Origin of the sequence: Paenibacillus intestini (assembly GCF_030803945.1) — a bacterium.
GTDB classification, from domain to species: domain Bacteria; phylum Bacillota; class Bacilli; order Paenibacillales; family Paenibacillaceae; genus Paenibacillus; species Paenibacillus polysaccharolyticus.
In genome coordinates, this window is the sequence record NZ_JAURUN010000001.1 from 403488 (window position 1) to 518830 (window position 115343).

Annotated in this window: 102 protein-coding genes (1 of these 102 only partly in view); 81 read left to right on the forward strand and 21 right to left on the reverse strand. The window is 45.6% G+C overall.

What is annotated here, in order from left to right:
• The 18 genes from J2T16_RS01790 to J2T16_RS01875 all read left to right on the forward strand — a co-directional run.
• On the forward strand, nucleotides 1-738 hold the 3' portion of the coding sequence (locus J2T16_RS01790; RefSeq protein WP_499017642.1) for a phosphotransferase. The gene continues 42 nt to the left of window position 1, outside the view; the window shows 738 of its 780 coding nt (coding positions 43-780); its start codon lies off the left edge, out of view; it ends in the stop codon at nucleotides 736-738.
• Between the two features lie 32 nt (nucleotides 739-770).
• Nucleotides 771-1550: an HAD family hydrolase gene (locus tag J2T16_RS01795; protein WP_499017644.1), complete on the forward strand. Its 780-nt coding sequence runs from the start codon at nucleotides 771-773 to the stop codon at nucleotides 1548-1550.
• Between the two features lie 31 nt (nucleotides 1551-1581).
• Nucleotides 1582-2058 (forward strand): GNAT family N-acetyltransferase, encoded by a 477-nt coding sequence (locus J2T16_RS01800; protein WP_499017646.1) that lies wholly within the window; start codon nucleotides 1582-1584, stop codon nucleotides 2056-2058.
• Nucleotides 2059-2152: 94 nt separating this feature from the next.
• On the forward strand, nucleotides 2153-2719 hold the full coding sequence (locus J2T16_RS01805) for a GNAT family N-acetyltransferase (RefSeq protein ID WP_499017648.1): 567 nt from the start codon (nucleotides 2153-2155) through the stop codon (nucleotides 2717-2719).
• A 33-nt stretch (nucleotides 2720-2752) separates the two neighbouring features.
• Nucleotides 2753-3238, forward strand: a complete 486-nt coding sequence (locus J2T16_RS01810) for an AAA family ATPase (protein WP_499017650.1) — start codon at nucleotides 2753-2755, stop codon at nucleotides 3236-3238.
• A 67-nt stretch (nucleotides 3239-3305) separates the two neighbouring features.
• Nucleotides 3306-3860 (forward strand): GNAT family N-acetyltransferase, encoded by a 555-nt coding sequence (locus J2T16_RS01815; protein ID WP_499017652.1) that lies wholly within the window; start codon nucleotides 3306-3308, stop codon nucleotides 3858-3860.
• Complete coding sequence (locus tag J2T16_RS01820) at nucleotides 3857-4468, forward strand: C39 family peptidase (RefSeq protein ID WP_464677294.1); 612 nt, start codon at nucleotides 3857-3859, stop codon at nucleotides 4466-4468. Before J2T16_RS01815 ends, J2T16_RS01820 begins: the two co-directional genes overlap by 4 nt.
• Nucleotides 4469-4650: 182 nt before the next feature.
• On the forward strand, nucleotides 4651-5049 hold the full coding sequence (locus tag J2T16_RS01825; protein ID WP_499017654.1) for a DUF2500 domain-containing protein: 399 nt from the start codon (nucleotides 4651-4653) through the stop codon (nucleotides 5047-5049).
• Nucleotides 5050-5241: 192 nt separating this feature from the next.
• Entirely contained in the window at nucleotides 5242-5991 is a 750-nt protein-coding gene (locus tag J2T16_RS01830) for an SDR family NAD(P)-dependent oxidoreductase (RefSeq protein ID WP_499017656.1), read from the forward strand.
• Between the two features lie 146 nt (nucleotides 5992-6137).
• Entirely contained in the window at nucleotides 6138-7898 is a 1761-nt protein-coding gene (locus J2T16_RS01835; protein WP_499017658.1) for a hypothetical protein, read from the forward strand.
• Nucleotides 7899-8076: 178 nt separating this feature from the next.
• Nucleotides 8077-8499, forward strand: coding sequence for a cell wall hydrolase (locus J2T16_RS01840; RefSeq protein WP_154890391.1), 423 nt, complete (start codon nucleotides 8077-8079; stop codon nucleotides 8497-8499).
• A 174-nt stretch (nucleotides 8500-8673) separates the two neighbouring features.
• Nucleotides 8674-9075 (forward strand): spore coat protein GerQ, encoded by a 402-nt coding sequence (gene gerQ, locus J2T16_RS01845; RefSeq protein WP_240037154.1) that lies wholly within the window; start codon nucleotides 8674-8676, stop codon nucleotides 9073-9075.
• Between the two features lie 206 nt (nucleotides 9076-9281).
• The gene (locus tag J2T16_RS01850) at nucleotides 9282-10853 is read left to right on the forward strand and encodes a sigma-70 family RNA polymerase sigma factor (RefSeq protein WP_221789450.1); all 1572 of its coding nucleotides are present in this window, start codon (nucleotides 9282-9284) and stop codon (nucleotides 10851-10853) included.
• 307 nt (nucleotides 10854-11160) lie between these two features.
• Nucleotides 11161-12453 carry a hemolysin family protein gene (locus tag J2T16_RS01855; RefSeq protein WP_221789452.1) on the forward strand — a complete coding sequence of 431 codons (1293 nt, stop codon included), beginning with the start codon at nucleotides 11161-11163 and terminating at the stop codon, nucleotides 12451-12453.
• 456 nt (nucleotides 12454-12909) lie between these two features.
• Nucleotides 12910-13599, forward strand: coding sequence for a CPBP family intramembrane glutamic endopeptidase (locus J2T16_RS01860; RefSeq protein ID WP_221789454.1), 690 nt, complete (start codon nucleotides 12910-12912; stop codon nucleotides 13597-13599).
• Between the two features lie 81 nt (nucleotides 13600-13680).
• Nucleotides 13681-13887 carry a hypothetical protein gene (locus tag J2T16_RS01865; protein WP_154957315.1) on the forward strand — a complete coding sequence of 69 codons (207 nt, stop codon included), beginning with the start codon at nucleotides 13681-13683 and terminating at the stop codon, nucleotides 13885-13887.
• A gap of 498 nt (nucleotides 13888-14385) precedes the next feature.
• The gene (locus tag J2T16_RS01870) at nucleotides 14386-15849 is read left to right on the forward strand and encodes an Msr family ABC-F type ribosomal protection protein (RefSeq protein WP_499017662.1); all 1464 of its coding nucleotides are present in this window, start codon (nucleotides 14386-14388) and stop codon (nucleotides 15847-15849) included.
• A 237-nt stretch (nucleotides 15850-16086) separates the two neighbouring features.
• Complete coding sequence (locus J2T16_RS01875) at nucleotides 16087-16614, forward strand: hypothetical protein (protein WP_499017664.1); 528 nt, start codon at nucleotides 16087-16089, stop codon at nucleotides 16612-16614.
• 1 nt (nucleotide 16615) lies between these two features.
• On the opposite strand, the gene J2T16_RS01880 is transcribed toward J2T16_RS01875, so the two are convergent.
• The 4 genes from J2T16_RS01880 to J2T16_RS01895 all read right to left on the reverse strand — a co-directional run bounded on the left by J2T16_RS01880 (nucleotide 16616) and on the right by J2T16_RS01895 (nucleotide 20894).
• Nucleotides 16616-17557: a hypothetical protein gene (locus tag J2T16_RS01880; protein ID WP_221789457.1), complete on the reverse strand. Its 942-nt coding sequence runs from the start codon at nucleotides 17555-17557 to the stop codon at nucleotides 16616-16618.
• The gene (locus tag J2T16_RS01885; RefSeq protein WP_499017667.1) at nucleotides 17535-18125 is read right to left on the reverse strand and encodes an RNA polymerase sigma factor; all 591 of its coding nucleotides are present in this window, start codon (nucleotides 18123-18125) and stop codon (nucleotides 17535-17537) included. Before J2T16_RS01885 ends, J2T16_RS01880 begins: the two co-directional genes overlap by 23 nt.
• A gap of 216 nt (nucleotides 18126-18341) precedes the next feature.
• Nucleotides 18342-19574, reverse strand: coding sequence for an aminopeptidase (locus J2T16_RS01890; RefSeq protein WP_221789462.1), 1233 nt, complete (start codon nucleotides 19572-19574; stop codon nucleotides 18342-18344).
• Nucleotides 19575-19661: 87 nt separating this feature from the next.
• Nucleotides 19662-20894, reverse strand: a complete 1233-nt coding sequence (locus J2T16_RS01895) for an aminopeptidase (protein WP_221789463.1) — start codon at nucleotides 20892-20894, stop codon at nucleotides 19662-19664.
• A 265-nt stretch (nucleotides 20895-21159) separates the two neighbouring features.
• On the opposite strand from J2T16_RS01895, the gene J2T16_RS01900 reads away from it, so the two are divergent.
• The 21 genes from J2T16_RS01900 (at nucleotide 21160) to J2T16_RS02000 (ending at nucleotide 47974) form a co-directional block, all read left to right on the forward strand.
• Nucleotides 21160-21426, forward strand: coding sequence for a hypothetical protein (locus J2T16_RS01900; RefSeq protein ID WP_253494269.1), 267 nt, complete (start codon nucleotides 21160-21162; stop codon nucleotides 21424-21426).
• A gap of 184 nt (nucleotides 21427-21610) precedes the next feature.
• Nucleotides 21611-22420 (forward strand): MBL fold metallo-hydrolase, encoded by an 810-nt coding sequence (locus J2T16_RS01905; protein ID WP_499017670.1) that lies wholly within the window; start codon nucleotides 21611-21613, stop codon nucleotides 22418-22420.
• A gap of 205 nt (nucleotides 22421-22625) precedes the next feature.
• Nucleotides 22626-23636, forward strand: a complete 1011-nt coding sequence (locus J2T16_RS01910; RefSeq protein ID WP_499017671.1) for an aldose 1-epimerase — start codon at nucleotides 22626-22628, stop codon at nucleotides 23634-23636.
• A 157-nt stretch (nucleotides 23637-23793) separates the two neighbouring features.
• Nucleotides 23794-25182 carry a class II fumarate hydratase gene (gene fumC, locus J2T16_RS01915; protein WP_090924818.1) on the forward strand — a complete coding sequence of 463 codons (1389 nt, stop codon included), beginning with the start codon at nucleotides 23794-23796 and terminating at the stop codon, nucleotides 25180-25182.
• 197 nt (nucleotides 25183-25379) lie between these two features.
• Nucleotides 25380-28148 (forward strand): CHASE3 domain-containing protein, encoded by a 2769-nt coding sequence (locus J2T16_RS01920; RefSeq protein WP_260510969.1) that lies wholly within the window; start codon nucleotides 25380-25382, stop codon nucleotides 28146-28148.
• Between the two features lie 274 nt (nucleotides 28149-28422).
• A complete protein-coding gene (locus J2T16_RS01925) occupies nucleotides 28423-30039 on the forward strand; it encodes a PucR family transcriptional regulator (RefSeq protein ID WP_221789466.1) in 1617 nt (538 codons plus the stop codon).
• A gap of 311 nt (nucleotides 30040-30350) precedes the next feature.
• Nucleotides 30351-30860 carry a 2-oxo-4-hydroxy-4-carboxy-5-ureidoimidazoline decarboxylase gene (gene uraD / locus J2T16_RS01930; RefSeq protein WP_221789467.1) on the forward strand — a complete coding sequence of 170 codons (510 nt, stop codon included), beginning with the start codon at nucleotides 30351-30353 and terminating at the stop codon, nucleotides 30858-30860.
• A 42-nt stretch (nucleotides 30861-30902) separates the two neighbouring features.
• The gene (gene uraH / locus J2T16_RS01935) at nucleotides 30903-31280 is read left to right on the forward strand and encodes a hydroxyisourate hydrolase (RefSeq protein WP_221789468.1); all 378 of its coding nucleotides are present in this window, start codon (nucleotides 30903-30905) and stop codon (nucleotides 31278-31280) included.
• Nucleotides 31281-31312: 32 nt separating this feature from the next.
• Nucleotides 31313-32638, forward strand: a complete 1326-nt coding sequence (locus tag J2T16_RS01940) for a 5'-deoxyadenosine deaminase (protein ID WP_221789469.1) — start codon at nucleotides 31313-31315, stop codon at nucleotides 32636-32638.
• Nucleotides 32639-32679: 41 nt separating this feature from the next.
• On the forward strand, nucleotides 32680-33810 hold the full coding sequence (locus J2T16_RS01945) for an XdhC family protein (protein WP_499017672.1): 1131 nt from the start codon (nucleotides 32680-32682) through the stop codon (nucleotides 33808-33810).
• On the forward strand, nucleotides 33752-34402 hold the full coding sequence (locus J2T16_RS01950; RefSeq protein WP_154890376.1) for a nucleotidyltransferase family protein: 651 nt from the start codon (nucleotides 33752-33754) through the stop codon (nucleotides 34400-34402). The genes J2T16_RS01945 and J2T16_RS01950 overlap by 59 nt, the downstream gene beginning before the upstream one ends.
• Nucleotides 34403-34479: 77 nt before the next feature.
• Nucleotides 34480-35430: an FAD binding domain-containing protein gene (locus tag J2T16_RS01955; RefSeq protein ID WP_499017673.1), complete on the forward strand. Its 951-nt coding sequence runs from the start codon at nucleotides 34480-34482 to the stop codon at nucleotides 35428-35430.
• A gap of 65 nt (nucleotides 35431-35495) precedes the next feature.
• On the forward strand, nucleotides 35496-37811 hold the full coding sequence (gene pucD, locus J2T16_RS01960) for a xanthine dehydrogenase subunit D (protein WP_221789475.1): 2316 nt from the start codon (nucleotides 35496-35498) through the stop codon (nucleotides 37809-37811).
• The gene (locus tag J2T16_RS01965; RefSeq protein WP_221789477.1) at nucleotides 37808-38380 is read left to right on the forward strand and encodes a (2Fe-2S)-binding protein; all 573 of its coding nucleotides are present in this window, start codon (nucleotides 37808-37810) and stop codon (nucleotides 38378-38380) included. Before pucD ends, J2T16_RS01965 begins: the two co-directional genes overlap by 4 nt.
• Nucleotides 38381-38514: 134 nt before the next feature.
• Nucleotides 38515-38907, forward strand: a complete 393-nt coding sequence (locus J2T16_RS01970; RefSeq protein WP_336120104.1) for a hypothetical protein — start codon at nucleotides 38515-38517, stop codon at nucleotides 38905-38907.
• 285 nt (nucleotides 38908-39192) lie between these two features.
• On the forward strand, nucleotides 39193-41517 hold the full coding sequence (locus J2T16_RS01975) for a glycosyl hydrolase (protein WP_499017674.1): 2325 nt from the start codon (nucleotides 39193-39195) through the stop codon (nucleotides 41515-41517).
• A gap of 756 nt (nucleotides 41518-42273) precedes the next feature.
• The gene (gene glpX, locus J2T16_RS01980) at nucleotides 42274-43359 is read left to right on the forward strand and encodes a class II fructose-bisphosphatase (RefSeq protein ID WP_499017675.1); all 1086 of its coding nucleotides are present in this window, start codon (nucleotides 42274-42276) and stop codon (nucleotides 43357-43359) included.
• A gap of 250 nt (nucleotides 43360-43609) precedes the next feature.
• Entirely contained in the window at nucleotides 43610-44677 is a 1068-nt protein-coding gene (locus J2T16_RS01985) for a LacI family DNA-binding transcriptional regulator (RefSeq protein ID WP_154890370.1), read from the forward strand.
• Nucleotides 44678-44766: 89 nt separating this feature from the next.
• On the forward strand, nucleotides 44767-45939 hold the full coding sequence (locus J2T16_RS01990) for a Gfo/Idh/MocA family protein (protein WP_499017676.1): 1173 nt from the start codon (nucleotides 44767-44769) through the stop codon (nucleotides 45937-45939).
• Between the two features lie 86 nt (nucleotides 45940-46025).
• On the forward strand, nucleotides 46026-46754 hold the full coding sequence (locus tag J2T16_RS01995) for a ThuA domain-containing protein (protein WP_090924833.1): 729 nt from the start codon (nucleotides 46026-46028) through the stop codon (nucleotides 46752-46754).
• Between the two features lie 113 nt (nucleotides 46755-46867).
• Nucleotides 46868-47974, forward strand: coding sequence for a Gfo/Idh/MocA family protein (locus tag J2T16_RS02000; protein WP_499017677.1), 1107 nt, complete (start codon nucleotides 46868-46870; stop codon nucleotides 47972-47974).
• A gap of 157 nt (nucleotides 47975-48131) precedes the next feature.
• Here the strand turns inward: J2T16_RS02000 and J2T16_RS02005 are convergent, their stop codons facing one another.
• Together J2T16_RS02005 and J2T16_RS02010 are read right to left on the reverse strand one after the other, a co-directional pair.
• Nucleotides 48132-48950, reverse strand: a complete 819-nt coding sequence (locus J2T16_RS02005) for an SPL family radical SAM protein (protein WP_336120100.1) — start codon at nucleotides 48948-48950, stop codon at nucleotides 48132-48134.
• Nucleotides 48947-49531 (reverse strand): bifunctional transcriptional activator/DNA repair enzyme AdaA, encoded by a 585-nt coding sequence (locus tag J2T16_RS02010; RefSeq protein WP_499017891.1) that lies wholly within the window; start codon nucleotides 49529-49531, stop codon nucleotides 48947-48949. The genes J2T16_RS02005 and J2T16_RS02010 overlap by 4 nt, the downstream gene beginning before the upstream one ends.
• A 508-nt stretch (nucleotides 49532-50039) precedes the next feature.
• Here J2T16_RS02010 and J2T16_RS02015 point away from each other — a divergent pair.
• From J2T16_RS02015 to J2T16_RS02025, 3 genes are read left to right on the forward strand one after another with little or no spacing between them, the layout of a single operon-like run.
• Entirely contained in the window at nucleotides 50040-51020 is a 981-nt protein-coding gene (locus J2T16_RS02015) for a Gfo/Idh/MocA family protein (RefSeq protein WP_499017678.1), read from the forward strand.
• A 33-nt stretch (nucleotides 51021-51053) separates the two neighbouring features.
• Complete coding sequence (locus tag J2T16_RS02020) at nucleotides 51054-51860, forward strand: SAM-dependent methyltransferase (protein ID WP_499017679.1); 807 nt, start codon at nucleotides 51054-51056, stop codon at nucleotides 51858-51860.
• A gap of 26 nt (nucleotides 51861-51886) precedes the next feature.
• Nucleotides 51887-52780, forward strand: coding sequence for an NAD-dependent epimerase/dehydratase family protein (locus J2T16_RS02025; protein WP_499017680.1), 894 nt, complete (start codon nucleotides 51887-51889; stop codon nucleotides 52778-52780).
• A gap of 245 nt (nucleotides 52781-53025) precedes the next feature.
• On the opposite strand, the gene J2T16_RS02030 is transcribed toward J2T16_RS02025, so the two are convergent.
• Nucleotides 53026-54039: a LacI family DNA-binding transcriptional regulator gene (locus J2T16_RS02030; protein ID WP_499017681.1), complete on the reverse strand. Its 1014-nt coding sequence runs from the start codon at nucleotides 54037-54039 to the stop codon at nucleotides 53026-53028.
• A 466-nt stretch (nucleotides 54040-54505) separates the two neighbouring features.
• On the opposite strand from J2T16_RS02030, the gene J2T16_RS02035 reads away from it, so the two are divergent.
• The 4 genes from J2T16_RS02035 to J2T16_RS02050 all read left to right on the forward strand — a co-directional run bounded on the left by J2T16_RS02035 (nucleotide 54506) and on the right by J2T16_RS02050 (nucleotide 59062).
• A complete protein-coding gene (locus tag J2T16_RS02035) occupies nucleotides 54506-56296 on the forward strand; it encodes an L-fucose isomerase (RefSeq protein ID WP_499017682.1) in 1791 nt (596 codons plus the stop codon).
• Between the two features lie 25 nt (nucleotides 56297-56321).
• Entirely contained in the window at nucleotides 56322-57842 is a 1521-nt protein-coding gene (locus J2T16_RS02040; RefSeq protein WP_499017683.1) for a rhamnulokinase, read from the forward strand.
• A 15-nt stretch (nucleotides 57843-57857) separates the two neighbouring features.
• Complete coding sequence (locus tag J2T16_RS02045) at nucleotides 57858-58520, forward strand: class II aldolase/adducin family protein (protein WP_090924843.1); 663 nt, start codon at nucleotides 57858-57860, stop codon at nucleotides 58518-58520.
• 185 nt (nucleotides 58521-58705) lie between these two features.
• A complete protein-coding gene (locus tag J2T16_RS02050; RefSeq protein ID WP_221789504.1) occupies nucleotides 58706-59062 on the forward strand; it encodes a hypothetical protein in 357 nt (118 codons plus the stop codon).
• A 160-nt stretch (nucleotides 59063-59222) separates the two neighbouring features.
• Here J2T16_RS02050 and J2T16_RS02055 read toward each other — a convergent pair whose 3' ends face one another.
• Nucleotides 59223-59849, reverse strand: coding sequence for an FMN-dependent NADH-azoreductase (locus J2T16_RS02055; RefSeq protein WP_499017684.1), 627 nt, complete (start codon nucleotides 59847-59849; stop codon nucleotides 59223-59225).
• A 348-nt stretch (nucleotides 59850-60197) separates the two neighbouring features.
• On the opposite strand from J2T16_RS02055, the gene deoR reads away from it, so the two are divergent.
• The 6 genes from deoR (at nucleotide 60198) to J2T16_RS02085 (ending at nucleotide 67256) form a co-directional block, all read left to right on the forward strand.
• Nucleotides 60198-61136, forward strand: a complete 939-nt coding sequence (deoR, locus tag J2T16_RS02060; protein WP_090924853.1) for a DNA-binding transcriptional repressor DeoR — start codon at nucleotides 60198-60200, stop codon at nucleotides 61134-61136.
• A 313-nt stretch (nucleotides 61137-61449) separates the two neighbouring features.
• Entirely contained in the window at nucleotides 61450-62097 is a 648-nt protein-coding gene (deoC, locus tag J2T16_RS02065; protein ID WP_154958012.1) for a deoxyribose-phosphate aldolase, read from the forward strand.
• Between the two features lie 209 nt (nucleotides 62098-62306).
• Complete coding sequence (locus tag J2T16_RS02070; protein ID WP_090924846.1) at nucleotides 62307-63497, forward strand: NupC/NupG family nucleoside CNT transporter; 1191 nt, start codon at nucleotides 62307-62309, stop codon at nucleotides 63495-63497.
• A gap of 36 nt (nucleotides 63498-63533) precedes the next feature.
• Nucleotides 63534-64712 carry a phosphopentomutase gene (gene deoB / locus J2T16_RS02075; protein ID WP_499017685.1) on the forward strand — a complete coding sequence of 393 codons (1179 nt, stop codon included), beginning with the start codon at nucleotides 63534-63536 and terminating at the stop codon, nucleotides 64710-64712.
• Between the two features lie 107 nt (nucleotides 64713-64819).
• Entirely contained in the window at nucleotides 64820-65527 is a 708-nt protein-coding gene (gene deoD / locus J2T16_RS02080; RefSeq protein ID WP_499017686.1) for a purine-nucleoside phosphorylase, read from the forward strand.
• Between the two features lie 427 nt (nucleotides 65528-65954).
• Complete coding sequence (locus J2T16_RS02085; RefSeq protein WP_090924848.1) at nucleotides 65955-67256, forward strand: pyrimidine-nucleoside phosphorylase; 1302 nt, start codon at nucleotides 65955-65957, stop codon at nucleotides 67254-67256.
• 681 nt (nucleotides 67257-67937) lie between these two features.
• Here the strand turns inward: J2T16_RS02085 and J2T16_RS02090 are convergent.
• Complete coding sequence (locus J2T16_RS02090; protein WP_154891821.1) at nucleotides 67938-68936, reverse strand: TIGR03943 family putative permease subunit; 999 nt, start codon at nucleotides 68934-68936, stop codon at nucleotides 67938-67940.
• A 146-nt stretch (nucleotides 68937-69082) separates the two neighbouring features.
• Nucleotides 69083-70156, reverse strand: coding sequence for a permease (locus J2T16_RS02095; RefSeq protein ID WP_336120092.1), 1074 nt, complete (start codon nucleotides 70154-70156; stop codon nucleotides 69083-69085).
• A 308-nt stretch (nucleotides 70157-70464) separates the two neighbouring features.
• On the opposite strand from J2T16_RS02095, the gene J2T16_RS02100 reads away from it, so the two are divergent.
• From J2T16_RS02100 to J2T16_RS02130, 7 genes are all read left to right on the forward strand, one after another.
• Nucleotides 70465-71676, forward strand: coding sequence for a GTP-binding protein (locus J2T16_RS02100; protein WP_499017687.1), 1212 nt, complete (start codon nucleotides 70465-70467; stop codon nucleotides 71674-71676).
• Nucleotides 71677-71758: 82 nt separating this feature from the next.
• Nucleotides 71759-71908, forward strand: coding sequence for a 50S ribosomal protein L33 (gene rpmG / locus J2T16_RS02105; RefSeq protein ID WP_036613813.1), 150 nt, complete (start codon nucleotides 71759-71761; stop codon nucleotides 71906-71908).
• A 55-nt stretch (nucleotides 71909-71963) separates the two neighbouring features.
• Entirely contained in the window at nucleotides 71964-72671 is a 708-nt protein-coding gene (locus J2T16_RS02110; RefSeq protein ID WP_221789508.1) for a metal ABC transporter ATP-binding protein, read from the forward strand.
• Entirely contained in the window at nucleotides 72617-73492 is an 876-nt protein-coding gene (locus tag J2T16_RS02115) for a metal ABC transporter permease (protein ID WP_221789509.1), read from the forward strand. The genes J2T16_RS02110 and J2T16_RS02115 overlap by 55 nt, the downstream gene beginning before the upstream one ends.
• Nucleotides 73493-73515: 23 nt before the next feature.
• Nucleotides 73516-74595 carry a metal ABC transporter substrate-binding protein gene (locus tag J2T16_RS02120; protein ID WP_221789510.1) on the forward strand — a complete coding sequence of 360 codons (1080 nt, stop codon included), beginning with the start codon at nucleotides 73516-73518 and terminating at the stop codon, nucleotides 74593-74595.
• A gap of 163 nt (nucleotides 74596-74758) precedes the next feature.
• A complete protein-coding gene (locus J2T16_RS02125; protein WP_154891883.1) occupies nucleotides 74759-75250 on the forward strand; it encodes a hypothetical protein in 492 nt (163 codons plus the stop codon).
• A 41-nt stretch (nucleotides 75251-75291) separates the two neighbouring features.
• Nucleotides 75292-75999, forward strand: a complete 708-nt coding sequence (locus J2T16_RS02130) for a M50 family metallopeptidase (RefSeq protein WP_499017688.1) — start codon at nucleotides 75292-75294, stop codon at nucleotides 75997-75999.
• A 150-nt stretch (nucleotides 76000-76149) separates the two neighbouring features.
• On the opposite strand, the gene J2T16_RS02135 is transcribed toward J2T16_RS02130, so the two are convergent.
• From J2T16_RS02135 to J2T16_RS02155, 5 genes are all read right to left on the reverse strand, one after another.
• Nucleotides 76150-76521, reverse strand: coding sequence for a DUF4363 family protein (locus J2T16_RS02135; protein ID WP_221789511.1), 372 nt, complete (start codon nucleotides 76519-76521; stop codon nucleotides 76150-76152).
• Between the two features lie 69 nt (nucleotides 76522-76590).
• On the reverse strand, nucleotides 76591-77316 hold the full coding sequence (locus tag J2T16_RS02140; protein WP_499017689.1) for a DUF421 domain-containing protein: 726 nt from the start codon (nucleotides 77314-77316) through the stop codon (nucleotides 76591-76593).
• 174 nt (nucleotides 77317-77490) lie between these two features.
• Complete coding sequence (locus J2T16_RS02145) at nucleotides 77491-78366, reverse strand: SDR family oxidoreductase (protein ID WP_499017690.1); 876 nt, start codon at nucleotides 78364-78366, stop codon at nucleotides 77491-77493.
• Nucleotides 78363-79430 (reverse strand): mannonate dehydratase, encoded by a 1068-nt coding sequence (gene uxuA / locus J2T16_RS02150; RefSeq protein WP_221789514.1) that lies wholly within the window; start codon nucleotides 79428-79430, stop codon nucleotides 78363-78365. The genes J2T16_RS02145 and uxuA overlap by 4 nt, the downstream gene beginning before the upstream one ends.
• 69 nt (nucleotides 79431-79499) lie before the next feature.
• Nucleotides 79500-80186, reverse strand: coding sequence for a GntR family transcriptional regulator (locus tag J2T16_RS02155; protein ID WP_423246144.1), 687 nt, complete (start codon nucleotides 80184-80186; stop codon nucleotides 79500-79502).
• 271 nt (nucleotides 80187-80457) lie between these two features.
• On the opposite strand from J2T16_RS02155, the gene J2T16_RS02160 reads away from it, so the two are divergent.
• Together J2T16_RS02160 and J2T16_RS02165 are read left to right on the forward strand one after the other, a co-directional pair.
• Nucleotides 80458-80760, forward strand: coding sequence for an ArsR/SmtB family transcription factor (locus tag J2T16_RS02160; protein ID WP_090916431.1), 303 nt, complete (start codon nucleotides 80458-80460; stop codon nucleotides 80758-80760).
• 141 nt (nucleotides 80761-80901) lie between these two features.
• The gene (locus tag J2T16_RS02165; protein WP_221789516.1) at nucleotides 80902-82302 is read left to right on the forward strand and encodes an aldehyde dehydrogenase; all 1401 of its coding nucleotides are present in this window, start codon (nucleotides 80902-80904) and stop codon (nucleotides 82300-82302) included.
• Nucleotides 82303-82347: 45 nt separating this feature from the next.
• Here the strand turns inward: J2T16_RS02165 and J2T16_RS02170 are convergent, their stop codons facing one another.
• Complete coding sequence (locus J2T16_RS02170; RefSeq protein WP_336120091.1) at nucleotides 82348-83259, reverse strand: helix-turn-helix domain-containing protein; 912 nt, start codon at nucleotides 83257-83259, stop codon at nucleotides 82348-82350.
• Nucleotides 83260-83481: 222 nt separating this feature from the next.
• Here J2T16_RS02170 and J2T16_RS02175 point away from each other — a divergent pair, with 222 nt between their 5' ends.
• The 9 genes from J2T16_RS02175 (at nucleotide 83482) to J2T16_RS02215 (ending at nucleotide 94132) form a co-directional block, all read left to right on the forward strand.
• Nucleotides 83482-85662: a glycoside hydrolase family 52 protein gene (locus J2T16_RS02175; RefSeq protein ID WP_336120090.1), complete on the forward strand. Its 2181-nt coding sequence runs from the start codon at nucleotides 83482-83484 to the stop codon at nucleotides 85660-85662.
• Nucleotides 85659-87812 (forward strand): alpha-glucuronidase family glycosyl hydrolase, encoded by a 2154-nt coding sequence (locus J2T16_RS02180; protein WP_336120089.1) that lies wholly within the window; start codon nucleotides 85659-85661, stop codon nucleotides 87810-87812. The genes J2T16_RS02175 and J2T16_RS02180 overlap by 4 nt, the downstream gene beginning before the upstream one ends.
• Nucleotides 87813-87897: 85 nt before the next feature.
• Nucleotides 87898-88971: an NAD(P)-dependent alcohol dehydrogenase gene (locus tag J2T16_RS02185; protein WP_261769638.1), complete on the forward strand. Its 1074-nt coding sequence runs from the start codon at nucleotides 87898-87900 to the stop codon at nucleotides 88969-88971.
• 204 nt (nucleotides 88972-89175) lie between these two features.
• On the forward strand, nucleotides 89176-89442 hold the full coding sequence (locus J2T16_RS02190) for an HPr family phosphocarrier protein (protein ID WP_244159217.1): 267 nt from the start codon (nucleotides 89176-89178) through the stop codon (nucleotides 89440-89442).
• Between the two features lie 144 nt (nucleotides 89443-89586).
• Entirely contained in the window at nucleotides 89587-89838 is a 252-nt protein-coding gene (locus J2T16_RS02195; RefSeq protein WP_090916418.1) for a type B 50S ribosomal protein L31, read from the forward strand.
• 185 nt (nucleotides 89839-90023) lie between these two features.
• Nucleotides 90024-90329 carry a Dabb family protein gene (locus tag J2T16_RS02200; protein WP_154959271.1) on the forward strand — a complete coding sequence of 102 codons (306 nt, stop codon included), beginning with the start codon at nucleotides 90024-90026 and terminating at the stop codon, nucleotides 90327-90329.
• A gap of 156 nt (nucleotides 90330-90485) precedes the next feature.
• Nucleotides 90486-91247 (forward strand): SDR family NAD(P)-dependent oxidoreductase, encoded by a 762-nt coding sequence (locus tag J2T16_RS02205; protein WP_221789527.1) that lies wholly within the window; start codon nucleotides 90486-90488, stop codon nucleotides 91245-91247.
• A 231-nt stretch (nucleotides 91248-91478) separates the two neighbouring features.
• Nucleotides 91479-93206, forward strand: a complete 1728-nt coding sequence (gene poxB, locus J2T16_RS02210) for a ubiquinone-dependent pyruvate dehydrogenase (protein WP_499017691.1) — start codon at nucleotides 91479-91481, stop codon at nucleotides 93204-93206.
• A 170-nt stretch (nucleotides 93207-93376) separates the two neighbouring features.
• Nucleotides 93377-94132: an SDR family NAD(P)-dependent oxidoreductase gene (locus J2T16_RS02215; protein ID WP_090916407.1), complete on the forward strand. Its 756-nt coding sequence runs from the start codon at nucleotides 93377-93379 to the stop codon at nucleotides 94130-94132.
• Between the two features lie 152 nt (nucleotides 94133-94284).
• Here the strand turns inward: J2T16_RS02215 and J2T16_RS02220 are convergent, their stop codons facing one another.
• Together J2T16_RS02220 and J2T16_RS02225 are read right to left on the reverse strand one after the other, a co-directional pair.
• Nucleotides 94285-94632 (reverse strand): ribosomal protein L7/L12, encoded by a 348-nt coding sequence (locus tag J2T16_RS02220; RefSeq protein ID WP_499017692.1) that lies wholly within the window; start codon nucleotides 94630-94632, stop codon nucleotides 94285-94287.
• Nucleotides 94633-94658: 26 nt separating this feature from the next.
• Complete coding sequence (locus tag J2T16_RS02225) at nucleotides 94659-95876, reverse strand: cytochrome P450 family protein (RefSeq protein ID WP_499017693.1); 1218 nt, start codon at nucleotides 95874-95876, stop codon at nucleotides 94659-94661.
• Between the two features lie 188 nt (nucleotides 95877-96064).
• On the opposite strand from J2T16_RS02225, the gene J2T16_RS02230 reads away from it, so the two are divergent.
• From J2T16_RS02230 to J2T16_RS02280, 11 genes are all read left to right on the forward strand, one after another.
• Nucleotides 96065-97042, forward strand: a complete 978-nt coding sequence (locus tag J2T16_RS02230; protein WP_499017694.1) for an aldo/keto reductase — start codon at nucleotides 96065-96067, stop codon at nucleotides 97040-97042.
• A gap of 493 nt (nucleotides 97043-97535) precedes the next feature.
• On the forward strand, nucleotides 97536-98636 hold the full coding sequence (locus J2T16_RS02235) for an ATP-binding protein (RefSeq protein WP_499017893.1): 1101 nt from the start codon (nucleotides 97536-97538) through the stop codon (nucleotides 98634-98636).
• Complete coding sequence (locus J2T16_RS02240; protein WP_499017695.1) at nucleotides 98624-101065, forward strand: DUF5682 family protein; 2442 nt, start codon at nucleotides 98624-98626, stop codon at nucleotides 101063-101065. The genes J2T16_RS02235 and J2T16_RS02240 overlap by 13 nt, the downstream gene beginning before the upstream one ends.
• Before the next feature lie 26 nt (nucleotides 101066-101091).
• Nucleotides 101092-102252 (forward strand): VWA domain-containing protein, encoded by a 1161-nt coding sequence (locus J2T16_RS02245; protein WP_167375640.1) that lies wholly within the window; start codon nucleotides 101092-101094, stop codon nucleotides 102250-102252.
• Nucleotides 102253-102277: 25 nt separating this feature from the next.
• Nucleotides 102278-105838 carry a DUF4132 domain-containing protein gene (locus J2T16_RS02250; protein WP_499017696.1) on the forward strand — a complete coding sequence of 1187 codons (3561 nt, stop codon included), beginning with the start codon at nucleotides 102278-102280 and terminating at the stop codon, nucleotides 105836-105838.
• A 10-nt stretch (nucleotides 105839-105848) separates the two neighbouring features.
• Nucleotides 105849-107747: a hypothetical protein gene (locus J2T16_RS02255; protein ID WP_499017697.1), complete on the forward strand. Its 1899-nt coding sequence runs from the start codon at nucleotides 105849-105851 to the stop codon at nucleotides 107745-107747.
• The gene (locus J2T16_RS02260; RefSeq protein WP_154959260.1) at nucleotides 107734-108012 is read left to right on the forward strand and encodes a hypothetical protein; all 279 of its coding nucleotides are present in this window, start codon (nucleotides 107734-107736) and stop codon (nucleotides 108010-108012) included. Before J2T16_RS02255 ends, J2T16_RS02260 begins: the two co-directional genes overlap by 14 nt.
• A gap of 280 nt (nucleotides 108013-108292) precedes the next feature.
• Complete coding sequence (locus tag J2T16_RS02265) at nucleotides 108293-108835, forward strand: sigma-70 family RNA polymerase sigma factor (RefSeq protein ID WP_154891848.1); 543 nt, start codon at nucleotides 108293-108295, stop codon at nucleotides 108833-108835.
• Nucleotides 108836-108851: 16 nt separating this feature from the next.
• Nucleotides 108852-110240, forward strand: coding sequence for a hypothetical protein (locus J2T16_RS02270; RefSeq protein WP_154959259.1), 1389 nt, complete (start codon nucleotides 108852-108854; stop codon nucleotides 110238-110240).
• A 97-nt stretch (nucleotides 110241-110337) separates the two neighbouring features.
• Nucleotides 110338-112848 carry a WG repeat-containing protein gene (locus tag J2T16_RS02275; protein WP_221789551.1) on the forward strand — a complete coding sequence of 837 codons (2511 nt, stop codon included), beginning with the start codon at nucleotides 110338-110340 and terminating at the stop codon, nucleotides 112846-112848.
• Nucleotides 112849-113113: 265 nt separating this feature from the next.
• Entirely contained in the window at nucleotides 113114-113518 is a 405-nt protein-coding gene (locus J2T16_RS02280; protein WP_221789552.1) for an RDD family protein, read from the forward strand.
• Nucleotides 113519-113560: 42 nt separating this feature from the next.
• Here the strand turns inward: J2T16_RS02280 and J2T16_RS02285 are convergent, their stop codons facing one another.
• From J2T16_RS02285 to J2T16_RS02295, 3 genes are all read right to left on the reverse strand, one after another.
• Entirely contained in the window at nucleotides 113561-113992 is a 432-nt protein-coding gene (locus J2T16_RS02285; RefSeq protein WP_499017698.1) for an Asp23/Gls24 family envelope stress response protein, read from the reverse strand.
• A gap of 71 nt (nucleotides 113993-114063) precedes the next feature.
• Nucleotides 114064-114939, reverse strand: coding sequence for a DegV family protein (locus J2T16_RS02290; protein WP_445645165.1), 876 nt, complete (start codon nucleotides 114937-114939; stop codon nucleotides 114064-114066).
• A 25-nt stretch (nucleotides 114940-114964) separates the two neighbouring features.
• Nucleotides 114965-115171, reverse strand: coding sequence for a hypothetical protein (locus J2T16_RS02295; RefSeq protein ID WP_336120076.1), 207 nt, complete (start codon nucleotides 115169-115171; stop codon nucleotides 114965-114967).
• Between the last annotated feature and the right edge of the window lie 172 nt (nucleotides 115172-115343).

Here is a 115343-nt window from a genome sequence, read left to right on the forward strand (position 1 = left end):
GGAACCGTACAGCGAATTACGTTTCCACGGCAAGGTCACACGTCTACCGTTGCCGTTCTGGAGACAGCAGATCAGAGATATGTTATCAAGAAAACAGAGCATGAACTCTACAACGAATGGTTATCTGACGAATATATCGCAATGCAGCTTCTTCATGGAAAGGGATTACCTATTCCGAAAACGCATTCATTTTATGCAGAGCATCAATCAAGATGGCTGTTGATGGATTATATAGAAGGAATATCGTTGAGACAATTTCTTGCCAGCCATCCAGCTAAAGAGGATAAGGAAAAGGCAATTACCAGCTTCGGACTTTCCTTGAGAAAGCTGCATGAATGCGCTTGTCCAATGGAATGGCAACATGCAGAGTCTACTTGGCTCGATGCGATGTTATCCAAGGCGGAGTACAATCTAGCTCATTACTCAATAGACGGGAACGAACATTTGCTCACACATCTGAAAAAGAACCGTCCAAGCACAGTGCAACCTACCTTAATTCACGGTGATTTTACCATCGATAATGTGCTCGTCTGTGATCGTGAGGTCGTAGGAATGATCGACTGGGCGGGGGCGGCTCATGGTGATCCCCGGTATGACGTGGCTTTGGCCATTCGGCCAAAAACGAATGCCTTCGAGGATGAGCGGGATAAAGATATTTTTTACGATGCGTATGGCAAGCGGAGATTGACGGAGGAAGAGTATCGGTATTTCGAAGATGGAATATATAACTTTTTCTAAAAAGTGCACAAAAGTGAGACAGGGGCTGTGCCATGGAATTCCCGGTAATTATTGTAGATTTGGATGGAACCCTATTGAAGGCAAACAAAGAAGTCTCCGAGCGAAACGTAAAGGCGATTCAAGATTGTGCCCATCGTGGAATGAAATTCATATTTGCAACGGCGCGTCCGCCGAGGGCAGTGAAAGCTTTTTTGCCGGAAAAATTGCTGGAGCTTGGTTCATTTGTGTATTATAACGGCGCGTATACAAATTGCAGACATACTGGAAAACAAAATCACATTGGAATCACACCTGCGTTAACTGCTGAGGTTCTAGACTATTGTCTGGCATGTAATCCGAATCTGGACATTAGTTTAGAAGTGAGAGATGTATGGATGAGTTTGAAGCCTTATGATGCAGAGACAATCATGAAAGTAAAAGGGCAACCTATGGTCAGATCTTTGATGGAGCTTAAACAGCAAGAAGCATCCAAGATCCTTTTCACAGGCAATCTGGACCGGGTGGCTTTTCAAGAATGCTTTGAAGGAAAATTAAACATATTGATCACGGATCAAGGTGAATTAACACAAGTCTCGGCGTTGAATGCATCCAAGGAACATGCTGTCTCTGTGATCTGTGACGCCATGGGTGTTGCAATGCAAGATGTGATGGTGTTTGGGGATGATGTAAACGATATCGGTCTGTTTGATCAATGTGGTTGGCCTGTGGCGATGGGGAATGCCACTCAGGATTTAAAATGCAAAGCGAAAGAGATAACAGAAACGAATGAAAATGACGGGGTGGCTGTTATTTTGGAGAGACTTTGTCAGTAATGTCGTGAACGGATTGTGGAGGTACAGATTCATGAAATATAGCGTAAGAACAGCTGTCGCCAGGGACATCGCAGGACTCTGTTCTGTTCGAAACAACGAGACCTTATTCATGTCCTACATGAAACAGCAAGAAAATAAAGAAGTCATTGTGGTCCTTGCTGAAACCGAGGATGAGGATAGCGTCATCATGGGATTTGGAGTTCTTAAATTACAAGGAAAGCTGGTTCCTAAATTAAGTGATCTGTACGTTAAGGAAATATATCGCGGTCAGGGTGCTGGGTCAGCATTGATTCGGTATAGAGAAGAACGTGCGAAAGAATTGGGTTATAGCGAAATATTTGTGAGCGTTGATCCTGTCGAAAATCCCAGAATGATCAAGCTGATCTCGAAGCACGGTTATCATGCCATCTCTGAACCTTACTCCAAACAGGCTGTTTACTACAATGAAGATGGTTCAAGTTACGAGAAAACGTACATACGGATGGATTTGAAAAAGCAGCTTTTGTAGGGTAAGTTACTGTGAACAGAGACGCTCAGTCCTTGATTTGGAGCAGGCTGCCAGTATATAGCAACTATAGATTAAACGTCTAGGAGGATTCAACATGTTTAAGCACGCCTTAGGTGGTATGGATACAGCGTACCTTTCGCTGTTTACATCCAATGACGCAGCAGCGTTATTTCAGTTGATTGATCGTAACCGGGAACATCTCGGAGCCTGGCTCAGGATTCCTGATATGACTTTGACTGAAGAGGATTCAGCGGGTTTTATCGAACGCACTCGTCTGCGTTACGCGCAGGAGGAAGGATACTGGTTAGGGATCTGGTTTCGAGGCGAACTGGCGGGTTCGATTGGATATTGTGATATTGACCTTGAAAACAGGAAGGCTGAGATTGGTTATTGGCTTGGTCAGGAATATGAGGGGAATGGACTCATCACGAAAGCAGTCAACGTACTGATTGAGCACGCTTTTGAGAAGCTTGGATTAAATAAAGTGGAGATTGGTGCGGCAACGGACAATCGGAGAAGTCGTGCTATACCCGAGAAGCTGGGTTTTCAACGTGAAGGTGAGCTACGAGATTATGAGTTTTTGAATGGGAGATTTCTACATCGAGTGATGTACGGCCTAAGGACTGAGGAATGGCATTCTATCGATTCACAGCGAGATTAGAGCTTATAAGACGACAACAGGAGGAATATTCTAATGAGTAAACTACCTTTATTTGTAATCACAGGCGCGAGCGGTACGGGCAAAACAACGGTGTCATCACATGTGCGCAAGCTTTTGCCTGAATTTGACGTCTTTGATATGGATATCATCAACAATGTCGATTGGCAGATTGCCAAAGAGAATTGGCTGCGCGTTGCTTATAGCATCTCGTTAAGCGGAAGAGGTACCGTTCTATGCGGCACGATGGTACCCGAAAATATTGCATCCTCCCAATATATTGAACGATTTGATCGTATTCATTACGTCAATCTGCATTGTGATGATGCGACGCGTGAGATGCGATTACAAGCACGTGGCTGGGACGAGAATGCGATTGAAGATCATCGTAATTTTGCGAACTGGTTGTTGCAGAACGCGGATAAAGCCTTTGACCCGGCGATGCCAACGGTGGATACAACCGATTTGTCTTCTGAGGAAGCGGCAAAACAGATTGAAGAGTGGGTCAGAGCGAACTGGTAGAAAAGTTGGATGTCTCGATGACAAAAATGTTTAGAACGTAACATATATGGATGATCGGAGGGTTCGCATGCTCCCTTTTCAAGTCAATGATTCTATTCAGTTAAAGCTTATACAATCACAAGATCGAGATGAACTATACTCCTTAATTGATGAGAACCGAGTGATTCTAAGAAAGTGGCTGTTGTGGGTTGATAAACGACAATCTCCTGAGGATTTGGATACTGTCATTGAAATGTGGACACGTAACTACGAAGAAAGAAATGGTTTCGATGCAGGAGTATGGTTTAACGAAGAGTTGGTGGGTATGATAGGTTTGCATTATATCGATTGGAAAAATAAAGTGACGAGCATTGGGTATTTCCTATCGGAATCGGCTCAAGGGAAAGGCATCATCACAACATCTATTCAAAAATTGAGTACATATCTGTTTAATGATCTGAGATTAAATCGAATTATTATTCAATGTGCAGAGAACAACATCAAAAGCAGAGCCATACCTGAGAAGAGGGGATTTATAAACGAAGGCACATCCAGACAGGCTCAGTGGTTATATGATCATTATGAGAACATTGTGACGTACAGTTTATTGTCCAGTGATTGGCAGGAGGAAGGTTCGAAATGATATTCAACATGATCTTATGGCTGGCAATCATCTGGTTAATTTATCGCTATTATAGTCTTCCAAAGAAAGATCATATGTACAGCGTCAAAATACCCTCTACATACTTCATTTCGTCCCCCAATAGGACGGAGGTACAGAAGAACGTCGAATGTGCTGCATTTTCCAGTGCATATGTGTTAAGACATTTTGGTATCGAATCCGAAGGAGATGAGCTTTATCGGAGGTATCCGCGCAAATTACTGGATGGCACCTTTTATCCAAAAGCGATAATTGTGTTTTTCAAAAAACTCGGCTACTCTGCAACGTATTTGCGTGGTAATGTCACTACGTTAAGAAAGCAGATCAGCCGCGGCGTGCCTGTCATTCTGTTCATCAGGGTTCATTCGGACCGGCGATTTTTGCACTTTGTGCCTGTTGTCGGGTATGATGAAACTCATTTTTATCTGGCAGAGTCTCTGGATTTCAAGCGAAATTGTGATGAAGTGCATTACAATCGAAAGATAAGCGTAAATGAACTGGAATCGTTATGGAACACATGGCTTCCTTTCACCCGCAACTCCTATATCGTGATTGAGCCCAAACCTGATTCTTTAGATAAATCTGCATAATAAATTGTGCTATAGAACGGTTTAAGCATGGCCGAGTATGTTCATAATATAATCGGTGCTCCACCTAAGATATACGATGTAAATATTTCATCAGATTAACAAGTTCTGTGTTCGTCCGCATATACATTACAGAACACGGGTCAAGACTCCGGCTGTCCCAAGTATGAACGGAGGGGAGAGACATGGGCATTGAATCATCCTGGATGTTTGATTTGTTTGGAACCGTCTTTCCGGTGGCATTTGTCCTGATTCTGGGTATCGTGCTGTTATCAATGGGCAAAGAAGTATGGAGATGGGGGCGCAATAATGCAGAGCCTCTGCTGACTGTACACTCTCGCATCACTAGCAGACGGGTAAAGATGAGCCAGACGCCTTCCGAATCCGGCACCACAAATGCCGCACGAACGTTGTATTACGTCACTTTTGAAGTAGAGAGCGGTGACCGCTTGGAATTCAAAGTGAATGGTGAAGAGTATGGTATGTGTGCCGAAGGGGATGAAGGACGGCTCTCCTTCAAGGGAACCCGGTATATTGGATTTGAACGCACGAATCGTCTGTACACTGAACGTGTACGAGGTTAAAAGAAGTTGAAAATGGAGTAGCTTGCGCCCGAATGGCGTAAGCTTTTTTTGACGTATTAGGGGACAAGCGTTTCTTAAAGGGGCGAACGTGTTTGTATATAAGTATAGAGTTAGTGGAAATCGATAAGAAAAGAACGAGGTAATAAGTATATCAAATTAAAAAGAGAGTCTTATCAGAGGAGGAATATGGTCATGTCATTTACAGATCAAGTTGTTGTTGTCACGGGAGCGGCTCAGGGAATTGGACGAAGTGTGGCGGAAGCTTATGCGGTTGCCGGGGCTAGAGTCGTGCTTGCCGATGTTCAGGAAGCCGAGGGAGCGGCGGCAGCGGCCTCGATCCGCAATGAGGGCGGCGAAGCGATCTTTGTGCAGTGTGATGTGCGGAAAGAGCAAGATATTCAGCAGCTATTCGATACCACAGTGAAAGAGTTCAAGCAGGTTGATGTACTGGTGAATAATGCTGGAGTGTCCAGGTGGGAATCGCCCTATGAGCTAACGGTGGACGAATGGGACGATGTGCTCAATACGAATGTTAGAAGCTGTTTTCTGGCAAGTCGGGAGGCGGCCCGGCATATGAAAAAAAATGAACATGGCGGGGCCATCGTAAATATGGCTTCGACCCGTGCACTAATGTCTGAGCCGAATAGCGAGGCATATGCCGCATCAAAAGGTGCAATTACAGCGCTGACACATGCGATGGCAGTCTCACTTGGTAAGGACCAAATTCGGGTCAATTGTATCAGTCCCGGCTGGATTGAGACTGGAGATGTGTCCAAACTCAAAGCGGAAGACCACGAGCAGCATCCATCCGGTCGGGTGGGGGTGCCATCGGATATTTCAAGGGCCTGTCTGTATTTGTCCGACCCTGCTAATACCTTTGTCACAGGGACTAATCTCGTAGTTGATGGAGGCATGACCCGAAAAATGATATATGAGGACTAGAACCGGGATATCGCCCCGAAGCCGGTCTTTCGATGTTCCTCGAAGCTGGAATAAGCCCAAGTTAAGCACTTGGGCTTATTTGTTTTTGATAACTCGGTTGCTATAATGAATGTGATTTTACAACAGAACAGGAATGGAGGGAGTGTATGTTCGGGAAAACGTCCCGGAAAGTATTTTGGCTGTTATTACTGATCGGAGGAATGATAATGATCGGGATCAAGTCACCTGCTACAGCTGAAGATGTGGATATACGGGCTGCCTGGGTATGGCAGGCACAGTCTGTTAAGAGTGCAGGAGATGAGCTGCTGGAAAATGCGGCTAAACATAAGATTAATCGGCTGTATGTAAACGTAGACACGACCATATCCAAAGAGGTGTATCGAGCATTTATTGCCAAAGCGGATCGTGAAGGTATTGCCATTGAGGCACTGGGTGGCGACCCTTCCTGGGGTGTTCAAGGCCGCGAGGGTCCGATGCTTCGATTAACTTCATGGGTGCAGGATTACAATCAGGCGGTGGAAGCAAGTGAACGTTTTGATGCAATCCATCTGGATGTTAAACCATACGTGTTGCCTGCATGGAAGGAAGACGCCAAACCATTGGTGCAATCCTGGATCAGTAATATGAAAATGGTTTTAAATCAGGCCAAACAGGATGGCGGAATAGCCGTGCATGTAGATCTGCCTTTCTGGCTCGATTCATACACGGTCAAGGGTGATCGTACAGCAGATGATGCAGATAACGAAGCATTGTCACACTGGTTTATTCAAAATGTAGACAATGTGACCCTGCTTGCTTACCGGGATAATGCACAAGGAAGTAACGGAATTATTCGTTTAATTGAACAGGAGATGCAGTGGGCAGACGCGAGCGGGACAAGTGTTACCGTGGGAGTAAACACCAAGCCGATGCCAGGTGAAGAGTTTACCAGTTTTGCGGGCAAAGGCTCAGCGCAGCTGGAGAATGCGCTCCAAGAGGTCGCAACTGCATTTCGGGAACATACGTCCTATGCCGGTTCAGCTGTCCATGATTTGACGTATTGGGGGGAACTGGAGCCAGGAGAACAGACACCGCCAGAGAAACCAGTGACCCCTCCTGCGAGTGCACCTGAAATTCGCGGCACTTATATCTGGGAGGCTTCACAAGTGACGGATGATGGCGGCGACCACATTCTGGCTTTTGCCAAGCAGCAAAAGATTAACTGGTTATACGTACGGCTTGATCTGGATCAGCGCTACTCCAGTTATCGCAGTTTTGTAAAAAGAGCGAAAGCTCAGGGGATCGAAGTTCATGCGATGGGCGGACATCCGATCTGGGGCAAAAAGGAGAATCGTCCTCGGATCAAACGACTGATCGATTATGTAAAAAACTACAATGCCGAAGTGGAACCGGATGAGCGGTTCGAGGGCATCCATCTGGATATCGAGCCTTATACGTTGCCCGAATGGGAGGCTAAGCGGAATACGTTGCTGACCGAGTGGGCATCGAATATTGCCTATTTCCAAGAAGAAACGAAGAAAGACAGCAACCTTGAAACCAGTGTGGATCTTGCGGTGTGGCTGGATACCTACCCGCTACCAGGAAAGGATATCTCTGTTACCGAGTTCATGATTGATACGCTTGATCATGTATCCTTGATGGCATTCCGTAACACTGCAGAAGGCTCTAACGGGATCGCTGCAGTCGTAAGTCAGGAAATGGAGATTGCAGATCGTCTGGGTAAACGACTGCTCATTTCCGTCGAAATGAAAGAAAATTTTGAAGGTACACATATTTCATTTCACGAAAAAGGAGCCGAGGAGATGGAGAGTCAGCTCATCAAACTGCCAGACCTGCTCTCTAAATACAAGGCTTACAAAGGCAATCTGGTCCATGCTTATGATTACTGGATTGAAGCCAAACCTTAACGGGTTTCATGAGCATAGTAAAATTTATTTGTGTTAGTTAGAAAAGGCTTTGGGACTTCACCTCGCGTGAGGTTCCGGGCTTTTTTTGTGGAAAAAATCTGGAATAGTGTCACCGAATAGGCTCCTGCACAATACGATGTACGGTGATGAACAGTTGCTGCATGGGAGGGATCAGTAAATGGCTGTAATTAAGGCCAACACGGAAGACGTCAGACTGCTGGCCAGATTGATGAGGGCAGAGGCCGAAGGAGATGGGCAGCAAGGAATGCTACTGGTAGGCAATGTTGGCGTGAATCGTGTGCTGGCGGACTGCCTGGATTTTGGCAACATTCGTGATATGAACCGCATGGTCTTTCAGAATCCGGGAGGCTTTGAGTCGACGCAGAAGGGATACTTCTATCAGCGGGCGAGACAATCCGAGATTCGGTTGGCACAACGGGTCATTAACGGAGAGCGTTTCTGGCCGGCGAGCAACTCGTTATGGTTTTTCAGACCAGTTGGAGATTGTCCGGCGACGTGGTATAACCAGCCCAACACGGGACGTTTCAAGGCGCATTGTTTCTTTAGTCCAACCGGGGAAGACTGTCCGGACGTCTATTAATCCATTACCAATTTTCATATTCAGGGAGGAATTATTGTGATTAACACACCTTATCAACCAACTCAAACTATGGGGCAACAAGCCAACTCCGTATTGGGCGCACAAGCCAATTCAGTATTAGGGACACAAGCGAATTCTCAAGTTCAGGGAACGGCTTACAAAGTCGGTAATGGCATGCCGTCGATGGCACCAACACCTGGTATGGTATCTCCTAGCTCCACCAGCGTACCGCCACTCGTATCCAGCGGAAGCCCAATGACACCGTCAGGAACGGTCGTTTCCACTACAGCTCCACAGTTTGAGCAATCATACATTGAAAATATTTTGCGTTTGAACCTGGGTAAATTCGGTACATTCTACATGACATACGAAGGAAACAAAGAGTGGAATGCTCGTATTTTCCAAGGGATTATCGAAGCAGCTGGACGTGACCACATCATTATCAGTGATCCTAAAACAGGCAGAAGAATCATGTTGCTGATGGTTAACTTCGACTATGCAACGTTTGATGAGCCATTGCTGTATCAATATCCTGGCGTTGTTGGCAACTATCCACAAGCGCCAAGCAGACGTTAATTCTCCGTTAATACCAACACATAAGTCTATCCATGCTGTCCTGACTGCAGTTCTCATCTGCAGACAGGACGGCTTTTGCATTTGTAGTCGAAAATAAAGTAACCTAATCAAGAGTTCAAGGCACTTACATATGAGAACACAAAAGTGAAGCAATAGATATACAAGTTCAGACAGTAATGAACGACAGATGAAGGGAGTCCGCGGTATTGAAATCATGGATTGAAGGAGCAATACAGGGAGAAACGGAAGCTTATGAACAACTGGTGACGCATTTTCGAGGAATGGCACTTGCCGTGGCCTATCAGCAGTTACAGGATGCATATGGCGCGGAGGATGTTGTTCAGGAGGCGTTTACCGAAGCATTTGCCAATCTGTTCAAATTGGAGAAGCCGGAAGCTTTTCCGGGATGGTTCAAAATCATTGTTGAAAGGCAATGTTATCGCTGGCTCAGACGCAAGCGGCATTCGGTGGTTCCTATGCAAGAAGTAGAGACTGTATTCCTTGAAGAAGATCAGACCCGTAATCCAGAAGCTCAAGCGATCCAGAAGGAGTTGCAGGAAACGCTACGTCGTTCAATTGCCCAGTTGCCATCATCGATGCAAGTTGTGGTTGAGCTGTTTTATTTTCAAGGCTACACGCTCAAAGAAATATCGGACTTTCTTGATGTGAATGTATCTGCATTAAAGAAAAGGCTGTTTGATGCCCGAACAAAACTCAAGCGTTCACTGCCTATACGAAATCTGGCATCCGTGTTCAATGAACTTCATGAAGGAGGAAAAGGCATGTTGCATATTATGAATGGTGATCATGCGGCCAATCGCTTACGGGAAAGCGGTATACAAGGAGACATTCTCGTTTGGAGGGAATTGTACACGTATGGTCCTGTAACTACAGCTATGGCGGACAGGAGCGCACGTCAGCATCGTGCTGTTGTGTTGGAAGAGGAACTGGGCATACCGCAGAAGGTGTATTTGCAGATTGAGTCATTAGATGAGAAGCTTCGCTCGTTACAGCAGTATAAAGAGATTGTGTTATGGTTCGAGTATGACCTTTATGATCAAACGATGTTATCCTATTTGCTACATTATTTTAGCGGACAAGATCTACAGAACATACGTCTGAATCTCCTTTGCATCGATTCGTACCCCGAGGTAGAGCATTTCAGAGGACTGGGACAGCTTACTCCCAAGCAGATCGGAAGTTTGTCAGGCAACTGGCATGTCATTGAAAAACAGGAACTTCAGGCTGGAAAACAGTTCTGGGAAGCGTACAGTTCATCTGACAGTTGGTTGCATCAAGAATACTTAAAGTCCGGAATGAATGAACTCCCATTTGCAAAAGCAGCATTCGAGGCGCATCTGTCCAGGTTGCCTTCCGTAACCAATGGCTTGGGTTGTATTGAACAGACCACATTGGAAACCATCAGAGCAGGTATTCATCGTCCGTACGACCTGTTTCGTAAGGTAGGAGATAAGTTGCATGTGCTCGGCATGGGTGATCTGGAATACTGGGCACATCTGAAGCGGATGTCGGAAGGGCCAGCTGCACTTATCCGCATGACAGGAGCGGCAAGTTTTCCGAAGTATAACCAGTATGATCAAGCATTTCGTGATGCTGTATTGTCTCTGACCGAACTCGGGATTCAGGTAATGAATGGTGAAGTCGACTGGACTACCTTCAGAGAGGATGAATATTGGGTGGGCGGATTGCTTATTGGAAAAAATCATCAATCCAGTTGGCGCTGGAATCCGGCTGAAAAGATGCTATGTGAGATTTAAAGGACTTCCTGAATTCATAAAATGTGAATAAAACAGCGAAATCACTACTTTTGTAAACGAATTTTGTCGATTTGGCCTTTTAGGTGTCATAGGACACGGATTGACTGTGTAGTGTAGAATTATATAATAAAAGAAGTATATCCATGTTATTATGGCGCAAACAGCAGGAGGTGGAAGCATTGGGAAGTTGAAATTGCATATGAACGGCAGAATGGCTAATATCCTACATTTTCGAAGGAGGTGGACCTATTTGCCGAACGATAACGGCGAATAGGAAGAACATTTGAGTGACCCCTTACCGAGTATTATGAGCTTGTTTTTAATTGGTTTACTGGTATTAATGAATGGTTTCTTTGTCTCGGCAGAATTTGCAATGGTCAAGGTGCGGAGTAGCCGAATTGAGGCTTTAGTAGAAGCGGGTAATCGAAATGCGAAATATGCGTCAAACATTATTCGTAATATGGACGCGTATTTGTCAGCTTGTCAGCTAGGCATTACGTTAGCTTCACTAGGACTTGGATGGCTGGGAGAGCCCGTCATTGCACGACTGCTGGAGCCTGTATTTACGGCATTTGGACTGGGTCCGGTATATGTGCATGGCATCTCGATTGTCATTGCGTTTGTCATTATTACGATTTTGCATATTGTCCTGGGTGAACTGGCTCCCAAAACGATGGCAATCCGCAAGTCAGAGGCCATTACACTGTGGTCTGCGGCACTGCTGACCTTCTTTTACAAATTGATGTATCCTTTTATCTGGGTGCTGAACGGCATGGCTAATGCCTTGCTCAGATTGTTTCGGATGGCACCTGCTTCAGAACTGGATGAAGCGCATAGTGAAGATGAAATACGTATTCTCATGAAAGAAAGCAATAAGAGCGGTTTAATTGATAACACTGAATTAGCACTTGTTGATAATATATTTGATTTTACGGATACAACCGCCCGTGAAATCATGATTCCGCGGACGGAAATGATCTGTCTCAACGCCAATCAGTCCATGCTGGAAAATATGGAGATTGCGAGCGAAAGCATGCGTACCCGGTATCCGGTATATAACGGAGACAAGGACCATATTATCGGCTTTATTCACATTAAGGATCTGATGCGTTCACAGTTAACAGAAACCATATCCGTGATTCGTCCGATTCTGGCTGTGCCTGATACGACGTTAATTAGTGATCTGCTCAAGCGTATGCAGCGTAGCAAAACACAAATTGCTGTTCTGATCGATGAATACGGGGGAACCTCCGGCATGGTCACGCTTGAAGATATCATGGAAGAGATTGTTGGTGAGATTCAGGATGAATTCGATCAGGAACGTCCGACCATTGAACAAGTGAATGAGATGGAATACTCGATTGACGGATTAATGCTGATTGAAGAAGTTAGTGAACGATTCGGTATCGAGATGGATCGAACGGATTACGATACGATTGGCGGCTGGTTATATTCCAGAGTGGATGCGATTCCTCCTGAAATTGGCCAATCCGTGGAGTATGATGGATATCTGTTTATTATTGAGGAGACGGAACACAAACGAATCTCGCGTGTACATGTGATGAAGCTTGAAATGCTCGTTGAAGATGCAGGGGCATAGCTTCTCAAATGTATTATATTTATCCTTTAAGATACAAAGGTTTCGAAGTCTATAATTTGGGTTCTACACAAGAAGGCCGCTTGTTTAGCGGCTTTTTTGTGTATGGTTTTAGACAGTTGAGTGCGTGTCCTAGAGCCGTAGCCTAGTCAGTTATAACATCTTCTCGTGAGTTAACGCGTACTTTAGAATCGTTTAAGATATCTAAAATTAGGTCTGTCAAAGGGGTGTTATTGACATCCCATGTTCATTATAATATCCTTTACATGCTATAGCATGTATATAGCAAAATTTAACTTCCCTGAGAAATAGTGCTCTCTGGAGAAGAATAGCATCAATTCAAGTTCTCTAACAAGATTATTTTTTAAAATTTTGTGGAATTATATAGAATATCGAATTTATATTCTATATGAATAAACAATAGTGGGCACGATGAATTTTATACGAGGACTGATAAACGTGAGTAATAGGATTGGATGGAACAAAAAGGACTTTATAGGGGTATCTATCATACCTATAGAGATATTACTTGGCACAGTATTAGGACAATTCTCCTTAGAGAAAAATCAACTATTAGGCATAACTCTAAGTTTGGGTATCTTTCTTACAGGCTTTCTAGTTATGATATGGCTGTATAAAGATTTCTTAAGTTCCCAATGGAAACACTACAAACAAAATAAACTATGGATAAAATTGTTTTTCAACGCTTTACTTGTGCTCGGCGCTTTTGGAATTTTAAGTTTAACTCGTTCTCTTATGGATAAACCTTTGTCTGTTAATGATACATATAGTTTATCTAACGCGATGGTTAGTATGATGTTAATTGGTTCAATTCAGCCTTTTATTGCTCCATTCGCTGAGGAGTTGACCTTTCGTTATTTATTATTCGGAAAATTTAATTCAACCCTGTTAAAATTGTTGATGTTTTTTGTGTCTTCGATTTTATTCGGGCTAATTCATATCAATAATTTTAATGGCGACTGGATACAAACGATTCCTTATATGATCATAGGGGCATACTTTGCTGTGATATACCTCGTATATAAAAATATATGGTCAAATATAATCGTACACTGGATTTTTAATTCAATAAACTCTATTGTTCCAGCTATAACTATAGTTGTCATGAAGCTAATAGGAGCCGTTTGAATGTTCCTGCCAAGCAAAGATGACATCGGTACTATTTTTTTCTTAGGGTTCTTTTATTTTCATTGAATGAGGAGATCAAATATGGATTACATTATTCTAGCCGGCATTGTGGTTGCGGCGATTGGCTTGTTATTATTAATCGTAACAACCAAATATACAGGAGGGCCGAATTGGGGGTATCCTTATCGAACTACCAACAAAGCATTATCTGCTTTAGGGTGGTTATTTTTAATTATTGGCTTAGCAATTATCGTTTTTAAAGCAAAACTCAATGGACAATTGGATTAAATGGTCATGTTCAAACCGCAGTTGTGAGAAAAAAAACATATTCCATTGAAGTCGCAACAGATTACTGGAACCAAATGCTGCTTCAGGTTGACGCTGTAAGAACCTCATGGTATTATTCAATTCAATAAAAGAAGAGGAGGCTCGTTCCTATGATTCATTCCATACGGCTTCGATAAGCAGGTCAAAAAAAGCGGATTTTACCACAATCGTGGGCTTTTTTGATTTGCTTATTTTACGTATGGAGAGACATAGGTTTCGAATGGGGTAGTTTATTTGTGCTATGCTGATTCGAAGTGTCTTCTATACGTGAGTAATGCAGATTTGAGTCCACAGTGGACTTGGATCTGCATTTTTTATTACATCCAAAATGCTTGACATAGAAAGGAGGGAAGACCTCATGAGATATATGCATTGGTATTTCTTTATATAATCCCCCTTCTTAAATCGCAGGTCATCCTGCGAACGTGAAAACTGCGATTTTTGAAGGAGGAACTCATGATGAGTATATTAATTAAAGCAAAAGAGATTGTTGTGGAATATGCGGGCCGTGAGGTATTCAATATTGAACATTTGGAGCTTTATGAATATGACCGGATCGGCTTGGTTGGCGCCAATGGGGCGGGCAAGAGCACATTGTTAAAAGTGTTACTGGGTGAGATTCCCGAATCTTACGGGAAAGTTGTGAGGAATGGCAGTTTTTCTTATATCCCGCAGATGGAGCAGGGCGGGGCTCAGAGCGATGTGGATTATGCATTAGCGGGTAAGCTTGGAATAGACCGCTTAGATGCTGAGCAGATGAGTGGCGGACAGGAAACAAGGCTGAAAATTGCTCAGGCTTTGTCCAGTTCAGTGCACGGCATTTTTGCAGATGAGCCCACGAGCCATCTCGATTCGGAAGGAATCCATTTCTTGATCCATCAGCTCTCTTTTTATACGGGAGCGTTGCTGGTTATCAGTCATGATCGGGAATTTCTTGATCAAGTGGTTGATAAAATTTGGGAACTGAAGGATGGGAAGATTACGGAGTATTGGGGTGGATATTCCGATTATTTGGCTCAGAAGAATGAAAACCAGAAAAAGCAGGAAATCCAGTATCAGCAATATGTGAATGAACGAGAACGACTGGAAAAAGCGATAACTGAAAAAAGGAATCAGGCTCGGAAAGTCGATCAGAAAGAGAAAGGGGCTGCAAGGAAAAACAACTCTGATCACGGTGGCAGACTTGCTCATCAGAAATCTGTGGGGAGTAAACAGAAGAAACTTCATCAAGCCGCTAAAAATATGGAACAACGCATTGAAGCGTTAGGGGATGTCCAAGCACCGGAGGCGAATCGTACGATTCACTTTCGTCAGAGTCATGCGTTAGAACTTCACAATCCATTTCCGATTATAGGAAATGAGATGAACAAAGTATTTGGTGAGACTGTCATTTTGGAGAACGCGTCTTTTCAATTCCCTCTTGGGGGTAAGATTGCGCTGACAGGTGCGAACGGTGCAGGAAAAACAACGTTGCTTAACATGATCTTAAACCGTGAACAGGGCATCATCATATCGCCTAAGGCAGAGATCGGTTATATTGCACAACAAGCATACACACTTAACCACCATCAGGCCGTCATCGAATTCATACATGAGAACTGTGACTATCAAGTGCCGGAGATTCGAGCTGTATTAGCATCTCTAGGGTTTTCTCCGCATGATGTGCGCAAGCGGTTGGCGGTATTAAGTGGCGGCGAGATGATGAAGTTGCAGCTGGCGAAGTTGTTGCTTGGCCGATACAATGTTTTGCTTATGGATGAGCCGAGTAATTTTCTTGATCTTCCTGCAATGGAGGCGCTAGAGCATTTAATGAAAAGTTATGCAGGCACGATTATTTTCATCTCACATGATGCTCGTTTGGTCGAGAACGTCTCTGATCAGGTATATGCTATAGAGAAAAAACAAATCGTTCGAATCAGGTAATTAGACGATGATGATGTTACCTGCATAAAGTAGATTTAGATTCCGCCGAACAAAGCCTATTCTTCATCATACGAGATGGATTAATTTAGGTTTCATCGTTTTTGTTAATCTGGAAAATGATGAAAGGACGCTACCGATTGAACCATCGGGCGTCCTTATTTTTTTGAAACCAGTTATCCATTCCGTCCGTTTAATAGATTACACCAAAAATTAAAACAAGGCTGGGGAGGAATGAAGATGCATAATATCCTAAGACGAAGCAGACAAATATGCCATACGCCAATCTTGAAAGTAGGTCTGATTCTGGCTTTGACTGCGCCAGTTATTCTTGTTCTGCCTTCAGAATCGTCCGCAGTTGCAAGTCCGATCATCAACGTGACGTCGGGAGCGCGCACTGCTCCGCCGCCACTCGAACCTCAGGAGTATTTCCTCCAATCAAGGGCTGCCAAACCCGTACATATCTATCAGGCGACTTGTACATTAACACGCGGAGACGGACTTCATGCCATCGTAAAAACAGCGACTAGAACATTCAAAGACATGAAAACCTTGTCTGTGAATTATCGATTGGAGCGCTGGACAGGCACAGCTTGGGTAACGTTCGCAGGTAGCTCCTCAACACAGACCCAAACGAATCTTCTTCGATCCAATTCGGATTGGGAGATCACATCCGGTTATTATTATCGTGTCACTAGTGTTCATACTGCTCATGATGGGATGACATCGGATCAGTCTACACATACATCACCTAGTGTATTGTTTTAATTTATTTTGATTTGGCAGGAGAATTTTGCTCCAGAAAATCGTTGGCGATTGCAATCATCTCCTCTTCAGTCACGGTTCCAAACAGACTCATACTTAGAGAACCTGTCATCCACTGAATAGAATTGAAGGGGGGTCCCACATACATGAGTGCTTCACTATCATCTGCAAGCTTCACAACAGTGCTTTTCTGCAGTGATGTTTTCTCAAGAGACTGCCCTGGCTTAACGTATTCATAATCGAACTGGATAAGCTCGTCTGTATCACTTTTACCCTGGATGGAGTATTTCACCCTCATCATATCGGACTCGTAATAGTTGTCAGGATTGACGGGATTCTCTGTATCCAGTACGAGTTCATATTTTATCTTGTCAAAACGGGCAGGAATGGCTTTGGATATAATAAATTCACCGATAAATCCATCACGAGCGATCTTTTCCGTAACCGCAACGGGGCGGAAAACATGTTTGTTGAGTTCAAAGGCAGGAATGTCTTCCGCTTCATCATGGATAATTGTGCTCGATTCAAGGTCAGGTGGTGGCGGTGTTTTGGCGGTTGAGGGATCGGGACTCAGATTTACAGACTTATCCTCAACCATGATCGATTTCATGCCATTACTCCAATCCTTGATCGATTGAACAATAGGAGATACGGCTTGTGTTCCCGAGGGCAGACTGAAAATAACGGCTCCAATGGTCACAGAAGCTGCCACGATGCCCGATAGCTTGAAGGTGCGTATTTTACGTTTACGTGCGCCAATTCTTTCGATCTCCTTATGTATCTTTTGCCAGGATTGCTGCATGGATTCTGTACGGGAGGCGGAAGGGGTAGAGGCAGCTTGCTGGAAAGCTTCATCAAATGCCTGCTCAAACGCTGCATCAAAGTATTCATTTTCAAGACCTGAATCGAATTGATGTTCAAGCTTATTTAGCTTGCCTTTGCTCAATGCTTCCACCCCATTCCTTATGTAATTTCTTCTTGATACTACCACGTGCCCGGAATAATCGCTGTTTCACAATGTCTTCTGTGGTGCTTAACAATTCAGCAATTTCCCGATAAGAAAAGCCTTCTTTCCACCGTAACTCAACCAGAACGCGGTATTCCGGCTTCAGCTGAGAAAGGTAACGCTCGATGGATTCTTGCATCATCTGAGTCTCAACTATGTTTTCCACCGAAACAGCGGTTTGATTCATCGTCTCTATATCTATAAAAACACTGTCCGTGTCCAGTTGGTTACGGTTATTTTTATTTTTTCTCAAATAATTTATTGCGGTATTCCGGGTGACTACTTTGAGCCAGGCTTTAAGTTTAACCTCGTCTTCGAAGAGGGGTTTGTTTTTAATGATTTTAATAAATGCTTCCTGAATAATATCTTCTGCCGCTGTACGTTCCTTAATGATATATACGATTAATCCATACACCATATTGTAGTATTCATAATAGACCTCTTCCTGAAGTACAGATCCTAATTGATGAAAATCGGATGCGAGTAAAAGCTGGAGCCGATTGGCCATGGTGTTCTCCTTTCTGGTCAACAGTCCACAAACATTGGTATCATTACATTTTACAACAGATTATGGAAACGTTACAATGTCCGATAGACCTGTTTACAGTCCTGAAAAGAGGGAGTTCCGACCCTGTTTGATGTTTGCTGAAAAAGAAAAAACAGACGATCTTGCAAACCATGGAATCCATGGCAGCAAAATCGCCTGTTCAATATAAAAGTTTTTTTAAAACGCCCAATTTCCTTTCAGGAAAATCGGTTCACGGTCTCCACTCGCTGTAATGCCATAGATATCTGTCTCAGGAGAACCCATCATGAAATCAACATGAGTGATGCTGGAGTTCATACCGCGTTCCGCAAGCTCTTCGGGAGACATCGTTTTGCCTCCTTCGATATTGGAAGCGTACGAACTGCCAATTGCCAGATGGCAAGATGCGTTCTCATCATACAGCGTTGTATAATACAGAATGCCGCTTTCTGAGATTGGAGAGTGGAAAGGTACAAGCGCAACTTCGCCAAGATAATGAGAACCTTCATCCATGGAGATGAGGCGTTCCAACGTTTCCTGACCTTCCTCTGCATGAAAGTCCACAATCCGCCCCTTCTCAAATGTGAGGGTAAACCGATCGATAATGCTACCGCCGTAACTTAGCGGTTTGGTACTCGCCACTGTGCCGTTCACACCGTATTTCGCTGGAGCGGTGTACACTTCTTCCGTTGGAATATTGGCTACAAAAGGTGTACCTTGTGCGTTTACGCTACCAGCCTGCGCCCAAATATGTCCTTCAGGGAGCTCAATCGTGAGATCTGTGCCTGGGGAGATGTAATGCAGTGCATGGTACTTCTTGTTATTGAGCGCCACGGCTCGTGACTCCAGACGTTCGATATGTTGTTCCCACGCAGCGATTGGATCTTCAACGTCCGCGCGTACAGCGGCAAAGATCGCATCCCAGAGCTGATTCATCTGTTCTGCTTGTGGGAGATCAGGGAACACCTTGGCCGCCCAATCCGGTGAAGGGCAAGCAATGCCCGTCCAGCTCATCTTATCAGCTTGCAGATACTGACGATACTTAGCCATCGCCTGACCAAAGGAGCGCTGGTTCGCCGAGATTCTAGCCGGATCAATGCCTTTCATCAAATCCGGGCTGGAAGATAAAATTGTCAGAAAAACGGCATTATTCTCTGCGAGTTCCTCCATCTCTGCCGCATGCCACTTGGGAAGTTCATCGAAGGACTCCTCAGGAGCCATTTCAAAGCGAAGACGGTTGACCGTTTCATCGGAGTATTTCACGATAACTTGTTTGGCCCCGGCTTCATATCCTTTACGTACCAATAGTTGCACAAGTGGTGCTGCATCAATCATGGCATTGATGACAAAAATCTGCCCCGGTTGCACGTTTGCCCCAACTTTGACAGCGAGTGCAGCGTATCGATCCAGCTTTTGTTCAAAACTCAACATCGAATGTCCCTCCATAATCTTTAAATATGAGTACAATTCAGACACAGGAAAAGAGAGGAGAAATCTCCTCTCTATGCATGGAGCATATTAGAATGCCCAGTTTCCATTCACGAAGATCGGTTCTTCCGCACCTTCCGAAGTGACACCATTGATGTTCATCTCACCGGAACCAATCATGAAATCAACGTGAGTCAGACTGGAGTTCATGCCATGTTCGATCAACTCTTCCTTAGACATCGTCTTGCCGCCTTCCAGACAGAAAGCATACGCATTTCCGATCGCCAAGTGATTGGATGCATTCTCATCAAACAAGGTATTGTAGAACAGAATGTTCGTATCCGAAATTGGAGATTGATGTGGAACAAGGGCAACTTCACCCAGATAATGTGCACCTTCATCCATTTCGACGAGGTTCTTCAGTGCATCAAGCCCTTGCTCAGCAGTGTAATCAACAATGCGTCCATTCTCAAATGTGAGGGAGAAGCCGTCAATCAGATTGCCACCGTAACTAAGCGGTTTTGTGCTGCGAACAGTACCATTCACACCGGTTTTCAGCGGTGCAGTAAATACTTCCTCTGTAGGCATATTGGCAATAAACACATGTCCTTGCTCGTTTACACTGCCTCCGGATACCCAGATGTGACCTTCTGGAAGTTCGATGGTTAAGTCTGTACCTGGCGCGGTATAGTGAAGTTTTTTATATTTTTTGCTGTTCAGCAGATCTGCGCGGGAGTCAAGGTTCTGCAGGTGAGTTTTCCATTCAGCGACAGCATCTTTTTCACCAATCCGTACCGTTTTGAAAATAACATCCCACAGACGGTCTACTTGCTGCGCTTCAGGCAGATCCGGGAATACTTTAGCAGCCCATTCAGGAGAAGGGACAGCTACGATGGACCAGCTGAATTTATCAGCCATTTGATAGGCACGATATTTCTCCAGCGCTTTGCCGCGCACTTTCTGACTGGTTACGATGCGCTCCTGTGCCACTCCGTTCAGCAGATCCGGATTTTCCGCGATGACATGCAAGATTGCCGCGCCTTCTTCAACAAGCTCTGTCATTTCAGCTGCGAACCATTTTGGTTCGATCGAGAATGCCTCATCCGGCGCCAGATCATAGTGAAGTCGAGTAACCGTTTCGTCACTCCAGTTGACTTTGACCAGTTTTGCACCCGTGTTGTACGCAGCCTTAACGATCAATCGTACAAAATGAGCTGCCGTGATTGGCGCATTTACGACTAACGTTTGTCCAGGGTGGACATTGACACCTACTTTGACAGCCAGTTCAGCATATTGTTGCAGATTTGATTCAAAATTGTTCATGCTATTTTTTCCTCCAATGTGATATGAATATCGTAGCTGGCGGTCTATTATAGTCCTCTTTGAAGTTTATGAGGATTCAGCATAGGGCCTTCATTGAATAATGTATACGTTGCTACGATATATATTGTACAATTAACCAATAATAATTACCAAACAGCTTTGCCAGAAAGTTGGAGAAAAGCACCAAAAGGGAGTTTTTTGGACGCTTGAATCGAAGATTTATTGAAGTGAGGCTTTAAACGAGAGATTAAAGGAGAGTATAAAAGTGAGTATTGAAATTATTCGCGCAGAAATGCGTCGTGAGGATGAAAAAAGTTTCGTAGGTAGCACGGTGTTCAAAACAGATGGTGATAAATCCGTATATGAAATTACGTTTATGAGCAAGAACGGCAAGGACTGGGACTACAGCTTGCACTTCACGGAACAGTCGGGTGATGAGGAAGAGTTGCTGAAAATGGACGAGTTGCTCGAAAATGATGATGATTTGTACAATCAATTGCTGGATGCAGCCTTGGATGCTTACCCGGCTTAATGTAAAGTAAATATTCTTGTTCTATTGTCCGAGTTACCTGACTATACTAGACGGTGTGTGCCCTGGGAAGGGTGTCCGCCGTCTATTTTTATTTCCGAGATTCCGAATAGATATTCCAGAAAAGGGAAGTCTACGAGATGAACTAAACCAGAGAGACAATTCGCCTGATGGGAGGTAACCGTGAATGGCATTTGACAATCTGATTACATCAGGAATGACCAGCGTAGAGGAAGTTGCTCCTGATATTTTGAGCTTGCGTACCCTTTTTGTGAATGTCGTGTTCATTGGAAAACCGGGAAGCAGGAGCTGGGTCCTCGTGGACACAGGAATGTCAAAATTCACGAATCACATTGTTGAGGTGGCAACCGAGCGTTTTCAAGGTCCGCCGTCTGCCATTATTTTAACGCATGGTCATTTTGATCATGTGGGAACGGTAATTGAACTGGAGCAATTCTGGGGAGTGCCGGTGTACGCGCATCCACTTGAAATACCTTATCTCACAGGTTTGAAAAATTATCCTCCAGCAGATCCTTCTGTGGGTGGAGGCCTCATGGCGCAGTTGTCTTTTACGTATCCGAACGAAGCCATTAATCTGGATGATCGGATATTCAGTCTACCCCAAAATCATACGGTGCCCGGCACAAAGGGGTGGAACTGGATTCATACGCCAGGTCATACACCGGGACATATATCCTTGTTCCGCGAAGCAGATCGATTACTGATTGCGGGTGATGCGATTGTCTCGGTCAAACAGGAGTCGCTCTGGAGTGTTCTGCTTCAGGACAAACAGTTACACGGCCCTCCAGCGTATTTTACAACGAATTGGGAGGAAGCACATGAATCGGTTCAGCGTATCAGGCAACTGGAGCCGAGAACGGTTGTGACAGGGCATGGACATGTGTTAAGCGGGGAGATGTTACATGAATCACTCCGGCATCTCGACATGCATTTTGAAGAAGATACGGTACCCAAGCAGGGTAAGTATGTAGAATGAGAAAACATAGACCGTTACTCGTGAGTGAGTTGAAGAGCGATGAAGACCAACAAAGAGTGATCAAGGCAGCTGATCGTACAGCTGTCTTTTTGTTTTGCGCTTGCCTGTTTAATTTGTTCTCGATCTCAGATTGTTCTTTTAGGCGCAATCATGATATAGTCGAGCCGTATAATATAACCTTAGTATGCAGGAGGTACATATAACGATGACACAACAGAATACAGCGTTTGAAGAGCAATTTGGCGGCATTCCCGCGGTATGGCTATGCTTTGGTTCATTTGAAGCGGCGGTGATTCCAAGCGTTGGCGCGAACCTGGTAGCTTTTCGGGATACGGAAAAAGGATACAGCTACCTGCGCGAACCGGATCAGGATCAGATGGATGAATTCATGGCGGCTCCTGCCGTGTACGGTATTCCGATTCTGTCTCCTCCTAATCGATATGAAGACGGTCGTTTCCCTTGGAATGGAAAAGTCTATCAACTACCGATTAATGAACCCGCGACAGGCAACCATTTGCACGGATTTTTGCATGATGTGGCGTGGACGGTTGAGGGATTCGGTTCTAATGATCTGGAGAGTTATGTCACACTCAGCCAAAACATTGGAGAAGGCCATGCTTTTTACAAATATTTGCCGTTCACCTTCAGTGTAACGCTTCGTTACTCTCTGAGCAGTCATGGTCTGCAGCAGCAGTTAATTGTGAACAATACGGGCACAGAATATATGCCGAACCTGTTTGCTTTCCATACAGCGATCAAAGTTCCTTTTGCTCCGGACAGTCAGTCCTCGGATTATACAGCCAAAGTGACGATTGGCCAGCGCCGTGAATTAAACGAGCGTTCGCTACCGACAGGACAATTTCAACCGTTTACACCGGAGGAAGAGCAGCTTAAACAGGGCGGAGTTAGTCCGTTTTTTGCAGCGATGGATAACCACTATACCGCCGAGCCGCAAAATGGCCGCAATTACATGGAACTGACAGATCATCGCACAGGAGACAAACTGGTGTACGATGTAGGCACGTCCTATAAACATTGGATGATCTGGAACAACAATGCCTGCAATGAATTTTTCTGTCCGGAACCACAGATGAATCTGGTTAATGCTCCGAATGTGGAAGGGATTTCCGCAGAAGAGAGTGGTCTCGTTGGATTACAACCAGGTGAACTCTATGAACAAACCAGCCGTTTGTATCCGATTGCTGCTCAAAAATAAAACGGGATAGATTGAACTTGCTTCTGACCTGTTCGTTTTGCGCTACGCTTACAATTTTGTCGAAAAGGTGAAAACCTGTTCGTAAATCATGTATAATATGACGAGATACACAAGCTTTGTAGAGACCCAGACCAACATTTTGGAGGAGGACAAGCAAGTGGAATACCGCATTGAGAGAGATACGTTAGGCGAAATGAAAGTACCAGCCGACAGGCTGTGGGGCGCTCAGACGCAGCGCAGTAAGGAAAATTTCCCTATTGGACGCGAGCATATGCCGATGGAATTGGTGCGAGCTCTCGCCATTTTGAAGAAAAGTGCTGCGGCCAGTAATCATAAATTAGGCAAATTATCAGCGGCGAAAGCAGATGCGATTGCTTATGCTGCTGATGAAATTATTGCAGGACGTATTGATGATCACTTCCCACTCGTGGTATGGCAGACGGGTAGCGGTACTCAATCCAACATGAACGTGAATGAAGTTATTGCTAACCTGGGTAACCAGCTGCTGGAGCAAAAAGGTAAAGAAGAGCGCCTACATCCGAATGATGATGTTAATATGTCGCAAAGCTCCAATGACACCTTCCCAACAGCGCTGCATGTCGCGGGCGTTCTTGCGGTGGAGGATCAGTTGTTGCCAGCGATTGCAGTGTTGAAAGCGACTTTTGCGGAAAAAGTGGAAGCGTTTAAGGATATCATCAAAATTGGACGTACTCACCTTCAGGATGCAACGCCGATTACGCTTGGGCAAGAGATTAGCGGCTGGGAAGCTATGCTGGGTAAGAGTGAACGTATGATCCGCGAAAGCGTAGAGTACATGAAGGAGCTTGCGATTGGGGGTACGGCTGTAGGAACAGGAATTAACGCGCATCCTGACTTCGGTGATCTTACAGCCAAGGAGATTGGTAAGCATACAGGTAAAGATTTCGTATCTGCGCCAAACAAATTCCACGCTCTGACCAGCCATGATGAAGTGGTGTATGCTCACGGTGCAGTAAAAGCGCTTGCAGCGGATATGATGAAAATTGCCAATGACGTACGCTGGCTCGCAAGCGGTCCACGTAGCGGTCTCGGTGAGATTCGTATCCCTGAGAACGAGCCGGGCAGCTCGATTATGCCAGGTAAAGTGAATCCGACACAGAGCGAAGCGATCACGATGGTTGTGACACAAGTGATGGGTAACGATGCGGCGATTGGATTCGCGGCAAGCCAAGGTAATTTTGAACTGAACGTATTCAAACCTGTCATCATTTATAACTTCCTGCAGTCTGTACAGTTGCTCGCTGACTCCATCGTTGCATTTAATGACAAATGTGCTGTGGGTATTGAGCCGAACCTGGATCAGATCAAACACAATCTGGATAACTCGCTTATGCTGGTCACTGCACTCAATCCTCATATTGGATATGAGAATGCAGCTAAAATTGCTAAGCTTGCACATAAAGAAGGTTTGTCCCTGAAGGAAGCTGCGTTACAAACCGGACTTCTTACAGAGGAACAATTCGATCAATATGTAGACCCGGCTAAAATGATTGCACCAAAGGCTTAAACTGATTTTAAACTCCTATATTGTGTCAATTATAAATATCTATGAATAAAGTCCCGGAAAAGCGGCCTGCAAAGCAGGTCGTTTTTCTTATGTAATCACATATTTTTCTTGTCAGCTGATATCTATACATATAAAATACTAATGCAACAGATTTCATGCAACGATTCAGCATTCGTCTATATTTGGAGGGTTTCACGTTGTCTAAAACGAGAAGATTTACGATACGCTCCAAAATTGTATTGGGCTATCTTGTGGTTGTGCTCTTATTTGGTGTAGTACTACTGATCCTTTCGGCCCAAATCGATGTGTTGCAGAAGGAAAATGATTTTATTAGTCATCATGATCTGGACGTACATAATCTGACCAACGCGATTGAGAAAAACGTACTCGATATGGAAACGGGACAGCGCGGGTTCATGCTTACCGGAAAGGAAAGTTATCTGCAACCTTATGATCAAGGTCTTTCCGAGTGGAATACGAATTACGATCAGTTATACGCCTTGATTAGCGATAATCCGGCACAACAGCAAAACTTGCAAAATATTAAATCCCATATCAACCGTTGGATTGAAATTGCTGGTGAACGATCCGTACAGCTCAAGAAGGAAGGCGATCAGGATAAGGTTCTCGCTTTTTTTCAGTCCGATCCGGGGAAAACGGAAATCGATCTGCTTCGCTCCCAGCTGGCTACCTTCCGCAACACCGAAATTTTGCTTACAGAAGCTAGGGTGACGGATTTGGCGAACCGGAGTTCGACTTTGCTGACAATCATGTACACCTTGTGGGGGCTGATTGCAGCACTATCCATCGCCGCGGCTTTCATTGTATCAGGCAACATTGTTAGAACGCTTCAAGAGGTAAAGCACACGATTAGCGATATTTCCAGAGGCGGTAACCTCAAACAGCGGATACGTGTAAGAACACGGGATGAAGTCGCTGATCTCGCACATGAAGCGAATCAACTACTGGATGAAGTGCAGGAGCAAAACCGGGTGAAGGATCAACTTACAGGTGTTGCTACTCTTTTCCAAAACCCTACCACATTAGAAGGTTTATCACGTTTGTTCCTGAGTGAACTTGCAACGATGTTGGAGATTCCGTACAGCGTGTTGTATTACTGGAAGGACAATCGGTTGTTTCGGGTGGCAGCCTATGCAGGAGATGGGGAGAAGGAACGCTCGCTCGGGAAAATATCACTTGCCCCTGGTGAAGGGTTAGTCGGTCAAAGTGCGATTGAGCAGCGGGTGTTACGAATGAATGATTTACCACAGAATTACATTCGCATCTCGTCCGGTCTGGGCCATGCCTCAGCGAGTTCGCTTACCGTTGTACCCATCCTGTTTGAAGGAAAGACCGTTGCTGTCGTAGAACTCGCTTCCATGAAGCCATTAACCGAGAAGGCCATGGAATTGATCAAGGAATTAACGGTCATTTTCGGAGTTTCGCTTCATTCTACAGTTACGCGGATGGAACTACAGCACCTTTACGATGAATCGCAAGTATTGAACGAAGAGTTACAGGCACAATCCGAGAAGTTGCAACTTCAAACCGAGGAGATGCAATCTCAGACAGAAGAATTGCAGATGCAAACGGAAGAGTTATATATGTTAAATGAACGCTTGGAGAGTCAGAAGGGTACGGCTGAGAATGCGGTCCATGAACTTGCAGCAACTGCGCATCAGCTGCGAATCAGTTCGGGATACAAATCCGAATTTTTGGCTAATATGTCGCATGAGCTGCGCACACCTCTGAACAGCATGCTGATTCTGTCCGAGATATTGGCGGAAAACAAACATCATCATTTGAGCAGTGAGGAGCAGAACTATGCAGCCGTTATTCACAGATCGGGCAAAGACTTACTTAACTTGATTAACGATATTCTCGATCTGTCGAAGGTTGAGGCTGGACAGATGGAAGTGGAATTTGATGATGTTTACCTCGACATGTTGCCTGAAGTGATGAATCAGTATTTCTTGAAAACGGCTGAACAGAAAAAAATAGATTTTCGTATTCAGCTACAAGGTCCTCTTCCGGCTACGATTGAAACCGATGAAATGCGGATGCACCAGATTCTTAGAAATCTGCTCTCGAATGCGTTTAAGTTCACCAGCACAGGGGAAGTGGCCCTAACCATTTCTCAGGTGCGTCTGACTGACCCTGAACACGCCGGTCAAGAAACCGAAGTCATTGCTTTTTCCGTTAGTGATACGGGGATCGGTATTGCGGAGGATAAACTTCTCCAGATCTTTGAGGCATTCAAACAGGCTGATGGAGTAACGGCTCGTAAATATGGCGGTACGGGGCTAGGGCTGTCCATTTCTCAATCACTGGCTTCATTACTTGGCGGTTCAATTTCGGCAACGAGCCGATTGGGCCAAGGCAGTGTGTTTACGCTGTTTCTTCCGCTGTATAGAAAAGGTCACGAGGTTCCGCAGGAGGAGCAAAGTTCAAGATTGTTTGTTTATGAGACAGTTGGTGCTACAGCAGAAGAACGTATCAACCCTTCATCACCTCATGTGGAGCCGGAACTGAAGAATATGGAGATTTTGCTAACGCCTTTGGAAGAATCGTTATTCAGGGATCGACAGATTCTTGTCGTGGATGATGACATTCGTAACGTATATGCGCTTGCAAATGCATTGGAGCAATACGGTATGCAAGTGACCTCTGCTCAGAATGGAACGGAATGTCTGGAGCTGTTAGAGCAGGGAGGTCTCAGACCGGATGTTATTCTTATGGATATCATGATGCCAGAACTGGATGGATATGAAACCACCCGTCGGATTCGAGAGAAACTCGGTCTGACCCAGATTCCCATCATTGCACTCACAGCAAAAGCGATGAAAGAAGACCGGGAAAAATGTATCGCTGCCGGAGCCACGGATTACCTCAGTAAACCGTTGAATATCAAAGATGTGTTATCCCGTATGAAATTATGGATGAGTCACGAAAAGATGGAAATTTGAACGAATCCGCATTGCCGGGTTTAATGCTAAGCATAAAATGCCTATTTCAAATGTTTCAAACCTATGCCCATGACAGCATGATGATGCTGCCTTGAGGACATAGGTTTATTTTTTTCTCATGTAAGTTTCTTTATGGAAATTGATGTTATAATACTTAACAAACAATTAAAGGTTCTCTATTTTTCATTTCGAAATCGGTGGGATTATGAAGCCTAAAGGTCATTGTAAACGATTTGTTTACACAAATGTGTTAAATATATGGGAGGTCATGTCCATGCAGCTTACCGTTAAAGAAGCTTTGCAGGTATACCCGCTGTCTGAAGCCAAATTGATTGCGGGCCGGGAAGGGACTTCACGGATGATGAAGTCAGTCAACGTCATGGACGCTCCTGATATTGCAGATTGGATCAAATCTGGAGAAATGTTGTTTACGACCGCTTTTATGATCAAAGATAGTGAAACAGATACGCTTCGTTTAATGCAACGGCTGAATGAACGTGGATGCGCGGGAATCGGCATCAAGCTTGGACGATTCTGGGATTCGATTCCCCAAGGCATAGTAGAGGAAGCGAATCGACTTCGGCTACCGCTTTTGGAGCTTCCGTTCCAATTCACTTTCTCTGACCAGATGAACGCCTTGTTTAAAGCGGAACATGAACGTAGCCATCGGCTCCTGCACGAAGTTGTGCAAAAACAAAAGAAACTAATGCAGTTCGCTTTACAGCAACAACATCATCGCAATGTGTTTGCCGAAATGTCCACGATCCTCAATTATTCGATTGCCGTTATCGGCTCCCGCGGACATGTGCTCTATGCGAACGATGACGTGATGTCGGACAATGCAGTCACGCAAGGCTGGCCCTGGAAATCAGTCATGCACCGGGTAAAATGGAATCAGGGGAGCTGTCACCGAGTCCCGATTCAACAAAAGGACGAAGAACTGGGTTTCCTGCTGGTGTACACGGATTCTGCCTTGTCTCTACGAGCGGAGGAGGAACTGTTCCAGCAAGCTGCGGATGTGCTCGCCTTTTACATGGATATGACCTACCGTGAGCATATCAATCCAACCGTTCAGGATGAAATGCGGACCTTGCTGACCCAATATATGGAGCAGAAATTGACCATACAGGAGCTCATGACTTTGAGCGAAAATAAAGGAGTGCACCTTTTTCAAGAGACGTATCAGTGTGTGTTAACTACGCTCGAACCCAATGCCTTTGTCGAGGGGAAACTACTCAAACAGATTCATCGTGAGTTGCAGTACAATCCCCTTATGCAATTTACAGCTTCCCAGCATTTTCAGATGAATGAAGGCATACTATCCATCTACAGTTGTCCGACCGGGCGTGATTATGGCGAGGAGTTGTCCGCCTTTCTTTTAAATCGATTTGGCGATGTGCTTATGGCTCAAGAAGCCAAAGGTGCGCCAGGTCCTCGTTTCTGGATAAGCAAAATGAAACATGAGCCAACTTCACTACGTGAAGCATACCAAGAGTGTCTGGATACGCGTCAGTTAGCCCGAAGGCTCGGCATGAAGGATCGGGCACTACAATTTGAAATGTTGGAATTTGCGTATGTATTTCAGCATGTGCCGGAACAAATGATGGAGAACTATTGTCATAAAGTGCTCGAACCTTTGCATGCCAGAGACGGTGATCCCAATCAGGTACTGATGAGTACGCTAGAGTCTTTTATTGAAAATGACGGATTAATTAATGAAGCCGCCAAACAGTTGTATGTGCATCGCAATACGGTAACTTATCGTATGGAGAAGATCGGCAGTCTGTTGCAAATGGATTTCAAAAAGACGAATGATCTGCTCAAATTAAAGCTGGTCTTTACCTTCCGTAAATTCGTGCGAGATAAAGCGCCTGTAAGACTTCGTACGTAATCACTGCTGCTCGTATGATTGGTGTGCTCATGTGATCATGTGTTCTTGTGTTTATAATGCTCGTGATATGAGTGAGACTTAGAGTGTTGGCCATAATTTATATTAAAATTGATTAAACCGCACTTCCTTCATTGGTGAGTGCGGTTTTTTGACATACATAGCAAGTGTAAAAAGGGGGATTCCGTGCGCGGATAACAATTCATTTGTTTGATGTTATGTTATTTTACAAAATCACGTAAATAATATTGCTGTATTCTGAGTCAGTGAATAGAATGAGGAACAATAATTAAATAGAGACCGGAGGTTATCACATGGATGATCTTATACATCTCGTTAACGGCTGGTCTGATCAACGGTTTATGAAAGAATTTGGCTCGTTATTTGAAGAGTCTGCTTGGATTGCAGAGCGTGCTGCCGGTCTTCGGCCTTTTGGTTCATGGGAAGAGATGATGCAGGTTATGACGAAACAAGTTCTTGACTCGGAGTATAAAGAGAAGCTGGAACTGCTCCGAAAGCATCCGGATTTGGGTGCTCGGATTAGTATGAGTACCAGCTCGGTTCGGGAGCAGGCTGGTGCTGGCCTGGATTCATTAACACCGGAACAATATAACGAGCTAAAGCAGTTGAATGAGAGGTATACAAAGCAATTTGGCTTTCCGTTCATTTTAGCGGTGAAGGGCCATACGAAGGGATCTATTTCTGATTCCATAAGACAACGTCTAGAGAGAAGCGAGCAAGAAGAATTCGTAACGGCATTAAATGAAGTGTTTAAAATTGCTACAATCCGTTTGCAACAATGGATGACCGAGCGTGCAAAGTGATCTGAAGAAAAAGGATAAACATAGATCGAAGGTGAATGCCTGATGCAGCCGAATGCTGGCCGGATTACTACACATGTACTGGATACATCTAAGGGTGCTCCTGCTGTAGGAGTGAGAATTGAACTCTATTTTATAAAATGGTCAGGAAACGAGTGGAATGCCCTGAAGATGGCAGAATCATTGACCAATTCGGATGGACGTTTGAATGCACCATTGCTACATGAAGGGAAGCTGGAAGTGGGCGAATATGAACTGCGTTTTGATGTGAAACGCTATTTTGCACAAGATGCTCAAACGGATGTCACACATGTGTTGTGGACCGAAGTCGCTATTCGTTTTGCCGTAAGAGATACCGGAGGCCATTATCATATCCCTTTGTTGATAGCACCGGGGGGATACAGCACGTACCGGGGAAGCTGAAGATAAGACAGGACGGGATAGGGGAGATGGGGATGGGAACGATTCTACTCAAAGGCGCGCAATTGGTCACGATGAATACAGAAGAGGAAGTATTTACGGGAGATCTTCTCATCGAAGATAACAAAATCAAAGAAATGGCGGTGCATATCGATGAGAACTTGGCAGATCAAGTCATTGATGCGCGAGGGAAGGTGTTACTGCCGGGGTTTATCCAGACCCACATCCATCTATGCCAGACGTTGTTTCGTGGACGTGCAGACGATATGGAACTAATGGATTGGCTTCGCAAGCGAATCTGGCCGTTAGAAGCGGCACATGATGAAGAATCGGTGTATTACTCGGCAATGCTTGGACTGGGCGAATTGATCTCTAGCGGCACAACAACCATTCTGGATATGGAGACCGTGAACCATACGGAATCGGCTTTTCAAGCGATGGCCCAGAGTGGCATCCGGGTTATCTCAGGCAAGGTGATGATGGATCATGGTGATGAGGTTCCTGAGCCTCTGCGTGAGAATACGGCGGATTCGCTGCAGCAGAGTGTTGATTTGTTAGAAAAATGGAACGGATTCGGTGGAGGCCGCATTCAATATGCGTTTTGTCCAAGGTTTGTTGTCTCCTGCACAGAACAATTGCTTACGGAAGTACGTGACCTCTCGAATAAATATCACGTCAAAGTGCACACCCATGCTTCCGAGAATCGTGGAGAGATTGAACTGGTCGAACGCGAGAGAGGTATGCGTAACATCGTCTATCTTGATCACATCGGCCTGGCTACTCCCAGATTGGTTCTTGCGCATTGTGTGTGGCTGAGTGAAGAAGAGAAGGAGATTATTCGTAAACGTGGTGTCAAAGTAACCCATTGTCCCGGATCCAACATGAAACTTTCTTCGGGAATCGCGGATATCCCTGACCTGTTGAACCGGCAGATCGCAGTGGGAATCGGTGCAGACGGTGCGCCATGTAATAACAATCTGGATATGTTTCAGGAGATGCGTATGACAGCACTGATCCAGAAGGTGCCGCACGGGCCGACGGTGATGGATGCCAGAACCGTGTTACACATGGCAACGATGGGCGGGGCGGAAGTGTTGGGGCTATCCAGAGAGATAGGCAGTCTTGAAGTCGGCAAAAAGGCAGATATGATCCTGCTTGACCTTGATGATTTTCATACGTACCCGTCCTATGAGACCGACATTTACTCCCGTATCGTGTATTCGGCTACCCGTAGCTGTGTGGAAACGGTCATCATTGATGGCAGTATTGTGCTGAACAATCGTAAAATACAAACTATTGACCGCAGCATCGTATTACGAGAGTCAGATAAATGCATTGCACGGCTAATGAAACGGTTATAACAGAAACGTTGAAAGGCAAATAGTAAAGAGGGGGCGGCCCTATGGAGATGCATGATCTGTGTGTCATTGCCCTTCGTGAAACCCGGAGTGTACTTGCTACTGCGATTAAAGTGGAGGGGCATGCCTATCGCAAACAAGGGGTTTCTATGCTAATAACGGAAGACGGCAGGCTGTTCGGTAGTATCAGTCCGGGTTGTCTGGAGAGTGACCTGCAAGCCAGGGTGAGCCGCGTGCTGGAGACGCAACAACTTGAGCTGGCTTCCTACGATATGAGGCCTGAAGACGACTTGTCCTGGGGCGAAACGATTGGTTGCGGAGGCCTTGTAGTTGTTCTGCTTGAACCGATCTGTGGTGAGCTGAATGACATAATGAAACAGATGCAACGATGTTTGGATGCGGCCATAGCGGTTTCTCTTCTCCGGTCGTTTAATGAAGATTACACTAACATTACGTATCGTTGCTCGAAGATCGAATCAGTCAAGTCAGCCGAGCCAGGACAAGAGCAATATTTAACTGCAAATGAACAACCTGATTGTTTCGAAAATGATTTGTCGTTGTCCTGTCCTCCTGATCTGGAGGTTAGGAATAATCCTTGGAATCTTCCTCAACATTTTACTTCGCTATATACGCCCAAACCACGTTTGATTATCATTGGCGCCGGAAATGATGTTGTACCGGTCGCCGGACTGTCTCAATCCGCTGGATTCCGTATCGTTATCACAGATTGGAGAGCACCCTTGTGTACGCCAGAACGATTTCCAGATGCGGAACTCGTGCACGGTTTTCCTCAGGAAGTTTTCCCGCAGCTGAACATCAATGAACATGACTATCTCATCCTAATGAGTCATCAATTCCCCCGTGAACGAGAATGGATAGCGTTATTAGACAACACCAACTATGCATATCTCGGCATTATGGGTTCACGTACCCGAACAGCTCGTTTGTTCGACGGGATGCCACCATTACATCACGTGCATAGTCCAGTTGGATTGTCCATTGGTGCAGATGGGCCAGAGGAGATCGCGATCAGTATTGTTGCAGAGTTGATTGCGGTAAGACGTAAGGGAACGGCTGTTAAATCTGCGTTAGTAACCGAAAAAAGGAGCGGTGCTTATGCAAACGACAGGTATCGTTCTGGCGGCTGGCAAGAGCAGCAGACTTGGGCGAGATAAACTATCGGTTATGATGCCGGATGGAAGAGCACTGGCGGCATGGACACTGGAGGCCGCTCTGAATTCCCGGTTGGATCACATCATCTGTGTGGTCAAACCAGAGGATAGTCTTGAATGGTTACCTTCCAAATGGCACAAGGCATTCTCTTACACATATAATCCCGACAAAAGATTGCGTATGGTATTATGTAACGATTTTGCTGGTGGTATGGCAAACTCCATTCGTTGCGGTATATTGACGGCGATGGAATACAAGCCGAAGGGGGTCCTGATGCTGATGGCAGACCAGCCCCTTATAACGACAGAGAATATTAATCATGTCACCGCAGTACTGGATTCTAATCCGCTGTCTGATTATGTTGCGGGTACGGACAATGAGGGGAGTAAACCCCCGGTTGCTTTTCGCTCACATATGTTCGGCCCGCTTCTGTCCCTACACGGAGATGAAGGGGCACGAAAAATGCTCCGAAACCCTAAATACCAAGGTGTACAGGTGTCTTTAGGGCGAGAGAGTTTCTGGGACGCTGATACGGAGTTGCAAGTGCAACAAATTCTGAAATATGCAGAAGAACGGATGTGGAGGGAAGCCTGAAAACAACGCGACTCTGTACGAACACAGCAAGACGATTGGGAAGGTAGAGGAAACGGAGAAATAAAGGAGGGAGAGCCATGGTACTGCCGGGATACGGCTCAGGTGCACAGCCCTCGGTGTGGCAGCCAGATACGTTACAAGAACTACAAAATATTAGGGAACAGATTGAAGGAACACGGTGTTACGTTGCTGGAGGCACGTTATTGCGAACACAATGGGAGGCTTCATCAAAAATTTTACCAGAACATTTGGTTAGTTTGGCTTGCATTCCCGAGATCAGTGGAATCTCGATGCAAGGGGATGAGATTGTGATTGGAGCCATGACCCGATTGAGGGAATGTGCAACAGACCCTTTGCTAAGCTGGTTTCCTATTTTGCATCAGGCTATCTTGGCTATAGCGGCCCCTTCTGTTCGAAATCTGGCGACGATTGGCGGAAATATTGCTTCCGGGATAGGGGATTCATTACCGGCGCTACTTGTGTATGATGCTGAGCTTCACTTGCTGACCTGTCGTGGTATGGAGACGCAGCACGTGGCGTTATGGCTTGAAAATGGACGTGATAACAAGCTGAATGCAGATGATGTATTAATCTCCATTCATATTCCGTTCAGGAACGCTACAGTAAATCTATCGTGCTCTGATCCAGAGCAGTACGTATACGAGACCGAGCAATCCATACCTGAACGAAATCATCAATTCTCCTTTTATCGTAAATTAGGCCGAAGAGAGGCATTTACTGCCTCGCTTGTCACGGTAGCTTTTCACGGGGAGATTAGCCCGGAGGACGGACGATGGACACAGGTTGCGATAGCTGCTGGTGGCGGCTCGGGTATAGCCGTGAGGTTAACCGAAACGGAGCACTGGCTTCGATCAGGAAAAGCAGATGCTTCTCAAGCCGCCGGGCTTGCAACCCAGGCTACTGCTGAATTTGTATCCTATACGGATGCTTTTGCCACTGAACTCTACAGAAGACAGTCGGCAGGGAATATGCTTGGGGCCGGACTTTGGCAGGCTTTTCATCCATAGGCAACTAAGCTGTCTGCAAATCAGAACTGGACTTAAAAAAGGAGCTACGAAAGGGGAGGAACACCATGTTGCTTAACCGGAAACAGAGTGGAAATCGCTGGCATATGCGGCCGGATGGTCCTCCTAAGGTCACGGGACAATTGCAGTATCTAACGGATATGTCCTTGCCTAACATGGTCTATGGAAAAGTGCTGCGAAGTGCTTATCCGTATGCGCGGCTACGGTCTGTTGATATATCGGAAGCGGAAGCCATGGAGGGTGTATATGCGGTGTTAACGGCCAAAGACGTACCTGGACTCAACCGTTTTGGTATTGCGACCCCGGATCAGCCCGTCTTCTGTGAAGATGTTGTTCGTTATGTAGGCGATGCGATTGCCGCGGTTGCGGCCGACTCACCTGAACGAGCCTTGCTCGCCATAGAAGCTATTCGTGTAAAGTATGAGGAGATTGAGCCACTGGATAGCACGGCTGCCGCACTGGCTCCTGGGGCGCCTGAACTGCATCCACATGGTCCAGGCAATGTGCTGCATCGTACAGAGATCAAACGCGGAGATGCCCAGCAAGCTTTTGATTCTTGTGCACATATCGTAACTGAGACTTATTATACGCCACGACAAATGCATGCATATATGGAGACAGAGGGAGGGCTGTTTGCACCTGACGAGATGGGTCGTCTTCATGTCTATGCGGCAACACAGCATGGGTATAAGGATCGTATGCAACTCGCACGTATTATTGGCTGCCCGGAAGAACACATTCGGGTGGTATCTTCACCTATTGGCGGTTCGTTTGGCGGAAAAGATGAATTGAACGTGCAACCTTATGGTGCACTGCTCGCGTTAAAATGCGGCCGCCCTGTTAAAATGCACAATTCGCGTAAAGAATCCGTTCGGGCTGGTTTGAAGCGTCATCCGATGAAGATTGAGATGCAAACGGGTATAAGCCGTGAGGGGATTTTGCAGGCACATCGGGTTCGTATTACGGCAGATACCGGTGCATATGCAACACTTGGAGCACCCGTATTAAACTTCTGTACCGAGCATTGTATGGGGCCGTATATGATTCCGCATGTGGATGTAGAAGGGGTATCTGTGTATACAAACAATGGATTATCCGGGGAGTTTCGCGGATTCGGAGGCAATCAGGCGATCTTTGCAATGGAAGGTCAGATGGATCGTTTGGCACAGCTCATAGATATGGACCCCTGGGAGTTTCGGCGGCGTAATCTGAGGCAGAAGCATGATCCCGGTCCCTTGAACCAGCGTATTCTGCCCACGGATGGATTATATCAAGTATGGGAGGCGCTGGACCGCTCGGAGCTATGGCAGAAGCATCTTCATCCTCCGGTGGAAGCGTCACTTCCTCCATGGATCAAACGAGGAGTAGGGGCGGCTATCGCGATGCATGGCGCCGGGCTTGGTTATGGCATTCCGGATCCGGCTGGTGGACGCTTGTCGCTGAATGCGGAGGGCAAGATCGAAGTGGCTTTTAGCTACGAGGAGTTCGGGCAAGGCCTTGTGGCCACGCTAGAGATCATGCTCTGTGATCTCTTCCAGTGTCACCCATCGGACCTGAGCATTGTCATTGGGGATACAGACCGCGTGCCCCATAGTGGCTCGAGTACGGCATCCCGTTCGACCACGATGGCCTGGATGGCTTTGCAACGCTTGCAGCACCCGTTCCGTGCAAAGCTACTTAAAGTTGCATCACAGTTTTCTGGGATTTCGGCAGAGCAACTCATGATAGGACGTGAGGGAATATGGATAAAATCACAGGATTCCTCTTCAACCTCTGCCCCCCGCTTAGTCGTCGCTTATACGGATCTTGTAAAGCAGGGTGAAGCGCAGGAATGGATTTTTGACACCACTTTTCATTACCCCACGACGCCTGACAATGTGATGGGCGGTCATTACCTTTACACGTATGCCGCAGTTGCTGCAGAGGTGGAGGTCAATACGCTGACGGGCGAAACCAAACTTTTGGATACAAGGCATATTGTAGCCGCAGGACCGGTGATCAATCCGATGGGTTATATAGGGCAGATTGAAGGTGGCAGTGTGATGGCACTTGGATTTACGTTAACCGAGGATGCCGTCATGGAGCAGAGCCGCTACGTTACGGCGAATCTGGACACGTATTTAATTCCGACGATCAAGGATATTCACTCGAATTTAGAAGTAGAGGCAATTGAAGAGTTACCTGAAGGAGATGCATTCGGACCCAGAGGCATTGGCGAGATTGGTTCCGTTGCACTTGCACCTGCGATTACTGCAGCTATTCATCAGGCAACAGGCGTATGGGTAACTCAGCTCCCCGTGCCGCGCGAGCAACTCAGTCAGGGGATAAATGTTCTTTTGCCAGAAGGAGTGAAGCCATCATGAAGAATCAGCCTCTTGAACAGACATGGAGTGCTAGAGTGAATGGGCAATTAAAAGAACTGTCCGTTTCTCCTGAAACACGGCTTGTCGATATCCTTCGGAATCGCTTAGAGCTGACGGGAACGAAGGTTTCTTGTGAGGTCGGACGATGCGGTGCATGTATGATTCTCATGAATGGAGAGCCGGTTAATGCCTGCCTTGTGATGGCGTATCAAAGTGAGGGAAGCGACATTACAACCATTGAAGGACTTCATGGTGAGAAAGAGGGAGAGCTACATCCCATTCAACAAGCCTTCGTGGAAGAAGGCGGGTTTCAGTGTGGATACTGCACTCCAGGGATGATTATTTCAACCAAGGCTTTGCTGGACGCATGTCCACATCCTTCTCTGGAGCAGATTGAAACCGGATTATGTGGTAATCTCTGTCGCTGTACAGGCTATGGCGGGATTATACGCGCGGTAAACAAGGCAAGTGAGCGTTGCGCAGTTAAAGGAACGGTTGGAACAGTGGTAAAAGAAAATGTAAACAGATCAGCGGTTAACTTTGTACAAACAGATGGTGCTGAAACCTGATGATCCGAAGCGGTAGCACGATTTAAGCTTTGTACAAAATTATGGTAATATTAAGAATAATAGAGAATTTCCTGCGAGTGGAGATCAAGTGCTGCCCGTGGAAAGTTCTTATTTTTTTGTGTGGGAGGATTATGATGAAGAAAAAGCATTTGTTTCTCGGTACCGTGTTAAGTCTGCTTGTGATCATGTTGCTTGCAAATTACATTGAGAATAATGAGGCCGTCGTAAATACGAGCCAGGTTGTCGAAAGTTATGGGGGAGATCGCGGAATGTACAAAGCAACGGTAACGTTTGATATGATTCCAGCGAAAAAAGCAAGCAACGTAAAAGTTATGGTTGTATACCCTAACGATACGATCGAATATCATGATGTGTCGTCACCTGATGGTCACTACCTTTTGGACATAACGAAAAACGTGGAAGAGTTCGCCTTGGACAAAAGTAAAGGCACATCACCCGAATTCCTGATTACTTGGATATCAGGGAATAAAAAAAGAATAAGCTATGTTTATTCAGGTGTCAGATGAATGAAGAGCTTAGTTACATAAGCATGACTAGATTGTGAAAAACATAGTGTTTTTAAATGTAAATTTAAGCGTTTTCGGAATGTGAGTTTGTAAAGTTTTATTGGGATAGAATAATTATTTTTTCTTGATACATATAGTGATGACTGATCTATATAACCATATATTTACAATTTTATCCACTCATGATATGTTTACATATGAAAGCGCCATCATGATTGGGGTTATGCACATTTCGCTCTCACATTTCAGATGGAAAGGGAGATGGCAATGAAGGTCCGAATGGAGATGGGAACGAAGAATGGATGGAGGGAGAGGATTCAAAAAGCATTGGCAATCATGCTGGTCAGTACCTTGTTGTTGGGTATGCTGGCATTGCCTGCACCTGCGCAAGCGGATGCCCCGCTACTTACGATTGAAGGTGAAGATGCACAATTAACCTCGGATTTGCAAGTGGTAACTCAGATTTACGGACAGCCGAAGCCAGGTTACTCGGGAAGCGGATTTGTCTGGATGCAGGGATCGGGAACGATCACATTAGATGTAACCGTTCCCGAAACGGGGATGTACAGTATTTCCACCCGTTATATGCAGGAGCTTAGTATGGACGGCAGACTTCAATACTTGGCAGTGAACGGGGTAACGAAAGGTTCTTACATGCTTCCCTATACGACAACATGGTCGGATTATGATTTTGGTTTTCACAAATTAAACAAGGGAAGCAACACAATTCAACTGAAGGCTGGTTGGGGTTATGCATATTTTGATACGTTCACGGTGGACTATGCCGATCTTGATCCATTGAATGTGCAGCCTGTGCTCACGGATTCTCAGGCTACACCAGAAACGCAGCTTTTAATGAATTATTTAACGGAGGTATACGGACACAAGATCATATCGGGACAACAGGAGATCTATGGAGGAGGGAATGACGGGAATTCTGAGCTGGAGTTTGAGTGGATACATGATCTGACGGGTAAATATCCGGCTATCCGGGGATTTGATTTTATGAACTACAACCCGCTGTATGGCTGGGAAGATGGTACAACTGATCGGTTGATCGATTGGGTGAATAACCGCGGAGGCATTGCAACCGCATCTTGGCATATCAATGTGCCGCGTAACTTTACTACGTATCAGCTTGGCGATTTTGTCGATTGGAAAGAGGCGACCTACAAACCAACCGAAACGAATTTTGATACCGCAAAAGCTGTCATTCCTGGTACGAAGGAGTATCAGTATGTGATGATGACGATTGAAGACCTGGCGGAGCAACTGCAGATATTACAGGATAATGATGTGCCGGTTATTTTCCGTCCTTACCATGAAGCAGAAGGAAACGGCGGATTGAACGGAGAGGGAGCTTGGTTCTGGTGGGCTTCTGCTGGAGCAGATGTGTATAAGAAGCTTTGGGATATGATCTACACCGAGCTGACCGAAACATATGACCTGCATAACCTGATCTGGACTTACAACAGCTACGTATACAGTACTTCACCAGCTTGGTATCCGGGGGATGATCAGGTAGATCTTGTGGGCTTTGACAAATACAATACGATCTACAATCGTTACGATGGATTATCCGGTGTGCCTAACGAGGATGCCATCACGTCCACATTTTATCAGCTGGTGAACTTGACCAATGGCAAAAAAATGGTGGCAATGACAGAGAACGATACTGTTCCAAGCGTGAAAAATCTGACAGAGGAAAAAGCGGGCTGGCTTTATTTCCTTCCGTGGTACGGCGAGCATCTGATGAGCGAAGCGTTCAACTATGCTGCCACATTAAAAACGCTCTATCAAAGCGATTATGTCATTACTCTGGATGAGTTGCCGGATCTGAAGGCGAACCAGCCCAATCCAAGTGCGGTCATCTCACCCGGAAGTGCAACCTTTGATAAGGCAACAAGTCATGCGCAGGATATTACGATTTCGCTCACCTTGAACGGACATCAACTTACGGGCATCTCAAAGGGAGGCGTGAATCTGGCTTCCGGCCAGCATTATACGGCGTCTGAATCAACAGTGGTGCTGAAGCAAGCCTATCTTACAACACTACCTCTCGGGCAAACGAGTCTGACTTTTCATTTCGATCAGGGTAAAGATGCCGTTCTTAAATTGAATGTAGTCGACAGTTCCGTTGTTGTTGTACCACCCGACAGCAAGCTAACGATTCAGGCGTATAACGGCAATACGAGTGCTTCGACGAACGGGATCGCTCCCAAGTTCAAGCTGATTAATTCCGGGAATACGGCTATTCATCTCAGCGATGTAAAGGTGCGGTACTATTATACGATTGATGGTGAGCAAGCACAGACCTTCTGGTCCGATTGGGCAAGTGTAGGAAGTGCCAACGTTACCAGTACCTTCGTCAAGCTGGACACACCAGTAACTGGCGCTGACTATTATGTTGAACTGGGGTTCACTAGTAACGCCGGAGTGCTGAATCCGGGTGAAAGTGCAGAGCTACAAGCTCGGTTTTCTAAAAATAACTGGTCTAATTACAATCAGTCCGATGATTATTCTTTCATGGCAACGGGGAATCAATATGCTAATCACAGCAAAATAACCGGGTACGTAAGTGATCAGTTGGTATGGGGTGTGGAACCTTAATCGAAAACAAGCAAGACCGGGGCAGTTTCTTGTTGAACTGATCCGGTCTTGTTTTGTTATGCGTAGGGAAGGAGGCGTATGGATAAAAATCCGAGACTTAAGGGAGTTATGTTTTATTTTAGAAAGTTATACTTTTGGTAGTATATGTAATATACATGAGTATAATGACGAATTTTTACCATAATAATTATTATGTAAACTTATATTTTTCGATATCCTTTATAGATGACATCTATGGTATTAGGGAATGCTAAAGTCCTGATTAATACTAAAATTCACTCTTTTATGAACTGGATTCAGACACAGAAGAGACACTCCATTGCAGTGAACAAATTCCATTTTATTTGAAACTTTTATACACCAGATTGTTTCCCGAAAATCGTTTTCGATTCTACTGAAAATGAGCAGGTCAATCATCTGACCTATTGGCTCAAATGACAGTCAGAGCTAGGGTTACAACACTCCATAAGTGTAGAATAGCAACACTAATCTCCTAAGGATACAGGAGAGAAGAAAACGATAATTAAAATTGGGAAAAATATTAATGTTTTAATACAAAAAAAAGGAAGCTATACGCGCTATAAGCCTACCCCTAAATCAAGTTAAATTAACTTGTCTAATAAATAGAAAAATAAGGGAAATGCCAGAGAAAAGCTGATGCTACGCTATTTATAGATTGATTTGATATGGATTTGCGATAGATTTTCAGATGACCTTCACGTTATGCTGTGGGAAATCAGAAAGGAAGTGGCAACCATGGAACGCGAACTGGCGTTGGAAATTGTCCGAGTAACAGAATTGGCGGCTTTAGCTTCAGCTCCTTGGATGGGAAGAGGCGACAAGAATAGTGCAGACGAAGCGGCTACTTTAGCCATGCGTGCCATGTTCGATTCCGTGTCCATTCGAGGCACGGTCGTGATTGGGGAAGGGGAGATGGATGAAGCCCCAATGTTGTACATCGGTGAACAAGTCGGCAATGCGGAGGGACCGGAGGTTGATGTCGCTGTTGATCCTCTGGAAGGTACAGAGATTGTGGCTAAAGGGCTGAACAATGCATTATCGGTCATTGCGGTGGCGGGAAAAGGAAATCTGCTTCACGCTCCGGACATGTATATGGAGAAACTGGCTGTTGGTCCTGCGCTGGTAGGCAAAGTCTGCATTGAAGATCCAATTGAGGTGACCTTGGAAAAAGCGGCTGTTGCTCTAAATAAAAATATCTCCGATCTCACGGTCATGATCCTTGATCGAGTAAGGCATGAGAGCACGATTAAAACGCTTCGCAAAGTCGGCGTGCGGATCAAATTCCTTAGTGACGGCGACGTTGCGGGAGCGATGGCTCCAGCTTTCCCGGAAGCGGGTATTGATCTGTATGTTGGATCAGGTGGTGCCCCTGAAGGCGTGCTGGCTGCAGCAGCCTTGTCCTGCCTCGGAGGCGAGATTCAAGGCCGTTTGATGCCAGCCAATGCAGATGAATTCCAGCGTTGCTTGCAGATGGGAATTGATAACCCATACAAAGTGTTGACGATGGAAGACATGATCGGTACAGAGGACGTTATTTTTGCCGCAACGGGAGTAACGCCTGGTGAAATTCTTGGCGGCGTGCGTTATCTTGCAGATGACCGGGCGGAGACAGATTCGATTGTCATGCGTGCCAAAACGAAAACCATTCGTTTTATTCGTTCCCTGCATTTCCTGCCGAACAAAGAGGTACTGCATAAGGTTCGTAAGCTTCAGGCTTCCTGCGAGCCATCAGATCGCATGATCCGGAAATTGACTAAAGAGATGGAACAGGCTGAATTCAGTCAGTCTGCCAAAGAAGCAAGCGTAATTACAAATGGTTAAAATGTTTACTTCATCTATATATTAAATTCATAGTGCGTATATATTAAGTTCATAGAACAAATCTGTGCGCTACATTATTGACAAGTAAGAATGAGGAAAAAAGGTGAATCCTGAATTCCTCATTCTTTTTGTTGTTTTTGCATTGACAACGGTTACATGGCATGAGAAAATGTACGCGCGTACATAAATGAATGTTCTCGATAATTTTTTGATTTATACGTGCACATTTCATCTGAAGGAGGTGACGGACATGGCTTCTCGTAGAGAAGTCGCTGAGCTAGCGGGGGTATCCGAAGCGACGGTGTCCAGAGTTTTAAACGGCGTTGGACCCATCAGGGAAGAGACTCGCCGCAGGGTACTTGAAGCATCCGAGCGGCTAGGCTATGTACCGAGTGCACTTGCTCGTAGCTTCGCCAGAAGTAAGAGCGGCAATTTGGGCGTTGTGTTGCCATATGTTCCGAAGGCGCATCTGTTTTCAGCCTATTTTTTCTCGGAAATGTTAAGTGGTATCGGAAGCAAAGCGAGAGACAACGGCCTTGATCTGCTCGTCATGTTTCAAACCGCAGGTGAGGTTATGAATTATACCGATTTGTTCCGTAGACAGAAAATTGATGCCTGTATCATTCTTGGTGCGAGACATGATCAGGATGAGCTGGCGGCCATGCAGCAACTGGATCGGGAAGGGCATCCGTTCTGCGTTATGAATCAGCATTTTGCGAATGAGTCATTCATGGAAGTGGATGCTGATCATGTAGAGGGAAGCAGGCTTGCTATACGTCATCTTACCGATCAGGGACATCGTAGAATCGCCTTTTTGAATGGACCCGACAGCTATTCGAACAGTCAGGATCGATTGGAGGGCGTGCGATTGGGGCTGCATGAGGCGGGCATGGAGCTGGATTCTAGTCTGTTATTTGAAGGCAACTACAGCAGGCGGAGTGGCATTGAGGCGTCAGCCTCTATAGCTGATCGTTTGCATGAGATTGATGCCGTGTTCGCAGCGAATGATCGGATGGCTATAGGTGTAATGCATGGCTTGCGGGAACGAGGAGTACGTACTCAGGATTTCCCGGCATTTGTTGGTTATGATGACTCGGATGCGGCCGAGATGGCTGTTCCCGCGCTGAGCAGCGTCAGGGTTCCCTTTTTCGAGATGGGGGAGCTTGCTGTGTCCAAGCTGATGCAAGGTACGAGTGGCATAGCGGATGCAAGAGATTCGAAAGGGTATCATTCTACAGTATCTTTTGACTCGTTACGAACCCTTTTACCCACAGAATTGATTATTCGTGCTTCTTCCAACCGTCATGTTGAAGAGTAGAGCCAAGCAGATCCGTTAGTTACCTTCTATGAAATGGTACTTTCATTCTATACCCATGTTTTTTCATTCTATTAAGGGAGGAAATGATTATGTCAAAACGTCTTCGTGTAGGAATGGTTGGATACAAATTTATGGGGAAGGCCCATAGTAATGCCTATCGCAGTCTGCCCATGTTTTTCCCATCTGCACCGCTACAGCCTGAAATGTCAGTCATATGCGGTCGCAATGAGCAGGGAGTTCAGGCGGCGGCAGACCAGTTTGGATGGTCGGAGAGTGTTACGGATTGGCGTGAACTGGTCAAACGGGATGACATCGACCTCATTGACATCAATGCTCCAAGTGATGCTCATAAGGAAATTGCGCTGGAGGCAGCACGTCAAGGCAAGCACTTGTTCTGCGAAAAGCCACTCGCGCTTTCGCTAGCTGACTCCCGCGAGATGCTTCAGGCTGCAGAAGATGCAGGTATAACCCATATGGTCGGGTTTAACTATCGTTTCTCCCCAGCCGTGCAGCTTGCGAAGGATCTGATCGAAAGTGGACGTTTGGGCAAAATCTATCATTTCCGTGCGTTTTTCCTTCAGGATTGGATTCTGGACCCGAACTTCCCACTCGTATGGCGTCTGCAAAAAGAAGTCGCAGGTTCCGGTTCACACGGTGATCTCGGTGCTCACTTAATTGACCTCGCTCGTTTCCTCGTTGGTGAATTCCAGGAGGTTATTGGCATGAGTGAAACGTTCATCAAAGAACGTCCGCTCGCTTCCGAGATGACGGGTCTTAGTGCCAAAGGCAGTTCAAGTGCAGATGCACCTAAAGGTGAGGTAACAGTGGATGACGCCACGTTGTTCCTGGCGAGATTCGCAGGTGGGGCGCTTGGCAGTTTCGAAGCGACTCGATTCGCTGCCGGACATCGTAGCACGAACTCTTTTGAGATTAACGGTAGCTTGGGCAGTGTGCGTTTTGACTTTGAACGTATGAATGAACTGGAAGTCTACTTCACGAAGGATGATGAAGATGTGCAGGGCTTCCGCCGCGTGCTGGCTACCGATCCTGCGCATAAATATGCCGAGGCTTGGTGGCCTGCGGGACATACGATTGGTTTTGAACACACATTCACACATGAAATGTTGGAACTTGTAACCGCTATTTCAGAAGGCCGTCAGCCGTCGCCAAACTTCCATGATGGAGTTGCCTGCCAAGCAGTACTCGAAGCCGTAGAACGTTCGGTAACGGAGCGTCGCTGGGTAACTCTTGAAGAGATGTAACGATGTGATAACGAGCTTTAGTCCGATTCCGATTTTCAGATCCAAGGAAGCACCAAAAAAAATGTATCGAAAGCGAGGATCTAGCAATGAAAAAAGCACTGATTGTATGGGGCGGCTGGGATGGACATGAGCCGGAGCAAGTAGCAGCCATTTTTGAGCGTATCTTAAAAGAAGAGCAGTTCGAGGTCGAAGTATCTGACACCTTGGAGTCGTATGCGGACGCAGAGAAATTGCTCGGTCTGGATCTGATTGTGCCTCTATGGACGATGGGGCAAATTGAGCAGGAACTGGTGAATAACGTTTCGGCGGCTGTACAGAGCGGTGTGGGCCTTGCGGGTCTGCATGGAGGGATGTGTGACGCGTTCCGTAACAACGTAGACTGGCAGTTTATGACGGGCGGACAATGGGTGGCTCATCCAGGTAACGACGGGGTGGAATATATGGTGAATATGAAGCGAGGCTCCAGCCCGCTTTTCGAACATATTGAAGATTTTCAGGTGAAAAGTGAGCAGTATTACTTGCACGTTGACCCGGCTGTGGAAGTGCTCGCAACCACCCGTTTCCCGATTGTATCCGGGCCTCACGCTGCCAATGGGCCTGTCGATATGCCAGTAGCATGGACGAAGCGCTGGGGTGCAGGACGAGTATTTTACAATTCACTGGGACACCATGCAGACATCGTAGATATGAAACCCGTAACCGAGATGATGCGCAGTGGTTTCCTCTGGACAGCCGCAGGTAAGGAGCTGGCGAAGAGTAGCAAAACGGATGCAACAACAGAGGTATACACAGGTATGGCAGACAACCAAACCTAACCTTCTATAGTTAATTATTCTAGTCAATCTGTAAGTTCGCAATTTCGTACTCACATGACATCCATAAGAGAGCTTTAAACACATATCAGATCCACGGCGAAGGGAGCAAGGGCATGAAAACAATGAAAGTAGGTATTATCGGCTGTGGTAAAATCAGCGGCATCTATATGGAGAACTGCCACCGTTTCGAGGTGCTTGAGCTGGTTGCGGTTGCCGACCTGGATCGGAATCGGGCAGAGGAGCAGGCTGCTGCATACAACGTTCCTAACGTATACACGGTGGACGAAATGTTTGCGAGTCCCGAGATCGAGCTGATCATCAATCTGACGATTCCTGCCGTGCATGCCGAAGTATGCATACGTGCGCTGAAATCGGGCAAACACGTATATGTCGAAAAACCACTCGCGGTTACCCGTGAAGAAGGGCAGGCTGTACTTGAAACAGCAAAACGTAAAGGCCTTCTTGTAGGCTGTGCACCTGAAACCTTCTTCGGTTCAGGCATCCAGACAGCACTGCAGCTCGTAGAGGATGGTATCATCGGGAAGCCGGTAGCGGCAACAGCCTTTATGATGAGCCGGGGACATGAGTTCTGGCATCCTGATCCGGAATTCTATTATGCAAGCGGCGGAGGGCCGATGTTTGATATGGGGCCTTATTATTTGACCGCGCTTGTTCAATTGCTGGGACCGATTAAGTCCATTGCGGGAATGACGGGTAAAGCGATGACAGAACGAACCATTACGAGTGAGAAAAAGAGAGGCCAGATCATCCCCGTTGACATTCCAACCCATGTCACCGGTCTGCTCCAATTTGAGCAGGGAGCCATCGGTACGCTAATTACAAGCTTTGATGTATTTGGCGGAAGTGCATTGCCCCCGATTGAGATTTACGGAACGCATGGCACGTTGCAAGTCCCTGATCCGAACACTTTTGGCGGCCCAGTACGTTTTCGCTTGACGGGTGAACATGAATGGACAGAAGCTCCGCTTCTTCCAGGATACCAGCAAAATACACGTGGCATCGGCGTGGCGGATATGGCGTATGCTGTTCAAAGTGGTCGCGCGCACCGAGCGAGCGGCGAGCTGGCCTACCACGTGCTTGAAGCCATGTGGGCTTTCCATGATTCTTCGGATGAGCAGACCTTTTACAAGATGCAGAGCACATGTCGGCGTCCAGCGGCATTGCCAGTGAACCTGCCACTATATACGCTGGATCAGTAAGAAAGGTATAATCTTTTCCCGGCATAAACAGAATTAAACGGCCTCTTTCCAGGAACTGGGAAAGAGGCCGTTTTGTATACCAAGGGTATCGTGTGCCAAGTACACACTGCAATGGTTACGGTTGTTTTATCTGACATTTAGCAAAATGTATTTATAATCAAGGCTCAAATCCGGCCTGACTTATATAGATCTCCTGATCTGAAAAATGCGACTGCATTCGCTCCACAACCGTTTGGTAAGCATCCGGCTGATACCAGTGCTGCATTCCGACCTCCTGATAGAGAGCCTCCATCCCAAGTCTCCGTGTGCGCTTGCCTTCGCTACCGTCACCCATAAAATAGTCATCAATGCACACGCGCTGAACAAGCGGCCTCAGTGTAGACGCAAACTGTTCACTGCTCGGCAATACAGGTGCAATAGCTGCTTGAGTCGGGACGTCAGCATCCCGTAGTTGTTTAAGTGCATGTAGGCGACCTGCGATAGGTGGTGCAGAGGGAGTAAAATGCTTCCTGATATCGTCTTGATCGGTTTCGACGGTCATGCTCACTCGCACACGTTCACCGAGTTTCTGTAGGATATCAATATCACGAGTAACCAGCGGGCTGCGGGTCTGCAGTAAAATAAAATCCGGCGGTTCGATCAGCATCGTTTCCAGCAATGAACGTGTGATTTGTTCCTGGGCTTCGACGGGTTGATACGGGTCGGTGCTGGACGACATGAATATTGTTATTTTTCCTTTCTTACGGGCTCGCTGCAATTCTTTGGCGAGAATGCCGGAGGCTTCTTTTTTCACATCAACCCAGCTTCCCCAGTCTTCCTTACGAAATAAGTTGACAGGCATCTGTCTAACGTAGCAGTACGAACATCCGAAGGTGCAACCGGTATAAGGATTCAAGGTATGGGTGTAACCATTCAGGAAGCCCGTGCCTTTGTTTAATAACGTTTTGGGCACCTTGTAAGCCAATTGAGCCTTCATGAACTGTCATGCCTTTCTCTGTAATGTGCAGGAGTACATCCGGCGAGCTTACGAAAAACAGAAATGAAATAAGCCGGATTAGATATCCCTACTTGGCGTGCGATTTCGTTAACGGTTAAATGTGTATGTTCAAGAAGAGCTTGAGCTTCGCTGATACGTTTCGCTTGGATATATTGAACCGGGGTTTGACCTGTAATGCGTTTGAACACCCGGTGCAGATGGTACGGACTCCCATGGCTAGCAACAGCAAGTACATCCAGCGTCAATGGTTCCGTATAGTGTTTTGCTATATATTCCGTAACCCCGTAAATCCACTCTTGATCTGGCACCCGTTCTCCTGTAGGTTTACAGCGTTTGCACGGTCTGAAGTTGTGAGCTAGCGCTTGTTCGGCATTTTGAAAAATCAGGACATTGTCCGATTTGGGTGCTCTTGATCTGCACGAGGGACGACAGAAAATACCGGTTGTTTGTACCGCGTAGAAAAACGTACCATCGTACGTGTGATCATTCTGGATTATCGCTTCCCAGTACTCATGGGGAATCCATGAAGGCAGGGTATCATGTTGCTCTGTGGGTTTCATCAGGTTCACCTCTGCTTTAATTATACCCTGCATGATTGAGAAATGACGAAGTTTCGGATTGAAATCGCAAGATATCAATATTGTAACTATATCAGTTGAATAACAGATATTTACCCGGAACACTGCGATGACAGAACAACCTGAAGAGTAGCGGTTATCCCCAGATTTTTTGAATTCCCTTTTACAAAGGGAAAATCTGGTGATAAGCGTATGCTTCCGATGCAGCTTTCTTGCAGAAAGCTTTTAGGCGAGCGCTTCGCTTTTCCAGGTTTTCTCTGTCCTCTCCGTGTCTGTGTAAATGAAAAGTTCAACTGATATAATGAAAACACATGGTATTGAATCTTTCTACGGAAGGATTGAGATTAGCTCTTTCTTCATTCCTGCTGAAATATACGCTACAATGTACAGGATAGGTTATGAAGCAGAGATCATCTTATTATCTAACCATTGAACAAATATCCAACAACAAATAACAAACATCAGTCATAGAAGAAAGAGGTAGATAAACATGGTTCGATTCGGTGTAGTAGGTACCAACTGGATTACGGAAAGGCTGCTGGAGTCTGCAGTTCAAGTGCAAGGCTTTCAGCTAACGGCGGTGTATTCGCGAACAGAAGATAAGGCTAACGCATTTGCAGATCGGTATGAAGCAGCCTATCGTTTTACGGATTTGGAAGAAATGGCAGCTAGTGATGCGCTGGATGCAGTGTATATTGCCACGCCGAATACACTCCATGCACAACAAGCAGAGCTTTTTCTGAAAAATAGCAAGCATGTACTGTGTGAGAAACCTCTTGCGGCGAATGCGGCAGAAGTACACAGTATGATTGAGACAGCTTGCAAACATGAGGTGTTACTGATGGAAGCGATGAAGTCCACTCTCGTTCCGGTTTTTAAAAGTGTAGAGCAACATTTGCCTAAAATCGGCCCTGTTCGCAAGTACATAGCGGGTTATTCGCAGTATTCTTCTCGTTATGACAAGTACAAGGAAGGTATTGTGTTAAATGCCTTCAAGCCTGAGCTCGCTAATGGGGCATTAATGGATCTGGGTGTATATTGTTTATATCCACTTATTACGTTATTCGGAGCACCAAACCAGGTTCAATCTCAAGCCATGATGCTGGAATCCGGCGTTGACGGGCAAGGCAGTGTGTTGCTGAATTATGATGGAATGGATGCGGTCGTAACGTACTCCAAAATCGCCAATTCACACGTACCTAGCGAAATTATGGGTGAGCGCGGAAGTATCATCATCGACAAGATTGGATCGCCGGAACATGCAGAAATTCGTTATAATGACGGTACGATTGAGGTACTGACGGTGGAACAGCCACATCCCGCGATGTATTATGAAGTGGAGGAGTTCGTGAATCTGGTGCAACAAGGGAAAATAGAATCCACTATGAATACGTACGAACGCTCCTATCAAACGATGAAGGTCATGGATCAGATCAGGCAACAGATTGGTCTTGTTTTCCCCAATGATTAAACGAGAGAGTTTATAAGAGAGGAAGCGAACGAGATGAGCCGAGAAGAGCAGAGGATCGTGAACGATCAGCAGAGCGGAGAAGAGTGGGAACATTCGGAAGACATCATCAGAGACAGGAAACGCAGCAAACAGATGCATCAGCATGAAGAGAGCGGTCTGGAACTGTCCCAGATTGTTTTTATAGGAAGAACGTTTGAGGAATACATGCTTATGTTTGATCTGACCAGGGAGGAGCTTGCAGGCCAGAACATCCTGGATTGCCCTGGAGGCGCATGTTCCTTCAGTGGTCAGGCTCGGAAGCTTGGGGCTCATGCTGTAGCGTCAGATATCGTTTACCAGTACGGCATGAATGAACTAGGAACGAAGGGGTTTCAGGATATTGAACATACGATGAAACAGATCCAAGCTGTTCAAGGGATGTATGTCTGGGATCAATTCGGAACGATTGAAGGGTTGAGGCAAGAACGATTGCGCGCGATTACGGATTGTGTGGAAGATATGAGACAGCATCCTGAATGTTACGTAGCCACGGTATTGCCTGAGCTGCCTTTCAATGATGAACAGTTTGATTTGACCTTATCCGCACATTTCTTATTTACTTATGCAGATCGGTTGAATTTTGATTTTCATGTTCGAACGTTATTAGAGATGTTACGTGTCACAAAGCATGAAGTACGTATTTTTCCCACAGTAGATCTGTCAGGCAAGCGTTATGAATATATGGACGAACTGAAGATGTTTTTGGAAAATAAGGGCTATCTTCTATCTGAAGTTAGAACGTCATATGAATTTCAGCGTAATGCTCATACGATCCTTCGGATAAGAAAGCCTTCACTTTAGACAGATTAAGATTGGAGGGAAACGAGATGAAAAAGGTTCTTATTCTTGGAGGTACACGTTTCTTCGGTAAACGACTTGTGGATCATCTGATCTGGGAAGGGAAGTCAGAGATCACGATTGCGACTCGTGGACAGACGGAGGTCGATTTTGGAGCGGAAGTGAAGCGAATCCGGATGGATCGGGAAAACCCTCAGTCTGTAGCAGAGGTTGCACAGTCGGATGAGTGGGATATCGTCTACGATAATATCTGTTACTCTCCGAATGAAGCCAAGGCTGCATGTGAAGCATTTGCCGGACGTACTAAAAGATATGTGTTAACCTCTACACTTTCGGTGTATGGGGAACCAAGAGAAGGATTTGTGGAAACGGACTTTGATCCATATACGTATCCACTGCAGTATGGTAACAAGGAGGACTTTGCATATGGTGAAGGCAAACGGTTTGCCGAAGCTGTCTTTTTCCAAACGGCGTCCTTCCCGGTAGCGGCCATGCGCATTCCTATTGTACTTGGTATGGATGATTATACGAGACGGCTTCATTTTCATATCAAACATGTACAACAAGGAAAACCGATAGGCATGCCGAATCCCGAAGCCGAGATTGGGTTTATTAATTCAACGGAAGCGGCAAGATTCCTTGCCTGGCTTGGTAATGTGTCGTTAATCGGACCTGTGAATGCCGCGTCCAAGGGGGCGATTACACTCGCATCGATGATGCAGTTAATCGAAACGGTGACGGGAATGCAGGCTCAGGTTCTGAAGCAAACCGTGGACGAAGATATGTCGCCTTTCGGAGTGCAGCAGTCATGGACGATGGACACATCCAAAGCAGAGCATGAAGGGTATACATTTGAAACGCTTATGGACTGGTTTCCGGGTCTTGTGCGTGAGATTGCTCTTGCGCTACAGTCAGAACGATAATCACGCCAAGAGATGCACTTATCCGTTATAAGAGAGCTAATAGACATACACTTGTATCGAATAAATGCTTAAATTGATCATATTAAAAAACAGGATGACCAGAGTGAACTGCACCTCCAATTGTTGATAATGTCTAACAATTGGAGGTGCAGTTCATCTCGGGGACGTCCTGTTTTTTTGTCTTTTTTCTCGAACTTGGTCATCGAAGTAGACTGCGTAAACTCTCTAGTTAAATTTGTATAACATTAATTAGTAGGCGGAACAGAAGCGGATGTACGTATTCGCAGCTCGGAAGGTAAGATCATCGTTTCAGCGTCAGATGAGAGTTTTCCTTCAATCCGGTCAATCAGCATCTGCATCCCTTGATATCCGAATTCATAAGCAGGTTGTGCAATGACGGTCAGAAAAGGATCAAAAGCGGAAGCCAGATCTAGATCATCGAAACAAACGACAGAGATATCCTCGGGTACTCTAAGTCCTCGTTTACGGAGCAGACGGATCACTCCAATCGCCAGCATGTTGTTCGCCGCAAAAATAGCTGTAGGCTGCTGTGACCTGGAGAGCAAACGTTCCAATCCTTCATCATCACTAAAATCACGATAACTTGTACGGAGTATAAGGGAAGGATCAGGGGTAATCCCTGCTTCCTGCAGTCCTTCGATATAACCATCCTCACGCAGTCTGGCAGTCGAAACTTCCGAAGACCCGTTGACCAGTGCAATGTGCTCGTGTCCAAGTTGAGTAAGGTAACGTATAAGCTCTATTGCGCCTTCACGGCTGTCTCCGGCAATCACATCTGAAGTGATGCCGGGCACGATTCGATCCAGAAATACAAATGGAATGTTTCGAGCCTGCAACTGTTGCAGATGGGGGAGAGAGCGATCTCCTGCAGGTGCAAAGAGCACGCCATCTACCCGTGTCGACAGGATCGCCTCCACATACTCTTTTTCTTTTCGATAATCCTCGTCACTGTTACCAAATAAAACACGATAACCCCGAAGATGCGCAGCATCCTCGGCTCCACGGGCCAGCGTTGTATAGAAAGGGTTGGTAATGTCCGTAATTAGCAAAGACAGCATATGAGTTCGCTGCAACACCAGACTTCGTGCATTGGAGTTAGGAATGTAGCCCAGTTCATCGATGACCTGCTGCACACGCTCACGTGTAGCCGTGCTGATGCGACCTGTGCGATTAATGACTTTGGAGACAGTCATCGCAGAGACATTTGCTTTTTTGGCAATATCATAGATTGTAATCAAATGGAATCGAACCTTTCCACAGCATAGTCTTTTCATTTTAAAGGATAATGGTAATTGACAGCAACATAGGTGCGTGGTAAGTTAGGGTTACCGATAACCCTGAAAGACATTCTACGATCTTAACTCGTTTTTAAATTGCTGGATTAAGCACTTTTTTAATCTGATTTAAGAAGTACAGTTAAGATAAATCGTTCGATAGGTTATTTATGCAAAATAATCTTTATAAATTCATTTTTTGAGTCAACACAGCAACCGTTCTCGTTATTTTTCATGATAATTAATGAGAGTGGTTTATTTTTTTAAATCTATGTAAACGTATTCAAAAGTTCAACGAGTGTGGTTATCGGCAAATGTCCACCAGGTAGTGTGATCTGATTTCTTTTTCTTTTATCGCTCATCGTTCAGTCAGAATATTCTCAATTCCACATGCATTTAATGAAATGCACTAAAAGGAGGACGTTCTCGCATGACTCATCAGGATTATCGTTATCAACAGCCTTTTCCCAAGATTGGTATTCGTCCCACAATAGATGGCAGACGCAAGGGTGTGCGTGAGTCGTTGGAAGAGCAAACGATGCGTATGGCAACGTCTGTAGCTGAGCTGATCTCATCCGAGCTTCGTTATGACGACGGTTCTCCAGTCGAATGCGTGGTCGCGGAGACCTGTATCGGCGGTGTAGCCGAAGCAGCGGCCGCAGCGACATTGTTCAGCCGTTCGAATGTGGGTGTAACGATTACCGTAACGCCTTGCTGGTGTTATGGTACGGAAACGATGGATATGTCACCGTCTATACCGACGGCTATCTGGGGCTTTAACGGCACAGAGCGACCGGGAGCCGTATATTTGGCTGCCGTGCTATCTGCACATGCACAGAAGGGGATTCCTGCGTTCGGCATCTATGGTGAAGATGTGCAGGACGGCGGTGATACGACCATTCCAGATGATGTGCGTGACAAGCTGCTCCGGTTCAGCCGTGCTGGACTTGCGGCGGCCACAATGAAGGGGCAGGCGTATTTGTCCATTGGCTCGGTGTCGATGGGGATTGCAGGTTCCATCGTGAATGATTCTTTTTTCCAGGAATATCTGGGCATGCGAAACGAATATGTGGATATGAGCGAATTGACGCGGCGGATCGAAGAAGAAATCTATGATCCTGAGGAATACGAGCGGGCACTTGCCTGGGTGAAGGATAATTGCAATGAAGGACCGGATAACAATCCGGAGCATCTTCAGTCCGATCGAAAACGCAAAGACGACGAGTGGGAAACGGTTGTTAAAATGACGCAAATCGTACGTGATCTGATGGCAGGAAATCCGAAACTTGCTGCGCTTGGATATGAAGAAGAGGCCATGGGCCATCATGCCATTGTTTCGGGGTTCCAAGGCCAGAGGCAATGGACGGATCATGCCCCTAATGGAGATTTCCTGGAATCTATACTGAACTCCACGTTCGATTGGAATGGTAAACGTGCACCCTATCTTGTGGCAACGGAGAATGACAGTTTAAACGGTGTATCCATGTTGTTTGGGTCTCTACTCACACATACGGCTCAGATTTTTGCGGACGTACGGACGTATTGGAGCCCTGATTCGGTGAAGCGTGTGACTGGTCATCAACTGGAAGGGCACGGGAAAGCGGGAATTCTTCATCTGATCAACTCCGGATCTGCTGCCCTTGATGGAACGGGGGAACAAACGAAAGATGGCAAGCCTGTTCTCAAACCTTTTTGGGATATCACGGATGAAGAGGTGCAGCATTGCCTGAAAGCGACCTCATGGAGACCGGCTTCCGTTGAGTATTTCCGTGGTGGAGGATACTCGGCTGACTTTTTGACCAAAGGCGGTATGCCTGTAACTATGACTCGTCTGAATCTTGTTAAGGGATTAGGACCCGTGCTACAGATTGCCCAAGGTTACACGGTGGATCTGCCGGAGCATGTTCATGACATGCTGGATCAGCGTACCGATCCCACATGGCCTTCGACCTGGTTTGCCCCAATTCTGACGGGTTCCGGAGCATTCACTTCGGTCTATGAGGTGATGAATCAGTGGGGAGCCAACCACGGTTCCATCTCGTACGGACATATCGGTGCAGATTTGATTACGTTAGCATCGATGTTACGCATCCCCGTAAATATGCACAATGTACCTGAGGCAGAAATTTTCCGTCCGCGTGCATGGGGATTGTTTGGCACAAGTGAGCCGGAGGGAGCAGATTATCGCGCTTGTCATGTATTTGGACCGTTGTATCGTTGAGACGCTGAATTAAGGAGGCTTTCTTATGAGCAATCAGGCTGCATATGTACTTGCTGCTGATTTCGGTGCTGGCAGCGGTCGAGTCATACGGGGCGCTCTAGATGGACGCAGACTGACGCTACATGAGGTGCATCGGTTTCCTAATGAGCCAGTTCAACTTGGGGATGAATTGTACTGGGATTTCCTGCGTTTATTTTATGAGCTGAAACAAGGGATACGCAAAGGCGCTGAAGGTATGCCGGGACGGATACAATCCATTGCTGTGGATACCTGGGGCGTGGATTACGGACTGATTGATGGTGCGGGAAGATTGCGCTGCAATCCCCGTCATTATCGTAATGCACGTCATGCGAAATCGATGAACGATGTGCTTCAGATGCTCAATGAACAAGAGCTATATACGATGTCAGGTGTGCTACCTCAGCAGATTAATACGATATTTCAGTTATACGGTGAACTTCAGGACAGTGGGATCAATTCTAAAGATAGTACAATGAATCCCGATGCTGATACACGTCTATTATTCCTGCCGGACCTGTTTAACTATTATCTGTCTGGCGAGCAAGCATGCGAGTATACGATAGCAAGCACCAGTGGTTTGTTGCATAGCGGGGAAGTGAAATGGAATGAACCGTTAATGAGCCGCCTCGGCTTACCTGTATCGTTATTTCCACGATTGGTTCACTCAGGGACTATACTAGGCCATTTATCAGACGATCTGGTTAGAGAGCTACGCACCGGTCCCATGAAAGTTGTTTCAGTGGGATCACATGATACGGCTTCAGCACTGGCGGCGATCCCTGCGACTGAATCGAACTATGCATTTATTAGCTGTGGAACTTGGTCCCTTATGGGGGTGGAACGTGATTCACCTGTGTTAAGTGTGCAGGCTCTGGAGCTTGGATTTACGAATGAAGGAACCGTGAATGGTAAGGTGAGAACGCTGAAAAATCGTTCAGGTCTGTGGTTGCTTCAGGAATGTAAACGCCAGTGGGAACGGGAAAATCGATTCTACTCTCATGAAGAGTTAGTTCAGCTTGCTGTATCAGCAGGTGCACATCAATCGGTGGTATCTCCGGGAGATGATGTTTTTATGAGCCCAGGAGATATGCCTAAACGAATCAGGCAATATTGCGAGCGCACGTTCCAAACGGTTCCCGAAACCGTAGGAGCCATCGTTCGCTGTATATTGGAAAGTCTGGCACTGGAGTTCAGGCAGACGCTGGATGAGCTTGAACAGATTACAGGCGTAAGGCCTCCTGTGATTCATATGGTTGGTGGCGGTGTCCACAATCGCCTGCTATGCCAGTTTACGGCAAACGCTACGGGTGTTCCGGTAATTGCTGGACCCGTTGAGGCATCTTCTGCGGGCAATTGCCTGCTCCAATATGTGGCTCTTGGTGAAGTAGGTGGTTTGTCCGAGATCCGTGACATTGTATCGGCCTCCTTCAATACGGAGATGTATACACCTCAAGATTCAGAGTGCTGGCAGGAAGCATATGGAAAGTACCAGCAATTCAACCAACGGAAACAACACCAGCAATAAAGGAGTGAGAGAAACATGTCTGAACAGCAGATTAGAGAAGAACTAACCAAATATGCCCGTAAGGCAGTAACTCAAGGACTTGTTGTCGGGCCGGGAGGTAACATTAGTGCACGCTCAGGCAATACGATGCTTTTATCTCCAAGCGGGTTCGCGCTAGAGGAACTGGAGCCGGATGAATGGATCGCCATTGATATGGAGACAGGAGAGACACAAGCAGGAGCCAGCCGTCCTTCGTCTGAAGTCCTCATGCATCTGTTCAGCTATCGTGCTAACCCGGATATTCAGGCTATTGTGCATACGCACCCGGCTTATACGATAGCCCTAAGTCTTGTTTTTGACCATCTTCCGCACCTGTTTCCGGATCAGTCCGCCCTGGTTGGAGATATCGGATTTGTGCCTTACGTACTGCCAACGACCAAACTTCTCGCCGATGCCGTTGCTGCTAAGGTGACCGAACATTCTGCGCTTATTCTCGTCAATCACGGTCTGGTTACGACAGGTAAAAATCTGCGCGAAGCCTATTACCGTACACAAGTGGTAGAGGAAAGTGCCAAAGTGTATATGATTGCCAAGGCCGCAGGCGAACCTAAAATTTTGACTGACGCAGAATATAAAGAGATTCAATCCCTTGAAAGTGAAGCTTATCGAGTTCAGCTACTGCAGCAACTTAAATCTTGATCTGGTTGGATATTAAAACAGGATAGTTCCTGCAGTCGTAAGGGAAGAATGTCAAGGTTATTAGATTCGTCAAAATATGACATGAAGATAAGCAAATGATTCCCTTTTTCTCGACAACTATTGCATTACCTGAAATACCGAGTATAATACTGGGTAAATAGAACGAAAAGGGGATGCAATAAACGATGAAAACATATGCTGAATTGAACTCTCTTCTTGTTGACGATTATCTGGATCTCCTGAACATTGCAAAACAACTTGGTGATGACGAATGGAAAGACGCTATTCTGCAAGCATTGAAGGAAGAAGTCGATGCCAACCATCACGTGGATTCTACCGAAGTACGGCAGGATCTCTGGAACCAGTTTGAAGACATCAACGAACAGATGCATGAATTGTTGCTACAATTAAAACAAGCCGAACATCCTGAAGAAAAAGAACAGATTATCGAGTTAATCTGGGGACTGAAAATAGACCGCCATGCGATTACTCGCAAGCTTGAAACGATGAGCCGTGCCAGTGCCGGGGCGCACAAAGGCTGAGCATTAATATAAGTTATACAACACTGTTATACAGTGCAGATTTACATGAAAAACCCGCATCAACCCTAGAATTATGCTCTAGGGCTGTGATGCGGGTTTTATTTATCATTGCGGATGATCGTTGGTCCTGATTACGGCTGTTTGGCTCGTTCTATCTTACTTAGAACTGCTTGGCAAAACGCTGCGCTTCTTCAATCCCTTTCTGTTTGATCTCCTCGGCACGATCTTTGAACTGGTTATGCCCTTCGACAAAGATACCATCCAGCTTCGGCACGCCCAGGAATGACATGATAATGCCCAAATAACGATGTCCCGATTCCATCTGAGCCGCAGGTCCTTCCGAGTAGATACCGCCGCGCGCTTGAATATGCAATGCTTTTTTATCCGTCAGAAGTCCTACCGGACCTTGCTCTGTATAACGAAACGTTTTGCCTGCTACACAGATAGAATCAACATATGCTTTAAGTACTGGCGGGAAGGAGAAGTTCCACAGCGGTGAAACGAATACATATTTGTCTGCATTCGCGAACTGGTCGGATAGTTCATTCAGCCGTTGTACCTTGGACTGTTCTTCAGAGCTCAGGTCGCCTCCAGTTTGCAGCTTGCCCCATCCACTGAATACGTCCGCATCGATATGTGGGATATTGGAGCGGTACAGATCGAGATGAATGATTTCGTCTGAGGCATGACTTTCTTTGTACGCATCAATAAACGCTTTGCCGGCAGCCATACTGAATGAGGTTTGATGATCATGCGGATGGGCAGTAATATACAATAAAGTAGACATAACTTGGTATCCTCACTTTCCAATGTGGGTTGATTTATGGGTCCATATACTCAAGAAACAGCTCCAGTGACTGGAGTAGTATGGGGTGCGATGTTACTTTTTATTCGTCCGTTTGGGTAAAAGACCGGGTAAGTTGGTCACTGAGACAGCGGAGGTGGTATGTAATTTGACTTTTGGCAAAATATAGTGATGGAAACTTTAATATATGTATAATATATAAGGACAAGTATTGTAGCGAAATGAGCTTTATACGTACAAGTTCAGCCAGCTATATACCAGAAGTTGAGGCCAAACGTTATATTTTATTTTCCAACGATAATAAGATGAGTGAGATGAATGCACATGGGAATGGACTTGGAGAAACAGCGATTAAGCATTGAAGCGGCAAAATTGTATTATCAGTCCGATTACAGTCAGCAGGATATTGCCTCAAGACTGGGCGTATCACGTCCTACCGTATCGAGGCTTCTTCAATATGCCAAAGACCGAGGGTACGTGCGCATTGAAATCATGGACCCGCTGGAGGATATTGATATTATCGGCGGGGAACTGAAAGCCAAATACAATCTGGAGACCGCTCTGGTATGTTTTGCACCCTTGAAGAGTGATGAGGAGATTCAGAAGCATATAAGCAAGAGAGCTGCGGACTATTTGCAGGACACCGTGCAGGATGCGGACATTATCGGTGTGACATGGGGAACAACAATGCATGCGGTCGCACGTCAACTCAGACCCAAGCAGGTGAAAGGCGTAGAAGTGGTACAGCTTAAAGGGGGCGTAAGTCACTCCCATATAAACACCTATGCCGCGGATATTGTTCATCTGTTTGCGGAAGCGTTTCATACGGTTCCCAGGTATCTGCCGCTTCCGGTGATCTTCGATAATATTGAAGTGAAAAAAATGGTCGAGGCAGACCGTCACATTGGACGCATTGTTGAGCTGGGAAGACAGGCGAACATCGCCATATTTACGGTAGGAACCGTGAAAGAGGATGCACTTCTGTTCAAGCTGGGATATTTTAACGAACAAGAGCAGGAGCTTCTGATGAAGTCTGGTGCAGGTGACATTTGTTCACGTTTTTTTGATGCGGAAGGGCACTTGATCAGTGAGGAGATTAACAGCAGAACGGTCGGGATTGATTTGGCTGAATTAAGAAACAAGGAGAAATCCATTCTCGTGGCTGGGGGCGGGCGCAAAATTGAAGCGATTCATGCGGCTCTGAAAGGCCAGTATGCCAACATTTTGGTTACGGATCAATACACAGCGCAGGCATTGCTTCGTTTATAGGAAAGCGAATAGATGGGTTACCCAACCCATATGGCTGCTATTCTTGTCACCTGCACAACTTCATATTAAGTTCAACAGTGACAACATCTGCCATGACATCCGGGCGGATGTTTTACTATGTAAGGCGGAAAATAAACACGGAACAAGTAATATTTCCTCATGGCGTAACACAAAGTTCACTTTTCGATCCACAAATGATGAATGAACGAATGTTCAAGTTGATTTTTACATATGTTCATGATAGTGTAAGGATATAAGTTCACCAGTTCAGATAAGGGAGAGATTTCAATTGACTACACCACAATTAGCCAAAATGATCGACCACACGCTGCTTCGTGCAGACGCAACTCGTAACGAGCTTACCAAGCTGACGGAAGAAGCGAAGCAGTACCAATTTGCATCGGTATGTGTGAATCCGGGCTGGGTATCTTACGCTGCAGAGCAACTTCAAGGCACTGGCGTAGATATCTGTACAGTTATTGGTTTCCCTCTGGGGGCGTCAACTTCGGAAACAAAGGCGTTTGAAACAAAAGATGCTATTGCTAAAGGTGCAACAGAAGTTGATATGGTCATCAATATTAGCGCACTGAAAGACGGCAAAGATGATGTTGTAGAGCAGGACATTCGTGCTGTTGTCGAAGCTGCGGCAGGTACATTGGTGAAAGTAATTATTGAAACTTGTCTGTTGACAGATGATGAAAAAGTACGTGCGTGTCAAGCGGCTGTCAGAGCCGGAGCAGATTTTGTGAAAACATCAACTGGTTTCTCCACAGGTGGGGCAACTCCGGAAGATATCGCCCTGATGCGTCGTACCGTTGGTCCGGACGTAGGGGTTAAAGCATCCGGCGGCGTGCGCAGTCTGGAAGATATGCAGAAAATGATTGAAGCAGGGGCAACTCGAATCGGAGCAAGCTCTGGCGTGAAAATCATGCAAGGCGGCCAGTCCACTTCTTCTTACTAAAATGAGTTATTCTCCTGAACTCTGCCTGAGATACATGACAGGGTTCAGGGCCATTTTTCACTTGAACATGCAACGTAATATATCCTGTTGTTTGTAAGCGCTTTATAAAATTTCTGAAATCATATGTTATGAAATGACACAAAATAAGATTCAGTAACCCTTTGAGCAGTTTATACAACGGGATTAACGACCTTCAAAGGAGAGATCACATGAAATACCTTATTGCCATCCTTGGCTTACTCGTTGTTTTTGGACTGGCTTATATCGCCAGTAACGGAAAGAAACAGATTCGATACCGACCGCTTGCGGTAATGATTGTTTTACAGATTATATTGGCTTACGCTTTGCTGAATACGGAAGTGGGAACATGGCTGATTGGCGGATTTTCCACCGTATTTAAGAACTTGCTTGATTACGCAGCCGAAGGGATCACCTTTGTTTTCGGCGGTTTGATCAACATTGGAGCAGAAGGCGGGAGCGGTCCGTTTTTCCTGACTGTGCTAATGCCGATTGTGGTCATCTCTGCCTTAATTGGTATCCTGCAGTATATCCGAATCTTACCTTTTGTTATAAAATATATTGGTCTGGTATTAAGCAAAGTCAATGGAATGGGCAAACTGGAATCATATAACGCGGTTGCTTCCGCCATTTTGGGGCAATCTGAAGTGTTCATCTCGGTGAAAAAACAAATCGGGCTACTGCCGAAACATCGGCTGTACACCCTCTGTGCATCAGCAATGTCCACGGTATCGATGTCCATTGTCGGCGCCTATATGACGATGATTGAACCGAAATATGTAGTGACAGCGCTTGTGCTTAACCTTTTCGGCGGTTTTATCATTGCTTCCATCGTCAATCCGTATCGGGTTACGGCGGAAGAAGATATATTGGAAGTGCGGGAAGAAGAGAAACAATCGTTCTTCGAAATGCTGGGAGAATACATTCTGGACGGATTCAAAGTAGCAATTGTCGTAGCGGCGATGCTGATCGGTTTTGTCGCCCTGATTGCCTTGATTAACGGAATATTTAGCGCTGTAATCGGTATTTCGTTCCAGGAACTGCTTGGGTATGTGTTTGCACCTTTTGCCTTTGTTATGGGTGTCCCTTGGAAAGAAGCGATTCAGGCAGGCAGTATTATGGCTACCAAAATGGTATCCAACGAATTTGTTGCGATGCTGAGTTTGAGCGAGCAAACGGCATTATCTGCCAGAACAACAGGAATCGTATCCGTCTTCCTCGTATCCTTCGCCAACTTCTCCTCCATCGGTATTATTGCCGGTGCGGTGAAGGGACTTCATGAGAAACAGGGCAATGTGGTGGCCCGCTTCGGTCTGAAGCTGCTTTACGGTGCATCGCTGGTCAGCGTGCTGTCTGCGATCATCACTGGACTGTTTTTGTAATTCGGATTATTGGAAGCTGGAAGGAGTGCTTAACTTATGTCAACATTCAAAAGAGTACATCTGATCGTTATGGATTCTGTAGGAATCGGCGAAGCGCCGGATGCAGCAGAATTCGATGACTTTAACGTCGATACGTTGGGTCACATTGCACGTGAACGTGGTGGTCTGAACATGCCGAATATGGCAAGTCTCGGACTGTCCAACATTGAACCAATCCAAGGTATCCCTGTGGCGGATAAACCTAAAGCGTATTACACCAAAATGCAGGAAGCTTCACGTGGCAAAGACACGATGACAGGTCACTGGGAGATCATGGGCTTATACATTGATACACCTTTCCGTGTGTTCGAGAATGGCTTCCCGGATGAGTTAATTCAGCGCATTGAAGAGAAAACGGGCCGTAAGGTCATTGGTAACAAACCAGCCAGCGGCACGGAGATTTTGGATGAGCTGGGTGCGGAGCATGTGGAAACAGGCGCGCTGATCGTATACACCTCAGCTGACTCTGTCCTGCAAATTGCAGCGCATGAAGACGTTGTACCTTTGAAAGAACTGTATGAGATCTGTGAGTTCTGTCGTGAAATCACGCTTGAAGATCCGTACATGCTCGGTCGTATTATTGCCCGTCCATTCGTTGGTGAAGCGGGGAATTGGAAACGTACGGCGAACCGTCATGACTACGCGCTCAAACCATTTGGACGCACGGTGATGAATGAATTGAAAGATGGCGGTCTGGATGTGATTGCTTTGGGTAAAATCTCTGACATTTATGACGGTGAAGGCGTAACGAAAGCTGTTCGTACTGTGTCCAATATGGATGGGATGGACAAGTTGTCTGAGACGCTGGACGAAGAGTTCACTGGACTCAGCTTCCTGAACCTGGTGGATTTTGATGCATTATACGGTCACCGCCGTGATCCGCAAGGTTATGCGCAAGCCCTTGAAGATTATGATGCACGGTTACCTGAGATTTTTGCGAAAATGACAAACGATGATCTGCTGCTGATTACAGCTGACCATGGTAACGATCCAACTTACCGCGGCACAGATCATACGCGTGAATATGTACCACTGCTGGCTTACTCCCCGCGTTTTAGCGAGGGTAAAAAGCTTGAACTGCGTAGCACATTTGCCGATCTCGGTGCAACCGTGGCAGATAACTTTGGCGTAAAACTGCCGCAGTACGGCAAAAGCTTCTTGAATGAGTTGAAGTAAATTTCGTTCAGACGCGGATGTAATAACTTGAAACCAACAAGACTCGACATCAAGAACTCAAGGTTATCTATCGTAACAAAGATCATCTATATCGGAGGAGATTACACATGAGTACACATATCGGAGCAAAACCAGGAGATATCGCAGAAACGATCCTTTTGCCAGGAGATCCGCTACGCGCTAAATACATTGCTGACACGTATCTGGAAGACGTTGTTTGTTACAACGAAGTTCGTGGCATGCTCGGTTTCACAGGTACATATCAAGGTCACCGGATTTCGGTGCAAGGTTCAGGCATGGGGATTCCATCCTTCGCAATCTATGCGAACGAGCTTATTAGCGAATATGGCATAAAAAACTTGATTCGTGTAGGTACTTGCGGAGGAATGCAGGAGCATGTACGTGTACGTGATGTAATCCTTGCTCAAGCAGCTTGTACCGATTCCAGCATGAACAAACATGTTTTCGGTGGATACGACTTCTCACCAATTGCAACGTTCTCGTTGTTGAAAGAAGCCTATGACCGTGCCACTGCAAAAGGCATGAAAATCCACGTAGGTAACGTATTTAGCTCCGATTCCTTCTATCGCGATGACCGTTCCGTGACAGAGAAATTGATGAAACACGGCGTTCTTGGCGTGGAGATGGAAACAACAGCGCTTTACACGATTGCCGCGAAATTTGGCGTGAACGCTTTGACAATCCTGACCGTAAGTGATCACTTGCTGACAGGCGAAGAAACATCAGCTGAAGAGCGTCAAAAAACATTTAACGACATGATGGTTGTGGCGTTGGATACAGCAATTACACTGTAAACATATCGAAACTGGTGTTGAAGCATGGAGTGGAGGAACTGGAATCGATTCTGGAGAAGCGGAGCGTGCGCCTTTGTTTTCACATTTTAACCTCAGTAAAGGTGATTCAAAAAAAAGGTGAAGACAACAGCGATCGAAAGAACGATCCATAGCCGGAACGGCTCCTGCTCAACGGTCCCGCTCAACGGTATACCATAAAAACAATCCCTAATGATTGTATCGAAACTGGTGTTGAAGCATGGAGTGGAGGAACCGGAATCGATTCTGTAGAAGCGAAGCGCTCGCCTTTGTTTTCACATTTTAACCTTAGTAAAGGTGATTCAAAACAAATGGGAAGACAACAGCGATCGAAAGAACGATCCGGGTCCGGAACGGCCCCGCTCAACACGTGTTCTAGACAATCCATTTTACAAAAGGAGAGATCATCATGAGAATGGTAGACATTATTGCTAAAAAACGTGACGGAAAAGAACTGACCACAGAAGAGATCGATTTCGTCGTTCAAGGATATACGCAAGGAGAAATCCCGGATTATCAGGTCAGCGCATGGGCGATGGCTGTATTTTTCAAAGATATGACGGATAAGGAACGTGCCGATCTGACGATGTCGATGGTAAACTCCGGCGAAACGATCGATCTTTCAGCTATTGAAGGTGTTAAAGTTGACAAGCACTCCACTGGAGGCGTGGGAGACACGACGACACTGGTACTTGCGCCACTCGTTGCTGCACTGGATGTACCTGTTGCGAAGATGTCTGGTCGTGGTCTGGGACACACGGGCGGTACTACGGACAAGCTGGAATCCGTTGCTGGGTTCCATGTTGAGTTGGAAAAAGAAGAGTTTATTCGTCTCGTAAACGAACATAAAGTAGCGGTTATCGGTCAAAGTGGCAACCTGACACCTGCGGACAAAAAGCTGTATGCACTTCGTGACGTAACGGCAACGGTAAACTCGATCCCATTGATCGCCAGCTCCATCATGAGCAAAAAAATCGCAGCAGGTGCAGATGCGATCGTACTGGACGTAAAAACAGGCGCAGGTGCGTTTATGAAAACAACAGAAGATGCTAAAGAGTTGGCACACGCCATGGTTAGCATTGGTAACAATGTAGGACGTAAAACAATGGCGGTTATCTCCGACATGTCCCAGCCACTGGGTCTTGCCATCGGGAACGCTCTGGAAGTGAAAGAAGCGATTCTTACACTACAAGGTAAAGGTCCGAAAGATCTGGAAGAACTGTGCCTTGCACTGGGACGTCAGATGGTATATCTTGCAGGTAAAGCAGATTCACTGGAGCAGGCGGAAGAGAAACTCAAAGAAGTGATTCAGAACGGTAAAGCGCTGGAGAAATTCAAACATTTCTTGGCCAATCAAGGCGGCGATGCTTCTGTGGTCGATCACCCAGAGCGCTTGCCACAAGCACAATATCTAATCGAAGTTCCAGCAGATCGTGACGGGTATGTAGCTGGAATCGTTGCAGATGAGATCGGAACGGCTGCGATGTTGCTTGGTGCAGGTCGTGCAACAAAAGAGTCCGAGATCGATCTGGCGGTTGGTTTGATGCTGAACAAAAAAGTTGGTGATTCAGTGAAAGCCGGTGAATCTCTGGTAACCATTCATGCGAATCGTGAAGATGTCGATGCCGTGATTGCAAAAATCAAGGAAAACATCACTATTGCAGATCATGCCGATGCACCTGTGTTGGTTCATGATATCGTAACGGAGTAAAAGGATAAATAAGGTAGACTGATAGATAAGCAGGGTAACGATGCACTCATGACTTACCTGCTGATGGCAGTCCGCTAGACTACCACAAAACTGTCGTGAGATCCCTTACTGGCACACAGTTGTAGATACACACTTGTAAACAGGTGAACATAATATTAGAAAGAAGACGGAGCAGATATAATCTGCCCGTCTTTTTTTGTTCGGAGACGACGTGCACGTAAACTCGAAACACGGCTGAGTACATAATACGACAATCCTCAGTCCGATGTTCTGGTTCTCTATGAACCTTGAAAATGTTGCTTAACCGCTCTTCGTTAGTTTAAATTGTCATGATCATCATGATTATCATCAGCTCGGCTACTAACTTTTGTGTAAATGGAGCGTCTAAAACGATCCAATGAGATTAATTTTCTAACGATCACAAGGAACGCTATTTGAGCCATTTCCCGCGTTTAAATATTCTAACGATCACAGGAAACCTTATTTTAGAATTTTGATGTGAAAAAGGGCTTTTTCTTGTGTTTTTAGCAAAATAAGCTCTCTGGTGATCGTTAGAATTTCAAAAAGCCTATTTTCACCTAAATAAGCTCGTCTGAGATCGTTAGAAATAGAAGTGTGCTGGCGATCTTTTCGTAAAGTGCTCCACTTCAACTCAATGATGCTCTACTTTCTCTCACTCACTCACTCACTTACGATCTTATCATATGCCTTAACGGAATCGGCATTGGTGTAAATATAAGGAGAAGCTGGCTGATTAATCGGTGTTACGGACGTTGCCTGAATTTCCATCGTATCTTTACCGTTGACTTGCGCGGAGCCAATGGTACCACGGATCTGTACCCAACTGTCCTTCTCAAACTTGTTGGCATCCGGAATATGAATCATCACGCCGAAAGGAGCCGCATCTGCCGGGCAACACATCACGAGAAAACGTCCTAATGCAAAATGAGATGTATGCTCCATGTTATCGTCCCGGTAAACAAAGCCGGTCAGCATAATCTCTTTGCCTGTGAATTGGCGCTGGAACATATCGATGGTGCCGAGGGTTTCCGAGAATATCTCTGGATACACCTGGATGACAGGTTGTACGTATAACTTTTCTGCCAGCTCCGCGAATTCCCGGCTGTATTCATCCGGTGGTACAAACTGCACACTGGCAGGTAATTCGGATAACTTGTCATTTTGCTGCTTTATACCTTGCGTGACCGTATAATCCTGCACGTTCAACTTAGCAGACGCGTCTGGCAGTGGGTCTTTACGCCTTATTTCAGGTGGAGTATACGTCAGAGACATTCCTTTCTGACTTGCCATCGAACTGCCTAAAGCTTGATCCGGTAGTAGAAAACCGAGCAATAGCGGCAAAGCAATTAGACCGTAGACCATAAAACTGCGAATCAGGCCGGAAGGTGGAGCATGCTCACAATCGCAATCGAATTCATTTCGACCCCAAAAAGCATGCCATGCCATAATAACAGCAATAAACAGGAGAGGAACTGCACAACCGAGAAGTAGCGTTTGCATCGTGGGAGCCAGATAATAATGCAGGGAATTGCTCGATTTGAGGTGCATAATATACACAGCCAGACTGCCAATCCAGCCTGCTCGAATGAGCGTATGCCACTGAATGACGATCCTTTTCGTAAAAAAGTTCTTGTTCATCGCATGATTTGCGTGAGCCATGACTTGCACTCCTTTCTTGTATGAATCTCATCTATGGATCATTTCAAATGAGGAGATACCACCCGGTAAACTAATTAACAGCATTAATGATTAATGTTGTTAATAACATAACAAGTACTCTTCAGCTAGAAGCAGTTTCATCTCAATCACCCTAAGAAGTTCACGAGCCAAGACCCGGCAAAAACCAGAAGGATAATCGCCAGACTTAAGCCAATGACAAAACGGGTGCGGAAGGTGGAGAGTAACATAAGCGTGCTTTTGAAATCCAGCATCGGGCCGAGCACAAGGAAGGAAATCAGCGGACCCAAAGCAAACGTATGTGAGAAGGCTGACGCAACAAAAGCATCCGATGTAGAACATAAGGACAGAACATATGCAAAGCCCATCATAAATACATACGAGGCAACCGGGCCATTTCCCAGCGCAACAAGATCACTGCGACTCACAAATGTCTGAATACACGCTGTAATCAATGCTCCAATCACCAAATATTTGCTCATATCGACGAATTCTTCACCGGCATGGATGAAAAAGCTACGCCAGTCCTTCTTATGAGAGTGATGATGGTCATGGGTGCCACCGTGCGAGTGAGAATGATCATCAGAATGTTTATGAGAATGAGCTGAAGAAGCCATTTTGAACCCAGGATGTGTCTTTACTTCCGTCACGACCGTTTTGGGCATGCGCAGAGGATTGCGTTTCACAAAAACATACACAAGCCCACCAACGGCAGCAGCCACCGTAAAAGCCAGTCCCATTCGAGCGATGGTGATCTCTGGATGACTAGGAAATGCCATGAGAGTTGCTGTAAACACAATCGGATTGACGACAGGACCGCTTAGAATGAACGTTACCGCAATATATGCAGGCATGCCTTTATGCATAAGCCGCCGTACAACCGGGATCATTCCGCATTCGCAGATGGGAAAAACAATACCGAGCAGGCCCGCTACAAGCACGCCCCCAACCGGATGTTTGGGGGTCAGTCTTCGCACCATCTCTTCCGATACGAACCATTGCATCAGAGAGGACAGGAACACGCCCATGAGCAGAAAGGGGGCCGCTTCCAGAAAAATACTCACAAATACTGTTTTTATATTTTGCAACGCTTCACTATTCCAGACCTTATTGAGATCCGGGGCGAACGCAATAACAACCGGAACCAGAAAGGCACAGGGAACCAGGAAGGTGAGAAGTTTCAAACTAGCTGCGATTCTCATGAAAAGACCTCCGTAACTAGAACTTTGCTAGAATATATGCTTGTACTTGCCGTAACATACATCGATTCGGGCAGTTAATCAGTTGTTTTACGATTAAAAAGCTCGCTCAAAGGGACTCAGTTGACAAGCAAAGGTGGAATAAGGTATAGTTCTCGATGTATTTAATCGTAATAATTACGATTAAATACATCGCCCATATAACTAAATCAGCATAAGTACATCATCCATCATCTTAGTTCACCATCTAGATATCCCGAAAGGTTTGATGGATCACTTAAATTCACCCATAAGAAGTGGAGGAAGCAATAATGTCAGTATCAGAAAAACAACAACATATTCAAAATCGAGTGCCAGTTACGGTTCTTAGCGGTTATCTTGGAGCGGGTAAGACGACATTGCTAAACCACGTGTTACATAATCGGGAGGGCATGCGTGTCGCCGTCATCGTAAACGATCTGAGTGAAGTCAATATTGATGCAGGGTTGATTCGGGACGGAGGCGGTTTATCGAGGATTGATGAGAAGCTGGTGGAGATGTCGAACGGGTGCATCTGCTGCACACTTCGTGAGGATTTGTTAAAAGAGGTGGAGCGGCTTGCGCTGGATGGGTCGTTCGACTACATATTGATTGAATCGACGGGCATTGGCGAACCCGTTCCTGTGGCTCAGACATTTACGTACATTGACGAGGAACTTGGTATCGATCTGACTCGATTCACTCGTCTAGACACGATGGTAACGGTGGTGGATGCCGCTCAGTTTTGGCGTGACTTTTATTCGAAAGAGACGCTTAAGGATCGCGGACAGGAAGCCGGAGAAGATGACGTGCGGGGCATTGTGCATTTGCTGACCGACCAGGTTGAATTTTGCGACGTTCTTGTGCTGAACAAATGTGATCTGGTATCCGAAGAAGAGCTATCGAAGCTGGAAAAAGCACTGCATGCGATGCAGCCAGAGGCCAAGTTGGTTCGCACGACGCATGGACAGATTGATCCGAGAGAGATTTTGAATACCGGTCGGTTTGATTTTGAAAAAGCAAGCCAGTCCGCGGGCTGGATCCGCGAATTGATGAAAGAGGAGCATACGCCTGAGACCGAGGAATACGGTATTCATTCGTTTGTATATCACCGCAAACGCCCATTCCATCCCGAGCGCCTGCTGCGCTGGATTGCCAAATGGCCAGACAGTATCGTTCGCTCCAAAGGGTTAATGTGGATGGCTACTCGCAACCATATGGCCATTTCATTTAGCCATGCGGGTACGTCCAAACAGCTTGCACCGGCAGGAATATGGGTAGGGGCGATGAGTGAGGAAGAGCGGCAACTTCATTTTGGCGACACGCTTCCAGCTATTCCCGATTGGGATGAAGAGTGGGGTGACCGGGTAACCAAGCTGGTGTTTATCGGGATCGATATGGATCGTGCAGCCATTGAACGAACATTGGATGAGACATTACTTACAGATGAAGAGATGCAGATGAACTGGCGCGAGCTGAAAGACCCTTTTCCACAGTGGAGCTAAGAGAAGAAGTTGACAAAAGAAAAGGCATAGGCTACTATCATTAAATAGTAATAATTACGAATAGATAAAGGGAGGCAACATCATGAGAGTCATTGTAACTTTAGCCTGCACGGAGTGCGGGGATCGCAACTATACAACAACGAAGAACAAGCGTAACCATCCGGAACGTCTGGAGATGAAGAAGTATTCGCCTCGTTTGAAGAAGATGACGATTCACCGGGAAACCCGCTAAAAAATTTTGATTTTTTTAAATCGTAATATTTACGAAAATGGAAAGAGGTTAACCCATGATTTTATCTTCCATGCGTGATGTCGTATTTGGATATGGTAAAGAGCCCGTCATTGATCATCTGTCGTTGGATATTCATGTGGGTGAATTTGTCGGCATCACGGGGCCGAATGGCTCTGCGAAGACAACCATGCTGAAGCTGTTGCTGGGGCTCTTGAAGCCCTGGAGCGGTTCGGTACATATGAATACACAGCAACTTCGAGGTAAAAAGCTGGAGATCGGTTACGTACCTCAGCAAGTAGCCTCGTTTAATAGTGGTTTTCCCAGTACAGTCATCGAACTGGTGCGATCCGGTTGTTATCACAGTTTAGGTCTTTTTCGGCGATTCACCTCAGACAAAGAAGCGATTGTTGAACGAAGCCTGCGTGAGGTCGGCATGTGGGAATACCGCAACGCACGCGTAGGAGAGCTTTCGGGCGGACAGAAGCAGCGAATCTGTATCGCACGAGCCCTGGCTGGACAGCCGCAAGTGCTTGTGCTGGATGAGCCCACCACCGGGATGGATCGGCGCAGTAGAGAAGGGTTCTATGAATTGATGCGTCACTATGCAGATGTTCATGGTCTCACCATCATTATGGTCACACACGGTCTCGAAGAAGTGGGTAACCGGCTGGATCGAACGATCACCTTGGAGAGACAAGAAAGTGAGGAATGGCAGTGTTTGAGTACGAATTCATGCAACGTGCTTTCTGGGCTGGAGGACTAATCGGAATCATTGCACCTATTCTGGGTGTATATCTGATGCTTCGACGGCAGGTACTTATGGCTGATACACTTTCTCACGTTTCACTGGCAGGGGTTGCCCTAGGTTCGGTTATGAACCTGAATCCGCTTCTAAGCGGCTTCGCTGTTGCAATTATTGGTGCTCTGCTGGTCGAGCAGCTACGGCGAAGCTATCGGACGTACAGTGAGGTGCCGGTTGCAATCATTATGACATCTGGTCTGGCTTTGGCTGTTGTATTAATGAGTCTAAAAATGAATCTTTCCAAAACTTTCAGTTCTTATCTGTTTGGTTCCATCGTCGCGGTGAGTAATATCCAGCTGTGGATGATGGCAGCGGTATGTTTGATTGGATTGACCTTTTTTTTCGTTTTGCGAAGACCGTTGTACAATTTGACCTTTGATGAAGAGACGGCCTCCATTGGAGGCGTACAGGTGAAAGGTTTATCATTTGCCTTTGCGATACTAACCGGAATGACCGTGGCCTCTGCGATGCCGATTGTCGGTGTGCTGCTCGTATCTGCACTTATTGTATTGCCGGCAGCATTAGCTTTGAGGGTTGCACGCAGTTTTGCCGCAGCCGTTGTTATTTCTATCGTTACAGGATTGATGGGCATTTTTAGCGGGCTCACCGCTTCGTATCAATGGAATACACCTCCGGGAGGAACCATTGCACTCATCCTGTTACTTTTCCTGTTGACTGGAATATCAGCCCAAAAGCTGATTTCACTATACAATCGTAAACGTCATCGCGCCGTTAAGCAGAAGACAGCAACATTATATATTCATTCAAAAAGCAACACATAAAGATGAAATGGGGAATTCAGACTATGAAATTGGGCAAAACTTCAGCGCTGGGAATTATCTTCAGTTTGGCAATTGTTGCAACAGGTTGCGGCCAAAAAACAACAACCTCCAATCCGGATCAAGCTGCAGCAGCTAGTACTCCAGCGGCTTCGGAGCAAAAATTAAATGTAGAGGTCAGCTTTTATCCAATGTATGATTTTACGAAAAATGTAGCGGGCGATCTGGCTGATGTACATACGCTTATTCCGCCAGCCATGGAGCCGCATGATTGGGAACCAACGCCTCAGGACATCGCGAGCATTGAAAAAGCAGATGTTCTCGTCTACAACGGGGCAGGCATGGAGTCCTGGATGGATCAGGTCAAAGACAGCCTAAGCAATAGCAAACTTGTGCAGGTGGAAGCCAGTCAAGGGATTAGCATTCGTGAAGGTGGAGAAGAAGAGGAACATGACCATGACCATGAGGACAAAGCAACAACCACTGAAGAACATGATCACGCAGATGACGCCTCTGCGAAGGAAGGTCACGAGCATGACCATAACGCCGTAACAGGTGAAGAGCATGACCACGACCATGGCGGGCTTGATCCTCACGTGTGGCTGTCACCAGCGCTCGCTATAAAGGAAGTACGAAACATTGAAGCTGGACTTGCCAAAGCGGCCCCGCAGCATGCAGACCAGTTCAAACAAAACGCCGATGCATATATTGCCAAGCTGGAAGCACTGGATCAGGACTTCAAAGCGGCTGTGAAGGACAGCAAACGGAAGGACTTTATTACACAACACGCGGCTTTTGCATATCTGGCAGCGGAGTATGGTTTGCAGCAGGTTCCGATTGCCGGGTTGTCTCCTGAACAGGAACCATCCGCAGCTCAGATGGCAACTGTCATTGATTTTGCCAAGGAACACAAGGTGAAAACAATCTTTTTCGAAACACTCGTTTCATCCAAAGTATCTGAAACTATTGCTAAGGAGATTGGAGCCAAGACGGCTGTGTTGAATCCTATCGAAGGTTTAACCGAGGATGAGGTTAAAGCGGGCAAGGACTACATTAGCGTGATGAGAGAGAATCTGGAAGCGCTGAAGCTGGCATTGAACGAATAGGAACTTTAATGAGCATTTGATGCTTTTCACCGAAAAAGGTACAATATAACAACATGCTGAGGAATGAACGTGACCTATTCCTTTGCCTTTTGCGAAGCAGAGAGCACAGTGATGTGCTCTTTTTCGTTTGAGACGTTTGGATATGCAGACCAGGAGGAACATGATGAACGTACATGAAGAATTTGAGGAACAGGAAGTACTGCTCAGTGAACAGCCTGTACATCTGTGGAGAAGACGGAAACAGGAACTGTTGCACTGGACCGAACGGGACAAACGAACCGTGTCTCCCAAACGGACGGTGATATGGAACGGGGTAGAGGTCGACGCAGAGCTGGTTCGCTCCCTGAGCCTGCTCCATGAAGCAGGGGTGCAGACCGAGTTTTCATGTGCCGGGGTTAGTCCGCTGGATGAACCTGTCGATCATTCACTATATGCGTATGTAACGCTTATCCAGAGCAAAGCCGCCGAACAGTTCGTGAACGATGCCATTTTGCGGATGCGAAATCGACTTTTGGTGACTTTTGAGAAAGGGCGTGGTCGATATGATCTATCTTCTTTTTTCATTGGGCACAATCGCAGCTTTTGCTGGTGGATGGAGCAATGCGCGCTTGACTTCAAAAGACGAAACGAAGCAGGGAAGCCTGACGTACTATAATGGATAGGCTCGCTAGTTGAAGGCAAGGAGGTTTGAACAGATTGAACAAGTGGCTCAAAACGATCCTTTTTCTAATGGCCTCTGTATTTCTGACCCGATTCATCCCGTTCTCATCCTTGTTCCGTAATCTCGATACGATGATTCATGAATTCGCTCATGCGCTGATGACACTGGTTTTGTCCGGTAAAGTGTTACGCATTGAATTATACGCCGATCATAGCGGTGTCACGTATTCATCTATGTTGACATCGGGGAGAGCGATATTTGTTTCGCTGGCAGGATACATTGGTGCATCGCTTTTTGCATGGCTTCTGTTTTACTTGTACCGCAAAGGGCGGCACATGTGGGGCTTGGGAGTTATGACGGCTGTGGCACTTGTGTCGCTGGTGTTATATGTCAGAGGTGAATTCGGAATGTTGTGGTTGACCGGGTTTATCGCGTTGAATGTAGTTATTATGATTTTTGGTGTGAAAATCGCGAAGTACTACTATCTGCTACTGGCCTTTATTACGCTCGAAGAGTCCGTCGTTAGTGCGATGTATATCGGTTGGGCATCCTGGACCCGTCCATCTCAGGCCGGAGATGCAGCCAATCTGGCGCAACAGACGTTCATGCCAGCTCTGTTCTGGGGTACGCTGTTTGCATTGTTTGCGCTATGGTGTGCAAAGGGAGCTCTTGCACTTTTCTTCCGAAAAGAAGGAACCTCAAGTCCCTCGAAGTCGAAATCCCGTGGATTAAACAGAGCATAGAACGTAATGTAGATAGGGCGAAAGTCCGAAGGATGAACAAAGAACACTTCCTTTTTCTGAAAAGGAGGTGTTTTTATATTGTTTTTTTGTTTTGTATCACTCAGCATAATTTGCGAGTTAGTAGCAGCTCCCTTTGGATAGTGCGAAGTGTTAGTCCCCGAGGTTATCCCATAAGGCATAAAAATAATAAATTTCCTCCATAATCGCTTGATCATCCTGCGCCGCAATACCGCCCTGGATTCGTGCAAGTGCGCCCAGAATATCATAAATACTCTCACGCTCCACGCTGAATTGAATGCGGTTGACGATCCGATGCCAAGCTTGCAGGGAATACTCGATCTGATCTTTGGCTTGAGTCCACTGCTTGTCCAGAACCTGCTTCTCCAGCTTCTGGATGGATTCCAGTAAGCGATCTTGCGTGCCAAAAGGTTTTTTGAGCCAAGGGCCGCTAATCATGATCGCGATGAACAGCAAAAGCATGATAATGGGGATCGTATAGAGAAGCCATTTATGCTTTTTCATTTCCGAACCTCCCGGGACAAGTTTGGTCAGATTGTTTTTATGAGTTCAAATATATTAGATTCATTCAGATCAGTTACGTTTTTTTTTCTCATCCGTGCTGGTCATGTCTGATAACCGATCCTTATACAAATCGATATATAACTTGTCATTCGGTAAAATGGCAGCAAATGCAATGTCCTGAATCGTCAGGTTTTGTTTTTTCAATTGTTCGGTTAACCAGCTGCTGTCCTTATTGCGCTCGGCCAGTTTTTCTTTCATTAATACACCGTCGATAATAAGCTCGGTCATGAGTTTCTGGGATGGTGGGTGCATGTGCATATCCTTTGCGGTTACGGGCTGATTCTCTGGTTTCAAAGCAATGGATAAGGTGCCATCTGGCTCTAAAATGCCATAATCGACCGTGGTCAGGTCAAATACATCCTTTTGCCGTAGCATCATGGTGAGTTCGTCGAACTTCACGCGCATTTGATTCAGATTTTGTTCCAGAATTTTGCCATTCTGAATGACCAGGGTGGGATCGGAGTCCATAATTTGGGAGAAGGCTCGGCTTTTCAGCGTAATGTATTGAAAAATGATGGTGATCAAGGTGAAGATGGTTAACGCTACAAAATGAATCCACGCTTTGGACGACAAATCCGTGGCAAACGTACCGGCAATGGAGCCAATCGTAATGCCGTTAATATAATCAAAATAGGTCAGGTTGCCCATTTGTTGTTTTCCCAGTACCCTCGTATAGACAATTAAGGTGAGAAAAGCGATAATCGCTCGCACAGCAACGACCGTAGTTTCCTCCATCATATATGCATCACCACCCTTTACACCCTCAATCCTTGCCCACAACGATGCAATTTATTCCTTATCACTTGAGGATCAAATCAACGCAAAAAAAACCGAAGCCCGTGAGCATATCACGAGGTTCGGTTGGAGTGTGAATCTGTTTCAGACAATCGATGTATCCAAAAATGAGGGCTACACCCCGGAATAAGCCATGAATCCGCCGTCTACAGGGACAACAATACCCGTTACAAAGCCGGACTGATGCTCATCTGCCAGCCACATTAACGTACCGAGCAGATCCTCCGGTTTACCAAAACGGCGCATTGGGGTATGCGCAATAATTTTGCTGGAACGCTCCGTAGGTGAGCCGTCTGGCTGCAAGAGCAAGTTGCGGTTCTGCTCGGTCAGGAAGAAGCCTGGAGCAATCGCATTGACCCGAATCCCTGACTCTGCCAGATGCACAGCGAGCCATTGTGTTAAATTGTTAATAGCCGCCTTGGCAGCACTATACGCAGGTACTTTGGTCATAGGAGATGGGGCACTCATGGACGATATATTAATGACCGTAGCCGGTACATCGCGCTCAATCATGTGTTTGGCAAAAATTTGAGTAGGGATGAGGGAGCCGACAAAGTTCAGATCCATGACCTGCCGAAACCCCTCTACACTTACATCAAAAAAGGTGGTCACATCAGGATTACCCAAATCCTCCGGTTTAAAAATTTCATTTGTTGTGTTGGCACTGGCGTTATTGCCGCCAGCACCATTAATCAATATGTCACATGGGCCGAGTTGCTCGCGAACAATATCTGCCGCCGCCTGAACACTTTCGGCTTGGGTGACATCACATGCAACGGCAATGGCACGGCCACCTGCTTTTTCAATTGCGGATGCAACGTCTTGACCTTTGGATACCGTCCGGTTCAGGATGGCCACCTTGGCGCCGTGTCTTGCGAGTTCTTCAGCCATGGAGCGGCATAATACGCCTGCCCCTCCGGTAATCACGGCTGTTTTACCTTGAAGGCGAGAAGTACGCTCCAGATTCAGGTTCGAATGGTGTTCGCTCATACGTTTGCCCTCCTTTGTAGTGAATCCCAGACACCCCAGAGATACATAATTCCGAGTGCACGATCATATAGTCCATAGCCTGGTCTACATTCTTCTCCCCACAGATGTCGACCGTGGTCCGGTCTGGCGTATCCTTCAAAACCAATATCGTGATAGGCTTCTACAACACCCGCGATATCTACACTTCCGTCCTGACTGCGGTGAGAGGTTTCGATAAAGTCACCATTTTCATAGACCTTCACATTCCGGATGTGAGCAAACGGAATCCGATCACTGAACTCATGAATCATACCGATGATATCATTGTCTGGATTGGCACCGAGAGATCCGCTACACAGCGTTACACTATTCGACGGACTATCATATAGATTCAGGTATCTGCGAACATTGTCCTGATTGATTATAATTTTAGGCAGACCAAAGATCGGCCATGGCGGGTCATCGGGATGAATCGCCATTCGAATGCCAAGCCGCTCGGCGGTAGGAATGATCTCTTGCAGGAAGTAACGTGCGTTCTCCCACATATCGTCCTCGGTCACATCTTTATAGGCTTCAAACAAACCTGTGAGATACTGTAGTCGTTCCGGTTCCCAACCCGGCATCGTGAGGGTGGAGTTTTCATTAATTTTGCGAACCAGTTCCAGTGGTTCAATGTTTTCAATTTTGCTAGCTTCATAGAAGAGGGCTGTTGATCCGTCCTCCATTTCTTTGTGCAGATCCGTACGCAACCAATCGAAGATCGGCATAAAATTATAACAGATCACTTTGACACCCACTTGGGCAAGTTTCTCCATGGTTTTAATGTAGTTGCTAATATATTTATCCCTTGAAGGCAGTCCAAGCTTGATATCTTCATGAATATTAACACTTTCTACGACATCCAGATGTAGTCCGGCTTGGTCCGCAGCTGTCTTGACAGCAAGTATTTTGTCCATCGGCCATTCTTCGCCTGCAGGAACATCATGTAGTGCCCATACAATGCCTTCGACGCCCGGAATTTGCCGGATCTGATCCAGCGATACCGTATCATTGCCTTCGCCAAACCAGCGAAAAACCATCTTCATCTCATTCACCTCATCCTCATTAGTGGAAGAAACAACATGTATTACGATGTGCAAGCAGAAATTCTTTACTTATTGGAAATAGGAAGGATATGTACTCCGCAGAACAGCCAGATCCGTGACTGTCAGATACAGATGTTCCTGCATCAGACGTTCTGCTTTCTCTGCATCATGCTGCTGAATCGCCTGAACCATGGATCGGTGCTGCTCGATTAAGTGATCCCAATGATGATCGGAAGACAGACGGAGCATCCGGCTGCGATTCAAATGCACATTCATCTGCTGAATCACCGTCCAGGTGTTGCTTTTGTTACAGCCAGCAAAAAGACTGCTATGGAACTCCTCATCCAGTTGAAACATGTGTTCATCATCCGGTTCGCTCAGGCATTGCTGCTGCTCTGCAAGATTTTGTTCAAGGGCCAACATCTGCTCTTCTGGAAATTGTGCACAAGCTAGACGGATGACAGCTCGCTCCAGCTGCTCGCGCATAAATCGGGCTTCTTCGACGAGATCCAGTTGAATCAGAGAGACATACGTTCCACGCTGGGGATACACTTCCAGCAGACCTTCCTGAGCGAGTCGGACAAAACTTTCGCGCACAGGAGTCCGGCTAACCTGAAAGTCCAGGGCGATTTCTTTCTCCGAAATGGCCGTACCTGGAGGTAACTGCAGACTCAAAATCTGTTGTTTCAGCGTGTCATAGACCAAATCTCGCGTCGAGTAAGATTGCTTGTTCAACGCCGAGAGGTGGCCTGACAAGGGCGATAAACCGGCTTTGGATGATAATCTGGGGGTATGTTCCACAACTTCAACTCCTTCATTGCCATACTACCATACAAGTATGGTAGAGTGGAAGCGTTTTATTTATAACGGATTGGTTTCTTTGAGCTATTTTGCTTGAGATTTTTGAGATAAGGAGGTACAATTCATCACATAGGTTTAAATATTTAAACAAATAGAAATAAAAGCTATGAAGTTCGTAGAAGGATAGCGATCATATAGAACGCAGAATGATAATCGAGGTGTAAATATGGGTCAGAAGGCCATAACCATTTTCCAAACATGTATCCCGCTGTTTCAAGTTCTGAGTGACAACCATCGCCAATCGATTTTGCTCATGCTGAGTGAAAAAGGCCATATGACAGTGAATGAGATTACGGAACATTCCAGCCTGTCCCGTCCAGCGATATCCCACCATTTGAAGTTGCTGCTGGAGAAAGGGCTCATTTCCGTGGAACAGAAGGGAACGCAGCGTTATTATTCAGCTTCGCTGCACGCTTCCGTCGATCTGCTTAAACAGCTTGTAGCTGCGCTTGAAGAGGAATGCCTATAAATAAGTAGCTGATTCAGCGCTCGATTAATCTACAGTCGGATTGCACAACAACAAGAAAAGGCTTAACATGCTACGGCATGTAACGTATAGGTTCGTCAGTTTAAACCTTTCATCAATAATCAACGAAGGAGAGTGAGCATTATGACTACGTTTCAAGAATTAACACACGAAGATGTACACGTCATTCTGGAGAAACAACGTACATTTTTCCGTTCCGGTGCCACGAGACCAGCGGAAGTTCGAATAGAGCGTTTAAGACGTTTAAAACAGGCCATTCAGAAACATGAATCCGGATTGACCGAGGCACTCTATCAAGACTTGGGGAAAAGTGAATTTGAGTCGTATACGACAGAGATTGGATTTATGCTCGACAGCATTACACACACGATGCGTAAAATCAAAAAGTGGGTGAAGCCTGTTAAGGTTAGGACACAAGTGGCTCTCCTTGGCTCCAAAAGTTTTATCCTTCCTGAACCGTATGGTGCGGTGCTCATTATTGGGCCGTTCAATTATCCTTTTCAGCTCCTTATCGAACCTCTGGTTGGTGCGATTGCCGCGGGCAACACGGCGGTGCTCAAAGCTTCTGAGAACACGCCGGCTGTATCAGCTGTTATTAAGGAATTGATCGCTGAAGTATTTGAGCCGGAATATGTGCAAGTGGTCGAAGGAGCCAAAGACACAACAACAGCGCTTATCCATGCGTCGTTCGACTATATCTTTTTTACAGGCAGTGTACCCGTTGGTAAAATCGTGATGGAGGCCGCAGCGAAAAACCTTGTTCCCGTCACGCTCGAACTAGGCGGGAAAAGCCCTGTTATCGTGGATGAGAAGGCAGACATTCAAGTAGCAGCCGAGCGGATTATTTGGGGCAAATTGCTCAACACGGGACAGACCTGTATCGCCCCGGATTACCTGCTCGTACATGAGCGTGTAAAACAGCCTTTAATTGATGCGATGAAAGCTGCGATTGTAAACTTCTTTGGAACGGACATTCAGCGCAACAAGGACTATGGGCGCATCGTGAACAAGTCACACTTTAAACGTTTGACTGCTCTTATTGAACGAGATCGGGATCAAGTTATCTATGGAGGGACTTCCGATGAAGAGGATCGCTTTATTGAACCGACCTTAATTGACGCGGAATCGTGGAATGCAGCTACGATGGAAGACGAGATTTTTGGGCCGATTTTGCCAATTATCAGTTATAGTCATTTAGATGAAGCTATTAGTAATATTGTTAAACGCCCAAAGCCGTTAGCCTTGTACCTGTTCACATCCGATTCAGCTGTTCAGGATAAAGTGTTAAACGAGGTTTCTTTTGGCGGAGGATGCATTAACGATACGATTACACATGTGGCCAATCCACGGCTACCGTTTGGAGGAGTAGGTCATTCTGGTATTGGCTCCTACCATGGAGGGTACAGCTTCGAGACCTTTTCACATATGAAAAGTGTTTTGAAAAAGAGTACCAAGCTTAATCCGCATATGCTGTACCCGCCTTACAATAACAAATTGAATCTGATCAAACGTTTGCTGAAATAACGATATGTAACGTAAACATCAAATAAAACAGCCTGCTGCTGGACATTACTCCAGAGCAGGCTGTTCCTGTCTATATTGTGAAGGGGACTTCCCCGACCACCGTTTGAATTGACGGCTAAAATGGGCGATATCCTTATATCCAAGCATCACTGCGATATTTTGTACAGAGAGCTGTGGATTACCTAGTAAAACTTTGGCCTCGTGCAGCACCATTTGGGATAGAACGGTACGGGGGGACTGCCCGAATATTTGTTTGAACACACGATTGCAATGCGAAGTACTGATGCCGAGTTCTGCGGCGATATCATCGATCCCATAGTGGCTGTCGGATTCATCGCCTTGTTTGAATTGCTGGCTCATTAGTCCTTGAAGCCGAGTACGAATCTGATGCGCCAGTTCAATCTTTTCGTACCCACCCGCAAACGTCTGGACTGCTTCCTGAGACACCGTCTCCCAGAGGTGACCAAACAGCTCAAATACCGCGGATTGCAGTTGCATGCGCTGTACCATAGCACTGGGGGATTGATCGTGGGCAGAGGACATGAGCTTATGTAGCACAGGTTCAATCTGCTGGGTAACCGGGCTGTCTGCTCCGAATAATACTTGCTTGATTCGTGCCAGAAGAGAGAGAAACAGCTGATCATCAATATCAAAATGCATACAGAAGTAGGTGAAGCCTTGTCCGCTTCGGCTCTGGCTGGAATGAATGCTTCCCGGAGGAATCAGCAGGAGCTCGCCAGCGTTTTGTACATATAAATTACCGTTTATGGTCATATACTGCACACCCTCTGTTACATAATTGAGCTCATATTGAGGATGCTCGTGCGCCGGATAGTCCCAATCGGGTCCGACACTGCGCAGATGAATGGCGAACAAGTTAACGGTGGTTTGCACATCTGGGTAAAACACTTCATGCACACTTTCTCCCAGATCGGGAGGTAAATACGTGGAAGACATTTGAATTCCTCCTTATGTTGGGTCATGTTACGCTATGTTATGTACATATTTAAAACGAATTTATTAAAATTTTAAAAGTGTAACCGCTTTATATTTTATCATATTTCAGCTTGATTTGGGTAAATATCCGATTGATTTGTTCATGGTCTGGACGGACACTGCGTGATAGGATGGGGCTAATGAAAACGCATGCATATCTTATTCCGAGAGAGGTTATGAAGAATGAGTACATCCAATTCTATTTTTTACAATGCTCATCACGCACCAATCGGTGCATTTGCCAGTTTCACGCTAGGTTACAAAGGGGCTAAAGGTGGGCTGGGGCTTGAACTTGGGAAGCCGGCTGACCAAAACGTATATATAGGATTACAAGTTTGTGATGGAGAGCATTATCAGGCATTGCCTTTTTATGAAGCGAGTGAAGATGAGAGCAGTCGTTATGATGTGGAGAAGCTGGACAGTGGAAGTCAGTCTGACGGTGCGGGGGCAAAGCCGTTGATCTCTGCGTTTCGGGATGAAGACATTACTCGGGAGTTCACTTCGGGGACAGATACATGGAATGCAGGAGATCTTGAATTCCGTATTTATTCGCCTGTACGTCCCGTTCCGCATCCGAAGAGTGCAGATCGTGAAGCGCTGATGGATGCACTCGTACCCGCAGTGTTGGTCGAGATGACCATTGACAACAGCCAAGGCGAGAAAACCCGTAAAGGGTACTTCGGTTATCAAGGTAGTGATCCGTATTCTGCGATGCGTTTAATTGGTGGACCAGAGGGAGGACCATTGACAGGGGTTGGACAAGGGCGTCTGACAGCTATTGTGTCGAAAAATGAAGGTCTGTGGCCTGCACGCGGATTTACGCTGGAGAAAATTTTAGAGGAAAAACATCGTGACAATCTGGCATTTGGCTTAGGATCTACATCGGTATTACTGATGGAAGTTCCGGCAGGCCAGAAACGCACGTTCCAATTCGCGGTATGTTTCTATCGGGGAGGAATTGTAACTACCGGTATGGACACCACGTATTGGTACACACGTTACTTTGCTGACATTCTGCAAGCGGGTGAGTATGCGCTCGATCGTTTTGATGCATTGACTGCATCCTGTGCCGAAGTAGATCGGCGACTTGGAACGGCAGCGCTTAGCGAAGATCAGTCCTATATGCTTGCCCATTCCATCCACAGCTACTATGCGAGCACTCAACTTCTCGATGCAGATGGCGAGCCGCTCTGGATTGTGAATGAAGGCGAATATCGGATGATGAATACGCTGGATCTGACCGCAGATCAGCTGTACTTCGAGCTTGCTCTTAATCCATGGACTGTTCGTAATGAGCTGGAGTGGTTTGTGAAGCGTTATAGTTATACGGATCAGGTTCGCTTCCCTGGAGAAGAGACACTTCATCCGGGCGGCATTACGTTTACACATGATATTGGTATCGCCAATGTATTTTCCCGTCCGGGTCATTCGGCTTATGAACTCGTCGGCATTGATGACTGTTTCTCTCAGATGAGCCATGAAGAGCTTGTCAACTGGCTTTGCTGCGCAACGGTATATATTGAGCAGACGCAAGATCGGGAGTTTGTGACTGAGATGTTGCCGGTTATTCAGGAATGCTTCCAAAGTATGCTTAACCGTGACCATCCAGAAGAAGATCAACGTAATGGCTTAATGGGACTGGATAGCAGCCGTACACAAGGCGGGGCAGAGATTACCACGTACGACAGTTTGGACGTATCCCTTGGACAATCGCGGAACAATATCTATCTTGCGGGTAAATGCTGGGCTGTCTACGTTGCACTCGAAAAATTGTTTGCAGGCGAGAAGCTCTCAGAGCTGTCTCATCAGGCAGGAAAACAAGCAGATCGCTGTGCGGCAAGCGTCGCTGCTCAATTGACTGACGGAGGTTACATCCCGGCGGTTATTGCGGAAAATAACGATTCGCGTATCATTCCGGCGATTGAAGGTCTGGTATTCCCGTATTTTACAGGTTGTGAAGCGGCACTCGATGTTAACGGTCGGTTCGGACCCTATATCAAGGCACTGCATACACATCTAAAAACGGTGCTAGTTCCAGGAATATGCCTGTTTGAAGATGGTGGCTGGAAGCTGTCTTCGACAAGCAACAACTCCTGGTTGAGCAAAATCTATTTGTCCCAATTTATCACACGTGAGATTCTGGGTGTGGAGTGGGATGAGACTGGGAAAGCAGCGGATGCAACTCATGTGGAATGGTTGCTTCATCCGAAGGAATCCTACTGGTGCTGGAGTGACCAGATCTTATCCGGTGTTGCTGTCGGCAGCAAATATTATCCACGTGGCGTAACTTCTATACTGTGGTTGCTTGAAGGCAAAAATAATCGTCTTGCACAGATCTATGCAAGCAAGGAGGCTGTACAATGAGTCAAACTACCGTACAATCTGGACTGTCCGGCCCGCAATATGAAGCATGGCTAGGTTATCATGTTGCACTACCAGAAGCGAAAGGGGCTACGGGAACGAGAACGGCAGCTCCTCTCTGGAGCCGGCATATTGATGTACAGGAACAGCATCTGGTCATCGATACCGCTCTTACCGAGCTCAAGCAAGGGCTCGGTAAGTTATACGGTGAACAGCCTGTCATTCGCCATTCTCAGACCCAAAGCACGGATTCAGACGAACAACGTAAACCTTCAATCCGAGTGGGCACCTGGGCAGGGAACAATCAGGTGACAAGTGCGTTTACGGAGGCGGAACGTGCTGCTGTACAGGGTGAGGGTTTTATCATTCGTGAAGATGAGTCTCGCCAGGAACTGATTATTGGTTCAGAGACGCCGCAAGGTGTTTTATATGCTGTTTTTCATTTGCTTCGTGAACTGACATTAAAGCAAGGTAAGTCAGAAGAGGCCGGTTCGGCTCTTGACGGAGAGAAGCCTTTATTTATTACAGAGAAACCCGTGAATCAACTGCGCATGATTAATCAGTGGGATAATGTGGACGGCAGTATTGAGCGGGGATATGCCGGGCGTTCTATTTTTTACGAAAACGGTGAGTTCACGCAGGATTTAGGGCGGATTCGAGACTATGCCCGATTACTGGCTTCAACCGGAATCAATGCGATATCGATTAATAACGTGAATGTGCATAAACAAGAGAGTCTGTTTCTGACAGAGCGATACCTTGGTGATGTTGCGAAGGTAGCGGCTGAATTCAGAGCGTATGGTATTGGCTTGTTTCTTTGTGCCAATTACGCCAGTCCAATCGAAGTTGGTGGCTTGCAGACAGCTGATCCACTGGATGATCAGGTACGTGAGTGGTGGAACGTTCAAACGGCGAAGGTGTACGCTGTGATTCCGGATTTTGGCGGATATGTGATCAAGGCCGATTCTGAAAATCGTCCGGGGCCGTTCACATACAATCGTGACCATGCAGACGGTGCAAACATGCTTGCAGAAGCCCTTCGTCCCTTTGGCGGACTTGTCATCTGGCGGTGCTTCGTATACGACTGCAAGCAGGACTGGCGGGATCGTACTACAGATCGGGCTCGCGCGGCTTATGACCACTTTAAACCGCTAGACGGACGGTTTGCAGACAATGTCATTTTGCAGATTAAAAATGGACCTATGGATTTTCAGGTTAGAGAAGCAGTATCCCCTTTATTTGGGGCGATGGAGAATACGAATCAAGTGATCGAGTTCCAGATTACGCAAGAATACACAGGACAACAGCGTCATCTGGCTTATCTTGTGCCACAGTGGAAGGAAATTCTGGATTTTGACACGTATGCCAAGGGCAAAGGCTCAGAGATCAAGCGCATTGCAGACGGTTCCCTCTATCAGCGCCAGTACAGTGGATTTGCGGCTGTATCCAACATCGGTGCGGATGCAAGTTGGACAGGCCATCCGCTGGCTCAAGCGAATTTGTACGGATATGGCAGACTGGGGTGGAATCCTGAGCTCTCGGCAGAAGCCATCGCAGATGAATGGGTGAGATTAACGTTTGGACATGATGAGCAAGTCGTAGAGCGGGTTACGGGTATGTTGCTGTCTTCACTTGACATCTATGAAAATTATACTGCACCTCTCGGTGTAGGCTGGATGGTAAACCCGGATCATCATTACGGACCTAATGTGGATGGTTACGAGTATTCCAAATGGGGAACGTATCACTTTGCGGACTGTCATGGAATTGGGGTTGATCGGACGGTGAAGAGTGGTACAGGTTATACTTCCCAATATCATGCGGAAAATGCAGCAAGATATGAATCACTGGAGACTTGTCCCGATGAGTTAATTCTCTTTTTCCATCACGTCCCGTACACGCATGTGTTACATTCCGGTAAAACGGTTATCCAGCACATCTACGATACTCATTTCGAAGGTGCTGCGCAGGCTGAAGCTTTACTCGAAACATGGAGAGAGCTGGAAGGTAAAGTGGATCCAGTCATCTTTAACAAGGTAGCTACGCTGCAGGAGGAACAGGCAGATCACGCGAAGGAATGGCGCGATATGATTAACACGTATTTTTATCGCAAGAGCGGTATTCAGGATGAGCAAGCTCGAAAAATCTACTAATAATCATGCATGAAATAAACATGTACGAAAGTACGCAATGTTTTCTTTGAAACGAGAGACAGCACTGACATGCATAAGGAGGAGAATGCGTATGAGTGAACACGAACTGCCCGTAACGATGAAGGCTGCCGTCATGACAAAGCCTGGACATATTATCATTGAGGATCAACCTGTTCCCAGACCTTCATCCAATGAAGTGCTTATTAAGGTAATGGCCGTAGGCGTTTGTGGATCTGATGTACACTATTTTGAGCATGGTCGCATTGGCAGATTTGTTGTGGAGAAACCGATTATTCTTGGCCATGAATGTGCGGGGATTATCGTTGCGGTTGGTGCAGACGTTGCCCGAGTGAAGGTGGGGGAGCGAGTTGCCATTGAACCTGGAGTGACTTGCGGACGCTGTACAGCTTGTAAGGAAGGACGTTACAATCTGTGTCCTGAAGTTCAATTCCTGGCAACCCCTCCGGTCGATGGAGCATTCGTGCAGTACATGGTCATACGAGAGGATATGGTATTTCCAATCCCGGATCACCTGACCTTTGAGGAAGCAGCCATGAATGAACCGTTTTCCGTTGGTATTCATGCCGCTCGCAGGAGTAAACTGGCTCCAGGAACGACACTGGCTATTATGGGCATGGGCCCCGTCGGACTGATGGCTGTTGCGGCAGCGAAATCCTTCGGAGTAGAGGCCATCATTGTCACGGATCTAGAGGAAGTCCGGCTTGAGGCCGCACGCCGGATGGGAGCAACGCACACCATCAATGTGCGTCATGAGGATGCGCTTGCTGTGATTCGGGAAATTACCGAGGGCATCGGAGTGGATACAGCCTGGGAGACGGCAGGTAATCCCAAAGCACTGCAGTCGGCGCTATATTCTCTTCGCAGAGGTGGTAAGCTGGCCATTGTTGGATTGCCCGCCCAGGATGAGATTGCAATCAATGTCCCGTTTATTGCCGACAATGAAGTCGATATCTATGGCATATTCCGTTATGCCAATACGTATCCTGCGGGGGTAGCCTTTTTAAGTTCGGGACAGCATGATGTGATGTCTTTGATCACCGATCGATACCCCCTTGAAGAGACACAACAGGCAATGGAGAGGGCGCTGCATAACAAAAGCGGTAGTCTTAAAGTGATGGTTTACCCGAACGGTATGTAATAAGAAAAGAGTGTGGGTTCTGTACACATATGTGTACAGGACCTTTTTTTAATTGTAACGGGAGTAGTCGTAATTTTTTTGTTTTTTCCGCATGAAAGGCATGGACAACCTGCCAGCACATGGTATAATTCATGTTGATTTTAATATATAAATGAAAACACATGATTACAGTTACTCATATTTTGGCGAAAGGAATTGAAAGTTGTGAGAACACATGAATTTATGATTCACGCGGATTTTCATCGGGATGAGTTACTGTCGGTATCCTCTCAAGCGTCACGTTTTGCTTCGGACATATCATTGTCTTATACGGAGGCTGATCATGAACATCGTGTAGATGTAAAGAGCCTGCTAGGCATGGCATTACTTCCGCTTCGAAACGGCAGTATGGTTCGATTACAGACGAGAGGAAGGGACGAACTCGAGGCGCTCGAGTACATATTGCATGTACTGGAAAAAGGCCCGGCGTAATGATGGATTTAGATACCCACTCGCATGGATTATAATTTTTTTGTCTTTTCGTCAATTCTTGCTGGTACTTCGTGCAAAAAAAGAGTATAATAAAATTTAGTTTGATTCTAGGAAGTACCCATATTAAAGGAGTGTAAATAGATTATGCCAAAAGTTGACATCCATCCTAAAACACAGCTCGTTATTTTCTACGATGCAAGTGCTGACTTCAAATTCCTGGCTTCTTCCACGAAGTTCTCGAATGAAACAATGGAATGGGAAGACGGTAACACTTACCCTGTTATCCGTGTAGATACTAGCTCTGCATCCCACCCGTTCTTCACTGGTAAACAAAGAAACGTGGATATCGGTGGACGTGTTGACAAGTTCAACCGCAAATACAACCTCAAAAACTAGTTCACTTATAGATGAGGAGCAACCCCTGGAATGTTATTCCGGGGGTTTTTGTTTTTGGTTGTGTTTTCTTAGTTTCTTGCATGAAAGCGCAATATTTGGTTCAATTCAACCAAATATTGCGCTTTCAGCGCATTCAGTTGTAAACTAGAGTACAGAGTCTGAACATAGTGGAGGAGGAAACAGAGATGAGCAGAATTACACATATGGTGACATTTACACTTTATGCAGGTAAAGATACAGCGGAGTCCGAAGTTTTTTTGAACGAAAGTAAGGAAGCGCTTGCGGAAATTCCAGGTGTTGAACATTTCCAGGTCCTACGCCAAGTGAGTGCAAAAAATGAGTTTGATTACGGGTTTTCTATGGAGTTTGCAGATCAGGCTGCTTATGACGCTTATAATGACCATCCCGTACACCGTCAGTATGTTGCTGAGCGCTGGGAGAAGGAAGTCAGCCGTTTTCAGGAAATTGATTTTATGAAACACAATGAGTGAATAGAGATCTAAAAGTAACGTTGAAAATGGACTGAGGATCAAGAAAAACCTCCAAAGGAAAGTCTTGATATCCGAAAATGCAGGCGTCACGAGTATTCCAAAATTCACTTTTCGAAATCGTTTTAGAGTAGAACGGATAAGGAGGTGACCCAGGTCATGAAATTGGATTTAACGGGCAAAACGGCATTAGTTACGGGGGCTACGGGGCAATTGGGAAGAGTGATTGCTCGTACACTCGCAACTTGTGGCGCGAATCTGGCACTGCACTACATAAACAACGAAATGAAGGCCAAAGAACTGAAGGACGAGATCGAAGCACTGGGTTGTCAGGCCGTTATCGTACAAGGTGACATGACTAAACAGGCTACCGCATTTTGGATACGAGATGCCATCCAAAATACGCTGGGTAATGTGGATATCGTCGTTGCGAATGCAGTCATTCAATACGAATGGACTTCCGTTCTGGAGCAAGCACCAGAGGATTACTTGAGCCAGTTCGAATCATGTGTCATGCAGAGTGTATATCTTGCCAAAGCTTTCATTCCCCAAATGCAGGAAATGAGGTCCGGTCGCTTCATTGGGATTAATACTGAATGCGCGATGCAAAATTTTGCCCATCAATCAGCCTACACCGCTGGAAAACGCGGAATGGACGGTGTATATCGTGTGTTAGCGAAGGAAGTTGGCGAATATCAGATTACAGTTAACCAAGTAGCTCCGGGGTGGACAATTAGTGAACGCGATCGAACAAACGAACCAGGACATGATGAGGCTTATACTCGATCTGTACCATTGAGACGCAGAGGAGAAGACCAGGAGATTGCAAACGTCGTTGCTTTCCTGGCATCTGATTTGTCTTCTTTTATCACTGGAGCGTATATCCCTGTAAGCGGTGGAAATGTTATGCCAGCTATTTGATTAATTATGCTCTCAGGAGTAGATATCGTGTGAAAAACTTAAAAAATCCGTTTGCCTTCAAGGTAAACGGATTTTTTGAGTTTTCTCCAGATGCTAACGCAGATTGTGCTTATATACTTGTAGTGACATATGCTATTGATTCGTTTTTCAAAATATTGGGGTATAAGAATAGGTATATTCAAGGGATGGAAACCTAATCAAGATAACGTTATAAAGGAGTGACTACGCATTATGAAAAAAACGATAGCAGACGTCCTTGTCGAAGCCTTATTAAATGCGGGAATTCACCGGATATACGGCATTGTTGGAGACTCGTTGAATGCGGTCCTCGACTCCATCCGCAAGTCGGGCAAAATTGAATGGATTCATGTAAGACATGAAGAAGTAGCGGCTTTTGCAGCGGGTGCAGATGCCCAAGTAAGTGGGAGCATTGCCGTATGTGCAGGTAGTAGCGGGCCTGGGAATATGCATCTTATTAACGGACTCTATGATTGCCATCGAAACCGTGTGCCGGTTCTGGCCATTGCTGCTCACATTCCAAGTGACGAGATTGGCAGTGAATATTTTCAGGCGACTCATCCAGAGTATTTGTTTCAGGAATGCAGCCATTATTGTGAAGTGATCACGACAGCCAAGCAGATGCCTCGTTCGCTCACAATGGCGATGCAGACAGCAGTAGCTCGTTCCGGTGTGTCAGTCATTGTGCTTCCGGGCGATGTTGCTGGACTTGAAGCGGCTGATTTGCCTGTTCCTGAGCATGTATACCATGCGCCACATCCGGTTGTACATCCTTCTGAACCCGAACTCGCCAAGCTGGCGGAGTACTTGAATCAGGACAAAAAAATTACACTTCTATGCGGGGCAGGATGTGCGGGGGCTCGTGAACCACTGCTAGAGCTTTGTGATCGATTGAAATCCCCTATGGTTATTGCACTTCGAGGGAAAGAGTACTTAGAATACGACAATCCTTATTCAGTAGGGCTGACAGGCTTAATCGGATATTCTTCGGGATACCATGCCATGATGGACTGTGACGTGCTCCTTATGCTCGGGACTGACTTCCCTTATCGTCAGTTCTATCCGGAAGATGCAACTGTACTGCAAGTGGATATTCAAACCTCGCATTTAGGGCGGCGAACTAAACTGGATTACGGAGTGTGCGGTGATATTAAGGCGACGATTGAAGCGTTGCTTCCATACCTCACGGTTGAACATAGTGACAAACATCTGCGTAAAAGCGTGAAGCATTATACGAAAGTAAGGGAGGATTTGGACGAGCTTGCGGTGGGAAAACCAGGCAAAAAGCCTATTCATCCGCAATACTTGACCAAAGTGATCAGTGATGCCGCTGCGGAAAATGCAATCTTCACTTGTGATGTAGGTACACCCACGGTGTGGGCAGCACGTTATATTCAGATGAGCCGTAACCGCAGATTGCTTGGTTCATTCAATCACGGAACGATGGCCAATGCACTGCCTCAGGCCATTGGTGCTCAGGTTGCTGATCCTGGAAGGCAGGTCATCTCGTTGTCCGGAGATGGGGGATTAGCAATGCTTATGGGAGATCTGCTCACGCTGAAGCAACATAACCTTCCAGTCAAAGTGGTTGTGTTTAACAATGGCGCACTCAGCTTTGTAGAGCTGGAGATGAAAGCAGCTGGTTTCCTCGAATCGGGGACAGAGCTTGTGAATCCAAACTTCGCCATGGTGGCACAAGCAATGGGCATTGAAGGCATACGCGTAGAAGATCCTGCCGAGCTTGAGGGAGCCATCGAGCGTGCGTTGCAACACAATGGTCCGGTATTGATCGACGCTGTTGTGAATCGCCAGGAGCTGTCCCTGCCACCGAAAATTAATATAAAACAAGCGGAAGGATTCACGTTATGGATGATGAAAGCCGTTCTGAATGGCCGTGGCGATGAATTAATTGAGCTGGCGAAAACGAACTTGCTTCGGTAAGTAAAATAATATGGGTAGTTATGATTTGGTTTGTTTTTAATTCAATTGTTTATTAAAATAGGTAAAGTCAGGAAGGAGTTATTTCCTTGCTGACCTACATAGCTCATCCATATAAGGCCGAGGAATGAATAGGTACAATCACAAATGACACGTAATCGGAGGAGATCATCATGAGTCACGCAGGAAAAGTAGCCATCATTACGGGAGCAGGAAGTGGATTAGGTCAAGCCGCAGCACTGAAACTAGCAGAGCAAGGAGCTTCCATCGTTGTCGTAGATTTGGTGGAAAAGACAGGTCTTGAAACGGTGAAGCAGATTGAACAGCTGGGTAGCAGGGCAATTTTTGTTCAGGCCGATGTAAGTAAAGCTGCTGAGGTAGAGAATTATGTGAAAAAGACGATTGAAGAGTTTGGCCGGATTGATATGTTTTTCAACAATGCGGGAATTGCCGGCCCAGGGATCAAATTAATCGAACATACCATTGAGCAATTTGACCAGATTATTGATATTAATTTGAGAAGCGTATTTTACGGATTAAAATATGTCATTACCGAAATGCTCAAAACGGGTGGAGGTTCCATTGTGAATACAGCTTCTACCGCTGGAATTGTGGGTGTTCCGGCAGTTGCTCCGTATGCGGCGACCAAACATGGTGTTGTTGGTTTGACGCGTACAGCAGCGATTGAATATGGCAAGGAGAACATTCGCGTGAACGCGATTGCTCCAGGGACGATTGAGACACCGATGGTTGTTCAATTCGGTAAAGATAATCCGGAGGTTTTCCAAGCTACAGTAGATAGCATTCCATCCGGACGTCTCGGTAAGCCGGAAGAAATCGCTAATCTGGTTTCTTTCCTGCTCGGAAACGATGCACCGTACATCAACGGAGCTGTATATCCGATCGATGGTGCGGTAACTGCTCAGTAAGAAGTCAGGGCGCCATGAAAAAGAGTACTCAAAAGAGGAACTGTATGCGTTAATCCGCTCAGTTCCTCTTTCATTTTGAGGGCGATACAATTCAGTGTTTTTAGTTCACGATGTTTAGTATAATCAAACCCTCATATAATAGATCGCTTTGGTCAATTGTGTTCCTTTCGATCTAATGCTTCAACATAATCTTTCGCTTCTTTTAAAGAAAGGCTGCGGGCTTCACGAAGTTTTTTAATGGCTTGAATTTTGTTTCCACCCCGTACCATTGCAAGCAATTCCTGATCCAACTCCGTATTGATATCGAATCCGCTCTGAGGAAAAGAGTCTGTGCCTGTATATGAAGAGGAGGATGAAGCATTTTGGACAGAAGAAGCGTTCATGGCAAAACGATTTGCATCGAGAGACGAACCGTTTTGAAGTAGCTCTACCTCTGATTTCAGCTCATCTACCTGACGTTGCAGATTGCCGAGTTTGGACCAGAGAATTGGAATAATCAACAGGAATACCACGAATAAGAAACTGCTCATTTCAGTAGAACCGGAATTTCCTTGACGCCGCGAACGACCATGCCCGGTCTCCATTCCAGTGTATCCACATCTTTTTGTAACTTCATGTTAGGAAAGCGATTGATCAGCGTACTCACGGCAATTTCACCTTCAAGTCGGGCCAGCGGTGCACCGAGACAGAGATGAATACCTTTGCCAAAAGCGAGGTGCGCACTTTTCTCACGTGTGATATCGAATACATCCGGATCTTTGAATTGCTCTTCATCACGATTCGCTGAATCCAGCGCCACAACCACAAGTTCACCTTTGGTAATCTGCTGCCCACGAAACTCCATATCCTCTGAAGCCCAGCGTGAGGTGCTGAACTCAACTGGTCCGTTATATCTCAGCATCTCTTCAATGGCTTGATGGATCAGTTCAGGCTCCCGAATTAACAAATCTCGTTGTTCCGGATGCTCAAGCAGGGCCAGAATACCGTTTCCAATAAGATTTACAGTGGTTTCATGTCCAGCAATAATAAGTAGTGAGACCACACCAAGCAATTCTTTTTCGGTCAATTGCTCCCCGGATTCTTCGGCAATGACTAGCTGGCTAATCAGGTCCTGGCCAGGTTCTCGACGTACTTTGGCGAACCAATCGGTCAAATATTCGATGAACTCCCGTTCATGTTGTTGGAATAGTTCTTCATTCTTGCCGGTGGAAGCCTCAATAACGGTGTTGGACCACATGCGGAATTGATCACGATCCTCAAGCGGCACGCCGAGAATTTCACTAATCACAATAATAGGCAGCGGAAAAGCAAAGTCATCGATGAGATTCATCGTTGCTTGCGAAGGCAACTTGTCAAGCAGATCATCGGCAATGCTCTGGATATGACTTCTCATATCTGCGACAAGTTTGGGAGTGAAAGCTTTTTGTACCAACCCCCGCAAACGACGGTGATCAGGTGGATCGGAGAACAGCATATTTTTTGAAAAAATACTCTTGCCCTCTGTCCCGTATCGTTTGACTATGTCTTTGCTGAAGCGAGAATCTTTCAAAATCTGAACAGCATCCTCATATCGAGAAATGATCCAGCCAAACTCTCCACTCGGAAACATGACTTTAAAGATGGGGTCATCTTTTCTTAATTTTCCATATACCGGATAAGGATTTTGAGTAAATGATGCTGTGAAAAAATCTGGGCTGGAGGTCTCGTTGCTCTCATTCGTCTCATTAGATTCATTTGGATTCAAATGTGTAATCTCCTCTCCTTAGCAATAAGATATGTCACTTTGTAATTATTCCATATGTAAAGGTTCGAAACCTTGTTTTTCCATGATAAAAATGTGAGCGATGCAGGAATATCGTGTTGGACTCAAGAAGACAAGATAGGAAGTCAATAATACGTTTTCAAAAATAAAAAAATGAGGGGTGTACGGAAATGTCATATAGACAGTTGCCTTTACATGATCATCAAATTCCCGCGAGTCCTATTGTTCTGGGGTGTATGCGCTTTGGAGGAGATTGGGATGGAGCCCCCATTACTGAGGATTTGGTGGTCGGAGGCCGTCAAGCGGTAGAAGCCGCACTGGAGATTGGCATTAATCATTTTGACCTGGCGGACATTTATACACGTGGGAAAGCGGAGCATGTATTTGGGCGGATCTTATCTGAAAGGAACGGACTTCGGGAACAGATCATTATTCAATCTAAATGCGGAATTCGGCTGGTAGGGGATGATGAGGGGCCACAGCGTTATGACACATCAGGGGCACATATTATAAAGAGTGTTGACGGGATTTTATCCCGGCTCGGCACGGAGTATCTGGATATTTTGCTGCTGCATCGTCCCGACCCACTTGCCCATCCGCAGGAGATCGGAGAAGCGCTGGCTAAACTTCATCAGGCTGGAAAAGTAAGAAACTTCGGCGTGTCTAATATGGGTTCTGAACAGATCCGTTTGCTTCAGATGCACAGTCGTATGCCATTCATCGTGAATCAACTGGAGATGAGCCTTGATAAAATCGGTTTTGTAGAGGCTGGCGTAACCGTGAACCGTGCGCAGGCGAAAGAAAATGTTTTCCCATACGGTACGATGGAGTACTGCCAGGCAGAGCTCATTCAGTTGCAAGCTTGGGGTCCTCTCGCACAGGGAAGATTTACAGGCAGGGCGATTGAAGGACAACGACCCGAGATTGAAGCAACGGCAGAACTGGTGGCTCGTATTGCTAAAGAGCGTGGTGTCACGAGTGAAGCCATTGTACTAGCTTGGTTAATGAAACATCCAGCCGGAATTCAGCCGGTGATTGGTTCGATTCGTCCAGAGCGGATTCTCGCTTGTCGTGATGCGGCTCAGGTTGAACTCACACGGTATGAATGGTACGAGCTGTACTCGTCTTCGTGCGGACGGAGAATGTAGTGTCTACATAACAGGATATATGTTTTCATATAGTCGCTAATCTAGCGGCTTTTTGTTTATGGCTGTAGCCAGTTGAGTGCGTGAAGTGAGCGACAATATGCCGCCAATTATGCGGGTGGATGAAACACAGGAAGCACAGTTCTGTGTTTTGCATTCTTTTCTTTTTATGCAGTGATTAGAAGAGATGTTGGATTGTTTATAAGATTGTAGTGCCCTATCTCTGAAGTCCGGCCGTTAGTGTTGATAGGTAGAACTATATGCCTAAGCGATATTCCAAAGGATAGAATGAGAAATTGCTCTATTCTAGAGGTAGACCGGGAGAGAGGATTCACATTTGTGCGGTGATGTAAGTCCTTGGACTTAGTCAAAAGTGCAGGTAAGAAGGACGTTTCAACCATTTTTGCCCGTTTTCAGACTTAATAACTTACGGCTGTGATAAAATGATGTGAATAGGAACATACGATCTGTTTATTTGAGAGGAGTCATCTTGATGATAGAGATGCTTAAACCGCCTGCGGAGACATTATACGAGGCTGAGTTAAGGGCGTTACAACAGGAGGATCAGGGTCATCGTCCGCCCAACTGGTTATTATCTCCAGCTAATGTGCGGGATTTTATTATTGGTCGAGATAAGCCAGCGTTGCTGGATGGAGAGAAGATCACCATTACACGTAAATTCTACGGGAATGATGTGTTGATTGAACGTGCAGTTGTTACCCTTGCAGGAAATCGCGGGTTGATGCTTGTCGGTGAGCCCGGTACAGCAAAAACTATGCTCAGTGAGTTGCTTACGGCAGCGATCTCGGGTACCAGTCTGAATACCATACAAGGTACGGCTGGAACAACGGAGGATATGATCAAGTATTCCTGGAATTATGCGATGCTTTTGGACAAAGGGCCTTCTGAAGCAGCTCTAGTGCCTTCCCCGTTATATAACGGCATGAAAAAAGGGATTTTAACGCGATTTGAGGAAATTACACGTTGTCCGGCTGAAGCACAGGACAGCTTAATTAGTATTTTGAGTGATAAAGTCATGAGCATTCCAGAACTTGATGGGGGTGTGCTTTTTGCCAAACCGGGATTCAACGTCATTGCTACGGCAAACATTCGGGATAAAGGTGTAAATGAGATGAGCGGCGCACTGAAGCGACGTTTTAATTTTGAAACGATCAGACCGATCCAGAATGTGAAGATGGAAGCCAAAATCATTGAATCTCAGGCGAGAAACCTGTTATTACATAGTGGAATTGATACCGAAATTCAAACCGACGTGGTGGAGTTGCTGGCAACTACATTTATGGAGCTGCGAACAGGCATGTCACGTGAAGGGTACAAGCTCGATACACCTCAAGCGTCCATGAGTACTGCAGAAGCCGTGTCGGTATATGTGCAGAGCGCAATGACATCGTACTATTATGAGGGGAAATCTATTGCGCTGGATCGGTTGGTACAAAACATGCTGGGAACCATTGCAAAGGAAAGCGACAAGGACCTAGGCATTCTCAAAAACTATTTTTCCAAAATTGTCAAAGCTCGCTCTGCCGAAGAGGAGATTTGGAAAAATTATTATGAGGAAAGAAAATGGATCGGTTAGACCAAGTAGAGCCCGCCGACGTTGTTGGTTTATCGGATGTTACGGATTTCAATCAGCTTCAATCCTTATTCAATACGAGTGTATATAACTTAAATAATCGAACGGTTTATTTTCCAATACGACATCATAGTCCAGCTTGTTCTCATCATCTGTTGCATGTCATCGGAGATTACAAACCCGATATCATTTTGATTGAAGGGCCAGAAAGCGGTAATCCCCTGATACCTGTACTAACGGATGAAGCGACCTTGCCTCCGGTCAGTCTCTATTATACTTACGAAGATGAATATGGAAGAGAAGCCTGTTATTATCCGATGCTCCGGTATTCACCCGAATATGTTGCGTTGAAGGAAGCCCGCCGGCTTGGCATTTCGGCACAATTTATAGATTTGGATTATCGGCATGTATCCAGAAACACGGAGAGTCCTTCGCAAACAAAACAGAAAGAAATCTCCGTTCAGGACGAAACACTGCTAGCCAGTTCAGATTTTATTAACCGTTTATGTGAGAAAACAAACTGCCGCAGTTTTGATGAACTATGGGAAAAGGTGTTTGAGATCGGGGGACTACAGAAACCCACCTCTGCCTTTGTGCAGGATGTTTTCACGTATTGTACATTATCCCGAATGTGTTACACCCCGGAGAGGCTGATGACGAGTGGTGACCTGGTGAGAGAAGCCCATATGGCGAAACGAATCAAGGAAGCTGAAGAGCAGTATCAGCGTGTGCTTGTAATTACGGGAGGTTTTCATACTTTTGGGTTAGTGAATTCTACTTTTCAGGAAAAGGAAACCAAGGGCAATTCGACTCAGCACGATACATCTGATTCAGGAAATGTTCAAGAACAGGTGTATCCGATGGTGTATACATTTGCCGAAGCTGATCGATTGAATGGCTATGCCAGCGGTATGCCTTATGTGTATTTTTACGATCAAATCTGGGATCAACTGCTCCATACTTCACGTTCTCCTTACCGTGTAACTACACTGAACGTGTTATCCAGATTGATGCGCAAGCTGCGAGAACGGGAAGAACATGTTTCCACGAGTGATGCCATTGAGGCATATAGTATGATTCAAGGTCTGGCGGAGCTTCGAGGCAAGCAGGAAGGCGGAGTGTACGAGCTGATGGACGCGGCCCTCTCTTCATTTGTCAAAGGAGAGCTTACACTTGCCACCGACAAGCCGCTTCAGGAACTGCAACTTCTGTTGACCGGAGACGCCATCGGGAGCGTTGCACCTAATGCTTTTCATATTCCAATCATTGAGGATTTTAAAGCGCGATGCACAGAATTCAAACTTCAGATTCGAACAACGGGTCAACACAAAAAGGTACTTGATCTGTATGCCAAGCCGGAACATCGTTTGATTAGCCAGTTGTTTCAATGCATCTCTTATCTTGTTCCCGAGTTCGCGAAGCGACAGGCGGGACCGGATTGGATCGCGCAGCGTGATATGAATCTGGTTCGTGAAACGTGGGAATACATGTATTCCTCACGAATTGAAGCGCGGCTTATTGAAAATTCTTTATATGGCGGAACACTTGCCACAGCAGCTACTCGAAAGATGGAAGAGCAGATGCGAGATATACCTGATCATCACAGCGGTGAACTTGCTCAAAAAATGCTTCAGGCACTGTTAATGGGACTTCAGGAGACAGCAATGCAGCTGTACACCAAGGTTCGTGATGCTCTGCGGAGAGATGGACATTTTCTGTCACTATGTAACAGCTTAACGATTTTGAATCGGATTCATCAGCATCGACGGCTACTAGGATTATCGGATGACCCTCATCTTCCTGAGTTAGTATCTGAAGCTTACCGTAACGCGGTGGACAAGCTGCAACAGCTTTCGCGAACGAATGCGGACGAGCATGAAGGTATTATTCAGGGAATAAAGCTACTTGCAATGCTGGCCGAGTCTGCCGAAGAGCAATTCCAGGATACGGCATTTCGAAACCATTTGCACGAGCTCTTGTCGGATTCGAAGCTTCCAGCTCAGCTCGAAGGGGTCTGTATCGCTATTGCTTCGGGACTTGGTGATCGATCTAGAGAAGAGATCGTGGAGCGTGCCCGCGGGTATATCCGGGGAACGCCGGAACAGACGCGTCAAACGGCTTTATTTTTACAAGGTGTGTTTACCGTGGCTCGAGATGCATTTCTATATGAGGACCAGCTGTTACAAGAGCTAAACGGGTTAATTGAGCAGTTATCCTATGATGATTTTATTGCTATGATTCCAGAACTACGTCTGGCTTTCACTTATTTTACGCCAATGGAAACAAATCTGATTGCCGAGCGTGTGGCCAATCTGCACCAAGTGAGGTCGGATGAAATGTTGATGCCTGCGCTGGACGAGCAACTACTTATTCGTTACAGAACGCAGGACGAGGCGCTTCGAAAGGAGTTTGCTGCATGGAAGTTAATATAAATAATGCCCGTCGCGGCCAGGACGAAATGTTGCCAGAGTTGTCTTCCTCGGAAGAACGAAGTGCTGTAGAAACTTTGAACCGTTGGCGCCTGATTTTGGGGGAATCTGCAGAGGAAGGTCTTTGTGAATCGGATCAATATAAAACGGGTGAATTTCAGTATGTTGAATTGGACGAGATTCTGGGGTACCTCTATAACCGTGAATACGGTGAAGAACAAGGTTACCGAAAAGAGGGTGGACGTGGTTCATCCGAGCTTACCGTACCCAATTGGTTACACAAGGTCAGAGATCTTTTTCCCAAATCAACGGTCGAAATTTTGGAGAAGCAGGCACTTGATCGTTATGGACTGACGGAGCTCTTAACCGATAAAAAACTGCTGGAGTCCCTTGAGCCTAATATGAACCTGCTCAAAAACATCATGCAGTTCAAAGGGCGAATGAAGGGTGATGTACTGCGGAGTGCAAAAGATATTGTACGCACAGTGGTTGAGGATCTGCGCAGGAAGCTGGAGTCTCATACTCGGGCCAGTATTATGGGGAAACGCAGTCGGTACGCATCCAGTTCGGTGCGATCCCTGCGCAACCTGAACTTTAAACGAACGATTACTCGTAATCTTAAAAATTATGATAAACACAAACGAAGGTTTGTGATCGATCGACTTTATTTTGACGGGAATTTAGAGCAACACAATAAGTGGAACATCATTATCGGTGTAGATGAAAGCGGTAGTATGATGGATTCGGTGATTTACAGTTCGGTCATGGCGAGTATTTTCTATCGTTTGAACGCATTACGCACAAAGCTGTTCATCTTTGATACCAAAGTTGTGGACCTGAGCGACCGACTTGAGGACCCCGTAGATGTATTGATGAATGTGCAACTCGGTGGAGGAACCCATATCGCCAAAGCGCTACGTTATGGGGAGACGCTGATTGAGAATCCTGGAAAAACGATCTACATTTTGGTGAGTGATCTGGAGGAAGGTTACCCGATTAATCAGATGTATCAAGCTTGTAAGGATATTATCGATGCGGGATGCAAGTTGCTTGTGCTTACCGCTCTCGATTTTAACGGAGATTCGGTGTACAACAAACATGCTGCACAGACTTTAGCCAATATGGGGGCACATGTAGCAGCGATTACACCTAATGAACTTGCCGAATGGATCGGCGAAATTATCACTTAAACATACTTTTAGGAGGAATAAAATCATGCTTACCGCAGACCGTGCAGTAGAGAGTTTGGTTGAAAAGTTCGCTTCCATTTGTTCAGATGACTACTCGCTCAAAACAGATCGCAGCTCCGAAATTATCGATTACGTCATGGGTGCAACCGAAAAGTTCCCTGAGATGATGGGTAAAGCGAGTCATTATGTTTATCGAACGGTAGAAGCTCTGTCCAAGCTTGGAAAAAAAGATGATGGAGATATCTTTTTTCGTGCCGGAGCTATTGCCATGCATTTGGAATCGAATTATTTCCGTAGAAGCCCTTGGGGGGTTAACGCATTCACAGCTTGTCTCGGTGATGATTCGGAGGCTTACGGATTAAATGGGAAAAGCAAAAGTTCGGATCGGATGGGAACCTTGTTATCTCGTTTGAAGAAAATGAAGCAATATGCGGGTGAAGAAGAAATTCTCTCTGAGCTTAAGAGGCGCGTGAAGCGAGCACAATGGCTATTCGATTCCAAAAAAGCAGATAGTCAGGGTAATTTCAGAGATGTGATTGATGCCATGATGCTTGTTCATTTGTGTGTGCAACCGGATGTGGAGTTTGCGAATAAACAAGAGATCGAGGATATGAGTTCCGTCCTGCCCGAGTTGTTCCAGCATATTATGTCTAACGATGCGGCAAAGCTTCATCAAGAGCTATACCGCTTGATTCAACCTTTGGTTGCAGGCAACGTTCAAGGCAAACAAAACAGTTCGTCACAGTTGCTGGAAGAGGAATTCCTGAAACAGAAACGTAGCGAATTGATTGCCAAGCATTATCCAGAAATCACTTATTCCGCGAAACATCATGTTTCCCATGCCGAATTCCATCAGACGATGGTTTTATTGAGCAGTGCAGTCTTGTATCTGACGAATATCAATGGAGGAAAGCAACGCTTTCTGGATAACGTTAGTGATGTTGGCAAGGTACTACTCGAAGTCATTCATCACCTCCATGAATTGTATCCGATGGAGGTTCGTAAGTATTTACTTAGTATGAACCCTCGTTCAAGAAGTGAAGATGATCTGCTGTCCGGGCTGATTCCTCTGAACGAGCCCTATCAATTGATTGAAATGATGCAACTCGAATTGAATTCGTACCGCGTGTCTTGGATTATAATCAAGGCGGCAATTGCCAATCAGCCGGAGCACGCCAAACGAGCATATGAGATTGTCAGAGCACCATTCCTGAAGTTATGTCTTCATAAAATGATGTTAGATCAAGATATCAATGGAATTCAACCGGAAAACACAATTGAAGAGGCTGTATTCCGCGTGTTGCGTCAACCGCTCGAAGGTGGGAGACAAGGTCTTGCCATTGCGAGATATTTAAGTGGTGAGTACACTCTTGAAGAGTATTGGGAAGACAAGGACAGCCGTGGATTGTTTAATCATGTCAATCGGGACCGGAAGCGGATTAACAATCTCATTAGTATCAGCTTCCTGCCAATTGATTCGGAGCCAATGCACCGCTTTGCGATTTTGCTAACTCATCCGGAATGGACGCTGGATATTGTTTCGGACATGTATCATTCTTATGCTTTTAGTGGTGAGCAGATTTTGAATACGTATGGTGACGATCCTCAGGTGAAACGAGAACAACTGCTGACTAGTCTGATTTCGCTGAATGGTATGACGGATTATACGTATCAATCGATGCCGCAGGATGAGTATCGCCGTATTTTACAGCAAAACCTGCAGTACGCATTGAAGCAGTATAAAAAACTGCCAACGGATACACGTCTTTTAACGCTTGAGGTTGCATTTGAGCAGAGAGCTACCCTGCCTAAGCAACAATTGGTAGCAGCTATTCAGGCAGGTTTACAGGATGCTTCTAAACGGGCGAGCAGTATTGCTTTGGCCGAGTTCAATCGGGTTCCGGATCAAGAACTGTATATGATGATCTACCGTGCGGAGAAAAAGGCTTCGATTAAAGAAATGGCGCTAACGGCGATCCGCAGTCTGGATAACAGTAAGGAATTATATACTGAACTCTTGCAAAATGAGAAAGCCACCGAATGGAAAAACCTGATTCAAATTCTGCTTGATACAGCTGAGTTAAGTCCTGAATATGCACACGCAGCACTTGCTGACTTGGCCGATGCCAAGAAGATGTCCCGCATCAGCTGGTTACCTCTCAAGGAACTGCCAGCTTTAATCCGTTCAGCGGACGGTCAGCCTCTGGATGATCGGATCAAACAATATGTATTACTGCAATCGATTGATCATGGGTCTGGCCCGAATGAGCGGTTAAATGAATTGCGAGAATATGTAAGCGAAGCTTCACTTATTCGTTTTTCAAAGGAACTGTTACAGCTATGGATTCAGGATGGTGCACCTGCGAAAGAAAAGTGGATCATGTATGTTTCCGCACTGTTCGGCGATCTTCAAATTGTTCATATATTGACCCCACAGATTAAGGAATGGACAGAGAATAGCCGTGGGGCTATAGCAGCCGAGGCAGTGAAAGTACTCGCATTTCTAAAAGAACCTGCCGCACTCATGGCGATTGATAAGGTTAAACGCAGTGTCAAGAACCGTCAGGTAAAAGGCGCAGCCGAAGAGGCTTTGCAACTTGCAGCAGAAAATATGGGATTGACTGCAGAGCAACTTGAAGATCGTCTAGTCACTTCCCTCGGTTTTGATGAAAAAGGCACGTTACAGCTTAGTTACGGTGAACGGTTCTTCCAGGTCAAAGTTAATGCCGATCTACAGGTTGTGGTCGTAAACGAAGAAACAGGTAAAGCGGTCAAAAGTTTGCCTGCTCCGGCACAAAAGGATGATCCTGAGCTCGCGGCAGAATCCAAGGCACGTTTTACCCAGTTGAAGAAGGATCTGAAAACGATGGTTACGATCCAGACTGCACGCTTGGAAGAGTCTTTATCCAAACAGCGTTTATGGACAGCTGAGGAATGGACTTCCCTATTTGTAGACAATGTCATCATGCAGAAATTTGCCGTTGGATTAATCTGGGGCATTTATGAGCAGGGTGAGTTAATCCATACATTCCGTTATATGGAGGACGGTACATTTAATACGGTGGACGAGGATGAAACGGATCTGCCATCAGGAGCTCAGGTGGGTCTTGTACATCCGCTTGAACTGGACCAGGATACGCTAGAAGGCTGGACTACTCAGCTTGAGGATTATGAGGTCAAGCAGCCGTTCGAACAATTGAAACGTCAAATCCATTTAATTGAGGATGAAGATCGGACCAAGACTGAATATGATGGTCTTCCAGAAGAGGAATTTTCACCAACAGCTCTTCCGAAAGCATTGGAGAAATACGGATGGATTAAAGGTCCTGCGCAAGATGGCGGCTGGTTCAACGAGTTTTACAAAGAGTACGGTGAGATTGTTGCCGAACTTCGGTTCAGCGGTACAAGTATTACGTATTATGAAGGGATGGACGACGTGACGCTGGAATCGTTACATTTCTTCAAACCAAATGGCAAGAGACAGCACTATTATTATGCAGATAACAAATCCATTCCTTTGGGCCAAATTTCAGGCCGAGTATTCAGTGAGACTCTCTATGATATTTTGAGAGCAACGGGGCGTTGATTTGGTGGTTATGAACGATTTCAGTGAATTCAAGCAGAAGTTTAGGCACTTTTCAAAATTGTGCACAGAGGATTATCTCATTCGTTATGCGAACAAGGGGCTATATAAAAGGGCGCTTAAAGAGCTGGATCAAGGTGTACAAGTACAGTACACCTGGAATACAGCTTCAGTGAGCTGTCAGCTAAGTGAGGGTATCGAGTGTACCCTATATGCTACGCTGGATGAATGGCAGTGTTCCTGTCCCTCGGAGAATATCTGCAAGCATGTATTGATTGCGATTCTATATGACCAGCGTCAGCAGATAACTGAAAACAGTGCTATGGGCGAGGATATTGTGGAAGTTGTGCAAGTTGCCAAGCCTTCAGCAGACATTCCTGCATCTTCCCCGTCAGCCTTGGATGTAATACCATCTTCTGCTGATTTTGCATATCCTGACACTATTAAAGAATACGAACTTCAGACGCAGGATAAGTTTCATCAGGTTAACGAGTCAGAAAGGCTGGATTACGATTTGCAGTCTCATGCGCCGGAGGGGAATGTCCGTTTTCGCTGGATGCTTGAAGCCGATCTTACTCCCATCCTGAAATCATATTCTTCGACGATGGTTGAAGAGATCGTTTTTCGTTTACGTTATCCCGAAGACATTCAAATCATGGAAGACACACTGCTCACTGTACTTTTAAAAAGTCAGAATATAGAGGTTTCCTTCACAGAAGAACCTCAGCTGACCAAAGCTTTATGCAAGTTAAAGCAGACCGCGGGAAAAATGGCCAAGCTTGAAGCTTTGCTGAGATACCGTATGTATCATGGGGTGGATGATACGGATGCTTTGAGTGTCCGCGCATATGAGCCCAAGTTCTCGCTTCAAACGATTAAGGAGTGCCGCAAAATGTTGGCAGGCATGCTTAGGACAGGGCTTGCCAGACTACCTCAGTCATATAATGCGCAGCTGGAGACGCTGGCCATTGCTGCACATAGTGGTAACCTTCCAGAGATTGAACGTAGTTTACGCGGCATTCAGGGAGAGCTCCAGCTTTTTTTCAAACGTCATGTACGTTTCTCCATGCAGACGATGCTGGATCGTATAAGTAAGCTGTATCTCGCGCTAGAAGTGCTTGAACAAGGCGAAATCCCTGTTAGGCAACAAAGTCAGCTGGTTGGCAGTTTCCGAAGTAAGTACTTTACCGTACCTTCACTGCATCTCTATGGGCTAGGCGCAGATTCTTGGGAGACTCGGTCAGGATTTCGCGGAATTACGTATTATTTCTATTGCTTTGATGATGGGCAGATCTATACGTACAGTGATGTACGTGCGGTGTATTACGAGGATCAACAATTCTCGTATGCGGAGCATTATGCATCGTTTACCCCCTGGTTGCCAAGTTTGACATTTAGTCAATTTACGGGAGAAGAAGTTCAGTTTCAGTCGGTTAAAGTGAATGAAGAACGACGAATTTCTTCAGGTGATGGAGCGAAACTGACTATTTTACCACGAACCGGAGTGACTGAGGTTCATTTTGGAGAGTACCTGCTAGACATACCTGCAGCACTTGAACGGGAGCCCGATTCTATTGATCTATTCACTGAACCAAAAGAACGGTTGGCATTAATTGAGGTTGCCCGTATTACAGAGCATAGTTTCAACAAACAAACGCAGGATCTGATCCTTATGGTGGAGAATATTGAAGGGGCACGGTTGCCTCTCACACTTCCATACTCATCGGATTGGCAATCTATGATTAACAGACTCGAATCAGGATTTGGTTCTCAAAAACTTGAACATTTTTATGCATTTGTTCGAATAGAAACGAAACGTATTAGTCCAATCAGTTTTCTAAAGGGCCAGACGTTGCTAAGCTTGAAGCTGGATTCCAGTAGTGGAAGGATGGGACGTTTTGGAAGAAGATAGTGGATTGATACAGCAGTTATCCGATTGGTCTGAAGAACTACTTCTTCGGGGGTTATCTCAATTTTCGATTCGAGATACGCAACTGCTTGAGCAACTGGATGCCAACGCGCAGCGATTGCAGATGCACTTCCTGCATGAATTGATCAGTGGTGTTCTAGAGGCAGGGCGCAAAGTGGCACTAGGCGAAGCACAAGATGAACGGCTCTTGGATCAATATTGTCGTCTGAGTCAATATGTTCAGCTTAGTGTACAATCACAAACTTGATCTCTCTAGTTAACTTGTTTAACGTTATGGCTGATTTAGAGAGCGATGAACAGTGTTAAGTCTGTACTAAGGTATGGTATGAAGTAATTCTTGGGCTGGTTGTAGTCCTAATTCGATAGAAATAATCTAAAAAAATTGCAGGTGGCTGAGCCCCTGCGATTTTTTTGTTGTTGAATGTGAGTAAAAGTGATTTGATCAACGAATATATGTAGGAAGCTCATGTTTACGAAATAACGTTGCAGTCACAGGGGATGAACATGGAAAGGAGGCAGATGTAATTGTGAAGGAAGAACAGATCAGGAAGGCCATAGTGAATCGCAATCCTGAGGCTATGGAATGGGTGATGAATCAATACGCAGGATTGTTGTGGACGATTGCACATTCTATTCTCCAACATGTTTCCAATGAAGAGATCGAAGAATGTGTAGCAGATACTTTCTTCACATTCTGGCAGCATCCAGAGGCGTTCCAAACAGAGCGAAGCAGCCTAAAAAATTATCTTGCGACAATTGTAAAACACAAAGCGATTGATCGTTACCGGAAAATAAATCGAAGATCCGAGATTACATATGAAGAGCACATTCATTCAATAGAAACGGAAGATGTTTTACTACAGCTTATTCGCAAAGAGAATGATATAGAGCTTGATCAAATGATTCATTCTTTCCCGGAACCTGAACGCGAGATCATGAAACGTCGTTTTTATAATGGTCAAAAGCCACATGAAATTTCAGAAGATCTGTCGTTGCATGTCAGACAAGTCCATAACAAACTGTATCGTTCCAGACAACGTTTGAAAACATGGTGGAACAATAGGAAGTAAAAAAGGAGGTGATCCTATGGGGAAATCCAAAAATCAATTCAACGAGCAACACCTATCCAATATTAAGAGACGGTTTTATGACAAAATAACGAAGGCTGAATTAGAGCCGAATGTTCTATCTGAATCATCGTTTAGCGGACTTAAACAAACACAAAGAAGTATAAGCAATCGGAGAAGATATCGTAAATTCATTTATATTCCTGTGACCGTAGCGTTATCTCTATGTATATTTACTGGTGCAGCTGCCGCGATCGGGATTCTTGACCTGACTTCAGTTCTTCATTTTTTGGGAGTAGATCGAATTGCTATTCTCCAGCCAGTTCATCAGGAGAGTGAAGATCAAGGAATACATGTGGAGGTTATCGGGGCAGTTAGAGATGGGGATACAACCGAAGTTTATGTTTCTGTATCCGATCTGATAAGTAACCGTATTGACGAGAATCTCGATGTGTATGATTACAGATTAACTGGAGGAAAAGCAAGTAATGCTCAAATTATTTATTATGATAGAGCCGCCAAAACAGCAATTGTTCGATTTGTAACCCAGGGTAAAGTTAGTACCAATCGGATGACTGTCCGCATAAATACTTTGATGTCGGGAGCGGCTAGGAAGGATGGCTATTCCGTCCCTGTGGACTGGAAATCATTGTTACAACAAAAAGAGAAAAACAGTTACGAAATGTTGAATTCAGATCAAATCAGCGGACTTGGTGGTGAAATTGCAAATGAAATGGATAAAGATTCGTTCCAAGTACTGCGAAAGGATCAAACGAACATTGCCATTCAGGGTGTGAACTGGATGTATATATCTAATATCGGCTTCGTTAATGGAAAGCTGCATGTGCAGATTAATCCGGATAATGAGGTGGGTGGATATAATCATGGATTTTTCTATTTCATAGATGAACAAGGTCATAGGCTCGATATTCCTGAAAACTCCATCAGCTACGGTTATTATATGAAAGATGGCGTAGGTTATGGTGGAGATTATATCGAGTATATATATGATATTTCATCAGTTAAAGCACTAAATAAGCTTAAGCTACGAGGCAGTTTTACAAATATCGGTGAAGTTATTCAAGGTAAGTGGGAAACGAGCTTTAACCTGAACCAGCTTAACAAAAGTAAACGTGGACATGTAAACCTGGGTAAGAATTCAGGCACACAAGTGGAAGCAACTCTTTCACCAATCGGTATTACGTTAACAGGCGAGGCCTTAGGCATGATTCGTATGGAGGACTTGAAAATCGAATTGCAGCTGAAGGACGGCACAAAAATGTCTGCTTTAACCGGTTTTATTCAATTGCACAATGATCTGGTCAAATGGATATCTTCTAAAACCATTCGCGTAGAAGATGTAAGCAATCTTGTAATCAATGGACAGAAGGTGAATTTAGAAGAGTAATAGGATGAAGTAGAGGTGTCACAATACATTTTCATGTCATATCCCGAGTTATGTTGCATACCATTAGGCGAATGCGGTCATAAGGGAGGAAGCGGAGATGTCGATGAGTGAACCGCTATTACTGCAAATTGTAAATCAACATATTCCGGCGGGGGCAACGGTCATTACGATAGATAAGCCAATTCAACATCCGGCAGTGTATGCGGCTGATCTTACAGGTGATGGAATGCCTGAGATTTCTACAGTGTATCAGTTGAATAGTGAATTGTATCTGCTTATATTAAAATTCGTTCAAGGGCATTGGATTAAAATGGCTTTGACAAAAGGATTAGGTTATGGCGTTACGTTACTGACAGCAGCGCCTGTAACTTCAACGGCAAGAAATAATCTAATCGTAGGCTGGCAGATTGGAGCCATTTGGTCAAAACTCGCTGTATATGAGTGGACCGAATCCGGTCTTACGGACATTGCCCCAGACGATTTGTATTACAGCTACGCTGAGATTGTGGATATACCTGGCGTTCACGGGCGAGATGGAAAGGTAGAAATAGCGCTCTGGATTCATGACACTGGTGAAGCTTATCGAGTGGAGATTATTCGGTGGCAGCAGAATCAGTGGGTTCCAGCAACAGATGTATACCGAGCCTATTTTCCTAAAGTCGTGAAATATTATGAGCAGTTAACGAAGCAGTATCCCGATTATGTATTCTATTGGTATTATCTTGCGGATGCCCAGTTTTATGCCGGCTCCTATCCCGTGGCACTCATTTCGGTTCAGGAAGCGCTGCGTTTTCCGGAAGCGTATCCTTCAAGAGAGAACTTGCTTGAACTAGAGAATAAAATAAAGCAGGCGATGACTGCAACGGCAGGCACACATGCCAGAGTGACAACGTGGTTATATCCCGTCTCTGTTCGAACAACAAGCGGGACGCGCTGGGGTTATATGGATGCACAGGGACATATCCGTCTAGAGCCGGTGCTAGAAGACGCTCAGGCGTTTCAGCCTAACGGATTGGCAGTCGTCGTTAAGAACGGTCGTGCCGGTGTCATCAATCTTCAAGGGCAGTATGTGGTTCAGCCTGTGTATGATTCCATTAATTCTTTTTCCGAAGAGCGGGCCATGGCCATTGATTCTCAAGGGTTTAAAATGATCAATGAGCAAGGTACCGTGCTCACCAAACGAACTTATCCGTTTATCGCAGATATGCATGAAGGCAGAGCGATGTTTTATAATGAAAATCCGAATCAGACGAATGGATCATCTAGCTTGTATGGATACCTGGATGCTTCAGGAAATGAAGTGATCCAAGCGCAATTTGCTTCAGCAAATGATTTTCAGCAGGGTAAAGCCGTTGTACAGATTAAGGATCAGGAATACGCCCTTATTGATCGGAACGGAAATCGATTAGCGACTTACCCATATGCCTATGTAGGGCCGCTAGGGGATGGTTTGCTTGCTTTTCAAAAAGAATCCTCTGGAAAATATGGGTACATCGATGAACGGGGTAACATTCGTATTCAGCCTAAGTTTACTTCTGCATTTGCTTTTAACGATGGGCAGGCTATTGTTAATACTGCAGAGGATTACAAATCGAACTATGGTGTCATTAATATGCAGGGATCATTTGTGATTCAACCGGCTTATAACGATATTCGGGAGCTTGGGGAGAACAGGTACGCACTCGGGAAAGCCATTGATGCAGAACAACCTTACATCGGCTCGTTGTATGCAATCGCTGAATTGAATGGAAGAATACTAACGGAGTTTTTCTATCGTAATGTGGAAAATTACAAACATGGTCTTGCATCTGCATCAGACGGAAATCAGACGTATCTTCTGGATTTGAGCGGTAGACCGGCTCCAGGATATCCTCGTGTAACAGGGGCAGGATCGATGGAAGTGGTGGCGCCGGATCTGATTAAAGTGTTTGTGGATCAACGTTTATCCTATGTGGACCGGGCTGGACGTATGATTTGGCAACAGAATACGATCGTACCGCTACATCCGCCTTATCAGGTGCGTGAAGAGAAGTATAAACCCAACCGGGATTATCTCGTTTATTATCCGCAGGTTGACGGATTAGCCAATCAGATAGAGCAGGGTAAGCTTAATGCTAAGCTGAAAGAACTTTCCCAAGTAAAACCGATTCCTGCAGATCAACAACTGGACTATACTTATACCGGTGATTTTGATATAACTTTCTATCAGAAGCAATTGCTCCAACTCCAGTTGACGGGTTATAACTATCCAGCAGGAGCTGCACATGGGATGCCAACGATGGTGTATGCCATTATTAATCTAACCGACGGTCAGCTCTATGAATTGAAGGATCTGTTTAAGCAGGACAGTGATTATGTGAAGGTATTAAGCCAAATTGTAGGGGACCAGATCAAAAATGATCCGCAGTATTCGTATGTTTTTCCAGATACGTACACTGGAATAAGTGCGGACCAGCCTTTTTTTGTGACGGCAGATGCACTACATCTGTATTTCAACCCTTATGATATCGCGCCATATGCTGCGGGATTCCCGACCTTTACGATTCCGTTTAGTCAGATCATGAGCATTATTAATACAGAAGGATCATTCTGGAGAGCATTTCATTGATGATTATAAGAGCAGGGTAAATATACTTCCAGGCCATATGTGTAATATGGCTTTTTCTTTATTTTGGAAGTAATAGAAGAGAGGGATTACGCGAAAAGGTGAAGTCTAAACATATTAAATGCATCTATATAATAGTTAATAATTTCACAAAGTGGGAAGAAAGATATTTGGGAGATAAAAATGAATAATATGAACCAAATGGTATATATTTCTTGTATAATATAAATAACCATGCATCAAGGTATGACAAAATAGTTTGGAGGAAATGATTTTGTACAAATCAGGTTTTTGGATTAGGCTTGCAGCGAGTTTCTTGGATGGACTTATTATTGGAATACCAACAGTAATCATCGCAGGTGTGCTTACTGGTAATTATGATTCAGATGAACCAATTGCGAAGATATTAAGTTCGTTATATGCGATTTTTTTACCTGTTTATTGGTATGGCCGAACGGTTGGTAAACGAATTTGTGGGATTCGAATTCAGATATATGACACACAAGAATCGCCTAAAATTACTACAATGTTAATGCGAGTTTTAGTTGCTGGACTTGTGTACGTATTGACGCTAGGTATTGGAATTATTGTGAGCGCGTTTATGGTTGGTATGCGAGAGGATCGTCGTGCAATACATGATTTTATAGCAGGAACAGAAGTTGTGTGGGATTAAGTTAAAAATGAGCAGAACCGCAATGGGATATAAATTATAAATTCATAGCGGTTCTTTTAATTTCCTAAGTACTGTTTCACAAAACTCGTATTTTGTACATATGTATGTGTAGTACATTTGAATGTTGTGAAGATCCACATACTCGATTGCAAGGTCAGCTATTTTGAGATTAATTGCAATAATTTTCAGTCCTGTGAAATCCTCTACTACTTCTTTCACTTTATATTGCAGCTCCCTACATACCTCATGCAAACGCATGCCATATTGGACTATAATGCTTAAGTGAATATCTATGCCTTTATCATGTTCACGCAGCTCAATTCCAGCAGTGTTACCAGTCAATTTGCTAGTGATGGATCCGATATAAGTCGAACTTAAAACAAGCCCATCTGTCATATCCAGCGCCATATTTACAAATTTAGATATAGTCTCTTTGGAGAATGTAGTTTTCCCTAGTCCTGTTTGAATTAGCATGATTACCATCTCCTTGTTTTCCTTATAAAAATATCTTCAACAATCGAATTAACCTTCATCCTTTGTAATATTCATCTTTGAGTGTAAACAAGGGGCTCCGATTTAAGTATGAAACTGATGGCTATACTATGAGGACCACTGTGTGAGCATATAGCACATCTTCCCTCTATGATATGAACTTTTTTAATCGAAGTCTCATCCAGAATAATATTTCTTATCCATTCAGCGGTTTCCTTCTCTAATGTCTGAGCAATAATAATATGATCATGATCAATGCGATGAATTTGGCTTAGTATGCTTGACAAGAGTTTTTTTATTATCCGGTGTTTGTTTCCTCTATACTTCACTCCTGATAGCACTCTTCCGTGACTAACATATAAAACCGGACGTATTTTAAGCATATTTCCCAGAAGATGTTTAAGATTGCTTAAATATCCCCCTTGATGGAGATAATCGAGATTATTAACAAGTACGTTCAATTGAATTTCATCTCTTATTGTTTCAAGCGATTCTGCTATAGCTATAGCGCTCTTACCTTCACTAGCTAATTGTGTGGCTAATAAAACCATCATGGCTGTCCCGGCAGAAACATTTAGAGAATCCACAACGGTTACTCTCCCCGGAGGAAACTCGCGCGAGGCTGTAACTGCATTTTGATATGTTGATGATAAATGAGAAGACATACTGATATACAGTACATCTTCTCCGTTCTCAATAACCGGGCGAAATGCTTTAAAAAAGTCAGCTGGTGGAGGCGTGGAAGTCTGCGGCAATTGTCCCTTCATCTCAACTTTGTTGTACATGTCATGGACGTTGATCTCTATGCGATCAAGATAGGAATACTCCTTAAAAACGATGTATAATGGAATGATTCCTATGTTATACTTATCAATCCATTCCTCCGGAACATCCGAGATGCTGTCTACAAAAATCCGCACTTTGGACACTGTCTTTCCTCCTTTAACCCAGTTTCTATCTGTTTAAGGTTGTAGAACCTAAAATCGAATCCTTTTCTTTTGTAGAAGTAACTTCTAATTTCGATGCGTTCTGAATGTAAGAAGTAAGTGGCTTATTTTCAGGTTTGATAGCAGCTGGAGATTCCAAGGTAATTTCTGTCGTCGAACATCCCAAAAGGGTTAGAAATACAGCTAAACTCAATGCGTTAATATACTCCTTCATATCATCATCTCCAAATAATTACTTATTTAATGACATTACAGACTATCTATACAAAGGATAAACCTAGAAGCTTATTTATATTGTACGTCTGGTAATCTTGCAAAACATCGTTCAAAGGGGCATACCTGTCTGCCCAATTGGGCAATGTTAATATACGATTATGAATGAGTTC

Excerpts from the sequence above, each read along its gene's own strand:
- J2T16_RS01795 (WP_499017644.1), top strand. The coding sequence starts at position 771 with ATGGAATTCCCGGTAATTATTGTAGATTTGGATGGAACCCTATTGAAG.
- J2T16_RS01800 (WP_499017646.1), top strand. The coding sequence starts at position 1,582 with ATGAAATATAGCGTAAGAACAGCTGTCGCCAGGGACATCGCAGGACTC.
- J2T16_RS01805 (WP_499017648.1), top strand. The coding sequence starts at position 2,153 with ATGTTTAAGCACGCCTTAGGTGGTATGGATACAGCGTACCTTTCGCTG.
- J2T16_RS01810 (WP_499017650.1), top strand. The coding sequence starts at position 2,753 with ATGAGTAAACTACCTTTATTTGTAATCACAGGCGCGAGCGGTACGGGC.
- J2T16_RS01815 (WP_499017652.1), top strand. The coding sequence starts at position 3,306 with ATGCTCCCTTTTCAAGTCAATGATTCTATTCAGTTAAAGCTTATACAA.
- J2T16_RS01820 (WP_464677294.1), top strand. The coding sequence starts at position 3,857 with ATGATATTCAACATGATCTTATGGCTGGCAATCATCTGGTTAATTTAT.
- J2T16_RS01825 (WP_499017654.1), top strand. The coding sequence starts at position 4,651 with ATGGGCATTGAATCATCCTGGATGTTTGATTTGTTTGGAACCGTCTTT.
- J2T16_RS01830 (WP_499017656.1), top strand. The coding sequence starts at position 5,242 with ATGTCATTTACAGATCAAGTTGTTGTTGTCACGGGAGCGGCTCAGGGA.
- J2T16_RS01835 (WP_499017658.1), top strand. The coding sequence starts at position 6,138 with ATGTTCGGGAAAACGTCCCGGAAAGTATTTTGGCTGTTATTACTGATC.
- J2T16_RS01840 (WP_154890391.1), top strand. The coding sequence starts at position 8,077 with ATGGCTGTAATTAAGGCCAACACGGAAGACGTCAGACTGCTGGCCAGA.
- gerQ (WP_240037154.1), top strand. The coding sequence starts at position 8,674 with ATGCCGTCGATGGCACCAACACCTGGTATGGTATCTCCTAGCTCCACC.
- J2T16_RS01855 (WP_221789452.1), top strand. The coding sequence starts at position 11,161 with ATGAGCTTGTTTTTAATTGGTTTACTGGTATTAATGAATGGTTTCTTT.
- J2T16_RS01865 (WP_154957315.1), top strand. The coding sequence starts at position 13,681 with ATGGATTACATTATTCTAGCCGGCATTGTGGTTGCGGCGATTGGCTTG.
- J2T16_RS01870 (WP_499017662.1), top strand. The coding sequence starts at position 14,386 with ATGAGTATATTAATTAAAGCAAAAGAGATTGTTGTGGAATATGCGGGC.
- J2T16_RS01875 (WP_499017664.1), top strand. The coding sequence starts at position 16,087 with ATGCATAATATCCTAAGACGAAGCAGACAAATATGCCATACGCCAATC.
- J2T16_RS01885 (WP_499017667.1), bottom strand. The coding sequence starts at position 18,125 with ATGGCCAATCGGCTCCAGCTTTTACTCGCATCCGATTTTCATCAATTA.
- J2T16_RS01890 (WP_221789462.1), bottom strand. The coding sequence starts at position 19,574 with ATGTTGAGTTTTGAACAAAAGCTGGATCGATACGCTGCACTCGCTGTC.
- J2T16_RS01895 (WP_221789463.1), bottom strand. The coding sequence starts at position 20,894 with ATGAACAATTTTGAATCAAATCTGCAACAATATGCTGAACTGGCTGTC.
- J2T16_RS01905 (WP_499017670.1), top strand. The coding sequence starts at position 21,611 with ATGGCATTTGACAATCTGATTACATCAGGAATGACCAGCGTAGAGGAA.
- J2T16_RS01910 (WP_499017671.1), top strand. The coding sequence starts at position 22,626 with ATGACACAACAGAATACAGCGTTTGAAGAGCAATTTGGCGGCATTCCC.
- J2T16_RS01925 (WP_221789466.1), top strand. The coding sequence starts at position 28,423 with ATGCAGCTTACCGTTAAAGAAGCTTTGCAGGTATACCCGCTGTCTGAA.
- uraD (WP_221789467.1), top strand. The coding sequence starts at position 30,351 with ATGGATGATCTTATACATCTCGTTAACGGCTGGTCTGATCAACGGTTT.
- uraH (WP_221789468.1), top strand. The coding sequence starts at position 30,903 with ATGCAGCCGAATGCTGGCCGGATTACTACACATGTACTGGATACATCT.
- J2T16_RS01940 (WP_221789469.1), top strand. The coding sequence starts at position 31,313 with ATGGGAACGATTCTACTCAAAGGCGCGCAATTGGTCACGATGAATACA.
- J2T16_RS01945 (WP_499017672.1), top strand. The coding sequence starts at position 32,680 with ATGGAGATGCATGATCTGTGTGTCATTGCCCTTCGTGAAACCCGGAGT.
- J2T16_RS01950 (WP_154890376.1), top strand. The coding sequence starts at position 33,752 with ATGCAAACGACAGGTATCGTTCTGGCGGCTGGCAAGAGCAGCAGACTT.
- J2T16_RS01955 (WP_499017673.1), top strand. The coding sequence starts at position 34,480 with ATGGTACTGCCGGGATACGGCTCAGGTGCACAGCCCTCGGTGTGGCAG.
- pucD (WP_221789475.1), top strand. The coding sequence starts at position 35,496 with ATGTTGCTTAACCGGAAACAGAGTGGAAATCGCTGGCATATGCGGCCG.
- J2T16_RS01965 (WP_221789477.1), top strand. The coding sequence starts at position 37,808 with ATGAAGAATCAGCCTCTTGAACAGACATGGAGTGCTAGAGTGAATGGG.
- J2T16_RS01970 (WP_336120104.1), top strand. The coding sequence starts at position 38,515 with ATGAAGAAAAAGCATTTGTTTCTCGGTACCGTGTTAAGTCTGCTTGTG.
- J2T16_RS01975 (WP_499017674.1), top strand. The coding sequence starts at position 39,193 with ATGGGAACGAAGAATGGATGGAGGGAGAGGATTCAAAAAGCATTGGCA.
- glpX (WP_499017675.1), top strand. The coding sequence starts at position 42,274 with ATGGAACGCGAACTGGCGTTGGAAATTGTCCGAGTAACAGAATTGGCG.
- J2T16_RS01985 (WP_154890370.1), top strand. The coding sequence starts at position 43,610 with ATGGCTTCTCGTAGAGAAGTCGCTGAGCTAGCGGGGGTATCCGAAGCG.
- J2T16_RS01990 (WP_499017676.1), top strand. The coding sequence starts at position 44,767 with ATGTCAAAACGTCTTCGTGTAGGAATGGTTGGATACAAATTTATGGGG.
- J2T16_RS01995 (WP_090924833.1), top strand. The coding sequence starts at position 46,026 with ATGAAAAAAGCACTGATTGTATGGGGCGGCTGGGATGGACATGAGCCG.
- J2T16_RS02000 (WP_499017677.1), top strand. The coding sequence starts at position 46,868 with ATGAAAACAATGAAAGTAGGTATTATCGGCTGTGGTAAAATCAGCGGC.
- J2T16_RS02005 (WP_336120100.1), bottom strand. The coding sequence starts at position 48,950 with ATGAAGGCTCAATTGGCTTACAAGGTGCCCAAAACGTTATTAAACAAA.
- J2T16_RS02010 (WP_499017891.1), bottom strand. The coding sequence starts at position 49,531 with ATGAAACCCACAGAGCAACATGATACCCTGCCTTCATGGATTCCCCAT.
- J2T16_RS02015 (WP_499017678.1), top strand. The coding sequence starts at position 50,040 with ATGGTTCGATTCGGTGTAGTAGGTACCAACTGGATTACGGAAAGGCTG.
- J2T16_RS02020 (WP_499017679.1), top strand. The coding sequence starts at position 51,054 with ATGAGCCGAGAAGAGCAGAGGATCGTGAACGATCAGCAGAGCGGAGAA.
- J2T16_RS02025 (WP_499017680.1), top strand. The coding sequence starts at position 51,887 with ATGAAAAAGGTTCTTATTCTTGGAGGTACACGTTTCTTCGGTAAACGA.
- J2T16_RS02035 (WP_499017682.1), top strand. The coding sequence starts at position 54,506 with ATGACTCATCAGGATTATCGTTATCAACAGCCTTTTCCCAAGATTGGT.
- J2T16_RS02040 (WP_499017683.1), top strand. The coding sequence starts at position 56,322 with ATGAGCAATCAGGCTGCATATGTACTTGCTGCTGATTTCGGTGCTGGC.
- J2T16_RS02045 (WP_090924843.1), top strand. The coding sequence starts at position 57,858 with ATGTCTGAACAGCAGATTAGAGAAGAACTAACCAAATATGCCCGTAAG.
- J2T16_RS02050 (WP_221789504.1), top strand. The coding sequence starts at position 58,706 with ATGAAAACATATGCTGAATTGAACTCTCTTCTTGTTGACGATTATCTG.
- J2T16_RS02055 (WP_499017684.1), bottom strand. The coding sequence starts at position 59,849 with ATGTCTACTTTATTGTATATTACTGCCCATCCGCATGATCATCAAACC.
- deoR (WP_090924853.1), top strand. The coding sequence starts at position 60,198 with ATGGACTTGGAGAAACAGCGATTAAGCATTGAAGCGGCAAAATTGTAT.
- deoC (WP_154958012.1), top strand. The coding sequence starts at position 61,450 with ATGATCGACCACACGCTGCTTCGTGCAGACGCAACTCGTAACGAGCTT.
- J2T16_RS02070 (WP_090924846.1), top strand. The coding sequence starts at position 62,307 with ATGAAATACCTTATTGCCATCCTTGGCTTACTCGTTGTTTTTGGACTG.
- deoB (WP_499017685.1), top strand. The coding sequence starts at position 63,534 with ATGTCAACATTCAAAAGAGTACATCTGATCGTTATGGATTCTGTAGGA.
- deoD (WP_499017686.1), top strand. The coding sequence starts at position 64,820 with ATGAGTACACATATCGGAGCAAAACCAGGAGATATCGCAGAAACGATC.
- J2T16_RS02085 (WP_090924848.1), top strand. The coding sequence starts at position 65,955 with ATGAGAATGGTAGACATTATTGCTAAAAAACGTGACGGAAAAGAACTG.
- J2T16_RS02090 (WP_154891821.1), bottom strand. The coding sequence starts at position 68,936 with ATGGCTCACGCAAATCATGCGATGAACAAGAACTTTTTTACGAAAAGG.
- J2T16_RS02095 (WP_336120092.1), bottom strand. The coding sequence starts at position 70,156 with ATGAGAATCGCAGCTAGTTTGAAACTTCTCACCTTCCTGGTTCCCTGT.
- J2T16_RS02100 (WP_499017687.1), top strand. The coding sequence starts at position 70,465 with ATGTCAGTATCAGAAAAACAACAACATATTCAAAATCGAGTGCCAGTT.
- rpmG (WP_036613813.1), top strand. The coding sequence starts at position 71,759 with ATGAGAGTCATTGTAACTTTAGCCTGCACGGAGTGCGGGGATCGCAAC.
- J2T16_RS02110 (WP_221789508.1), top strand. The coding sequence starts at position 71,964 with ATGATTTTATCTTCCATGCGTGATGTCGTATTTGGATATGGTAAAGAG.
- J2T16_RS02115 (WP_221789509.1), top strand. The coding sequence starts at position 72,617 with ATGGCAGTGTTTGAGTACGAATTCATGCAACGTGCTTTCTGGGCTGGA.
- J2T16_RS02120 (WP_221789510.1), top strand. The coding sequence starts at position 73,516 with ATGAAATTGGGCAAAACTTCAGCGCTGGGAATTATCTTCAGTTTGGCA.
- J2T16_RS02125 (WP_154891883.1), top strand. The coding sequence starts at position 74,759 with ATGAACGTACATGAAGAATTTGAGGAACAGGAAGTACTGCTCAGTGAA.
- J2T16_RS02135 (WP_221789511.1), bottom strand. The coding sequence starts at position 76,521 with ATGAAAAAGCATAAATGGCTTCTCTATACGATCCCCATTATCATGCTT.
- J2T16_RS02140 (WP_499017689.1), bottom strand. The coding sequence starts at position 77,316 with ATGGAGGAAACTACGGTCGTTGCTGTGCGAGCGATTATCGCTTTTCTC.
- J2T16_RS02145 (WP_499017690.1), bottom strand. The coding sequence starts at position 78,366 with ATGAGCGAACACCATTCGAACCTGAATCTGGAGCGTACTTCTCGCCTT.
- uxuA (WP_221789514.1), bottom strand. The coding sequence starts at position 79,430 with ATGAAGATGGTTTTTCGCTGGTTTGGCGAAGGCAATGATACGGTATCG.
- J2T16_RS02160 (WP_090916431.1), top strand. The coding sequence starts at position 80,458 with ATGGGTCAGAAGGCCATAACCATTTTCCAAACATGTATCCCGCTGTTT.
- J2T16_RS02165 (WP_221789516.1), top strand. The coding sequence starts at position 80,902 with ATGACTACGTTTCAAGAATTAACACACGAAGATGTACACGTCATTCTG.
- J2T16_RS02170 (WP_336120091.1), bottom strand. The coding sequence starts at position 83,259 with ATGTCTTCCACGTATTTACCTCCCGATCTGGGAGAAAGTGTGCATGAA.
- J2T16_RS02175 (WP_336120090.1), top strand. The coding sequence starts at position 83,482 with ATGAGTACATCCAATTCTATTTTTTACAATGCTCATCACGCACCAATC.
- J2T16_RS02180 (WP_336120089.1), top strand. The coding sequence starts at position 85,659 with ATGAGTCAAACTACCGTACAATCTGGACTGTCCGGCCCGCAATATGAA.
- J2T16_RS02185 (WP_261769638.1), top strand. The coding sequence starts at position 87,898 with ATGCGTATGAGTGAACACGAACTGCCCGTAACGATGAAGGCTGCCGTC.
- J2T16_RS02195 (WP_090916418.1), top strand. The coding sequence starts at position 89,587 with ATGCCAAAAGTTGACATCCATCCTAAAACACAGCTCGTTATTTTCTAC.
- J2T16_RS02200 (WP_154959271.1), top strand. The coding sequence starts at position 90,024 with ATGAGCAGAATTACACATATGGTGACATTTACACTTTATGCAGGTAAA.
- J2T16_RS02205 (WP_221789527.1), top strand. The coding sequence starts at position 90,486 with ATGAAATTGGATTTAACGGGCAAAACGGCATTAGTTACGGGGGCTACG.
- poxB (WP_499017691.1), top strand. The coding sequence starts at position 91,479 with ATGAAAAAAACGATAGCAGACGTCCTTGTCGAAGCCTTATTAAATGCG.
- J2T16_RS02215 (WP_090916407.1), top strand. The coding sequence starts at position 93,377 with ATGAGTCACGCAGGAAAAGTAGCCATCATTACGGGAGCAGGAAGTGGA.
- J2T16_RS02230 (WP_499017694.1), top strand. The coding sequence starts at position 96,065 with ATGTCATATAGACAGTTGCCTTTACATGATCATCAAATTCCCGCGAGT.
- J2T16_RS02240 (WP_499017695.1), top strand. The coding sequence starts at position 98,624 with ATGGATCGGTTAGACCAAGTAGAGCCCGCCGACGTTGTTGGTTTATCG.
- J2T16_RS02245 (WP_167375640.1), top strand. The coding sequence starts at position 101,092 with ATGTTGCCAGAGTTGTCTTCCTCGGAAGAACGAAGTGCTGTAGAAACT.
- J2T16_RS02250 (WP_499017696.1), top strand. The coding sequence starts at position 102,278 with ATGCTTACCGCAGACCGTGCAGTAGAGAGTTTGGTTGAAAAGTTCGCT.
- J2T16_RS02255 (WP_499017697.1), top strand. The coding sequence starts at position 105,849 with ATGAACGATTTCAGTGAATTCAAGCAGAAGTTTAGGCACTTTTCAAAA.
- J2T16_RS02270 (WP_154959259.1), top strand. The coding sequence starts at position 108,852 with ATGGGGAAATCCAAAAATCAATTCAACGAGCAACACCTATCCAATATT.
- J2T16_RS02275 (WP_221789551.1), top strand. The coding sequence starts at position 110,338 with ATGTCGATGAGTGAACCGCTATTACTGCAAATTGTAAATCAACATATT.
- J2T16_RS02280 (WP_221789552.1), top strand. The coding sequence starts at position 113,114 with ATGATTTTGTACAAATCAGGTTTTTGGATTAGGCTTGCAGCGAGTTTC.
- J2T16_RS02285 (WP_499017698.1), bottom strand. The coding sequence starts at position 113,992 with ATGCTAATTCAAACAGGACTAGGGAAAACTACATTCTCCAAAGAGACT.
- J2T16_RS02295 (WP_336120076.1), bottom strand. The coding sequence starts at position 115,171 with ATGAAGGAGTATATTAACGCATTGAGTTTAGCTGTATTTCTAACCCTT.